The organism is Achromobacter pestifer, from assembly GCF_013267355.1.
Taxonomy (GTDB): domain Bacteria; phylum Pseudomonadota; class Gammaproteobacteria; order Burkholderiales; family Burkholderiaceae_B; genus Achromobacter; species Achromobacter pestifer_A.
This window is the reverse complement of the sequence record NZ_CP053985.1, coordinates 3890598-4005940: the sequence shown is the minus strand read 5'-3', so window position 1 is coordinate 4005940 and position 115343 is coordinate 3890598. Positions and strand designations below refer to the sequence as shown.

The 115343-nt window shown below is 66.4% G+C and carries 101 protein-coding genes (2 of these 101 cut by a window edge); 66 read left to right on the top strand and 35 right to left on the bottom strand.

The window, feature by feature from the left end:
• From FOC84_RS19100 to FOC84_RS19085, 4 genes are all read right to left on the bottom strand, one after another.
• Positions 1–626 carry the 5' portion of a Bug family tripartite tricarboxylate transporter substrate binding protein gene (locus FOC84_RS19100; RefSeq protein WP_173145805.1) on the bottom strand. 367 nt of this gene lie to the left of the window's left edge, so 626 of the gene's 993 nt are visible here — the first part of the coding sequence; its start codon is at positions 624–626; the stop codon falls past the left edge of the window.
• 114 nt (positions 627–740) lie between these two features.
• The gene (locus FOC84_RS19095; RefSeq protein ID WP_088142487.1) at positions 741–1652 is read right to left on the bottom strand and encodes a LysR family transcriptional regulator; all 912 of its coding nucleotides are present in this window, start codon (positions 1650–1652) and stop codon (positions 741–743) included.
• Between the two features lie 39 nt (positions 1653–1691).
• A complete protein-coding gene (locus FOC84_RS19090; protein ID WP_173145804.1) occupies positions 1692–2828 on the bottom strand; it encodes a CaiB/BaiF CoA transferase family protein in 1137 nt (378 codons plus the stop codon).
• Positions 2828–3622: an enoyl-CoA hydratase gene (locus tag FOC84_RS19085; RefSeq protein WP_173145803.1), complete on the bottom strand. Its 795-nt coding sequence runs from the start codon at positions 3620–3622 to the stop codon at positions 2828–2830. Before FOC84_RS19085 ends, FOC84_RS19090 begins: the two co-directional genes overlap by 1 nt.
• 150 nt (positions 3623–3772) lie before the next feature.
• Here FOC84_RS19085 and FOC84_RS19080 point away from each other — a divergent pair, with 150 nt between their 5' ends.
• From FOC84_RS19080 to FOC84_RS18995, 18 genes are all read left to right on the top strand, one after another.
• Positions 3773–4705, top strand: a complete 933-nt coding sequence (locus FOC84_RS19080) for a LysR family transcriptional regulator (protein ID WP_173145802.1) — start codon at positions 3773–3775, stop codon at positions 4703–4705.
• A 152-nt stretch (positions 4706–4857) separates the two neighbouring features.
• Positions 4858–5820 carry a Bug family tripartite tricarboxylate transporter substrate binding protein gene (locus FOC84_RS19075; protein ID WP_173145801.1) on the top strand — a complete coding sequence of 321 codons (963 nt, stop codon included), beginning with the start codon at positions 4858–4860 and terminating at the stop codon, positions 5818–5820.
• A complete protein-coding gene (locus FOC84_RS19070) occupies positions 5813–6187 on the top strand; it encodes a Zn-ribbon domain-containing OB-fold protein (RefSeq protein WP_173145800.1) in 375 nt (124 codons plus the stop codon). Before FOC84_RS19075 ends, FOC84_RS19070 begins: the two co-directional genes overlap by 8 nt.
• The gene (locus FOC84_RS19065; RefSeq protein WP_173145799.1) at positions 6184–7350 is read left to right on the top strand and encodes an acetyl-CoA acetyltransferase; all 1167 of its coding nucleotides are present in this window, start codon (positions 6184–6186) and stop codon (positions 7348–7350) included. Before FOC84_RS19070 ends, FOC84_RS19065 begins: the two co-directional genes overlap by 4 nt.
• A 12-nt stretch (positions 7351–7362) precedes the next feature.
• On the top strand, positions 7363–8268 hold the full coding sequence (locus FOC84_RS19060; RefSeq protein ID WP_173145798.1) for an SDR family NAD(P)-dependent oxidoreductase: 906 nt from the start codon (positions 7363–7365) through the stop codon (positions 8266–8268).
• 7 nt (positions 8269–8275) lie between these two features.
• The gene (locus tag FOC84_RS19055; protein WP_173145797.1) at positions 8276–9151 is read left to right on the top strand and encodes a MaoC/PaaZ C-terminal domain-containing protein; all 876 of its coding nucleotides are present in this window, start codon (positions 8276–8278) and stop codon (positions 9149–9151) included.
• On the top strand, positions 9148–9816 hold the full coding sequence (locus tag FOC84_RS19050) for a 3-oxoacid CoA-transferase subunit A (protein WP_173145796.1): 669 nt from the start codon (positions 9148–9150) through the stop codon (positions 9814–9816). The genes FOC84_RS19055 and FOC84_RS19050 overlap by 4 nt, the downstream gene beginning before the upstream one ends.
• Complete coding sequence (locus tag FOC84_RS19045) at positions 9813–10481, top strand: CoA-transferase (RefSeq protein WP_173145795.1); 669 nt, start codon at positions 9813–9815, stop codon at positions 10479–10481. Before FOC84_RS19050 ends, FOC84_RS19045 begins: the two co-directional genes overlap by 4 nt.
• A gap of 12 nt (positions 10482–10493) precedes the next feature.
• The gene (locus FOC84_RS19040; RefSeq protein ID WP_173145794.1) at positions 10494–11669 is read left to right on the top strand and encodes an acyl-CoA dehydrogenase family protein; all 1176 of its coding nucleotides are present in this window, start codon (positions 10494–10496) and stop codon (positions 11667–11669) included.
• A complete protein-coding gene (locus FOC84_RS19035) occupies positions 11662–12618 on the top strand; it encodes an acyl-CoA dehydrogenase family protein (RefSeq protein ID WP_173145793.1) in 957 nt (318 codons plus the stop codon). Before FOC84_RS19040 ends, FOC84_RS19035 begins: the two co-directional genes overlap by 8 nt.
• Positions 12619–12774: 156 nt before the next feature.
• Entirely contained in the window at positions 12775–13506 is a 732-nt protein-coding gene (locus FOC84_RS19030) for a hypothetical protein (protein ID WP_173145792.1), read from the top strand.
• 418 nt (positions 13507–13924) lie between these two features.
• Complete coding sequence (locus FOC84_RS19025) at positions 13925–14887, top strand: Bug family tripartite tricarboxylate transporter substrate binding protein (protein WP_173145791.1); 963 nt, start codon at positions 13925–13927, stop codon at positions 14885–14887.
• Positions 14888–14972: 85 nt separating this feature from the next.
• Entirely contained in the window at positions 14973–16220 is a 1248-nt protein-coding gene (locus tag FOC84_RS19020) for a CaiB/BaiF CoA transferase family protein (RefSeq protein ID WP_173145790.1), read from the top strand.
• On the top strand, positions 16217–17425 hold the full coding sequence (locus FOC84_RS19015) for a CaiB/BaiF CoA transferase family protein (RefSeq protein WP_173145789.1): 1209 nt from the start codon (positions 16217–16219) through the stop codon (positions 17423–17425). The genes FOC84_RS19020 and FOC84_RS19015 overlap by 4 nt, the downstream gene beginning before the upstream one ends.
• Positions 17426–17459: 34 nt before the next feature.
• Entirely contained in the window at positions 17460–18236 is a 777-nt protein-coding gene (locus FOC84_RS19010; RefSeq protein WP_173145788.1) for an enoyl-CoA hydratase/isomerase family protein, read from the top strand.
• 64 nt (positions 18237–18300) lie between these two features.
• A complete protein-coding gene (locus FOC84_RS19005) occupies positions 18301–19488 on the top strand; it encodes an acyl-CoA dehydrogenase family protein (RefSeq protein WP_173145787.1) in 1188 nt (395 codons plus the stop codon).
• 25 nt (positions 19489–19513) lie between these two features.
• Positions 19514–20710 carry an iron-containing alcohol dehydrogenase family protein gene (locus tag FOC84_RS19000; protein ID WP_173145786.1) on the top strand — a complete coding sequence of 399 codons (1197 nt, stop codon included), beginning with the start codon at positions 19514–19516 and terminating at the stop codon, positions 20708–20710.
• Positions 20711–20749: 39 nt separating this feature from the next.
• Complete coding sequence (locus tag FOC84_RS18995; protein ID WP_173145785.1) at positions 20750–22102, top strand: MmgE/PrpD family protein; 1353 nt, start codon at positions 20750–20752, stop codon at positions 22100–22102.
• 54 nt (positions 22103–22156) lie between these two features.
• On the opposite strand, the gene FOC84_RS18990 is transcribed toward FOC84_RS18995, so the two are convergent.
• Both FOC84_RS18990 and FOC84_RS18985 read right to left on the bottom strand, forming a co-directional pair.
• The gene (locus FOC84_RS18990) at positions 22157–22552 is read right to left on the bottom strand and encodes a Zn-ribbon domain-containing OB-fold protein (RefSeq protein ID WP_173145784.1); all 396 of its coding nucleotides are present in this window, start codon (positions 22550–22552) and stop codon (positions 22157–22159) included.
• Between the two features lie 23 nt (positions 22553–22575).
• Positions 22576–23697: a thiolase family protein gene (locus tag FOC84_RS18985; RefSeq protein ID WP_254241710.1), complete on the bottom strand. Its 1122-nt coding sequence runs from the start codon at positions 23695–23697 to the stop codon at positions 22576–22578.
• Between the two features lie 166 nt (positions 23698–23863).
• Here FOC84_RS18985 and FOC84_RS18980 point away from each other — a divergent pair, with 166 nt between their 5' ends.
• A complete protein-coding gene (locus tag FOC84_RS18980; protein ID WP_173145782.1) occupies positions 23864–24658 on the top strand; it encodes an IclR family transcriptional regulator in 795 nt (264 codons plus the stop codon).
• A 66-nt stretch (positions 24659–24724) separates the two neighbouring features.
• Here the strand turns inward: FOC84_RS18980 and FOC84_RS18975 are convergent, their stop codons facing one another.
• From FOC84_RS18975 to FOC84_RS18960, 4 genes are all read right to left on the bottom strand, one after another.
• On the bottom strand, positions 24725–26170 hold the full coding sequence (locus FOC84_RS18975; RefSeq protein WP_173145781.1) for an NAD-dependent succinate-semialdehyde dehydrogenase: 1446 nt from the start codon (positions 26168–26170) through the stop codon (positions 24725–24727).
• 169 nt (positions 26171–26339) lie between these two features.
• On the bottom strand, positions 26340–27227 hold the full coding sequence (locus tag FOC84_RS18970) for an NAD(P)-dependent oxidoreductase (RefSeq protein WP_173145780.1): 888 nt from the start codon (positions 27225–27227) through the stop codon (positions 26340–26342).
• Between the two features lie 295 nt (positions 27228–27522).
• Positions 27523–28131 (bottom strand): LysE family translocator, encoded by a 609-nt coding sequence (locus tag FOC84_RS18965; protein ID WP_054451758.1) that lies wholly within the window; start codon positions 28129–28131, stop codon positions 27523–27525.
• A gap of 135 nt (positions 28132–28266) precedes the next feature.
• Complete coding sequence (locus FOC84_RS18960) at positions 28267–30855, bottom strand: carbohydrate-binding family V/XII (RefSeq protein ID WP_173145779.1); 2589 nt, start codon at positions 30853–30855, stop codon at positions 28267–28269.
• Positions 30856–31252: 397 nt separating this feature from the next.
• Here FOC84_RS18960 and FOC84_RS18955 point away from each other — a divergent pair, with 397 nt between their 5' ends.
• Genes FOC84_RS18955 through FOC84_RS18945 form a run of 3 tightly spaced genes read left to right on the top strand, consistent with a single transcriptional unit; the run spans position 31253 to position 33248 of the window.
• Entirely contained in the window at positions 31253–32431 is a 1179-nt protein-coding gene (locus tag FOC84_RS18955) for a phage tail sheath family protein (protein WP_173145778.1), read from the top strand.
• Entirely contained in the window at positions 32428–33015 is a 588-nt protein-coding gene (locus FOC84_RS18950) for an AAA family ATPase (protein ID WP_254241709.1), read from the top strand. The genes FOC84_RS18955 and FOC84_RS18950 overlap by 4 nt, the downstream gene beginning before the upstream one ends.
• Positions 33012–33248 carry a hypothetical protein gene (locus FOC84_RS18945; RefSeq protein ID WP_173145777.1) on the top strand — a complete coding sequence of 79 codons (237 nt, stop codon included), beginning with the start codon at positions 33012–33014 and terminating at the stop codon, positions 33246–33248. Before FOC84_RS18950 ends, FOC84_RS18945 begins: the two co-directional genes overlap by 4 nt.
• Positions 33249–33264: 16 nt before the next feature.
• Here the strand turns inward: FOC84_RS18945 and FOC84_RS18940 are convergent, their stop codons facing one another.
• The 5 genes from FOC84_RS18940 to FOC84_RS18920 are packed head-to-tail and all read right to left on the bottom strand — an operon-like array spanning position 33265 to position 38175.
• Entirely contained in the window at positions 33265–34239 is a 975-nt protein-coding gene (locus FOC84_RS18940) for an NAD(P)H-dependent flavin oxidoreductase (RefSeq protein ID WP_173145776.1), read from the bottom strand.
• A gap of 54 nt (positions 34240–34293) precedes the next feature.
• Positions 34294–35421, bottom strand: coding sequence for an acyl-CoA dehydrogenase family protein (locus FOC84_RS18935; RefSeq protein ID WP_173145775.1), 1128 nt, complete (start codon positions 35419–35421; stop codon positions 34294–34296).
• Between the two features lie 11 nt (positions 35422–35432).
• A complete protein-coding gene (locus tag FOC84_RS18930) occupies positions 35433–36626 on the bottom strand; it encodes an acyl-CoA dehydrogenase family protein (RefSeq protein ID WP_173145774.1) in 1194 nt (397 codons plus the stop codon).
• A 17-nt stretch (positions 36627–36643) separates the two neighbouring features.
• Positions 36644–37801 (bottom strand): thiolase, encoded by a 1158-nt coding sequence (locus FOC84_RS18925; RefSeq protein WP_173145773.1) that lies wholly within the window; start codon positions 37799–37801, stop codon positions 36644–36646.
• Positions 37798–38175 (bottom strand): Zn-ribbon domain-containing OB-fold protein, encoded by a 378-nt coding sequence (locus FOC84_RS18920; RefSeq protein WP_173150262.1) that lies wholly within the window; start codon positions 38173–38175, stop codon positions 37798–37800. Before FOC84_RS18920 ends, FOC84_RS18925 begins: the two co-directional genes overlap by 4 nt.
• A 116-nt stretch (positions 38176–38291) precedes the next feature.
• Here FOC84_RS18920 and FOC84_RS18915 point away from each other — a divergent pair, with 116 nt between their 5' ends.
• The 8 genes from FOC84_RS18915 to FOC84_RS18880 all read left to right on the top strand — a co-directional run bounded on the left by FOC84_RS18915 (position 38292) and on the right by FOC84_RS18880 (position 49810).
• Positions 38292–39041, top strand: coding sequence for an IclR family transcriptional regulator (locus tag FOC84_RS18915; RefSeq protein ID WP_173145772.1), 750 nt, complete (start codon positions 38292–38294; stop codon positions 39039–39041).
• A gap of 141 nt (positions 39042–39182) precedes the next feature.
• Positions 39183–41297: an acetate--CoA ligase family protein gene (locus FOC84_RS18910; RefSeq protein WP_173145771.1), complete on the top strand. Its 2115-nt coding sequence runs from the start codon at positions 39183–39185 to the stop codon at positions 41295–41297.
• Between the two features lie 8 nt (positions 41298–41305).
• The gene (locus FOC84_RS18905) at positions 41306–42919 is read left to right on the top strand and encodes an acyl-CoA carboxylase subunit beta (protein ID WP_173145770.1); all 1614 of its coding nucleotides are present in this window, start codon (positions 41306–41308) and stop codon (positions 42917–42919) included.
• A 23-nt stretch (positions 42920–42942) separates the two neighbouring features.
• Positions 42943–44100, top strand: coding sequence for an acyl-CoA dehydrogenase family protein (locus FOC84_RS18900; protein ID WP_173145769.1), 1158 nt, complete (start codon positions 42943–42945; stop codon positions 44098–44100).
• A gap of 13 nt (positions 44101–44113) precedes the next feature.
• Positions 44114–44971, top strand: coding sequence for an enoyl-CoA hydratase/isomerase family protein (locus FOC84_RS18895; protein WP_173145768.1), 858 nt, complete (start codon positions 44114–44116; stop codon positions 44969–44971).
• A gap of 24 nt (positions 44972–44995) precedes the next feature.
• Complete coding sequence (locus FOC84_RS18890; protein ID WP_173145767.1) at positions 44996–46981, top strand: acetyl/propionyl/methylcrotonyl-CoA carboxylase subunit alpha; 1986 nt, start codon at positions 44996–44998, stop codon at positions 46979–46981.
• Positions 46978–48768, top strand: a complete 1791-nt coding sequence (locus tag FOC84_RS18885) for an acyclic terpene utilization AtuA family protein (RefSeq protein WP_173145766.1) — start codon at positions 46978–46980, stop codon at positions 48766–48768. The genes FOC84_RS18890 and FOC84_RS18885 overlap by 4 nt, the downstream gene beginning before the upstream one ends.
• Positions 48769–48817: 49 nt before the next feature.
• Positions 48818–49810, top strand: coding sequence for a Bug family tripartite tricarboxylate transporter substrate binding protein (locus FOC84_RS18880; protein ID WP_173145765.1), 993 nt, complete (start codon positions 48818–48820; stop codon positions 49808–49810).
• A 47-nt stretch (positions 49811–49857) separates the two neighbouring features.
• Here the strand turns inward: FOC84_RS18880 and pcaF are convergent, their stop codons facing one another.
• Positions 49858–51060 (bottom strand): 3-oxoadipyl-CoA thiolase, encoded by a 1203-nt coding sequence (pcaF, locus tag FOC84_RS18875; protein WP_173145764.1) that lies wholly within the window; start codon positions 51058–51060, stop codon positions 49858–49860.
• Positions 51061–51065: 5 nt separating this feature from the next.
• A complete protein-coding gene (locus tag FOC84_RS18870; RefSeq protein ID WP_254241708.1) occupies positions 51066–53129 on the bottom strand; it encodes a 3-hydroxyacyl-CoA dehydrogenase NAD-binding domain-containing protein in 2064 nt (687 codons plus the stop codon).
• A gap of 206 nt (positions 53130–53335) precedes the next feature.
• On the opposite strand from FOC84_RS18870, the gene FOC84_RS18865 reads away from it, so the two are divergent.
• A complete protein-coding gene (locus tag FOC84_RS18865; RefSeq protein WP_173145763.1) occupies positions 53336–53875 on the top strand; it encodes a hypothetical protein in 540 nt (179 codons plus the stop codon).
• Positions 53876–53962: 87 nt separating this feature from the next.
• On the top strand, positions 53963–54376 hold the full coding sequence (locus tag FOC84_RS18860) for a DsrE family protein (RefSeq protein ID WP_173145762.1): 414 nt from the start codon (positions 53963–53965) through the stop codon (positions 54374–54376).
• On the opposite strand, the gene soxB is transcribed toward FOC84_RS18860, so the two are convergent.
• The 11 genes from soxB to FOC84_RS18805 form a co-directional block, all read right to left on the bottom strand.
• Positions 54361–56070 carry a thiosulfohydrolase SoxB gene (gene soxB / locus FOC84_RS18855; RefSeq protein WP_173150258.1) on the bottom strand — a complete coding sequence of 570 codons (1710 nt, stop codon included), beginning with the start codon at positions 56068–56070 and terminating at the stop codon, positions 54361–54363. The genes FOC84_RS18860 and soxB overlap by 16 nt on opposite strands.
• A gap of 34 nt (positions 56071–56104) precedes the next feature.
• Positions 56105–56611, bottom strand: coding sequence for a TlpA family protein disulfide reductase (locus FOC84_RS18850; RefSeq protein ID WP_173145761.1), 507 nt, complete (start codon positions 56609–56611; stop codon positions 56105–56107).
• A 23-nt stretch (positions 56612–56634) separates the two neighbouring features.
• On the bottom strand, positions 56635–57291 hold the full coding sequence (gene soxX, locus FOC84_RS18845; RefSeq protein ID WP_173145760.1) for a sulfur oxidation c-type cytochrome SoxX: 657 nt from the start codon (positions 57289–57291) through the stop codon (positions 56635–56637).
• 10 nt (positions 57292–57301) lie between these two features.
• A complete protein-coding gene (gene soxA / locus FOC84_RS18840) occupies positions 57302–58126 on the bottom strand; it encodes a sulfur oxidation c-type cytochrome SoxA (RefSeq protein WP_173145759.1) in 825 nt (274 codons plus the stop codon).
• A gap of 87 nt (positions 58127–58213) precedes the next feature.
• Complete coding sequence (soxZ, locus tag FOC84_RS18835; RefSeq protein WP_013396030.1) at positions 58214–58528, bottom strand: thiosulfate oxidation carrier complex protein SoxZ; 315 nt, start codon at positions 58526–58528, stop codon at positions 58214–58216.
• Positions 58529–58565: 37 nt separating this feature from the next.
• On the bottom strand, positions 58566–59033 hold the full coding sequence (gene soxY, locus FOC84_RS18830) for a thiosulfate oxidation carrier protein SoxY (RefSeq protein WP_041656212.1): 468 nt from the start codon (positions 59031–59033) through the stop codon (positions 58566–58568).
• Positions 59034–59073: 40 nt separating this feature from the next.
• The gene (locus tag FOC84_RS18825) at positions 59074–60219 is read right to left on the bottom strand and encodes a c-type cytochrome (protein WP_173145758.1); all 1146 of its coding nucleotides are present in this window, start codon (positions 60217–60219) and stop codon (positions 59074–59076) included.
• Complete coding sequence (gene soxC, locus FOC84_RS18820) at positions 60203–61561, bottom strand: sulfite dehydrogenase (RefSeq protein ID WP_173145757.1); 1359 nt, start codon at positions 61559–61561, stop codon at positions 60203–60205. The genes FOC84_RS18825 and soxC overlap by 17 nt, the downstream gene beginning before the upstream one ends.
• A gap of 133 nt (positions 61562–61694) precedes the next feature.
• Positions 61695–62954, bottom strand: a complete 1260-nt coding sequence (locus FOC84_RS18815; RefSeq protein ID WP_173145756.1) for an NAD(P)/FAD-dependent oxidoreductase — start codon at positions 62952–62954, stop codon at positions 61695–61697.
• Positions 62951–63304 carry a c-type cytochrome gene (locus FOC84_RS18810; protein WP_254241707.1) on the bottom strand — a complete coding sequence of 118 codons (354 nt, stop codon included), beginning with the start codon at positions 63302–63304 and terminating at the stop codon, positions 62951–62953. The genes FOC84_RS18815 and FOC84_RS18810 overlap by 4 nt, the downstream gene beginning before the upstream one ends.
• Positions 63305–63433: 129 nt before the next feature.
• A complete protein-coding gene (locus FOC84_RS18805) occupies positions 63434–64411 on the bottom strand; it encodes a Bug family tripartite tricarboxylate transporter substrate binding protein (protein WP_173145755.1) in 978 nt (325 codons plus the stop codon).
• 241 nt (positions 64412–64652) lie between these two features.
• Here FOC84_RS18805 and FOC84_RS18800 point away from each other — a divergent pair, with 241 nt between their 5' ends.
• Both FOC84_RS18800 and FOC84_RS18795 read left to right on the top strand, forming a co-directional pair.
• Positions 64653–65384 carry an SDR family NAD(P)-dependent oxidoreductase gene (locus tag FOC84_RS18800; protein ID WP_173145754.1) on the top strand — a complete coding sequence of 244 codons (732 nt, stop codon included), beginning with the start codon at positions 64653–64655 and terminating at the stop codon, positions 65382–65384.
• A gap of 57 nt (positions 65385–65441) precedes the next feature.
• Positions 65442–66452: a LysR family transcriptional regulator gene (locus tag FOC84_RS18795; protein WP_173145753.1), complete on the top strand. Its 1011-nt coding sequence runs from the start codon at positions 65442–65444 to the stop codon at positions 66450–66452.
• On the opposite strand, the gene FOC84_RS18790 is transcribed toward FOC84_RS18795, so the two are convergent.
• Positions 66435–68825, bottom strand: a complete 2391-nt coding sequence (locus tag FOC84_RS18790) for an acyl-CoA dehydrogenase (protein WP_254241706.1) — start codon at positions 68823–68825, stop codon at positions 66435–66437. The two genes, FOC84_RS18795 and FOC84_RS18790, sit on opposite strands and share 18 nt — an antisense overlap.
• Before the next feature lie 269 nt (positions 68826–69094).
• On the opposite strand from FOC84_RS18790, the gene FOC84_RS18785 reads away from it, so the two are divergent.
• The 3 genes from FOC84_RS18785 to FOC84_RS18775 all read left to right on the top strand — a co-directional run bounded on the left by FOC84_RS18785 (position 69095) and on the right by FOC84_RS18775 (position 72182).
• A complete protein-coding gene (locus tag FOC84_RS18785; protein ID WP_173145752.1) occupies positions 69095–70315 on the top strand; it encodes a CaiB/BaiF CoA transferase family protein in 1221 nt (406 codons plus the stop codon).
• 57 nt (positions 70316–70372) lie between these two features.
• Positions 70373–71167, top strand: a complete 795-nt coding sequence (locus tag FOC84_RS18780) for an enoyl-CoA hydratase/isomerase family protein (protein ID WP_173145751.1) — start codon at positions 70373–70375, stop codon at positions 71165–71167.
• A gap of 61 nt (positions 71168–71228) precedes the next feature.
• Positions 71229–72182: a Bug family tripartite tricarboxylate transporter substrate binding protein gene (locus tag FOC84_RS18775; RefSeq protein ID WP_173145750.1), complete on the top strand. Its 954-nt coding sequence runs from the start codon at positions 71229–71231 to the stop codon at positions 72180–72182.
• Positions 72183–72195: 13 nt separating this feature from the next.
• Here the strand turns inward: FOC84_RS18775 and trpA are convergent, their stop codons facing one another.
• Entirely contained in the window at positions 72196–72981 is a 786-nt protein-coding gene (gene trpA / locus FOC84_RS18770; RefSeq protein ID WP_173145749.1) for a tryptophan synthase subunit alpha, read from the bottom strand.
• Positions 72978–74186: a tryptophan synthase subunit beta gene (gene trpB, locus FOC84_RS18765; RefSeq protein WP_173145748.1), complete on the bottom strand. Its 1209-nt coding sequence runs from the start codon at positions 74184–74186 to the stop codon at positions 72978–72980. The genes trpA and trpB overlap by 4 nt, the downstream gene beginning before the upstream one ends.
• Positions 74187–74296: 110 nt before the next feature.
• Here trpB and FOC84_RS18760 point away from each other — a divergent pair, with 110 nt between their 5' ends.
• From FOC84_RS18760 to FOC84_RS18750, 3 genes are all read left to right on the top strand, one after another.
• Positions 74297–75175, top strand: a complete 879-nt coding sequence (locus FOC84_RS18760) for a LysR substrate-binding domain-containing protein (RefSeq protein WP_173145747.1) — start codon at positions 74297–74299, stop codon at positions 75173–75175.
• A 73-nt stretch (positions 75176–75248) separates the two neighbouring features.
• On the top strand, positions 75249–75986 hold the full coding sequence (locus FOC84_RS18755; RefSeq protein ID WP_173145746.1) for a hypothetical protein: 738 nt from the start codon (positions 75249–75251) through the stop codon (positions 75984–75986).
• Between the two features lie 124 nt (positions 75987–76110).
• Complete coding sequence (locus FOC84_RS18750; protein ID WP_173145745.1) at positions 76111–78192, top strand: PIG-L family deacetylase; 2082 nt, start codon at positions 76111–76113, stop codon at positions 78190–78192.
• 76 nt (positions 78193–78268) lie between these two features.
• Here the strand turns inward: FOC84_RS18750 and FOC84_RS18745 are convergent, their stop codons facing one another.
• Positions 78269–79030 (bottom strand): alpha/beta fold hydrolase, encoded by a 762-nt coding sequence (locus tag FOC84_RS18745; protein WP_173145744.1) that lies wholly within the window; start codon positions 79028–79030, stop codon positions 78269–78271.
• Between the two features lie 37 nt (positions 79031–79067).
• On the bottom strand, positions 79068–80030 hold the full coding sequence (locus FOC84_RS18740; RefSeq protein ID WP_173145743.1) for a VOC family protein: 963 nt from the start codon (positions 80028–80030) through the stop codon (positions 79068–79070).
• 195 nt (positions 80031–80225) lie between these two features.
• Here FOC84_RS18740 and FOC84_RS18735 point away from each other — a divergent pair, with 195 nt between their 5' ends.
• The 18 genes from FOC84_RS18735 (at position 80226) to FOC84_RS18650 (ending at position 99418) form a co-directional block, all read left to right on the top strand.
• Positions 80226–81143 (top strand): LysR family transcriptional regulator, encoded by a 918-nt coding sequence (locus FOC84_RS18735; RefSeq protein ID WP_173145742.1) that lies wholly within the window; start codon positions 80226–80228, stop codon positions 81141–81143.
• Between the two features lie 33 nt (positions 81144–81176).
• On the top strand, positions 81177–81920 hold the full coding sequence (locus FOC84_RS18730; protein ID WP_173145741.1) for a helix-turn-helix domain-containing protein: 744 nt from the start codon (positions 81177–81179) through the stop codon (positions 81918–81920).
• A gap of 101 nt (positions 81921–82021) precedes the next feature.
• Positions 82022–83005 (top strand): fumarylacetoacetate hydrolase family protein, encoded by a 984-nt coding sequence (locus FOC84_RS18725; RefSeq protein ID WP_173145740.1) that lies wholly within the window; start codon positions 82022–82024, stop codon positions 83003–83005.
• 43 nt (positions 83006–83048) lie between these two features.
• Positions 83049–84020: a hypothetical protein gene (locus FOC84_RS18720; RefSeq protein ID WP_173145739.1), complete on the top strand. Its 972-nt coding sequence runs from the start codon at positions 83049–83051 to the stop codon at positions 84018–84020.
• A gap of 69 nt (positions 84021–84089) precedes the next feature.
• Entirely contained in the window at positions 84090–85052 is a 963-nt protein-coding gene (locus FOC84_RS18715) for a Bug family tripartite tricarboxylate transporter substrate binding protein (RefSeq protein WP_173145738.1), read from the top strand.
• A 29-nt stretch (positions 85053–85081) separates the two neighbouring features.
• On the top strand, positions 85082–86056 hold the full coding sequence (locus FOC84_RS18710; RefSeq protein ID WP_173145737.1) for a Bug family tripartite tricarboxylate transporter substrate binding protein: 975 nt from the start codon (positions 85082–85084) through the stop codon (positions 86054–86056).
• A gap of 31 nt (positions 86057–86087) precedes the next feature.
• Positions 86088–86906 carry a substrate-binding domain-containing protein gene (locus tag FOC84_RS18705; protein WP_173145736.1) on the top strand — a complete coding sequence of 273 codons (819 nt, stop codon included), beginning with the start codon at positions 86088–86090 and terminating at the stop codon, positions 86904–86906.
• Between the two features lie 114 nt (positions 86907–87020).
• Positions 87021–88034, top strand: coding sequence for a TauD/TfdA family dioxygenase (locus FOC84_RS18700; protein WP_173145735.1), 1014 nt, complete (start codon positions 87021–87023; stop codon positions 88032–88034).
• Positions 88035–88048: 14 nt separating this feature from the next.
• Complete coding sequence (locus FOC84_RS18695; RefSeq protein WP_173145734.1) at positions 88049–88765, top strand: GntR family transcriptional regulator; 717 nt, start codon at positions 88049–88051, stop codon at positions 88763–88765.
• A 60-nt stretch (positions 88766–88825) separates the two neighbouring features.
• The gene (locus tag FOC84_RS18690) at positions 88826–89800 is read left to right on the top strand and encodes a Bug family tripartite tricarboxylate transporter substrate binding protein (RefSeq protein ID WP_254241705.1); all 975 of its coding nucleotides are present in this window, start codon (positions 88826–88828) and stop codon (positions 89798–89800) included.
• The gene (locus FOC84_RS18685) at positions 89797–90675 is read left to right on the top strand and encodes an SMP-30/gluconolactonase/LRE family protein (RefSeq protein ID WP_173145733.1); all 879 of its coding nucleotides are present in this window, start codon (positions 89797–89799) and stop codon (positions 90673–90675) included. Before FOC84_RS18690 ends, FOC84_RS18685 begins: the two co-directional genes overlap by 4 nt.
• A 33-nt stretch (positions 90676–90708) precedes the next feature.
• The gene (locus tag FOC84_RS18680) at positions 90709–92379 is read left to right on the top strand and encodes a thiamine pyrophosphate-binding protein (protein ID WP_173145732.1); all 1671 of its coding nucleotides are present in this window, start codon (positions 90709–90711) and stop codon (positions 92377–92379) included.
• Positions 92380–92441: 62 nt separating this feature from the next.
• On the top strand, positions 92442–93413 hold the full coding sequence (locus FOC84_RS18675) for a Bug family tripartite tricarboxylate transporter substrate binding protein (RefSeq protein WP_173145731.1): 972 nt from the start codon (positions 92442–92444) through the stop codon (positions 93411–93413).
• A gap of 48 nt (positions 93414–93461) precedes the next feature.
• Positions 93462–94220 (top strand): SDR family oxidoreductase, encoded by a 759-nt coding sequence (locus FOC84_RS18670; RefSeq protein ID WP_173145730.1) that lies wholly within the window; start codon positions 93462–93464, stop codon positions 94218–94220.
• A 215-nt stretch (positions 94221–94435) separates the two neighbouring features.
• The gene (locus FOC84_RS18665) at positions 94436–95377 is read left to right on the top strand and encodes a GAF domain-containing DNA-binding protein (RefSeq protein WP_254241704.1); all 942 of its coding nucleotides are present in this window, start codon (positions 94436–94438) and stop codon (positions 95375–95377) included.
• 141 nt (positions 95378–95518) lie between these two features.
• Positions 95519–96664 (top strand): D-alanyl-D-alanine-carboxypeptidase/endopeptidase AmpH, encoded by a 1146-nt coding sequence (gene ampH / locus FOC84_RS18660; RefSeq protein ID WP_173145729.1) that lies wholly within the window; start codon positions 95519–95521, stop codon positions 96662–96664.
• Positions 96661–97833 carry a hypothetical protein gene (locus FOC84_RS18655; protein ID WP_254241703.1) on the top strand — a complete coding sequence of 391 codons (1173 nt, stop codon included), beginning with the start codon at positions 96661–96663 and terminating at the stop codon, positions 97831–97833. The genes ampH and FOC84_RS18655 overlap by 4 nt, the downstream gene beginning before the upstream one ends.
• 7 nt (positions 97834–97840) lie before the next feature.
• Complete coding sequence (locus tag FOC84_RS18650; protein ID WP_173145728.1) at positions 97841–99418, top strand: serine hydrolase; 1578 nt, start codon at positions 97841–97843, stop codon at positions 99416–99418.
• Positions 99419–99439: 21 nt separating this feature from the next.
• On the opposite strand, the gene FOC84_RS18645 is transcribed toward FOC84_RS18650, so the two are convergent.
• Positions 99440–105613: an autotransporter outer membrane beta-barrel domain-containing protein gene (locus FOC84_RS18645; RefSeq protein WP_173145727.1), complete on the bottom strand. Its 6174-nt coding sequence runs from the start codon at positions 105611–105613 to the stop codon at positions 99440–99442.
• Between the two features lie 114 nt (positions 105614–105727).
• Entirely contained in the window at positions 105728–106147 is a 420-nt protein-coding gene (locus FOC84_RS18640; RefSeq protein ID WP_173145726.1) for a RidA family protein, read from the bottom strand.
• A 68-nt stretch (positions 106148–106215) separates the two neighbouring features.
• Here FOC84_RS18640 and FOC84_RS18635 point away from each other — a divergent pair, with 68 nt between their 5' ends.
• The 8 genes from FOC84_RS18635 to FOC84_RS18600 form a co-directional block, all read left to right on the top strand.
• Entirely contained in the window at positions 106216–106827 is a 612-nt protein-coding gene (locus tag FOC84_RS18635) for a class I SAM-dependent DNA methyltransferase (RefSeq protein WP_173145725.1), read from the top strand.
• Between the two features lie 153 nt (positions 106828–106980).
• Positions 106981–107862: a ribose-phosphate pyrophosphokinase gene (locus FOC84_RS18630; protein ID WP_173145724.1), complete on the top strand. Its 882-nt coding sequence runs from the start codon at positions 106981–106983 to the stop codon at positions 107860–107862.
• A gap of 25 nt (positions 107863–107887) precedes the next feature.
• Positions 107888–110242, top strand: coding sequence for a xylulose 5-phosphate 3-epimerase (locus tag FOC84_RS18625; RefSeq protein WP_173145723.1), 2355 nt, complete (start codon positions 107888–107890; stop codon positions 110240–110242).
• Positions 110243–110259: 17 nt separating this feature from the next.
• A complete protein-coding gene (locus FOC84_RS18620) occupies positions 110260–111618 on the top strand; it encodes an MBL fold metallo-hydrolase RNA specificity domain-containing protein (RefSeq protein WP_173145722.1) in 1359 nt (452 codons plus the stop codon).
• Positions 111619–111662: 44 nt separating this feature from the next.
• A complete protein-coding gene (locus FOC84_RS18615; protein ID WP_173150246.1) occupies positions 111663–113132 on the top strand; it encodes a thymidine phosphorylase family protein in 1470 nt (489 codons plus the stop codon).
• A gap of 156 nt (positions 113133–113288) precedes the next feature.
• Positions 113289–113792 carry a sigma-70 family RNA polymerase sigma factor gene (locus FOC84_RS18610; RefSeq protein ID WP_173145721.1) on the top strand — a complete coding sequence of 168 codons (504 nt, stop codon included), beginning with the start codon at positions 113289–113291 and terminating at the stop codon, positions 113790–113792.
• A complete protein-coding gene (locus tag FOC84_RS18605; protein WP_173145720.1) occupies positions 113779–114759 on the top strand; it encodes a FecR family protein in 981 nt (326 codons plus the stop codon). The genes FOC84_RS18610 and FOC84_RS18605 overlap by 14 nt, the downstream gene beginning before the upstream one ends.
• A gap of 159 nt (positions 114760–114918) precedes the next feature.
• Positions 114919–115343: the 5' end (the start) of a TonB-dependent siderophore receptor gene (locus FOC84_RS18600; protein ID WP_173145719.1), read on the top strand. 1966 nt of this gene lie beyond the right edge of the window; only the first 425 of its 2391 coding nucleotides appear in the window; the start codon lies at positions 114919–114921; its stop codon lies off the right edge, out of view.

Here is a 115343-nt window from a genome sequence, read left to right as displayed (position 1 = left end):
AGGTAGTCGACATGGCCGCCCAACAGGTCGGTCACGGCCGGAGGCTGGCTCTTGTACGGCACGCCGTTGGCGGCGGCGCCCGCCACGGTGTTGAAGGTGGCGCCGGCGATCTGGCTGGTGGGCGAGCCGTAAGCGTAGTTCAGCGGCTTGGCCTGCGTGGCCTTGACCAGTTCCTGCAGGGACTTGTACGGCGCGTCCTCGCGCACCACCAGCATCATCGGGATGGTCGCGATGCGCACGACGTGGATGAAGTCGCCGGTGGGATCGAACGGCAGCTTGCGGAACAGCGCCGGCGTGGCCGAGTGCGTCGAGCTGCTGGTGAGGATCAGCGTGTAGCCGTCGGGCTGGGCGCGCGCGACGAACGAGGCGCCGATGGTGCCGGATGCACCGGGCTTGTTCTCGATGACGACGGGCACGTTCAAGCGCGGGCCGAGCTTCTCGGCGATGATGCGCGCGCTGGTGTCAGTGGCGCTGCCCGGCGAGAACGGCACGACGATGGTGATGGGCTTGTCGGGATACGCGCCCTGCGCCAGCGCCGCGGATGGCTGCGCGCCGGCCAGCGCGGTCAGGACGGTGAGGCTGCCAGCGGCCAGCAGGCGGCGGCGGGCGCCGAACGGTCGGATCATGCTTGTCTCCTGTGAGGGGCCGCGGGTCGGCCTCTTGAACTCTGACCGTATGATGCTTGCGACCTGCTTATCCCAACAATGGACTAATTTTCATAGACTTATTCCAAACTGGGATTAATTCTCTTGTGCCTGGCGCTGCCGCAGATATTCCTCGGTCGCCTGCAGGAAGGCCGAGGCCGCCAACGACAGCCGCGCGTTGCGGCGCTGGATGAGCCAGAGTTCGTGCCCATGCTTGCGCGCGCCGTCGATGGCCAGGATGCGCAGGCCCAGCTGCCGCGCCAGATCGCAGGCATAGCCGGGCACCACGGTTATCCCCAGCCCCGCGCCCACCAGCTTCAGCGCCGAAGTCAGCATGCCGGCCTCGATGCGGTAGCGGAATTCCAGGTTCAGGTCGGCCGCCACGCGGTCCAGGCTGCGCCGCACGCTGTACACGTTGCGCAGCATGATGTGGTCGTGGGCGGCCACGTCGGCCCACGACACCGAGCGCTTGCGCGTCAACGCGTGACGCGGCGCGCACACCGCGTACATGGTGTCGCGGTAAATGACCCGCGTGGCCAGTTCTTCCGAAGGGGTTTCGACCGACACGACGCCGAAATCGGCGCGGCCGTTGCGCACGTGCTCGATAGTGTCGTCGGTGGACAGCTCGAACAGGTCCAGCTTCACGCTGGGATGGGCGCGGTGATAGTCCGCCACCACCTCACCCAGCAGGCCGACCATCATCAGCGGCGAGGTGGCCACGCCCACCGTGCCGCGTTCCAGCGTGCGCAGGCCCGACATGCTGCGCTCGGCGGCGCGCACCGTGCCCAGGATTTCCTGCGCATAAGCGTAGAAGTCCGCCGCGCCATCGCAGGGCGTGACGCTGCGGGTGGAACGCTCGAACAGCGGCTGGCCGACTTCGGCCTCCAGTTCGGCGCAGAGCTTGCTGACGGCCGATTGGGTCACGAAGGCGGCGCGCGCGGCCGCGGTGAAACTGCGCAGTTCGTAAAGCGCGCAAAACACGCGCAATTGCTTGAGAGTGATGTTCATGGTCGAAGTCGCCGCCAGGCGCCGCCGGCCATGCCGGCCTCAGCGCGCAGGCTTGAGCATATCGCGATCGGCGTCCTGGCGCGGCGCCTGGCGCCTGATGTCGCCCGGCGTGCGCGAGAAGCGCACCGGAATGCCGGCCGCCATCAGCGGTCCTTCGGTGGGGTGCTCCACGCGCTGGAAGAAGCCCGTCGCCTTCAGGTGCGGATCCTCGAACAAGGCTTCAGGCGCATTCACGCGCGAATGCGGGATGTCCGCATCCGCCAGCAGCGCCAGCCATTCCTCGGTGCCGCGCAGCGCGACGATGTCCGCCAGGTCCTGGTAGAGCTCGTCGAAGTGCCGCGCGCGCGAGGCCGCGTCGACATAACGCGCGTCCGCCGCCAGGTCGGCGCGTTCGGCCAGGGCGAAGAAGCGCCGCCACTGCGCATCGGTGTAAGGCAGAAGCGCCAGGTAGCCGTCGCGCGTGCGGTAGGGACGCCGCTGCGGCGACAGCACCCGGCTGTAACCCATCGGCCCCTGCGGCGGCACGAAGCTGTGGCCGCTCATGTGTTCGATCAGGGTGAAGGAGACCAGGGTTTCGAACATGGGGACTTCTATCGCCTGCCCCTCGCCCGAACGCTCGCGCTCGTACAGGGCCATGGGGATGGCATAAGCCAGCGTCAGCCCCGCGACCTTGTCGGCAAGAATCGTGTTGACGTAAGCGGGCGCGCCGCTGTTGCGGCCCTGCAGGTCAGCCAGTCCGCTCATGGCCTGGATGATGTCGTCGAAAGCCGGACGCGCGGCGTAGGGACCGTCCTGGCCGAAACCCACCGCCGCGCAATGGATCAGGCGCGGATTTCGCGCGCGCAGCGCGTCCGCATCCAGGCCCAGGCGCGCCAGCGCCGCGGGACGCACGTTGGACACGAACACGTCCGCGCCGTCGATCAGGCGCAGCAGGCTGTCGCGGTCTGCCGCCGTCTTCGCGTCCAGCGTCAGGCTGTACTTGTTGCGGTTGAGGTTCAGGTAGGCCGGCCCCATGCCCGGACTCATCGCCGGAGCCGAGGCGCGGAACACGTCGCCTTCGGGCGCCTCGACCTTGATCACCTCGGCCCCCATGTCGGCCAGGATCTGCGTGCCGTACGGCCCCATGGCCACCGAGGTCATGTCGATGACGCGCACGCCCGCGAGCGGGCCGGCCATTACTTGGCCTCCTGCTGCTTCTTGCGGTTGACGAAAGGCGCCATGTAGCGGCGCGGCTCGTCGGTGGTGAAGGCTTCGCCGAACGCCGCCACGCTGCGGTCCAGGCCGGCTTGCACCGTGGACTCGCTCCAGTAGCGCAGCAGCGCTTTCTGCGAGCGCACGGCGATCGGGCCGCTTTCGGCGATGGGCGCCACCGTGCGTTCGACCAGCGCGTCGAGCGCGCCGGTTTCGCTGACGAATTCCAGGAAGCCCCACTGCCGGGCCTGGGCCGCGTCCACGGTCTCGCCAGTCAACAGCAGCCAGTTGGTGGGGCCGGGGCCGATGATGGCCGGCAGCAGCACGGCATGGATCACGGACGGGATGCCCACGCGCACCTCGGGCATGCCGAAGACCGCGTCCGCCGATCCCAGGCGGATGTCGCAAGCCGCGGCCAGCTCCATGCCGGCGCCCAGGCAGAAGCCTGGAATGCGGGCGATGGTGGGCACCGGAATCGCGGCCACGGCGTCGCACAGGTCGCGCAGCCGCGTGATGAATTCGCGCGCGCCCTGCGGATCGAGTTCGGCCATTTCATAGATGTTGGCGCCGCCCACGAAGGCGCGCTCGCCCGTGCCGCGGATGACCACCGCGCGGGCATCGTCCTGCGCCGCGATCCAGCGGGCGGCCTCGGTCAGGCTCAAGGTGACCGCCGAGGCCAGGATGTTCAGGCTCTTGGCATCGTGGATCTGCAGGGTGTAGACGCCGCGCTCGTCGCGGGTCACGAGGGCATGGGAAAAGGCGGGAATAGGCGCAGTCATGGAAGCTCCAGCTAGGGTTATGGCACCGATGCTAAGGGTGAGGTTTCATCACAACAAACGAGTAATTTTCATGAAATAAGTCTGGAATGGAATAAATCCCACAAACCGGACGGCTTGGGTACGATAGCCGCCTCTTGCGGGAGTCGCACCATGGGTATCACGCTGCGCCAGCTCCGGGCCTTCTGCGCCGTATACGAGCTGAAGAACTTCACCCGCGCCGCCGAGGCGCTCAACCTGACGCAGTCCACCGTCAGCAAACTCTGCTCCGAACTGGAGAAGGCGATAGGCATGGCGCTGTTCGAACGCTCGGCGCGCGGCGTCGAACTGCTGGAGGGCGCGCCCGAGCTGTATGCCTATGCGCAGGAAACCTTCGGTTCGCTGCGCGCGGCCGAACGCAGCCTGAGCAGCCTGGCCGGCCTGGAGCGCGGCGAGGTCTCCATCGCGGCCTCGCCCATCATGATGCACACGCTGATCGCGCCGGTGGTGGCGCAATTCCACGCACGACATCCCAACATCGTCTTCGACCTGCATGAACTCACCGGCGACGAAGCCACCGAACACGTGTTGCACGGCAAGGCCGATCTCGGCCTGGTGGCCATGGAAAGCCAGGACCCCAGGCTGGATTGCCGCGTCGTCTACCGCGGCCCCATGTTTGCCGTGGTGCCCGCCGGCCACCCCTTGGCGCAGCACGAAGAGACGCGTTGGCGCGAGCTGGCCCGCTACCCGCATATCCTGCTGCGCGGCACCTATACCGTGCGCCGCAAGATGGACCAGATCCTGCAGGAACAGGGACTGACAGTGCGCAGCGTGGCTCAGACCGGCAGCCTGACCACCGCCTTCGCCATGATCCGCGGGGGCATGGGCATTACCGTCATGCCGGGCTATGTACGCCACGTCTGCCAGGAGATGGGCCTGAAGGCGCTGAGCATCGCCGACCGGCCCCAGGCCCTGCACGAGCTGTCCGTCCTGCGCCGGGCCGACTACCGGCTGTCGCGCGCCGCGGCCGCGTTTCTCGCCGCCTTCGAGGCCCATCTCGCTGAACAGGGACAGCCCGCCGCGGCCGGCAATTCATCTCTTTCTTGAATGCCTTCATGACAATTAATCAATTGTTTGCATGATGAACCGCTCCCATCATTGACGCGTCGAGGCCCCCGCCCTACGCGCCATCCGCAAGGTCGCCTCGACGCCATAACCAAGCAGGGCAAACCAGCCCGCAGGACGAGGAGACCTACGACATGACACTCAAGCCTGGCCTGAAGCAGCTGCTGACGCTGCTGGCCGTCCTTCCCGCCATTGCCGCCGCCGACACCTATCCGGCCAAGCCCGTCACCCTGGTGGTGGCCTATGCCCCGGGCGGCATGACCGACATCCTGACGCGCCGCATCGCGGCCGATCTGCAGACCCGCCTGGGCAAGCCCTTCGTGGTCGAGAACAAGCCGGGCGCGACCGGCCAGATTGCCACCGAGTACGTGTCGCGGCAGAAGCCGGACGGCTACACCATCCTGGTGGGCGCGACCAGCCACGTGATCAACCCCGCCATGAAGAAGCTGCCCTACAACGCCCGCAAGGACTTCGCTCCCGTGGCGCTGCTGGCCGTCAGCCCCAACTTCCTGCTGGTCAATGCCAACCAGGGCATCAAGACTTTCGCCGACTTCAAGGCCTATGCGCAGAAGCAGGCCTCGGTACCCTACGGCACGGCCGGCACCGGCGGCGCGCCCCACATCGTGGGCGAACTGCTGCGCGCACAGAGCGGCCTGCCGCTGATGCACGTGTCCTATCGCGGCGCGGGTCCCGCCATGACGGATCTGGTGTCGGGCCAGGTGCCCTTCGGCATGGCTGAATCCGTGACCGCCAACGCCTACCTTCAGTCAGGCAAGATCGTGCCGCTGGCCATCGCCTCGGCGCAGCGGCAATCCCGCTACCCCGACGTCCCCACGCTCAACGAACTGGGCTACAAGGGCTTCGACCTCAGCACCTGGGTAGGCGTCTACGCACCGGCCGGCACGCCCGCCGACATCGTGCAGACGCTGAACAGCGAAATCCGCAAGTCGGTGATGCAGCCCGCCACGCAGGAATACATCCGCTCGACCGGCTCCGAACCCGGCGACTTGGATCTGGCCCAATACCAGAAGTTCGTCAGCGACGAAATGGACAAATGGCAGGCCGTCATCTCCCAGGCCGGAGTCAAGGATGAGTGAGGTCCGCATCGGCTCGCTGTCGCCGGAAGCCTATTTTGCCGAGGCGCTGCGCGCGGGACGGCTGGAGGTCCAGATGTGCCGCAGCTGCGGGCTCTCGTTCTTTTTCCCGCGCACGCACTGCACCCACTGCCGCTCGCAGGAATACGCCTGGCGGCCCATGCGCGCCGGCGCCACGCTCTATTCCTATTCCGAGATCCCGGCCACGCCGCAGGCGCCCGCGCGCAACGTGATCCTGGCCGACATGGACGAAGGCTTCCGCATGATGTCCACGCTGCTGGATGAAGGCGAGCTGCGCATCGGCATGCGGCTGATGGCCCGGCCCGACCCGCAGCGCGCCCGGGTGGTGTTCGGAAAGGAAGCGCCATGACGGACTGGAACAAGAACCTGCGCGGCGCCATCGCCATCACCGGCTGCGCCACGGCAGGCATCGGCGACGCAGGCGGCCTGAACGAGCTGGAGATCACCTCGCTGGCGGTGCACGCCGCCGTGCGCGACGCCGGCCTGCGCATGGAGGACATCGACGGCCTGATGAGCGCCAGCCTGTCCTCGTCGATGTGGCTGAACAAGCTCTCCGAATACCTGGGCCTGTACCCGCGCTTCATGGACAGCACCCAGATCGGCGGCGCCTCATTCGTCGGCCACCTGCTGGTCGCCGCAGCGGCGATCCAGGCCGGCCTGTGCCGCAACATCGTGATCGCCTACGGCGCCGCCCCGCGCGGCGGCAACGGCGTCTCCGCGACTTCCGGCGCCCGCGCGCGGCTGGATCCGTTTCCCTACGAGGAACCGTTCCAGCCCTTCAATCCGCCGACCAGCTACGCGCTGGCGACACGCCGCCACATGCATGAATACGGCACCACCCGCGAGCAATTGGCCGAAGTGGCAGTGGCCGCGCGCGCCTGGGCGCGGTTGAACCCGGAAGCCTACAAGCGCGAGCCCCTGTCCATCGCCGACGTGCTGGCCGCGCGGGTGATCTCCTCGCCGCTGACCGCGCGCGACTGCTGCCTGGTGACCGATGGCGCGGGCGCCATCGTGGTCACCGCCGCAGACCGCGCCGATGCCGCCCGGCCCGTGTACGTCCAGGGCACTGCCATGGCGCATTCGCATCGGCAGATCGCCTGCATGGCCGACCTGACGCGCACCGTGGCGGGACAGAGCGCGGATCTGGCGCGCGAGCGGGCCGGCGTGGCGCTGGCCGATATCGACCTGGTGCAGCTCTATGACGCCTTCACCATCAATCCCGTCCTGTTCCTGGAGGACATGGGGTTCTGCGCCAAAGGGGAAGGCGGCGCCTTCGTGTCGGGCGGACGCATCGCCCCTGGCGGCGAACTGCCGGTGAACACCAACGGCGGCGGGCTGTCCTGCGTCCACCCCGGCATGTACAGCATGTTCGGCTTGGTGGAAGCGGTGCGCCAGTTGCGCGGCGAATGTGGCGAACGGCAAGTGAAACAGGCGCGCACGGCGCTCGTGCACGGCAATGGCGGGGTGTTGAGCGCCCAGGCCACGACCGTGCTGACCAATTGGATGGACTGAAGGAGATTCGACATGCTGGAAGGCAAAGTAGTGGTCGTCACCGGCGCGGCCAACGGCATCGGCCGCGCCGCGGCGGTGGCCCTGGCCGCGCAAGGCGCGCGCGTGGTGGTCAATGATCTGAATGTGTCGCTGGACGGCACCAGCGCCTCGCAGAGCACGGCCGCGCAGGTGGTCGAGGAAATCCGCGCCGCCGGCGGCGAGGCCATCGCCAATGGCGATTCGGTGGCTGAATACGCCAGCGCGCAGCGCATCATCGAGGCTGCCGCCGACGCCTACGGCCGGGTGGACGCGGTGGTGAACAACGCCGGCATCGTGCGCGACAAGATGTTCCACAAGCTCACGCCCGAAGATTTCGACGCCGTGGTCAAGGTGCATCTGTACGGCTGCTTCAACCTCAGTCACGCCGCCGCGCGCCACTTCCGTGAACAGGGCGGCGGCAGCCTGATCAACATGACCTCCAACTCGGCGGTGATCGGCAACCGCGGCCAGGCCAACTATTGCGCCGCCAAGCTCGGCGTCGTCGGCCTGTCCAAGGCCATGGCGCTGGACATGGCCGCCTTCAACGTGCGCTCGAACTGCATCGCCCCCCTGGCCTGGAGCCGCATGACCGAAACCATCCCGGCCAAGACCGAGGAGCAGGCGCGCCACGTCGAGAAGATCCGCCGCATGGGACCCGAGACTATTGCGCCGCTGATCTGCCACCTGGCGTCGGACGCTTCCGCCGACGTGTCCGGCCAGGTGTTCGCGATCCGCCTGAACGAGATCTTCCTGATGAGCCAGTCACGCCCGGTGCGCTCGGTGCACCGCTCGGACGGCTGGACCACGGAAAGCATCGCCGGACACGGCATGGCCGCGCTGCGCGCCTCCTTCATGCCGCTGGACACGTCCGCCCAGGTGTTCGCCTGGGATCCGGTCTGAGGCTGCCATGGCGCTGGACTACCGCAGCCTGAAGGCCCACGCCTTCGCGCCCGAACGCCAGTTCTATGGCGAGGATGACTGCATCCTCTACGCCCTGGGCGTGGGCGCCGGCCTGGCCGAAGACGACCCCGTCGGCGACGAAACCCGGTTCATCTACGAGCAGGGCCTGCGCGCCCTGCCCGCCATGGCCTGCGTGCTGGCCTATCCCGGCTTCTGGATGCGCGAGCCGCGCCACGGCCTGGACTGGGGCCAGGTCGTGCATGGCGAGCAGCGCATGCGCTTCGCGCGCCGCCTGCCCGCCGGCGGCGAAGTCACCTGCCAGATGGAAGTCGCGCGCATCGCCGACAAGAGCCCTGGCGCCTTCGTCGTGACGCGGCGCATGCTGAGCGACGCTGCCACGGGACAGGAAATCGCCGTCATCGAACAGCTGAACATCTGCCGTGGCGACGGCGGTTACTCCCGCGGCGACGCCGCGCTCAGCGACGCGCTGGACGCCCCTATCCCCGCGCCGCCCGCGACGCCGCCGGACAGTGTCATCGTCCTGCCCACCAGCCGTAACCAGGGCGCGCTGTACCGCCTGAATGCCGACCGCAATCCGCTGCACGTGGATCCGGCCAGCGCGCGGCGGGCGGGCTATGAACGCCCCATCCTGCATGGCGCGGCGCTGCTGGGCATGGTCAACCGCGCACTCGAAGCCTGCCTGCGGCAACTGCCCGGCCTGCGGCTGGGTGGACTGGACCTGCGCTTCATGGCGCCGGTCTATCCCGGGCTGGACGTGGCGGTTTCGTTATGGCGGCAGCCGCAGGGCATGGCCCTGGCCTGTCATCAGGCCGGCTCCCTGTGCGCCCAGGGCCGCGCAACCTGGGCCAAGGAGGAACAATGAAAGACAAGACTTGCGCAAACGCCGAAGAAGCCCTGCGCGGCGTCGAATCCGGCGCCGTGATCTTCGTCGGCGGCTTCGGCGGCTCGGGCATACCCGCGCGCCTGCTGGCTGGCCTGCTGGCCAAGCGGGACGTGGGCGACCTGACCCTGATCAACAACAACGCCGGCGCGGGCGAGGCCAGCTTCCTCGCCCTGGTGGCCTCGGGCCGCGTCAGCCGTATCGTCTGCTCCTACCCGCGCATGCCGGGCAACGAGGTGATCCGCGAGCGGGTGCGGGCGGGCAGCCTGGCCGTGGAGGTCATGCCCCAGGGCACCCTGGTCGAACGCATCCGTGCGGGCGGCGCCGGCATGGGACCGTTCTACTCGCCCACGGGTTATGGCACGCCGCTGGCCGAAGGCCGCGAGACGCGCATGTTCGGCGGCCGCGGCTACGTGCTGGAAGAGCCGCTGCGCGCGGACTACGCCTTCATCCGCGCCCACCAGGCAGACCCGTTGGGCAATCTGGTCTACCGCCGCGCCCAGCGCAACTTCGGGCCGGTCATGTGCATGGCGGCCCGCAACACCATCGTCGAAGTCGAAGAGATCCTGCCCTGCGGCGCACTCGATCCCGACGCCATCGTCACGCCCAGCCTGTTCGTGCACCGCCTGTTGGGGAGCCCGCAATGAAACGACTGTCACGCGAGCAACTGGCCACCCTGGTGGCCGCCGACCTGCCGGCGGGCGCCGTGGTCAACCTGGGCATAGGCATGCCCACCATGGTGACCGACCGCCTCGACCCCGCGCGCGGCGTGCAGCTGCACAGCGAGAACGGCATCCTCGGCATGCGCCTGCTGCAAGACCACGAGCCCGCCGACGGCGACCTCATCAACGCCAGCAAGCAGTCGATCGCGCTCACTGAAGGCGCGGCCATCTTCGACCACGTCTATTCTTTTTCCATCATGCGCGGCGGCCACATCGACATCACGGTGCTGGGCGCGTTCGAGGTCTCCAGCCAGGGTGACCTGGCCAACTGGTCGCTGGGCGCGGACGATCCCATGCCGTCCGTGGGCGGAGCCATGGACCTGGCCGTGGGCGCGCGCAACGTCTGGGTCATGATGGAAGCGCTGACCCGCGAGGGCGCGCCGCGCCTGCGCGGCCGCTGCACCCTGCCCCTGACCGGCGCCGGCGTGGTCGGGCGGGTCTATGCCGACATCGGCATCTTCGACGTGCGCGATGGGGCCTTCGTGCCGCTGGCCCTGGTAGTCGGCCTGCCGCCCTCCGAACTGCACCGCTGGATCGACGCGCCCGTGCGCATCGCGGACGCACCGCGCGTCCTGCATCCCAACTCCTGATCGCTCTCAACCATGATACGCACCGAACATTTTCTCGAAGACGCCGAGGCCTGGCTGCGCACCGCGCTGGCCCAGCTGCGCGAACAGTATCCGGTCACTGCCTCGCACAGCCAGGAATGCCGCCAGGCCTGGAACCGCATGCTGTGCGCGGCCGACCTCATCGCGCTCACCTGGCCGCGCGAGTACGGCGGCCGCGAACTCAGCACCGCCACGCTGATCGCCTTCCATGAACTGTGCGCGCGCCTGCATGCGCCGCAGCCCATCAACAGCATCGCGCATGCGATCCTGGCGCCCACCCTCCTGCGCTTCGGCACGCCCGCGCAGAAGGCGCAATTCCTGCCCGGCATCCGCAATGGCAGCGAGATCTGGTGCCAGGGCTACTCCGAGCCCCAGACCGGTTCGGACCTTTCTTCCGTGCGTACCCGCGCCAAACCGGATGCGGCCGGCTGGCGCGTCAGCGGCCGCAAGATCTGGACCACCCAGGCGCATCTGGCCAAATGGTGCTTCGCGCTGGTGCGCACCGATCCCGACAGCCAGGCCCACCGCGGCCTGAGCTTCATGCTCATCGACATGCAGGCCGAGGGCGTGCGGGTCGAGCCCATACGCCAGATGACGGGCGAGGCCGACTACAACGAAGTGCTGTTCGACGCCACGCCGGTTCCCGAGGGCCGCATCCTGGGCGCACCCGGCGAAGGCTGGCGCATCGCCATGGCCGCCGCCGAGTACGAGCGCGGCATCTACTTCATGCCGCGCGTCATCCAGCTGGAAGACGAACTGCGGCAACTCACCGGGGCGCTGGCGCAGGCCACGCTGGACGCGGACGAACGCGCCGTGCAGGCGCGGCGCGCGCGCGACCTGGCGGATCTGTGCCAGGTCATACGCTGGCGCGTGGATCGCGTGCTGCGCCAGGTGGCCGCGGGCGACACGCCCGGCATCGACGGCGCCATGCTCAAGCTGCTGTGGAGCGAAACCCGCCAACGCATCTGGGAACAGCGCGTGGAACTGCTGGGCGAGGCCGCCCTGCTCGGCCCGCAGGCCGGCGCGCCCCATGCCGGCACGGCCAGCGTGCTGCGCGAATTCCTGTGGTCACGCGCCGAGACCATTGTGGCCGGCACCTCGGAAATCCAACGCAATATCGTGGGCGAACGCCTGCTCGGCCTGCCCAAGGACAGGGGACAACATGCATAGCGAAATCAGGACACTGCTGTCCTCCACCTTCGGCCGCCTGCTGGAGCAACAGCATCCCGCCGCTTACGCCCGACGCGCGCTACCCGCGGACGACGGCGCCCAGCGCGCCCTGTGGAAGGAACTGGCCGAAGGCGGCTGGCTTGAAGCAGGATCGGAAGCCTTCCAGGCCGAATACGGCCCCGGCACGCAACTCATGGGCGAATGGGCCGGACGCGCCCTGCTTACCCTGCCCTATGGCGCCTCGGCGTTTCTTGCCAGCGCGCTGCTGGAGCAAACGCCCGCCCTGTCGGAAGTCGTGCTGGACCTGGCGGCGCATCCGGCCAGCATCCGCTGCGACCGCGCCGGCGACGAGCAAGGCTGGATCGACGCCTACGGCCCCACGGCCCAGTACCTGCGTCTGAGCCGCCAGGACGAAGGCTGGCGGCTGGCGCGCTACGACCCGGCGATGCTCGAATCCGTGCAGGGCCTGGATCCCACCGTGGCGCTGGCCCGCCTGCGCGGATCAGCGGTAGCGCAAGCTGCTCTGCCGTCTGCGCAGGCTTTACCCGCACTGCAGAACCATCTGGCCTTCCTGCTGGCGCAGTTGGTTGGCACCGCCAGCGCCTCGCTGGACCTGGCCATCGCCTACGCCAAGGAACGCGAACAGTTCGGCCGGCCCATCGGACAATTCCAGGCGATCAAGCACGCCCTGGTCGACGCCTGGACCGGATTGGACAACAGCCGCTACGCCGTGGAGGCCTTGCTGGCCGCGCGCGATTCGGCCGACCCGGAGCTTGCCGCATTGTCCGCCCGCCTGGCCGCCAGCGCCTCGCGGCGCGCCGTGAAGCTCTCCATCCAGGTGCATGGCGGCATAGGCTTCTCGTGGGAGCACGATGCCCAGCTTTACCTGAAGCGCGCCTACCGCCTGGCGGTCGAGGTCGAACGGCTGGCCGCGCTGATGCGAGACTAGCGTCCCAGTCATACCCCCGCCAGACGCGGCGCCGATACAGGGTCATCGAATACGGCCGTTAAACAAGGGGCCATTAACATAGCGGTTTTCCACAGCCGCTTTCCCTTGCGGGTCCCGGCGCGGCGCAACCGCGCCCGCCAGGATCCTCCAAGCCCGATGATCCACGTCCCGCACCCGCCCAACCGCCTGACCTCCTATTACTGGAACGGCGACGCCATGCGCAGCCGCAGCGTCAGCGGCACCGTGCTGACCGGCACGCTGGACCTGCCCGCGCCGCCCGCCCGCCTGCTGGCGGACTGGGAGCGCGAGATGGCCACGCGCCTGTTCCTGGAACCCGGGGACGTGGAGCAGATGCCCCTGGCCCGCACACAGGCGCGCTGGCCTGAGTACGGTCTGTGCCTGCAAGCCATGGGCGACTGGATGCTCGGCCTGGGACTGCCCGGCGTGCTGGCATCCGCCGACATCGCCCTCATGGCTTGCCGCGGCGCCCGCTACCACCATGACGGCGGGCAATATGGCAGTGCCGCCTTCTGCAATCTGTTCCTGAGCGACGACCGCGGCCTGGACGTGCACTTCCCGGCTACCGGCCTGCGCATTCCCCTGGTGCGCGGCACGGCCATGATCTTCGACACCGGCCAGCCGCATGGCGTCATCCTGCGCCGCGGCACGGGCTTTCACGAGGCCGACTTCGCCGCCGGCCTGGACCTGGCGCAATTGTTCCTGACCTGGGAACTGCCCGTCGAAGATCCTCGCGTCGCAGATGCGCTCGGCATCGAATTCGATGCCGATCCGGCCACCGCCGCGCGGCTGGACGAGGAGCAGCTACGCGTGGACGGAGCGCGGGCAGTGGTCGATCCGGCATCGGGAAGGTGGCAGGCGGCTGTTTGAACAGATCAGCCCATCGCCGTGCCACATCTTTATCTCAAGGACACACTTCAAAAAGTCCAAATAATGGACTTAAATTCAAACAAGCCGCTTCGATGAAGTACGCTCCGTTCGAACACCGCCTCCCATCATTTCAGCAAAATTCCGATTCTATTAAGTGTCAATAGGATCGCGGAAATCGACCGTCATTTCCAATCCGAGCAACTCGCCGCTACATTTTCCGGCATCACATATCTCAATATATGGACCTATCTCATTGACCTGAGTTTACCGGCGCCCATACCATTTGTTGGCTGCAGCACGCCCGTGCGTCCCGCCCTGGCGTGCTCGGAGCCGGCCTGGATGGACGCCCGCACAACCGTCCGGCACTCGAAAACCAATTTAGGAGACGGCGGTGTTGCCACAAGGGTTTATTCACAAGATGCATGCGCGCATTGCGTTATGCGCGGTCATGGCCTCGACGGCGTGGGCCGCTCACGCCTCGGAGGCCTATCCCTCCGGCCCGATCAAGCTGATCGTTCCCTACGCCGCCGGCGCCAGCACCGATGCGTTGGCGCGGGTCGTCGGCAAGGAAATGTCGGAAACGCTCAAGCAGCCGGTCGTGGTCGAAAACAAGGCCGGCTCCGGCGGCGTGCTGGCGGCCGATTTCGTCAAGCGGCAAAAGCCCGATGGCTACACCTTCATGTTGACGACGGACGGCATCCTCTCGGTCAACCCCGCCATGTACCAGACGCTGGCCTATGACCCGCTGAAGGACTTCAGCCCCTTGTCGGTGGCGGTCGCCGTGCCGCTGGTGCTGGCGGTGACGCTGGACTCGCCCTTCAAGACGGCGGAAGACCTGATCGCCTATGCCCGCGACTATCCCGGCAAGTTGAGCTATGGCTCCGCGGGCGTGGGCAGCTCACAGCATATGGCCGGCGCGCTGCTCGCGGACCTGGCCGACGTGAAGATCACGCACGTTCCCTACCGCGGCGGCGCCCCCGCCATGGTCGACTTGCTGGGCGGCCATATCGACATGATGTTCGTGCAGACCGCCTCCGCCAAGGAGCTGACCGAAAAAGGCAAGCTGCGCCTGCTCGGCATAGGCAGTCCGAAGCGCAGCGACATCCTGCCCGAGGTCCGTACTTTCGACGAGATCGGGCTCAAGGGCTACGACTCCGACACCTGGTACGGCTTCAACATGCCGGCGCAGGCCGACCCCGCCGTGGTCAAGACGCTCAACGCCGCCATCGTGAAGGCATTGCAGCAACATCGCGCGAGCCTGGAAGCCCAGGGCTATACCATCGTCGCCAGCAGCCCCGAAGCCATGCAGAAGAGCGTCGAGCTCAACATCCCGAAATGGCGCGAGCTCGCCAAGAAGGCTGGCGTCTATCAGCAGCAATGACGCATTCCGGAGCGGACGCGCATCCGCTTCCTTGTAGACCGCGCCCGAACCACTCCTCGGCGGGCGCCATCCTGTTGGTTGTTTCATGCCTATATCAAACGCTTCAAACCCGGCCGCGCTGGCAGGCCTGGCCGTGCTCGACCTTGCGGGCCCGCTGGGCAACTACTGCGGCAAGCTATACGCCGACATGGGCGCCGACGTGATCCTGGTCGAACCCTTGACTGGCGCGCCTACCCGGCGGACAGGCCCCTATGTGACTGGCAGGCAGGGACAGCCCGACGCCAGCCTCACCTTCCAATACCAGAACACCAGCAAGCGCAGCATCGCCATTGACCTGGATTCGGCCAGCGGCCAGGCCGTCTTCCGCAGGCTTGCCGGCATCAGCCACCTCGTCATCGAAAGCGAGCAGCCTGGCGTCATGCAGCGCCGCGGCCTGGACCATGCATCCTTGGCCCGCGAACGTACCGGTCTGGTGATGGCCAGCATTACCGCCTTCGGACAGGATGGGCCGTATGCGCACTGGCAGGCGACCGATCTCACGGCCATGGCCATGGGCGGCATGCTGTACCTGGCCGGCTATCCCGACACCGCGCCCATGGTGGCCTGCGGCGAGCAGGCTGTCGGCGCGGCCAACCTGTTTGCCGCCGTCGCTTCGATGGCTGCCCTGCATGACGCGGAGAATGGCGGCAGCGGGCAGCATGTCGACGTATCGATGCAGGAATGCGTGGTGCTCGGCATGGAAAACGCCGTGCAGTTCTACGACCTGGAAGGCACCGTGCGCAAGCGCAATGCCGGCACGCAACGCCTGGCGGGAACGGGCGCGTTCGCCTGCGCCGACGGCTATGTCTACATGATGGCGGGCGGCATCGGCAGCAACCGGTTCTGGTCTGTCACCACCGAATGGCTGATCGGCGAAGGCGTGGCTGGCTCCAAGCAGTTCCGCGAGGCGCGCTGGACCGATCAGGCATTCCTGGCCACGGACGAGGCCAAGTCGATTTTCGACCAGGTGTTCACGCCCTATGTGCGGACCCGCAGCAAGGCGCAACTGGAACGGATGGGCCGCGAGCACCGCATTCCAATCGCGCCCATCTGCGACGCGAGCGACATCGCGGGCAACGTCCAGCGCGAGTACCGAAACTATTTCGAGGACGTGGCTGGCGTCGACGGCACCCCGCTGCGCATGCCCGGCGCGCCCTATCTGCTGAGTGAAACGCCATGGCGGCTGTATCGCCGCGCGCCCGGCCTGGGAGAACACACGCGCGAAATCCTGTCGCGAGCAGGCCTGGCGGCCGCCGAGCAAGAACAGCTTATCGCTCAGGGGGTTGTGCAATGAAGCGCTTGTTGAAGGACGTCCGGGTCATCGATTTCTCCTGGATCGGAGCGGGCTCCTACACCACCAAGATCCTGGCTGACCTGGGCGCCGACGTCATCAAGATCGAGACCGCGGCCCGGCTCGATACCCTGCGTCTCACCAAGCCGTTCAAGGACGGCATATCAGGCGTCAACCGCAGCGGCTACTTCGCCGACCGCAACTCCAGCAAGCGCAGCATCACGCTGAACGCCAAGCACCCGGAGGGCCTGGCCTTGGCCAAGCGCCTCGCGGCCGATGCGCACCTGGTCACGAACAACTTCACGCCCGGCGTCATGGACAAGCTCGGCCTCGGCTACGAGGCTTTGCGCAACGTGAATCCCAGCCTGGTCTATGCATCCATGTCCGTGCAGGGCGCCGAAGGCCCCGACAAGAATGCGCTTGGCTACGGCCTGACCATTGCGGCTGTAACGGGCCTGCTGCACATGACCGGCTTGCCCGGCCGCGAACCTGCGGGGACTGGCACCAACTACCCCGACCACATCCCCAATCCCGGGCATACGGCTTTCGCCATACTCGCGGCGCTGCGGCACCAGCGGCGCACGGGCCAGGGACAGTTCATCGACCTGGCGCAAGTAGAGTCCACCCAATCCATGATGGGCCCAGACCTGATGGACTACTTCGCCAATGGCGTCGTGCAAACGCGGCGAGGCAATCGGCATCCCGAACGCGCGCCCCAGGGCGTTTACCGCTGTGCGGGCGCGGACCGCTGGATCGCCCTGAGCGTCTGCTCCGATGAACAATGGCTGGCCTTGGCGGACGCCTTGCGCCTGCAAGCGCCGCCCCAATGGAACGGGTTGCCCGGACGGCTTGCCGAACATGACGCCATCGATGCCGCGATCCAGGTTGCCACCTGCGCTTGGGATGCCTGCGATCTGGCCGCGGTCCTGCAGGCTCGCGGCATCGCCGCGGGCATGGTCCAAGACGCGCGCGACGTCCTGGAGCGGGATCCGCAACTGGCGGCGCGCGGCCACTGGGTCACGCTGGATCACCCCGAAGTCGGCCCCAGCACCTACAACAGCGCGCCCTACCGCTATTCCCAGGCCTGCTCTACGCCGACCTCACCCGCGCCGCTGCTGGGACAGCACACCCGGGAAGTGTGCCGCGAGCTGCTCGGCCTGGACGACCCGGCTATCGATCAACTGACCCGTGACGGCGTACTCGCCTGACGCGATCCCTACCCGAACCTGCAGGAGAGCCGACATGGCACTACTCATAGACGTCGCGAACCACGTGGCGACCATCACGCTGAACCGGCCCGAAGCCCTGAACAGCATCGACCCCGAAACGCGCGCGGAATTGCGTGGCGCCTGGCGCCGGATCAAGGAAGACGACAACATCCGCGTGGCGGTGCTGACCGGCGCCGGCGAGAAAGCCTTCTGCACTGGCTCCGACCTGAAGAAGACCATGCCGCCGAAGGAGAGCTTCGCGCAGCAGAGTTTCGGGCAGGCCAGCTCCGACCACTTGTTGGCAGACCTGGACACAGACAAGCCGCTCATTTGCGCAATCAACGGTTATGCCATGGGCGGCGGCCTGGAATTGGCCCTGGCTTGCGATATCCGCATCGCCTCCGAGAACGCGCAGTTCGCCCTGTCCGAAGTCCGGCTGGGCAGCATTCCGGGCGCCGGCGGCACGCAGCGCCTGCCGCGTGCCATCGGCACCTCCAACGCCATGCTCATGCTGCTGACCGGCGACCGTGTCGACGCGGCCGAGGCGCTGCGCATCGGTCTGGTCAGCAAGGTGGTGCCGCAGGCCGAGCTGCTGCCCGCGGCACTGGCAATTGCCGCGCGCATCGCGGGCAATGCGCCCTTGTCGGTGCGCGCCATCAAGCGCCTGGTCCATAGCGGCCTGGACATGCCGCTGCCCGCGGCCATCGACGCCGAGCGCTATGTGTTCGGACTGTTGCGCGACACCGAAGACCGGATAGAAGGCCGCAAGGCCTTCCAGGAAAAGCGCTCGCCCGTCTATCGCGGCCGCTGAACCCCAGCCATTCATCATGCGCGCGCCGCCGGCGCCGCGCCGAAACACGAGAAAAGGAACCCGCATGGATTTCGAGTTGCCCGAAGAGTCCCGCATGGTACGGGACACCGTCGCCCGCTTCGTCAAGGAAGAACTGATTCCGCACGAAGCCTTGATCATCCGCCGCGAATCCGAACGCGGCTTCAGCGATACCCCCATCATTCCGCCGGAGCTCGAGGCCACCTTGCAGGACAAGGCCAGAAGCATCGGCCTGTGGGGCATCGACGTCCCCGAGGAATTTGGCGGCCAGGACCTGGGCATGCTGACCAAGTGCCTGGTCGTGGAGCAGCTCAAGCACAGCGTCGTGCCTTTCGTCCTTCCCCCTGAAAGCCCCAATCTCTTCCTGCTCAAGGAACTGTGCCGGGGCGATCAGGTCGACCGCTACCTGCTGCCCTATTCCCGCGGCGAAAAGAAAAGCTGCCTGGCCCTGTCCGAGCCGGGCGCCGGATCGGACGCCGCCGCCATCAAGACGCGGGCGGAACGCAAGAACGGCAAGTGGCTGCTCAACGGCACCAAGCTGTGGATCAGCAACGCGCGCCGTTCAGACTTCATGATCGTGATGGCGTTGACGGATCCCGCCGCGGGCAAGAGCGGCGCCTACACCGCCTTCCTGGTCGACAAGGGCACGCCGGGGCTGACCATCCCGACCTCGTTTCCGATGATCGGCGAATACCATCCTTATGAAGTGGTGCTCGACAACGTCGAACTCGACGACAGCCAGGTGCTGGGCGAAGTAGGTGGCGGCTTCGCGCCGATTTCCAAGCGCCTGGGCGTGAGGCGCCTGGAAATCGCCTCGCGCTGCCTGGGCCTGGCAACGCGCTGCCTGGAAATGATGATCGAGCAGGCCAATACCCGCCACACGTTCGGCGCCCCCCTGGCCGACCGCCAGGCCGTCCAGTGGTGGATCGCCGACAGCTACCAGGAAATCGAAATGCTGCGGCTGATGGTCTATCGCATGGCCTGGAAAATGGATCAAGGCGATGCCGACGTGCGCCGCGATGGATCGCTGGTCAAGGTGCAGGGCACGGAGATGATCACGCGCGTGGTGGACCGCGCCATCCAGCTTTTCGGCGGCATGGGCGTGTCCAAGGAACTGCCGCTGGAGTACATCTCCCGCATGTGCCGCGTCATGCGCATCGTCGAAGGTCCCAGCGAAGTGCACCGCTGGATCATTGCGCGGGACTTGCTGCGCAACGGCCTGCCGTCGGCGTAAGGGCCTGGCCCACAGCCACATCGACATGGACTCCTACAGCTCGATTTCCCACTCATTGCGCTTGCACGCGGGCGCCGATGCACTCAAGCACCTGCCTCGGGAGCTCGGCAGGTTGAATGCGCGGCGCGCCTTCATCCTGTGCGGCCAGAGTGTGGCCACGCGCACCCCTTTGCTGCACAGGCTGCGCGAGTTGCTCGGCGCGTCCTGCGCGGGCGCCTACACGCGCATCGGCAAGGATGCGCCGCTGCAGGATGTGCTGGCCGCTGTGGACGCCGCGCGCGCCAGCGAGGCGGACCTGCTGATTGCCGTGGGCGCCGGCAGCGTGCTGAAGGCGGCGCGCGTGGCCGCCATCCTGCTTGCGGAGTCCGGCGATCCGCTCAGCCTGGCGACGCAGTACGCCGTGGGAATGCCTCCCGTCAGTCCGCGACTGCTCAAGCCCAAGCTGCCGCTCATTAACGTGCTGACGGCGGCCACTTCGGCCCAGAACCGGTCCGGCGCCGCCCTGCGGGCAGCCGACGGCGGCGCGCGCCTGGAATTCTTCGACCCCAAGACCCGTCCCGCCGCCATCTTCTGGGACAGCGAGGCCCTGCTGACCGCGCCGCCATCGCTGGCGGCGTCCACTGGCGTCGCGGTTTTCTGGCGCTCGTTGATGAATGCGGGCGCGATCCGCGGCGCCAACCCCTTGGTGCAGGCCTCGCGGCTGCACGCCTATGCGCTGGCCCGCCAGGCGCTGCCGCGGCTGCATGACCCGCGCGACGCCCAAGCCCGGCTGGACATGTGCGCCGCCGCGCTGCTGCAAAACCGTGACGAAGACGACGGCGGCCGTCCGTTCGACGCCCACTGGATCGCGCGGGTGGTCTATGCACTGGGCGCCGCGCTGTTCAACCGCTATGCCCATCTGGACCAGGGCGCGACCCATGCCATCCTGACCGGCCCCGCCATCCTCTGCTTTGGCGATCTGTGTCCGGAGGCGGTCCAGGAAATGAGCGCCATGCTCGGCCTGCCAGCATCGGCCGTCGCCGATCCTTCACGGCTCGTGGCCGCCATCGACGAACTATTGCGGCCCCTGGGCTTGCCGGCGCGGTTGAGCGACCTCTCCGTGCCGGCCGACGGCATGGCCGCGGTCATCGATGCCGCAATGTTCAACTTCAATGCGGACCGCGAGCGGGAGCTGTCCCGGCACCGGGACCGCCTTGCCGACCTGCTGCGCCAGGCGCTCTGAGCGCCCTGGGGCCAGGATCCCCCATACTCAGGAAACTTGATGATTGCCGCCGCCCTCACCATTGCCCGATATGCCACGGCACACCCCGCGACGGGTACCTATGCCCACCTCTCGCTGGAGGTAGCCCGGGCTCTGATCGATACCGTGGGCGTTGCCGTTGCCGGCCGCCTCGAGCCGGTGTCCGCCATCGCCCTGAAATACGGAGCCGGCGCGGGCGCAACAGCCACCGCCCAGGCTTGGGGCAGGCGGGATCCGCTGCCGCCGCAAGCCGCCGCCTTCTACAACGGCGTCGCGGGCCACGTCCTGGATTACGACGACGTCAGCTCGCCTCTGCGCGGCCATCCCAGCATAGCCCTGCTGCCGCCGCTGGTGGCGCTGGCCCAGGCGCGCGACCTGCCGGGCGCGCAGCTGGTCGACGCTTATGTCGTCGGCTTCGAGATCCTTGTGAAGCTGGCACGCGCCATGGTGCATGAGCATTACGCCAAAGGCTGGCATGCCACCACGACGCTCGGCACCGTGGCGGCGGCGGTGGCTTGCGCCCGTCTTCTTGGCTTGAGCGAAATGCAGACCGTGCACGCCATCGGCATCGCCGTGGGCCAGGCGGCGGGCACGCGCGGCAACTTCGGCACCATGGCAAAGTCCTTCCAGGCCGGACATTGCGCGGCGTCCGGACTGCGCGCCGCCCTGCTGGCCGAACTGGGCATGGATGCCGCCATCGACGCCCTGGATGGATCACAGGGCTTCATGCGCCTTTACGGCCAGCACGAACCGCTTGCTCCGGTGCTGGCAGGCCTGGGCATTGAACCGCCCGAACTCGCCAGCAGCGGCATCGAAATCAAGAAGTATCCCTTGTGCTATGCCACGCACCGCAGCCTGGATGGCATCCTGGATCTCAGGCGCGAACACGGCCTGACTGCGCAAGACGTCGAAGCGGTGCATATCGTGTCCAACCATCGGGGCATGGTTCCGCTCATCCACGACCGTCCGGCCACCGGCCTTGAGGCCAAGTTCAGCATGCCTTACGCGATCTCGGCCGCGCTGCTCGACGGCAAGATCAACTTCGCCAGTTTCAAGGACGAGGCCGTGCAGAGACCCGCCATCCAGGACCTGATGCCGCGCATCACGCGCCATGAGGATGAGCAGCCCACCACCGCGCGTTGGAATCGCCTGCTGGTGCGCCTGCGCGGCGGCCAGATCTTGGAAAAGGAGGTCCGCCAGCTGCGCGGCTCCAACGATCTCCCCTTGAGCGAGGATGCGTTGCGCGAAAAGTGGCGCGACTGCCTACAGCACGGCGGCCTGCGCCCCGCCGATGGGGAGGCCTTCTTCGCCCAGGCCTTGCGCCTGGAACGGATGCCCGTCAGGGCATTGATGGCCTTGGTGCCCGGCGATTGAACAACCCACGATCGAACGCCGGCGCGGCATCCCGCCCCGCCGGCCTTATACCGCTCAAGCGGCCAGCGTGAACTTGGGTACCCGATAGCCGTCGGGATGGTCGGCATAGACCATGCGCACCTCGGCATCCAGCTTGATGCCGTCCAGCTCGCCATGGTCCATGTACGACACCATGATCGGGCCTTCTTCCAACTGCACCGCGACCACGACATGGGGCGCCGGATAGGCCGGCAGGTACTTGCGATGGAACACCGTCCAGGAGAGGATTTTCGCCTTGCCCGAGATCGGCGCCCATTCGTAGTCCAGGCTCAGCGATTCCGGGCAGGCGGGTCCGGGCGGATAGCGGAACACGCCGTTGTCCGTGCAGCGTTGCAGGCGCATCTGTCCTTGGTTGATGCTCTGCCACATCGGCGCGTCGTAGGGTGAATACAGGCGGGGGGTTGCGCTCATGATTTGATTCCTTGCAGGTTGGGTTATCGGCCGTAGATGATGGACATGGCCTTGCCGGCAACGTCCGACACGTACTGGACATGGCGGCAATCCGGCACCTGGCGTTCTCCCAGGCCGCCGCGCAACTGCCGCACCGCCTCCACTTGGTGATTCCAGCCCTGCATGTAGGACTCCGACAGATGCCCGCCGCTGGTATTGACCGGCAGCTTGCCGCCCACCCCGATGCCCTGCTCGGCGATGAAGCGCCCTGCCTCTCCTTGCCCGCAAAATCCAAAGCCCTCCAACGCGAACAGGATGTGCGGGCTGAAGCTGTCATACACCAGCAAGGCATCGATATCCTTGGGACCCACCCCCGCCGCTGCGTACACCTGCTCGGCGGTGCGCTGCTGCGCCGGACGATAGAAGTCCATCAGGCGCGGCCCCAGGCTGGTTGCGTGGTGGTTCAGGTCGGACCGACCCATCCCTTCGATGAACACAGGCTGGGCGGCGGTCTTGCGCGCCCTGCTGGCCTCCATCACTATGAGCGCCACCCCGCCGTCGTTGATCAGGCAGTAATCGTTCAGACGCAGCGGTTGCGCGATATAGTCGGCTGCCATGTAGTCCTCCAGCGTGATCGGCTTGCGCATGATCGCGTTCGGATTGAGGCTGGCCCACTGGCGCTGGCCCACCGCGACCTGGCCCAGGTCCCGTTCGCTGGCCTGCCACAGTTCCTTGTAGCGCTGGAACATCAGCGCATAGAGCGCGCCTTGCGACGTCAGCCCCCAGGGGCTGTGATAGACGTAGGACAGGAAGGCTCCGCCGCCCATCGCTTCCGGACCGCCGTACTGCACCGCGGCCGAGCGCTGGTCATTGCCATAGACCAGCGCCACCACTTCCGCCAATCCCGACTTGATTGCCATCACGGCCTGGAACACCGCCTGCACGGCATCGGCCTGTCCGCCCCAGCGCGGATCGATGTTCAGCACTTCGCCCATGCGTTCATAGGCCGTCGTCGGCCCGACGATCAGGCCATCGATGTCCTCGCGCCGCAAGCCCGCGTCATCCAGGGCGCGCTTGAACGCCAAGGTCGCATAGCCGTAGGAATCGAACGGCTTTTCGCCATTGCGCACCCGGCGATAGTCTTCCACCCAATCCGTATGGCCCACGCCGGCAATCGCCGCGACTCCGGCAGTGCCCTTTCCATTCAAATCCGCCACCGTCCCAATCTCCCTATATGTGGACTATCCATCAAGAGTCAGATAAGCTCTCCCCAGCTAAATTATCTGGAAAGACCTAGAAAGACCACATCAAAGGTCCACATAGCGAGATTAAATGAGCGACGATCAGGAAATCGGCAAGAGCGGCACCCAGACCATCCATCGCTGCGCAACGCTGCTGCGCCTCATCACGACCCACCAGCGCACCGGCATGCGCCTGGTCGATCTCTACCAGGGCGTGGGCCTCACCCGCCCGACCACCCACCGCATCCTCCAGGCGCTCGTCGCGGAAGGTTTCATCCGTCAGGACGAGAAGTCCAAGCGCTATTTCCTGGGTGGTCTTGTCTACGAAATGGGCGTGGCCGCGTCGCCTCCTCACGACCTGCGCGACATCTGCCAACCGTATCTGCAGCGTGTCGCCCATGAGACTGGCGACACCGTCTTCCTCACCATCCGGTCAGGCCTGGATGGCGTGTGCATCGCAAGAGCCGAGGGCGCCTACCCCATCAAGGTCTTCGTCCTGGACGTCGGCCGCCGTCGCCCGCTTAACATCGGCGCCAGCGCACAGGCTTACCTCAGCGCGCTGCCCGACGACGAGATCGAACGCATCTGGCTCGCCAATCGCGAACGGACGATGCAGCAGTTCCCGAACTTCAATCTGGACGGCATGTGGCAACGCATCGGCCGGGCCCGTCAAGATGGCCATCTGCTGAATGACGTGCTGGAAGTCGAGGACGTGCGCGCTCTTGCCATGCCCATCCTGGGCGCGACGGGACGGCCTGTCGGCGCCCTGAGCATTTCCGCCCTGAAGCATCGGCTTAACGACACGCCGCTGGACGCGAAGGTCAAGGTCCTGAAAAACGCAGTCCAGGAAATCCAGGCCAGGCTGGAGCGCGACCCGGGCAAGTAGGCCTGCCCCTGGCAGCGCCGCCGCGCAAGCCGGCATGTGGCTGCCTGGCTAGCGCGGCGGATCGGTTCAACACTGTGCCACATACTTGAACTGCGTGAACTCGGACAGGCCTTCCACGCCCCCTTCCTTGCCCAGCCCGCTTTGCTTGATGCCGCCGAACGGCGTCTCGGCAAGCGAATGCTGGCAGTGGTTCACGCAGACCGCTCCGCTTTCAATGGCGTCCGTCGCATCGGCAATCGTGTCCGCTTGCTTGGTGAACACGTAGGCCGCCAGGCCGAATGGCAGCCGGTTCGCCTCGGCGATGGCTTGATCGAAAGTCGAGAAGGTACCGAGGATGGCCAGGGGCCCGAAGGGCTCCACGTTCGCGGCGCGCCACGTATCGTCGTAACCTTGCACAACGGTGGGCTGAAAGAAGTAGCCCCGGTCGCCGATGCGCTCGCCGCCCGCCAGTATCCGGCCGCCGCGCTCGCGGCAATCCTCCACCATGGACTGGATGGCCTCGAGCCTGCGCACGTTGGCCAGCGGCCCCATCTGCACACCCTCTTCCAGCCCGGGACCGACGCGCCAGCGGCGCGCGTGATCGGCCAGGCTCCGCGCAAACGGCTCGGCAATGGATTCATGAACGATCATGCGCGTTGGCGAGACGCAGATCTGTCCGGCATTGCGCAACTTGGCCTGGATCAGGGTGTGGGCCGCGGCTTCGGGATCCACGTCCCCGAACACCAGCACAGGCGCATGGCCGCCCAGCTCCAACACGCTGCGCTTGAGGCCCGCAGCCGCCATCAGGCCCACCTTCGTGCCGATCTCGGTCGACCCAGTGAAGGTCACGGCGCGGATCACCGGCGATTGGATAATCCGGTCAGACACCCTGCCCGGATCGCCGAACACCATGTTGAGCACGCCGGCGGGCAAGCCGCTATCATGCAGCACCTGGGCCAGGAACAGGGCCGTGGCGGGCGTTTCCTCCGCCGGCTTGATCACCACCGTGCAGCCGGCCGCAAGCGCGCTGGCAATTTTTCGACTAGGTGTGATCGCCGGCGCGTTCCACCCTGAAAATGCCGCCACGGGACCAATGGGCTCAGGAATGACCATCTGCCGCATGCGCGGTACTCGCGCGGGGATGATGCGGCCATAGATGCGGCGACTCTCCTCGGCCGACCAATCGAACAACTCCGCCGCCTTTTCCACTTCAACCCGGGACTCCGTCAGCGGCTTGCCCTGTTCGCGGGTAATAATCCAACTGAGCGCCTCCGCGCGCTCACGCAGCAATTGCGCCGCATTGCGCAGAAACGCCGCGCGCTGCATCGGCGCAGTGCGGCGCCAGGCGGGAAACGCGGCGTCGGCAGCCCACAGGGCGGCGTCGACGTCGGCATCGGTGGCATGGGGTAGCGCACCCAGCGACGATTCCGTCGCGGGATCGACGACATCGCTTTGCGCTCGCCCCGCCCCTTCCAGCCATTCGCCGTTGATGTACAGCGCCAGCCGCGGATATTCCATGGCGTGCTTCGACATGATTATGGTCTCCTCTGCTTGCTCCCCGCACATCGCGGCGCGGATGCATTCGGTGGTCCTGCTGACTGATACCGGCGCGCGCGATCACGTCGGCCCAGAGTTTGGACTGGCTCTGCTTGCAATATTCCTGGTTCTGGAGCGTGCTTTTGCACGCTTTCTGGCGGCAGCGTCAGGTCGTCGCGATCTGATTGATCAGGACCGGAAAATAGACCTGCCCGTCGCCTTGCGCCACCGCGCTTTGCAGCAAGTCGCGCGTGCGCGCAAGAATCGCGGCGTCAACGCCCGACGCTTCCGCCAGCGACGCGGCCAGCGATACGTCCTTGAGCGCATAAGCGGTGGAGAACCGGCCCTGCGAGAATTCGCGCGGCGCCAGGGCACGGATGCCAACGACGTTCAGCGCCTGGCTGGCTGCGGATCCAGTGGCCAGTACGTTCAGCAGCTGCCCGCCGTCTATGCCGGCACGCTCGCAGATGAGCAAGGTCTCGGCCAACACGGCCACATTCATCATCAACACCATGTTGTTGGCGATCTTGACGATCTGCCCGCATCCGGTGCCGCCGCAATGCACCACGTCGCTGCCCATGCAATCCAGCAGCGGCCGCGCGGCATCGAGATCTTCCGGCGCTCCTCCGACCATGATCAGCAAGGTGCCGTCGCGCGCCGCTTCGGGCATGCGCGCCACGGGCGCATCCAGGAACCGCACATCCTGTTCGGCGAGCCGGGCTGCCAGGGCCCGCGTACGGGCTACGTCGCTCGTGCTGGTATCCACTATCAGGCGCGGCCTGCGTTCGCCGGACAGCAGACCGCCGTCCCCCAGGCAGACCTGCTCGACATGGTCGATGCTGGGCAGGGACAGGAAGACCACCTCGGCATGCGCGGCCAGATCACGGACGGACGTGTGCGCCACCGCACCGTCTTCCAGCGCCTGTTCCATCGCCTGTTTGTTGATGTCATGAACATGGACGGGCAGCGCAGCCTTGCGGCACAGATTGCGGCACATATGCTGGCCCATGACGCCCAGTCCGATAAACCCGACCTGCCGAAACGCTACGCTCACTTTGCCTCCCGCCCTTGCGGACGATGCTTTGAACAGCTAGTTTTCTTGAACTCTGCCGAATAGCATTTGTCAGCCGGGAATAGTATCCAACGATACCTCCCGCATCCAGGCCAAGTGGGCTGTGAACGGTCCAACATGCGAAAAACTCAGCTGATCGATACCCCCGGAATTCGCTGATCGAGGCGCTCGCCCTCGCTCAGGCTGACGGGAGGCATGGACTTGGCCGCGCGGGCCGATGGAAACCGATCGTGCGCGACCCGAGACGGCAGTCGGCCTGGCAGCAGGCAGCCGGCGATCAAGACCCCGGCAGCGCCGCGCCCATGGCGGCAAACAAGCCGCCGCACACCTTGTTGAAGCGCCGGCCGGCGCGCTCCAGCCAGGGGCGCACGCGATGCGCCAGCCGCGCCAGCACGTACTCGACCAGGAACTCCACCACCACGAAGGTCCCCGCCATGATTGCGAACTGCGTATACAGGCTGCGGGCCGGATCGATGAACTGCGGCAGGAAGGCGCCGTAGAACAGCAGCGCCTTGGGATTGGAGATCGCCGACAGGAGACCCTGGCTGAACATGCGCATGCCGCGGATGCGCGGCATGTCCGGGGCGGGCTGCAATTGCACGCCCGGCGCGCGCCAGAGCTGGATGCCGAGCCAGATCAGATAGGCCCCGCCCGCCCACTTCAATACCGTCAGCGCCGGCCCCCAGGCCTTGAGCAAGGCGCTGATGCCCAGCATCGACAAGGCGATCAGCGCGACGAAACCCACCGCGCCGCCGGCGATGGTGCACAGCGCCTTGCGATGTCCATGCAAGGCGCCGTGCGTCAGCGCAAGCAGCGTGTTCGGCCCCGGGGTTATCGACAGCCCGATGACCGCGACCAGGTAGATGAGCCAGCTATGCAGCGCCATGGCGAAGTGCGTGAAAGGAGGGAAAGCGGCCAGTCTAGTCCGCGGCGGCAGGGCCGCGCAAATGCGCCCGGATGCGAGGGCCGGCCCGCAAAGGCGCCGTGCCCCTCCGGACCGCCCGGCGGGGCGGCGCCACGCTCAGCGGCGGAACCCTCCGCCGTGGAATCCACCGAAGCCTCCGCCCCAGCCTCCGCGGCCGCCCATGCTGCGCCCCTGCCAGCCGCCGCCTTCCGCGCCGCCCATGCCGCCGCGGTCGCGCCAGCCTTCACCCTGCATGCCACGATCCTGCCAGCCGCCACTCTCCGTGCCGCCCATGCGGTCGCCGGAATAGTCGCGCGCCTGGCGCTGGCCGTTCAGGTAGTTGCCGCTAGCCTGGGCGCTGGGCTGCACCGGCTGCCATCCGGAACTGGTGTGCTGCTGCCAGCCGTTGTCATTGTGCTCGTAGACATTGCCGTTGTGATCGGCGTATACGTTGCCGTTGTTCCACGCCATGCCGCTGTTCGTGTTGCGGTCGTACGTGGCGCCGCGCCTGTCCACGCTGCTGACGCCGTCGCCGGCCGTGCCGGTCGCCGTGGCGGACGAGACGGTCGTGCGGCCCGTGTTCGTATTCGTGCGCGCATCCTGGCGGCCCGCCGCCCATTGGCCGTCATCATTGGCGACCACGCCCGCCCGGCCGGCGCCGGAGGCACCCGTCGTCGGATTGGTATAGGCGTCGCGCCGCCCGGCGGCCGCATTGCCGGTGTACTCGTTGTAGGCCGCGCCGCGCGTGCCTTCGAAGGCTGCGCCGGTCTGCGGGTTGTAGCCCTCGGCATGGGTGCCCTGCCATTCCGTGCCGGTCCAGCCATTCCAGCCGGCGGCGTGCGTGACCACGCCGGAACCGCCCCAGGCGCCGTAGACGTCGACCTGGTTGACGTTGACGCCTCCCCAGTAGGGCGCGCCCCAATAAGGCCCCCAATAGGGCGCGGCGCCCCCCCAGGTCTCGCCCGCGACGAAGCCGAAGGCAAAGCCGGTCGCGGTGGCGAAAGCCGCGTCGTAGCCATAACTGGGCGGATAGCCGACCCAGGTGTCCTGCACGATGACGGGCGGGTACGCGTAGCCCGTACCGTACACCACGGTGCCATCCGGGCTGGCGACCACGCCCATGTAACCCGGGGTGTAGCCGAACACCACGCTCTGCGCGGTGGAGCCGTACACCTGCACGTAGGTCACGTAGTGCAACGGCGAACTGACGGGTATGGCGTAGATGACCGCCGGCACATGGTCGGCCACGCGCCATGGGCCCCGCGGCGAATCCGACACGAACCATACCGCGCGCGACAAGGCGTAGTAGCGGCCTTCGGCCTGGATCACTGGTACCTGCGAATTGGCGGCGTAGTACAGCGCCGTGCCCTCTATCGGCCGCAGCGTCGGCGAGCCGCCGGCATACTCGACCTGCAGTTTCGCCGCGCTGCGCGACACCGTGGCGGTCTGCGGGATGGTGGAGGCGATGAGCGCCTCCTTGGCCTGCGGCGTGCCCGGCACCGAGGCCAGCACGCCAGACTGCGGATCCTTGGCCGGAATCCGGGCGAAGTCGCGCGGCAGCTGCTTGCCCGGCACGTAGGACCAGGGGCCGTCCAGGCTGGCGCCGCGGAACCAGCGGCCGGACACCAGCAGGTAGTAGCGGTTGTCGCCGGGATTCATGAACAGGGCGTGATCGGCATTGGCCACCGACAGCAACGAGGTTCCCGGCACGGGCCGCATTTCGGGCTGGCCCACGGTCACCAGCAACTCCGCCGGCGCGGTGGACACCGCGATGGCGGGCGCTCGGTGCGGCGGCTTGCCGCCATGCGGCAGCAAGGGATCGGGCGCGGCCTTGCGGCGCGCCGCCTCGGCAGCGGCCAGCAATGCGGCAGGCGGCTGCGGCAGGTCCGTCCACGGTCCGGTGGCGCTGGCCGCTTCGTACCAATGGCCGGCCGCCTGCAGGAAATAGCGGCCGGCGCCATTGGCCAGCATCAGCGCGCGCGTGTTGACCACCCGGCGCCAGCCCGCCGCGTCCGGCACCTCGGCCAGGACGGGTCCGCCGTCGATCAGCACCAGCACCGTGGGCACCGTGCGGTAGATGATGCGCGGCGGCGCGTTGTCGACCGGGACGGTCTTGGTGGCCGGGTTGTTCTGGGACAGCGTGTAGCTCAGTTGCAGCGCATCAAGCCGCGTGACCACACCCTTGGCAGGCAGGCGGGCTTCGAGCTGGCTGCGCAGCTTGGCGGCGGCCTCAGGTGAGGTAGGCACCTGCACGCGCTCGATCCGGATGTCCGACAGATGCACCAGGCCCGCCGGCTTGTTGACCTCGGCCCGGGCGGAAAATTCGGCCACGCCATAAGTCGGATTGCCCTTGGCCGCGCCAACCGCGACCGCCATGCGGCCCGAAATACGGTCGGCGGTCCAGGTATCGATCTGCGGTTGATAGAGTTCCACCCGCGTACCGTCGGCGCCCTCGAAGCTGCGCGGCCATTGCAAGGAGCGCGCCGCCTCCTCCTGGGCGTCGGATTGGGCGGGCGCCGTTTGCGTCGGGGTCTGTCCCTGCGCTTGGGCCTGCGCCGCGCCGATGGGCATCAGGCTCGCGCCGGCAGCCATGCCGGCCACGGCCAGAGCGAGAGCAAGGCGTGAAAGACGGCCCGGCGGGCCCGCGGGCACGGACGGCGTTGTCGAGAAATCATGCACGCGCCACAGTCGGGTCAGGCTATACATCTCGCGCTCCTCGTTGAGGGCCGCAGCCGCCAGTCGGGCACCCGGCCACTCTGATTTCCCGCAGCGCCGCCGCTACGGGCCATGCGTCTGCCGGCCTCTCTGCAAGGCGTCCTGCATGGGCCGGCTTCTGAATAAGCAACAGAACGTTAACACCGCTGAAAAGCTATTGCCCGCTTTTATCAGACCTTCTATAAAACATCTCACCAGGGCTGCTACTTTTGCCCGATTGCCTTTCCGCTGCAATCCAACTAGAAGCGCGGCGCGACGCCCGCCACACGCCAGTATTCCCGCGCGTTGCGCCCAGGCCCGGGCCCCAGTCCGCGGCGTCCTGGCCGTCCCACGAAGACTCTCCTGCTGCAAGCACACGTCGCCAAGTAGCCGTGGAAAGGAGCAGTTCATGGCCCCTGCCCTGAATCATCCCGGGGTGTATGTCCAGGAAGCGCCAGCCGGCGCGCGCACCATTGCCGGTGTGCCGACCTCGGTGGCCGCGTTCCTGGGCACGGCCATGCGCGGACCGCTCAACCAACCGGTCCGGGTCCTGGATTTCGCCGGCTACGAACGCGAGTTCGGCGGTCTGGCCGAAGGCTGCGAACTCGGCTACGCGGTGCTTCAGTTCTTCCTCAACGGCGGCGCCGAGGCCTGCGTGGTGCGCGTGGAGCCGACTGGACAGAACGGCGCGCAAGACGCGCATGCCGCCTTCATCGGCCAGCGCGCGCAGCGCCTGGGCCTCCATGCGCTGGACGATGCAGATCCCTTCAACCTGCTGTGCCTGCCCGGCATCACGCACGCCAGCGTGCTCGCCGATGCGGTGTCCTACTGCAAGGAGCGGCGCGCCTTCATGATCATCGATGCGCCGCCGCAGGCGGCCGATGCCGCCGCCATGGCGACGGCGGTCATGGGCACGGCGCTGCCCAGGTCCGATCATGCCGCGGTGTACTTCCCCTGGATTCAGGCTACTGACCCGCTGCGTATCGGCCAGTCCCGATTGACGCCGCCCTGCGGCACGATCGCCGGCCTGTATGCGCGCACCGACGGCAATCGCGGCGTCTGGAAAGCGCCGGCCGGCATTGACACCAGCCTCGCTGGCGTGCTGTCCCTGGCCGTCACGGTCAGCGACGACGAAAGCCGCAACCTGAACACGCTGGGCGTCAATTGCCTGCGCACGTTCCCCGGACGCGGCACGGTCTGCTGGGGCGCGCGGACCCTGCAAGGCGCGGACCATTTCGCCTCGGAATACAAGTACGTGCCGGTGCGCCGGCTGGCGCTCTACCTGGAACAATCGCTCTACCGCGGCACGCAGTGGGCGGCGTTCGAGCCCAACGACGAAGTGCTCTGGGCGCAGATCCGCTTGAACCTCGGCGCCTTCATGAACGCGCTGTTCCGGCAGGGCGCGTTCCAGGGCGCCACGCCGCGCGACGCCTATCTGGTCAAGTGCGATGGCGAAACCACCACGTTGCAGGACAGGGACCATGGCGTAGTCAACATCCTGGTGGGATTCGCTCCGCTCAGGCCAGCGGAATTCGTGGTCATCCGCATCCAGCAACGCGCCGGCCAGACGCAAGGACAACAGCCGTGAACGCGCCTGCCGAACCACGCATCCTGGCCTTGTGGGACAGCGGCAGCCAGAGCCGCCCGCGTGCGCTGGCGCAGGCCTCCGAGGCCGCCGAAGCGCTGGCGCGCGAGACAGGGCTGGAGCTGTATCGCATCGACCTGTCGCAGATCGTCAGCGAGTACATCGCCGAAACCGAGAAAAACCTGGACCGTCTGTTCCAGTCGATCGAGCAGCGCGGCGCCATCCTGTTCTTCGACGAAGCCGACGCGCTCTTCGGCAAACGCACAAACGTCAAGGACAGCCATGACCGCTACGCCAATATCGAGGTCAGCTATCTGCTGCAACCCATGCAGTCGTACCGCGGCCTGGCGTCGCGGGCCGCCGCCCTGAAGTCCAACCTGGACAGCGCATTCCTGAGGCGGCTGCGCCTCGTGGTCCAGTTTCCGGCCGCCGCGCCGGAACACCCTGCCCGCCCCTGGAGCCGCGCTTTCCCGGCTGCCGAAGGCGGCGCCGAAGTCACCATGGCGCGCCTGCTGCAAGCCGTCCGCGCCGACGCAAGCCTACACGCCCGGCCCTGGCCTGGCATCAAGACTAGAGGACTCCCATGAAACCCGTCATCAACGAATACGTACGCGAACTCAGCCACCCGGGTTACGACGCGGCCCAACGCAATGCTTTCGTCGCCGCCATGGTGAGCAAGCGGCTGATGCGGCGCACGGAACAACAGCGCGAGGCTGGCGAGGCCGACGGCGCGCGCATGGGCACCGCTACTGGCGATCCCGGCGCGGTAGAGGCTGGCCCACAAACTGACCGCCCCCCCGGCACCGCCAATCAGGCTTGATTACGCGCCGCGTTGTTCAGGCACCAGCCAGACGGCACGCCTGCTGGAGCTGATCCCGGCATTCACGCACCATGCGTTCGATCAGTTGGGCGCATGACGGAAGGTCATCGATCAAACCCACGGCGACGCCGGTCGAGATCACACCATCGTCGACGCCGCCGCTCTCGAGCGCCGCACGTCCACGCGCGCCAGCGACCAGATGGCGGATTTCCTCGAAGGAACAGCCGCCGGGCCGCTTCTCGGCGGCAATGACCTCCTCCGAGATGGCATTGCGCAGCACTCGCGCCGTGTTCGTCAACGTGCGAAACATCAAGCGGGTGTCGCGCTCGGTAGCATCCAGCAGCGCCCGCTTGATATTGTCGTGCACAGGCGCTTCGCGCGTGGCCAGAAAGCGGGTGCCCATGTTTACGCCCTCCGCCCCGAGCGCCAACGCCGCGGCCAGCCCGCGCCCGTCCGCAATGCCACCGGAGGCAATGACGGGAATGCCCAGCTTGCGCGCCGCCAGCGGAATCAAGACCAGCCCGGGAATATCGTCTTCGCCTGGGTGGCCTGCGCATTCGAATCCATCGATGCTCACCATATCCACGCCATTGCGCTGGGCCGAGAGCGCGTGACGCACCGAAGTGCATTTGTGCACGATGGTGATGTCCCGCGCCTTCATCCGCTCGATGAATTCGGCGGGACTGCTTCCCGCGGTCTCGACCACTTTCACGCCGCTGTCGATGATGGCCTGAAGATAGTCGCCGTAGGGCGGCGGACTGATCGACGGCAGGATCGTGAGATTCACACCGAATGGCCGGTCCGTCATACGGCGGGTCCGCTCAATTTCCCGCGCCAGGTCGGCGGGCGAAGCCTGGGTAAGCGCGGTCAATATGCCCAAGCCGCCGGCATTGGACACCGCCGCCGCAAGTTCTGCCCGCCCAACCCACTGCATTCCGCCCTGCAGAATGGGGTAGCGTATTCCCAGCTTTTCCGTAACGCGTGTCTTCATGGTTTCGCCAAATCCCGTGTCGCTGCGGCTCACCCGCCACGGCGGTTCGCGGCCTCAGGCCGCGAGCAGCCTGCCATAGCGGTCCAGATGGTGGTCGCTGTCTCCCAGCAAGGGATCCAGCATGGTCAGACGCTTGAAATAGTCGCCCACCGCGAGTTCGTCCGTCATTCCCATCCCGCCATGCAGTTGCACAGCCTGCTGGCCGACAAAACGCGCCGCCTTTGCCATCATGAACTTGGCCGCGGCCAACTTCCGGCATCGCGTTCCGGCATCGCTCTCGTCGAGCGCCTGCGCGGCCACGTAGGCCATGGATACGGCCAGCTCCTTCTGTATGACCATGTCCGCCATGCGGTGCTGCAACGCCTGGAAAGACCCCAGCGCCTTGCCAAACTGGCGGCGCGCGCTCAGGTACTCGCTGGTCATCTCGATGAGCCGCTCCATCGCGCCGCCCGCCTCCGCGCACAAGGCCGCGATGCCGTGATCCTCTCCCCAACGCATGGCCTGCTGCCCCGCGCCCTCGAGTCCGATACGATCCTGTGACGCGACCGCCACCCCATCCAGCGTCACATCGCCCGCGCGCATGCCATCCAGCGTCGGATAACTGGCGACCCCCACTCCAGCCAGGGAGGTCTCGACCAGGAACATCGTTGGCGTTTCGTCTCCTTCCACCAGGGCCGTCACCAGCAGCGCATCGGCGACGTCCGCGTGCCACACCAGGGTTTTCCTGCCTGACAGGACATAGCCATCGGCCACGCGCCTGGCCGACGCGGCCACGCCATCCTCGGCATATCGGGTCCCAGGCTCCAGCCAGGCCGGAACGACAATGCGCAAACCTTGTGCCATCGGGGGTAGGTATCGGGTCTTTTGATCCGCATTCCCATGCTTTGCAAGGACCGCGGCTGCGATCACCGCGCAAGGCGTGACAGGCTCCAGCACCAGAGCCCGGCCGAGCTCACGTTGCACCACCAACTGACTGGCAGCCCCTTCCCCGAAGCCGCCGTACTCCTGCGCGATGGTCAGCCCCAGCACTCCCATTTCCGCAAGAGCTGTCCACACGTCCCGGTTGAAGCCATGCTCTTGCCGCGCGATGCGCCGCCTGCGCTCGAAGCCGTACTCGTCCTGGAGGTAGCGCCGCAGGCTGTCGGCCAGCATGCGCTGCTCGTCGCTCAACTCGAAATCCATGAATAGACTCCTCAGAATCCAAGAATCATCTTGGCGATAATGTTCTTCTGCACCTCGGTCGTGCCGCCATAGATGGAGGTCTTGCGCATATCCATATATGCCCCGACCGCCGGCGCCGCCCAGGACGGCGCATCCAGCGGGGGTTCTCCTCCGGCCTCGATCCAGGCCGGGTCGAATGGCCACGCCTGCGGTCCCGCCAACTCCATCTGCAGCATCAGCAGATCCTGCTGGATTTCGGAACCTCGAATCTTCATGATGGACGCCTCCGGCCCAGGCCCCCTGCCCGCGCTCTCGGCCGCAACGCGCAGCATCAACATCTCCAGCGCCATCACCTCCATTTCCACGAGGGCGATCTTGTCGCGCATGCGCGGCTCGTCCAGCATGGATCCGCTGCCTCGCGGAGTGCGCGACGCCAGCGCTTTCAAGATCCTCAGTTCTCGATGGCAAGTGCCAATGCCGGCAATACCCGTGCGTTCGTGGCCCAGCAGGTACTTCGCGTACGTCCATCCCCGGTTCTCCACGCCGACCAGGTTATCGGCCGGCACTCTCACTTCCTCCAGCCATACTTCGTTGATCTCCCTCCCGCCGTCCAGGGTGACAATCGGGCGCACCACGATTCCGGGGGATTTCATGTCGATCAGGAGCAGCGATATGCCATCCTGGACTTTGGCCTGCGGATCGGTGCGAACCAGGCAGAACATCCAGTCCGCATAGTGCCCCATGGTGGTCCAGGTCTTCTGACCGTTGACGACATACTCGCCGCCATCGCGCACCGCGCGGGTCTTGAGCGAAGCCAGGTCGGATCCAGCACCCGGCTCCGAGTACCCCTGGCACCAAAAATCGTCCATTGAGGGAATGCGCGGCAGGAAGCGCTGCTGCATCGCGGGGCTGGCGAACTTGATCAGCACTGGCCCGATCATGGAAAGGCCGAACGGCACCAGCCTGGGCGCGCCGCCGCTATAACATTCGATCTCGAAGATCATGCGCTGCAGCGCATTCCAGCCCGTCCCTCCGAACTCCTCGGGCCAGGCCGGCGCTCCCCATCCGCGCCGATGCAGGATGCGGTGCCATTGCACATAGTCCTCGGCGTGCAAGCGCCGATGGCCCAGCACCTTGTCGCGCGTGGATGGCGGCAGCTCCGCGTGTACGAAGGCCCGCACTTCTTCTCGAAAGGCCTGCTCGGATTCCGTGAATCTAAGGTCCATGGGTCATTCCCCTCTATCTAGAGCGTTTCTTCGGTACCGAAAATCACGGTGGCCTGGCTGGAGAACTCTCCTCCGTTGCCATGCGCCAGCGCCAGCTGCGCGTCTTCCACCTGCCGTCCGTCAGCCCTTCCCATCAACTGCTCGACGGCTTCCACCATGGCGAAAAGGCCATACATGCCAGGATGCACGCAAGACAGTCCGCCGCCATTGGTATTGACCGGCAGCGATCCGCCCGGGCCGATGCGGCCGCCTTCAACGAAGCCGCCGGCCTCGCCTTTTCCGCAGAAACCCAGATCTTCCAGAAACAGCAGGGTGTTGATGGTGAAGGCGTCGTACAACTGCACCACATCGATGTCGCTCGCCCGCACGCCGGCCTGTGCCAGCGCGCGGGGACCGGAAAGACGGGCCGCCGTGCGCGTGAGGTCCGGCATCCCCGTGATTTCGCGATGTTCCGTGGCTGCGGCCGCGCCCAGCAGGTACACCGGTTTTCGCGCCAGATCCCTGGCCCTGTCGGCGCGCACCATTACGAGCGCGGCGGCTCCGTCCGTGACCAGACAGCAGTCCCGCACGCTCAGGGGATCGGCAATCATGCGCGCCGAAAGGTAAGCATCCATCGTCAAGGAATCGCGCGCGAAGGCGTCAGGATTGCGCTGCGCCCAGGCGCGTGCGGCCAGCGCCACTTCGCCCAGCTGTTCACGCTTGAGCCCGTACTCATGGCAATAGCGCGATGCCGCCAGCGCATAGGCACCTACAGGCCTAGGCAAGCGGTAGCGCGACTCGTATGGACTTTCGCGCATCGACTTGATCAAGCTTCCAGCGGCGCTGCGCTGATTGCTGCCATAGGCGATGAGCGCGACATCGCACTCGCCAGCGTCCAATGCCAACGCCGCCAGCATCGCGTGCGTCATGAACGCAGATCCGCCGGTGCGGTTATTGTCGGTGACGCGCGGCGAAATCCCCAGATACTCGGCCAGCCCCAAACCGGACATGAAATCATCCGGCAAGGCAACGAAGACCCCATCCACGTCCGCTGGCCTGAGACCGATCTGGTCCAATGCCTTCACGCTGGCGGCCGCCGCCAGATCCATGGAACTCATGCCGGGCGCTTCCCCCATGCCATGGGTTGCCGCGGCGACTACCGCGCTCCTGCCGCGGGGAAATCCATTCTTCATCATGGTGTCTCCAGCAATGCATCGAACACCAGTAGCGACTTGCCACCGTCATCGGCGATCCGCGCACGCACGCGCATGCCGATGCGCACCGCGTCGGGCGCAATGCCTTCAACTCGGCTCATGATCCTCGGCCCTTCCTTCAGGTCGATAAGCGCCACGTTGTAATCCGCCTCCGGTTCACGCTTGCGCACGACCGTCGTGGCATTAACGGTCCCCATTCCGGACGCCTCGACCCACTCCAGATCGCGTGCGCCGGTGCGTGGCGCTACCACGCGCGGATAGAAGACGTGCTCACCGCTGCCGCGCGAACGCTGCAACATGAAGCGACCCTGCTCCAGGAAGCCCTGGAACTCGCTTTCCAATTTCGTCGAACTCATCATTGACCTCGATTGATGCGACCGCCGCTATTTCATAGGGAGGGCCGGCGCTCAACAATCGGAAAACGAAAAATGCCCATAATATGGGCACAAAAAACAAACCAAGGAGACAAAAAATGGAATCCGAAACCGCCGCGCCAAGCGGCGTGCAAAGCCTGGAGCGCGCCTTTGGGCTGCTGGCCCTGCTCGCGCAACATCACGATTTCGGCTTACCCATACGCCAGGTCGTCCATCTCACGGGGCTCAGCCGCCCGACCGTCCACCGCATGCTCTCGTATCTGATGCGCACGCATTACGTGGAACAGGACGCAAAGACCCACGCCTACCGCCTGGGATCCGCGGCCATGCTGCTGGGCATGCGTACCATGTCCCGTCCGCCGCTGGTGACGCAGTTCATCAACATCATGCGGCGCCTCGCCCACCGCACCGGCGAGGGCGTGTTCATGATCGTTCGCATCGGTGACTACAGTTACAACATCCACCACGAACAGATATCCACGCGCAGCGCTGCATTGCAAAGTCTGGTGGGCGCTACGCGATTGCTCGGATTGGGCGTCGGAAGCCTGTCGCTGCTGTCGATGATGAGCGATGCCGAAATCAACCAGCACTACGAACGCCACCAAGGCCAGTACTCGGTTCATAACTTGAGCCTGGGACGCCTGATCACGGGAGTCGAACGCACGCGCCGTCTGGGCTACTCGATCGCCGCCGGCGAAGGTGTCGCCGGCGCCGGCCACGCGTTCGACGTGGCGCCAGGACAGGCTGCCATCAGCGTGTTCGCCTCCCGCACACGCATGCCCTTGGCCCGGCGCCACGAAATCGGCGACCTGATCGTCCAGGAAGTCCGCTCCCAGATAGGCGGTTAACCCGCGCAGCCCTGCCCCGCGCCCAGCGGGCGTTCAAACCGCTATCCATAATCTGGACAAACACCGGAATCTTCGTTGCGGGCGGGTCGGCTTTCTCCTGAAATCGTCGCAATCAAAACTAGAACACTTGGAGACGCTCGCATGTCGGCAACGACGCATCGGCTTGAAGTTGCACTGAACCCCTCTTCCATCGCCATCATCGGCGCTTCGGGAGATCCCGGCCGCATTGGCGGCATCGCGCTGGACCATCTCTCGCGCTTCGGCTTCCGCGGGCAGGTTTTCCCCGTCAATCCAAAGTACCCGGAGCTTGCAGGCTTTCGCTGTTATCCAGACGTGGAATCGCTGCCCATCGCGCCTGACGTTGCCGTGTTGGCCTTGCCCGTGGAAGATGTCGCGCCGATGCTGGAGCGCTGCCACGCCAAGGGTATACCCTCAGCCATCGTCTACGCGGCGGGGTTTGCCGAAATCGGCGGCGAAGGATCGAGCCGACAGGAGGCGCTGCTTGAGTTCTCGCGGCGCACCGGCATGCACATCATCGGCCCGAACTGCATGGGCCTGGCGCAACTGGAGACGCGGGCAATCACCTGTTTTGCGCCGACGTTCAGACTGTTTCCCCCGGACGAACGCAAGGGCGGAATCAGCTTGGTGACCCAGAGCGGCAGCATGTGCTCCGACCTCTACGTGACCGGCTGGATGATGAACATGCGCTTTCGCCACTTCATCAATACCGGCAACGAAGCCTGCGTGGATTTCGCGGACTACCTGGATTATCTGGTGACGGACCAGGGAACCCAGATCATTGCCGGTTACGTCGAAGGATTGCGCGACGGCCCGAAATTCGTCGCCGCCGCGCGGCAAATGCTGCAGGCTGGAAAGCCCCTGGTTCTGCTGAAAGCGGGCGAAAGCGAGCGCGGCTCCGAAGTGACGCAATCCCACACCGCCGCCCTCGCCGGGAATCGGGCAGTCTACCGGGCGGCCTTTGCCCAGCTGGGCGTGATGCAGGCCCGCCACACCGTGCACCTCACGGATCTGGCCTACCTGTCCGGTTTCCCACGCATGGATAGCGTCGGACGCAAGGTGGTTGTCGCCTCCATTTCCGGCGCAATGGGCGCGGTGACCGCCGACCTCTTGAGCGCCCAAGGCCTGGAACTTCCCGTGCTTTCCCAGGCCAGCCAGTCGCGGCTCATGGAAACGGTCCCCGGCATCGCGATGGTCTGCAATCCGGTCGACATGACGGGGCAGCTGTTCAGCCGCCCGCGCCTCGCGACGGAAGTCCTGCAAACCCTGCTGCAGGATGCGGCCGCCAACGTCCTGCTGGTGTACGCGACGGGTTCGCTATTCGAGCGTATCGCGCCCGAGCTGATCGAGGTGGCGGCCGGCAGCAGTTGCCTGGTGACGGTCGTCGCCACCTCGGGCACGCCGGAAACGCGGCAGCGGCTGGAGGCAGCCGGAATTCCGGTGTTTCCGGACGCGGCCCGCGCCTGCGAAGCTTTGGGAACCGCCGCCAGGCGCGCGGAGAATCTGCGCCGCGCAAGCCGCTGGCACGCGCTGAGAGAAGCCGAGGACGCCCACCGGACTCTTGCCGGCTCGGCGCCCTTGTGCGCAGACGAACATCAGGTCAAGCAATGGCTGCACGGATTCGGCGTGCCCGTAGGGAAAGTCGAAGCAGCAGCGGATCCCGGCCAGGCCGAAGCGATCGCGCGGCGCCTCGGTGGCCCGGTCGCCGTAAAGATCCTCAGCCCCGACATTGCGCACAAGACAGAGGTCGGCGGCGTGCGCCTGAATGTCCGACCCGCCGAGGTGCGAGACGCGGCCCGCGACATGCTCGACGCGGTCGCTGCAGCCCAGCCCAAAGCTCGCCTGCGGGGCCTGCTGATACAGCCCATGGAAAGCGGCGTGGGCGAACTGATTGTAGGTGTCACGCGCGATCCGGTATTCGGTCTCGTCATGACAGTCGGATTGGGCGGGATCATGACCGAACTCTTTCAGGACGTGGCCCACCGGCTGCTTCCGGTGGATGAGGAAATGGCCAGGGAAATGCTGACCGAGCTACGTTCAGCCCCCCTGCTGCAGGGCTTTCGCGGCAAGCCGGCGGCCGACATTCCCGCCGCTGCCCGCGCCATAGCCGCTGTTTCGCGCGCGGCGATGGCCGCAGGCCCGGCCCTGAACGAGCTTGAAATCAATCCCCTGCTGATCAAGGCGAAAGGCCAAGGCGCCGTCGCCCTGGACGCGCTGTTGCTGACCACGACTGAGTAAGCCACACCATGACTCCCATCGATTCCCGCATTGATGCCCATCACCCCGCATACGACGAGCAACGGCGCGGAATGCTTTCCCTGGTGGAACGCCTGCACGAGCTGGAGCAACGGGCCCGCGACACCTCCGCCCGCGCCAAGCCCCTGTTCGAGAAGCGAGGACAGTTGCTGCCGCGTGAGCGCATTGCGCGCCTGCTGGACCCGGCAACGCCTTTCCTTGAACTCGGCAACATGGCCGGCTATTGCGCCGAGGGCGAAGACCCGGCAACCTCGATTCCGGGAGGCGGCCAGATCACCGGCATCGGCTTTGTCAGCGGCGTACGCTGCGTCATCGCGGCTTCCGACTCGGCCATCAACGCCGGCGCCTACGTCGACGCCGGCAGCAGAAAGCTGCTGCGCGCGCAGGACATTGCCCTGCAAAACCGGCTGCCCTTCATCCACCTGGTCGAGTCCGCTGGAGCCAACCTCCGGGCGTACCGTGTCGAGCGTTTCATCCGCGGCGGCACCCTCTTCTACAACCTCGCGCGCCTCTCCGCCGCCGGCCTGCCCGTCATCACGGTCGTCCACGGCTCGTCCACCGCGGGCGGCGCCTACATGCCCGGCCTGTCCGACTATGTGGTCATGGTGCGCGAACGCGCTCGCGCCTTCCTCGCGGGTCCGCCCTTGCTGAAAGCCGCCACCGGAGAAGTCGCCACCGATGAGGAACTCGGCGGCGCCGACATGCACTCGCAAACCAGCGGCCTGGCCGAGTACGTGGGCGAGGACGACGCCCATGCCATCGCCATCGCGCGCGACATCGTCGCCGCGCTGGATTGGCGGCCCTCCGTGCCGAGGCTGCCAGCGAACCCTCCCCTGCTCGACGCGGAGGAACTAGCTGGTGTCATGCCCCTGGACGTCAAAAAGCCCGTGGACATGCAGGAAATCATCGCGCGCATCGTGGACGACTCAGCCTGGCTGCCGTTCAAGCCCGATTATGGTCCGGCCACGCTTTGCGGCCATGCACGCGTCGAAGGCCAATCCATAGGCATCGTCACCAACAACGGGCCGATCGATCCCGGCGGCGCGACCAAGGCCGCGCAGTTCATACAGCTTTGCAACCAGTCGGGAACTCCGATCCTCTTCATGCAGAACACGACTGGCTTCATCGTGGGACGCATGTCCGAAGAAGCCGGGATGATCAAGCACGGATCAAAGATGATCCAGGCCTTGTCGAACTCCCTCGTGCCGCACATCACGCTCTACTGCGGCGCGTCGTTCGGCGCGGGCAACTACGGCATGTGCGGCCAGTCATTCCGGCCCCGCTTCAGCTTCTCCTGGCCTAACGCCAAGACCGCCGTCATGGGCGGAGAACAGGCGGCCACCACCATGGAAATCGTCGCGCGCCAGCAGGCCCATCGGCGTGGCAAGACCGTGGATGAAGCGGCGCTCGCCGCGCAGAAGGCCGAAATCATCGCCAACTTCGAACGCCAGTCCGGCGCCTTCATCACCAGCGGCCTCATGCTCGACGACGGAATCATCGACCCGCGCGATACCCGGGCCGTCCTTGCGTTCGTACTGGCCACCGTGCGTGATGGCCAGGATCGCCCCTTGCACCCCGTCCAGTTCGGCGTGGCCCGTTTCTGACTCACTCATTCTCGACGAACCCTATGTATACCGAAGAACACCGCAGCATCATGACCAGCATCCGCCGCTTCCTGGCCAGCGAAGTGGATCCGTTCGTGGACGAATGGGAGGCGGCAGAGATTTTCCCCGCGCACGAACTGTTCAAGAAGATGGGAGATCTCGGCTTCCTGGGTATTACCAAACCCACCGAATACGGCGGTCTCGGCCTGGATTTCTCCTATGGCGTGGCAGCGGGCGAGGCCATGGGCTATGTACGCGCGCAGGGCGTCAGCATGGGCGCCGGGGTGCAGACGGACATGGCCACGCCTGCCCTGGCTTCTTTCGGTTCCGATGCGCTCAAGCGAGAGTTTCTTGCGCCCGCCATCGCCGGCGACGTTGTAGTTTCGATCGGCGTTTCGGAACAGGGAGCGGGTTCCGATGTGGCCTCGTTGAAGACGCGCGCGCGCCGCGACGGCGACGACTACGTGATCTCCGGCTCCAAGATGTGGATCACCAACGGCACTCAGGCAGACTGGATCTGCTTGCTTTGCAATACCTCGGAAGGACAGTCCCACAAGAACAAATCGCTCATCATTGTGCCCTTACGGGAGAACGGCAGGCGCACCAAGGGCGTGGAAGTCCAGAAGATCAAGAAATTCGGCATGTGGTGCTCCGACACAGCCCAGATCTTCCTGGATGAAGTCCGTGTGCCGGTCCGCAACCGGATCGGCGAAGAAGGCATGGGCTTCATCTACCAGATGAAGCAGTTCCAGGAGGAGCGCCTGGGCGCCGCCGCCCGCCGCCTGGCGGCCATCCAGCTTATCGAAGAAACCGCCGACTATCTGCGCCAGCGGGTCGCCTTCGGCAAGCCTTTGCTCGACAACCAGTTCATCCAATTCAAGCTGGCCGAACTGAAAACCGAACTTGAGGCCTTGCGCGGCCTGGTCTATATGGCAACGCAAACCTACATCAATGGCGGCGACGTGGTCGAACTGGCCTCCATGGCCAAGTTGAAGGCGGGCCGCCTGTCGCGCGAAATCGCCGAATGGTGCATGCAGTTCCAAGGGGGCATGGGCTATACCTGGGACAACTTCGTATCGCGCGCCTACCGCGACTTCCGCCTCGGTTCCATCGGCGGCGGCGCGGACGAAGTAATGATGCAGGTGATCGCCAAACAGATGGGCTTGATGAGCCGGAACTGAAGGACGTCGCCGCATGGAAACGCTACAAGGATTTCAAACCCTGGTCGTGCGCCGCCACGACGACGTCCTGTTTGCGACGCTGAACCAGCCCGATACGCGTAACGCGCTCGGCGCGGAAGTGACGCGGGAGCTGGCGCAGGTCATGACCTGCGCCGAACAAGACGCAAACGTCAGGGCCCTGGCGCTGCGGGGGGCAGGCGGCATGTTCTGCGCAGGCGGCAACATCGGCGGATTCCGCGAAGTACTGCACGCTGAAGGTGCCGATGGCGATCCTATCGCTGCCCGCAACCGGCAGTTCGGCCACTTCATGCAGCGCCTGTCATCCTTGCCGGTGCCGGTGCTGGCGATGGTCGAAGGCGCGGCAATGGGCGGCGGCATGGGACTGGCGTGCGCGGCCGATCTGGTGCTTGCCACCGAAGATGCGCGCTTCGCCCTTTCGGAAACCACGCTGGGCGTCATCGCCGCGCAGATCGCGCCGTTCGTCGTGGCCCGCATCGGCCATTCGGCGACGCGCAGGCTGGGCCTGACTGGTCAGCGCGTCTATGGCGCCCAGGCACTGGCGCTGGGTTTGGCGGACGATCTAGCCCCGGACAGCGCAACGCTGGATGCCTTGGAGGCCGAATGGCTGACTCGCGTCTTCCGCTGCGGCCCCAGGGCCAACCGCCAGTTCAAAAACCTGGTCAACCGTTGCGCCACCGAACCCAATTCCAGCCTGCTCGACGATGCCGCCCTGGCGTTCGCGCGCTGTCTGCGCGACGAGGGCGGCGAAGGAACCCTGGCGTTCAGAGAAAAGCGAGCGCCCCGCTGGCGCGTCCATTTCGAGACCGTCACGGTCCGTGAGGCGCACAGCGTAAGCGCCACCCCTCAATAGCGTTTGCCTGAAGGATTCACCTGCATGACTACACCATTCCGGCCGTTCGACACCCTGCTGATCGCCAACCGCGGGGAAATCGCCATCCGCATCATACGCACCGCCCGGCGCCGCGGCCTGCGCACCGTCGCCATCTACTCGGAGGCGGACCGCGGCAGCCTGCATGTCGCGCAGGCCGATGTCGCGGTGTGCGTGGGCGGCGCGGCGCCGCGCGACTCCTACCTGAACGTCGACGCCATCATCGCGGCGGCACGGCGGACCGGCGCCGGAGCCGTGCACCCGGGCTACGGATTCCTGGCCGAGAACGCCGATTTCGCGCAAGCCGTCCAGCAGGCCGGATTGGTGTTCGTCGGTCCCATGCCCGATGCGATACGCGCAATGGGCAACAAGGCCGAGGCCAAGCGGCTGATGCTGGCCGCGGGCATGCCCTGCGTGCCGGGCTATCAAGGCGAGGATCAGAGTGACGAAACCCTGGAAGCCGCTGCGCGTGACATCGGCTTTCCCATCATGGTCAAAGCCACGGCAGGCGGCGGCGGACGCGGCATGCGCCTGGTGCACAGCGTCCAGGAGCTGCCGGCGGCTCTGGCCAGCGCACGTTCCGAGGCCCAGAGCGCGTTCGGCTCCGGTGAACTGATCCTGGAGCGCGCCGTGATCGAGCCGCGCCACATAGAAATCCAGGTTTTCGCCGACCATCACGGCAATGTTATCCATCTCGGCGAACGGGACTGTTCCGTGCAACGGCGGCACCAGAAGCTGATCGAGGAAGCGCCCTCGCCTGCCGTGGACGCGCCCCTGCGCGCGCGCATGGGCGAAGCCGCCGTTGCCGCGGCCAGATCGATCCGATACGTAGGGGCAGGCACGATGGAGTTCCTACTCGACCGCAGCGGCGCCTTCTACTTCATGGAGATGAACACGCGCCTTCAGGTAGAACATGCCGTAACCGAGGCGATCACCGGTCTAGACCTGGTCGAATGGCAGTTGCGCGTAGCGGCGGGAGAGCCGTTACCGCTCGCGCAAGAGGCCGTCTCCCTGAGCGGTCATGCCATCGAAGTGCGCCTGACCGCCGAAGATGTCGAGGCCGGCTTCCTTCCCCAGAGCGGTCCAGTCCTGCGCTGGTCGCCGCCTGGGCCGGAGTACGGATTGCGCGTGGATCACGGACTGTACGAGGGCGGCTCGGTGCCGCCTTACTACGACTCCATGGTCGCCAAGCTGGTAGCGCATGGCAGCACGCGCGACGAAGCGCGCCACAAGCTGAGCCTGGGCTTGAGGAATTGTGCTCTGCTCGGCATTGCAAGCAACCAGGGGTTCCTGGCGGATTGCCTGGCCCATCCGGCTTTCGCCAGCGGCGACGTGCATACCGGCTTCATCGCGCAGCACATGGCCAATGCCCTCGCGCGGCACAAACCGGACCCTGCCACCATCGCCACCGCAGCGCTGCACCTCTCGGGCTGGCCGTCGGACGACGCGAGCCGGCTCGGCGGACATGAGTACGGAATAGAGCTGGAGCTGGACCGGGCGCGCTGGAACGTCCGCCTGCAACCCGCGGACGGCGGCATCCGCGCCATGGTGCATGGCCCAGATGGCGACGTCGACACCGTGCGCATACGGTTGCTGGATGCCTCGCCAGATGGCGCGTCCCGGGTGGAGTGCAACGGCGTCGCCCTCCATGCCAGGCATGCGCTGCAGTCCGGCGAAATCCACCTGTTCATGCAAGGCCGAACCTGGCGCTTCCAGGCCGTCGATGCGCGCCGTGCGCGCGCCACCGAGGGCGGAGACGGCGCGTTGCTTGCGCCGCTGGCCGGACGCATTGCCGCCGTGCATGCGCAGGTCGGAGATGCCGTGCAGAGCGGCCAGGTACTGGTGGTGCTGGAGGCGATGAAGATGGAACACAGCCTGTGCGCCCCGTTTGGCGGCAGGATAGCGGAGATGGCGGCCCAGGTAGGAGGCCAGGCGCGGGTTGGCGCGAAGCTGGTCCAGGTGGTGGAAGAAGTTCTGGAGGAACAGACATGAGCGACGCTCGAACCATCCGCATCGGCGGGGCCAGCGGCTTCTGGGGCGACTCCGCCACCGCCACGCCGCAGTTGCTGGAAGTACCCGGCCTGCAGTATCTGGTCTACGACTATCTGGCCGAGACGACCATGTCCATCATGTCGCGAGCCAGGGCCAGGAATCCGGCGGGCGGCTACGCCACCGATTTCGTGACCGCCGCCATGGCGCCGCACCTGGCCGTGATTCTCGCGCGCGGCATCCGCGTGGTGGCCAATGCCGGCGGACTCAACCCTCAGGCCTGCGCGGACGCCTTGCTGGCGGCCGCCGCGAAGCAAGGCTTGCAACCCCGGGTCGCGGTGGTGACCGGTGATGACATCCTGCACGCGATGCCCGGCTGGCAAACGGCCGGTCTGAGCGACATGCACACGGGCGAAGCCCCGCCGGACAGCCTCATGTCAGCCAACGCCTACGTCGGCGCCCAGGGTATCGCGCGAGCGCTGGCCTGGGGTGCCGACATCGTCATCGCCGGACGCTGCGTGGACAGCGCGGTCGTGGTGGGTCCGCTGGCATACGAGTTCGGCTGGTCCTGGACTGACTGGGACAAGCTCGCCAGCGCCACCCTGGCCGGCCATGTGATCGAATGCGGGGCCCAGGCGACGGGCGGCCTGTTCACGGACTGGCAGCTCGTCAAGGACTGGGACCGCATGGGCTACCCGGTCATCGACTGCGCCAACGACGGCAGTTTCGTCCTGTCCAAGCCGGAAGGCACTGGCGGCCTGATACACCCGGCCGCGGTCGCGGAACAGGTGCTATACGAAATCGGCGACCCCGCGGCCTATCTGATGCCGGACGTCACTTGCGACTTCCGGCAAGTGCGCACGCAGGCCATCGATGCGGGGCACGTCCGGATCAGCGGCGCGCGCGGACGCGCTCCCGGCGCCCACTACAAGTGCAACGGCACCTGGCTGGACGGCCATCAGATTGCGCTCGCCATGGCCATCCGAGGCATCGACGCCCCGGCCAAAGCCGAGCGCACAGCCCAGGCCCTGCTCGAGCGGACGCGGCGCATGATGGCCGAACACGGTTACCAGGACTACAGCGAAACCAGCATCGAGCTTATCGGCTGCGAAGCGCTATACGGCCCGCACGCGCGCGCATTGCCGACGCGCGAGGTGCTGCTGCGGCTGGCGGCCAGGCATCCCGATCCCAAGGCACTGCTGTTCCTGCAGCGTGAATGCGCGTCCTCGGGAACGTCCATGGCGGCGGGCACCCGGGCCACGCTGTTCGGTCGCGCTGACATCCAGCAGGTCGTCAAGGTGTTTTCGTTCCTCGTCCCCAAGGCCGATGTGCCTCTGACCGTGCGCATGGCTGGGCGCGAAGCAGTGCTGGCAGTGGCGGCCGAGATCGGCGACCTGCCTCCGCCCGCGCCGCTGGCGCCGGCACAGCCGGCCTCCCCGGCCGATGGCGCCCGCACGGAAGTGCCGCTGGTTGCGCTGGCCTGGGCCCGCAGCGGCGACAAAGGCGACGACGAGAACATTGGAGTCATCGCCCGCGAAGCGCGCTTCCTGCCGTTGCTGCGCGAGCAGCTGACGCCCCAGGCCGTGCGGGCATGGTTCTCGCACCTCGTGCGCGGCGAAGTCGAGCGCCATGAAGTTCCCGGGCTCGACGCCTTCAACTTCGTCATGAAGCAAGCGCTGGGCGGCGGCGGCGCCGCAAGCTTGCGTTCGGACCCCCTGGGCAAGAGCTTCGCCCAGATGCTGCTCGATTTTCCCCTCTCTGCGCCGGCCGCCTGGATCAAGAACGAATAGGCTGGGGTGGAGGGAAATTCGCACGACGAACTATAACCAGGAGACAACCATGGCAATTCGAGCGATCCGTTCCGCTGCAGCCGCAGCGTTCCTGACCGCAACCTCGGCGCTCGTTGCGGGCGCCGCGGCCGCGCAAACCAGCTTCCCGCAAAAACCCGTCAAAATCATCCTCCCCTTCTCGCCGGGCGGCGCGTCGGATGTGCTGGCCCGGCAAATCGCCGAAGATCTACGCAAGACCTGGAAGCAGCCGGTCATCGTGGAAAACCGCACGGGAGCATCCGGCATTCTGGCAGCTGACGCCGTGGCGAAGGCAGACCCGGACGGCTATACCGCCCTGCTGACGGTGACCGCCCTGGTACAAACGCCGTCCCTCTACGAGAAGCCCAGCTACGACCCGATCAAGGACTTCGCGCCGGTATCCCAGGTAGGCACGATGCCGCTCGCCTTCGTCGTCAGCGCGGCCTCGCCGATCAAGACACTGGGCGAATTCATCGCTGCCGCACGGGCCAAGCCCAACGATGTCAGCTACGGTTCGTTCGGCATCGGCTCCGCGGGCCATCTGTATCTGGAGCTGCTGCAGGACGCGGCCAAGATCCGGTTGATCCACGTTCCCTACAAGGGCGAGACACCCACGCTGCAGGACTTGATCGGCGGGCAGATATCCGGCGCCATCGTGTCGGTGCCTGGCGCCAAGCCCATGGCCGACGCCGGCAAAATCCGCGCCCTGGCCGTGACGGGCGAATCCAGGACGGCGCAATTGCCCGAAGTTCCCTCGTTCGCCGAAGCCGGCTACAGCGGTGTCGGACTGGAGAGCATAGGCTGGTATGGTCTGCTGCTACCGGCCAAGACGCCTCCTGAGGTGGTCGACAAGTTCTCGCGCGATCTCAACGCCGTGCTGAAACAGCCTGATTTCCGGCAGCGGATGCAGACCTACGGCATCAAGCTGACGGGCACCACGCCGGCGGAATTCTCGGAAATCATCAAGAGCGACTATGCCCGCTGGACCAAGGTCATCCGGGACAACAACATCAAGGCCAACTAGGCAGGACAGGGGCGCGCGGCCACGCCCCTGCACGCCCGCGCGCCCGGTCAGACCTTTTCGAGCACCAACGCAATGCCCTGACCCATGCCGATGCACATGGTGCACAGGGCATAACGCCCGCCCGTCGCGTGCAGCCGATTGACCGCGGTCGTGGCCAGCCGGGCGCCAGACGCGCCCAGAGGATGGCCCAGGGCAATCGCGCCGCCCCAGGCATTGACGCGCTCGTCATCGTCGGGCAGGCCCAATTCGCGCAAAACGCCCAAGCCTTGCGCGGCGAAGGCCTCGTTGAGCTCGATCACATCCATCTGTTCCAAAGTGAGTCCGGTCAGCGCCAGCACCTTCTGCACCGCCGGCACCGGCCCCATCCCCATGATGCGCGGCGGCACGCCCGCGACCGCCATGGCCACGATGCGGGCGCGCGGCGCCAGCCCATTGCGGGCGGCGCTACTTTCATCGGCAAGCAACAGCGCGCAAGCGCCATCGTTCAGGCCACTGGCATTGCCTGCGGTCACGGTGCCGTCCGGCCGCACCACGCCCCTCAGGCCTGCCAGCGCTTCCAAAGACGTTTCGCGCGGGTGTTCATCCTTGTCGAAAACCGTCGGGTCTCCTTTCTTGCGCGGGATCACCACGGGCGCGATTTCGCGCGCCAGGTGGCCGGAGCGCTGCGCGGCCACCGCCCTGACCTGGCTGGACAATGCAAAGCGGTCCTGCGCTTCACGCGAAATGCCGAACTGCGCGGCCACGTTCTCCGCCGTTTCTGGCATCGAGTCCGCGCCGTACATGGCCTTCATGCGCGGATTGATGAAGCGCGCGCCCATCGTGGTGTCCCATACTCCGCAGCTGCGGCTGAAGGCCGAGTCCGCTTTCGCCATCACGAATGGGGCGCGGGTCATGCTTTCGACGCCGCCCGCGATAACCAGCCCGGCCTCCTGGCAGCGGATGGCGCGGGCCGCCTGGCCTACCGCTTCCAGGCCGGAACCGCACAGGCGGTTCACGGTCACGCCCGGCAGTTCCACGGGCAGGCCGGCAAGCAGGCTGGCCATATGGGCGACGTTGCGCGTATCTTCGCCGGCCTGGTTGGCGCAGCCATAGATCAGGTCGCTGACCTCATTCCAGTCGACCCCCGGATTGCGCTCGATCAGGGCCCGCAGCGGCACTGCGCCCAGGTCATCGGCGCGCACGCCCGCTAGAGACCCGCCGTAACGGCCGATGGGAGTACGAATGGCGTCGCAAATAAATGCATGGTTCATGGTTTTCACTGATCCAGAATGGGCGAAAGATCAGCCACGTCAAAGCCGTGGCCGGTGGAACGGGCAATCTCTTGCAAATCCTCGACGAGCCGCGCGCGATCCTGCCGCCGGGCCCAGTGCACGGGCCCGCCCAGCCAACGCGGGAAGCCATAACCGAGCACCATGACCACATCGATATCGCTGGCGCGCATGGCGATGCGTTCATGCATGACCCAGGCGGCTTCGTTCACCATGGCCAGCATGGAGCGGCGCTGAATTTCTTCGTCGCCCAGTTCACGCCGCGATATGCCTCGCCGATCGGAGGCGTCCTGGATGATGGAGCGCACCGTTTCGTCGCTCACACGCGGCGCCTTGGCCTCGTCATGCCGGTAATAACCGGCGCCTGTTTTCCTGCCATGACGCCCAAGCTCGCACAGCTTGTCCAGGACGTCGATATAGCGCACGCGGGCGTCCCTGGTGGCGGCTTGCGACTTGCGCATCGCCCATGGAATGTCCAGCCCAGCTAGATCGCCTACCGAGAACGGTCCCATCGCAAAGCCCAAGCGCTCCAGCGCCGTGTCCACCGTTTCAGGCCAAGCGCCGTCTTCCAGCATCATTTCGCACTGCTGGCGGTACACGTTGTAGATGCGATTGCCTATGAAGCCGAAGGCGTTGCCGCAAAGCACAGGCGACTTTTTCAGACGCTTTCCCAGGCTCATGCCGGTTGCGAGCACGTCAGCCGCGGTCGCGCTGCCGCGCACCACCTCCAGCAGCTTCATGACATTGGCCGGGCTGAAGAAGTGCAGGCCCAGCACGTCCGCCGGACGGGAAGTGGCCTGAGCGATCTTGTCCACATCCAGATAGGACGTGTTCGTCGCCAGCACCGCGCCGGGGCGCGCATGCTGGTCGATTATCCGGAACACCTCCTGCTTGACGTCCAACTGCTCGAACACCGCCTCGATCACCAGATCCGCGGCCGCGAGGCGAGTCCAATCCAGCGTGGTCTCCAGCAGCGCGAGCATGCGCTCGCCGTGAGCCGGCAAAGCCTTTCCCGCCGCGACGCGTTCCGCATAGTGCGTCCGGATGCGCGTGCTGCCGCGCTGCAACGCGGCCTCGTCGCGCTCCAGCAGGATGACATTCAAACCCGCCTCCAGCGCGCTGATCGCGATGCCCACTCCCATCGTCCCAGCGCCAACCACTGCCACCGTACCCACCGGCCTTGCCTGGACAGAGGCCAGTTCGGGCACTTTCATCGACTCCCGTTCCGCAAAGAACTGGTGGCGCAGCCCGAAGGCATCGGGCGTAAGCCGGAGTTCCTGGAAATAGCGACGCTCGGCGGCCAGCGCATCCCGCGCGGGCAACCGGGCCGCGTTCCTGATCGACTCGATCGCGGCGACCACTGCCGGCCGCGCCTTGCCAGTCCGCATGGCGGCCTGCGCGGCAGCCTCGACGGCCGCGGCGTCCTCGGTGGGCAAGGGCTCATCCAGGAGATCCCGCTTGCGTCCGCGCATGCTGCGGGCCAGCGCCACCGCCCGGTCTATGAGCCCGTCCTCCACGACTTCATCGACCAGCCCCCATTCCAATGCCTGGGCGGCTGAAAACCGCTCTCCGTTGCAGATGAGCTTGATCGCCCGGGCCAGGCCGGTACGTCGAGGCAGGCGTTGCGTGCCGCCTGCGGCCGGAAGTATGCCCAGCGTCACCTCGGGCAGGCCGACGATGGTGCCTGCCTTGGCTATCCGAGCGTCGCAACCCAACGCCAGTTCGAAGCCGCCTCCCAGAGCGAACCCATGCAAGGCCGCCACAATGGGCTTGCGGCACTGGGCCAATCCGTCTATCACGACGCCCAACAGAGGCTGACGGGAAACCTGATCGCCGAATTCGCGTATATCCGCGCCGGCCACGAAAGTCTTACCGCTGCCGGCGAGCACCCCGCCAACCAGCGTGGGATCCGCATCGAGCTGCTGCACGGCTTCGGCCAAAGCGATGCGCACCTCATGCGAGGTGGCGTTCACTGGAGGATTGTCGATCTGCATCAGCCATACATCACCCACACGCTCCGTGCGGACGGAGTTCTTGATCTGTTCAGTCATTTAGAACCTCTGCAATGCGCAATGCGCGCATGCAAATTTCAGACCAAGGAATCTTCCACCTCAAACGTAGAGCACGGTTCTGACCATATTATGGGCAGCGCAGTGATGCTGCGGCCACGGTATCATGAAGCTTTATCGCCGCGCATGCGCACCGCGCCCCAGCTGCAGCCAGCCATGCATGCCCAGCCCACATCCTGCATAACGCGATGAACCCGTACATCTCGACCGGCATTCTGCTACTAGGCGTTTTCGCCGCCATCGCCTACCGCAGGAAGCGGCAGCGCACGATGGACACTGCCGGCCGGCGCATCGGCAGCGATCTGGTCGCGGGCGGCGCGCTTTACGGCGTGGCCGCGCCGCCAATCGGCGGCGCAGGCGTTGTCATAACCCTGACCGCCCTGACCCGAGATCCCGAGACCCTGCTCATGCTGGTCTACGCCTTGCCCTGGTTCTACATTTTCGGCTTCGTGCCCGCCCTGCTGTGCGGCATCGTGGCTGGCGCGCTGCGGCCGGCGCATCCGTCCTGGCGCGCCTGCGCCGGGATGGCGCTGGTCGGCGCCGTCTATGGCGTCGTCTTCCTGCTCGGCTTCATCTCCCACAACCGGCCATGGCAGGAAGAATTCGGCTTCCCCTTGACCGTAGGCGCCGCGCCCGGCGCGCTCAGCGCCTTCTTGTGCGCGCGCATGCTGTATGGCAAATCGCGCGGCCGCGGCGCATCGGGCAGCGATACGCCACAAGCGGCCTGAGACCAAAACTCGGATACCCCATGGGGCGCATGCGCTGATATCATGACCATGCGCCGCGGCACCGCGGCCGCCCCCAGGGAGGCAAGTATGTTGAAGAAACTGCTGGCATTGGTGTTGGGCTTGGCATTGATGGGCGCGGCGGGCGCGGCGCTGGCCGCCGACAAGGTCGTCTATCACGTCAACGACTCGGCTTCCCAAGCACTTTCCGCGCTGCGCAACATGCGCAACCAGCTGGACACCGCGCCTGACACCACCATCAAGCTGGTGGCCCATGCCGACGGCGTCGACTTCCTGATGACGGACTACAAGGACGCGGCCCAGGTCGGCCCGCTGATCTCGGCCTTGGCCGCGCGCGGCGTGGCCTTCGAAGTCTGCGAGATCACGCTCAAGAACCGCAAGCTGGGCAAGGATACCTTCGTGATGGAAGCGGACTTCACGCCGTCCGGCGTGGTCCGCATCACCCGCCTGCAACAGGAAGGCTACGCCTACATCAAGCCCTGATTGCCGGCCACGCCCTTGACCGAGGGCTGATTGGGACTTACCTGGCCTATCGTCTTGCGGTCACGCAGGTAGGTCGCCACCACATCCCAAATGGGCTCGCCATTGGCACCTTCAGCCACCGGCGCCCAGCCTGCCACCTTGTACTGCTTGTCGGCCTGGACCGGCGAGCCGCCCAGGCGCATGTCGCTGATCCGCGCCCCCGCCGCGCCCGCCGGATCGATCGCATATTGCAAACCGCCCACGCGCACCATGTCTCCGCCCTGCTGGTAGTACGGATCCGGGTTGAACAGATTGTCGGCCACGTCCTCCAGGATGGTCTTGAGGGTGGCGCCGCTCATCTGCGTCACGGTGGTATGGGGATAGGTGATGGCGGTCTGGTCCAGCACGTTTTCCATCGTGATCGCCTGGCCCGGCAGCAGGCTGGTGCCCCAGCGGAATCCGGGCGAAAAGGCGATCTCCGCGCCCTTGACCTGCATCAGCGCATCCAGGATCACCTGGTCGAAGGTGCCGTTGAAATTGCCGCGCCGGTAGAGGGTTTCCTCGGTGGTGGCCAAAGGCTGTGACAGCTTTTGCGCATAGGGCGCGCGGATGCGCTCGACCAGCTCCGCCATGGCGGGGTCCGCCGGCAGATACTGGGCGAACACCGGCATCAGCGTGTAGCGGAAGTCGGCCACCTTGCCGTCCTTTACATCGAAATCCAGCACGCCGAGGAATTTTCCGTTGCTGCCGGCATTGGTGACCAGCGTCTTGCCGCCGGCGTTCTGCACCGCCACCGGCGCGGGCACGCCGTCATGCGTATGGCCGCCCAGGATCGCGTCCAGGCCGCGCACGCGGGACGCCAGCTTCAGGTCCACATCCATGCCGTTGTGCGACAACAGCACCACGGCCTGCGCGCCCTTGCCGCGCACCTCGTCTATGGTTTCCTGCAGCCGCTGTTCCTGGATGCCGAAGGTCCAATCCGGCACCATGTAGCGCGGGTTGGCGATCGGCGTATAGGGAAAGGCCTGGCCGATCACGGCCAGCGGCACGCCGTTCATTTCACGCATGGAATAAGGAGCGAACACCGCGTCGCCGAAATCGCTGGTCTCGACGTTCTGCGCCAGGAACTCGACCTTGCCTTTCAGGTCCTTCTCCAGGACTTCCTGCACGCGGTCGGCGCCCAGCGTGAATTCCCAATGCGCCGTCATCATGTCCACGCCCAGCAGCAGGCAGGCATCCACCATGTCCTGCCCGCGGGTCCAGAGCGCGGTGCCCGACCCTTGCCAGGTATCACCGCCGTCCAGCAGCAACGCGCCCGGCCGCGTGGCCTTCAGCCGCTTGATCAGCGTGGCCAAGTGGGCGAAGCCGCCGACCTTCCCGTACTGTCCCGCGGCCTGGGCGAAGTCCAGGCAGGTGAAGGCATAGGCCTGGGCCGAGCCCGGCGCGATGCCATAGGCCTTGAGCAGATGTTCGCCCACCAGATGCGGCGCGCGTCCCGCAGACTGCCCGATGCCCAGATTGACGCTGGGCTCGCGGAAATAGAGCGGCATGAGCTGCGCATGGCAATCGGTGAAATGCAGGAAGTGCACATTGCCGAAGGCGGGCGTGTCGTAGAACGCCTGCGCCGCCTGCGCCGCCGCTCGCGGATGGTGCGACAGGCCCATGCCGCCGGCGGAGGCGACCGCCAGCATCTGAAGAAACTCGCGTCGATTGATCATCGGTCCAACCGTGGAAGAGGGAGGGATGCGCTCAGGAGCGCGGCGTGGCGTGGCGCAGCAGTTCGAGCACGTCTTCCTCGAACATCTCGCCGGGTATGGCCTCGAGCAGCTTGCCGTTCGCGTCCAGCACGAAGATCTCTGGAATGACGCGGCGCTTGCCGAATACCGCCCGCAGCGCCTCGTTGTCCATGGCCACGCCAAAGGTGTAGCCATGCTTGGCGATGTAGTCGCGCGCGGCCTGCTCATCCCGGTCGATGCTGACCGTCAGGATGCGCAGGCCCTTGTCGCGCGCCGCGTCGGTGAGCTTCTGCAGATGCGGATTCTGCCGCGCGCAGTAGGGACACCAGGAAGCCCAGTACTCCACCACCAGCGGCTTGCCCGCGAAATCGGTGGTGGACAGCCGGGTGCCGTCCAGCAGCTGCACGTCCGGCATCACCAGCTTGTCCCCCACCTTGGGCGGCGCCTGGGCATGGGCCGCCGCCGCGGCCAGCATGCCCGCGGCCAGCAGCAAGCGGCCGTATCTGGAAACAGCGTTCATGCGTCCTCCGCGCGTGGCAGGGTTCAAGGCTTGGCCTGGTCGTCGTTGACGGCGGATTGCGGATCCAGCAGCAGCGCCATCACGTCCTTGAGCTGCTGTTCCGTCAGAATGCCGGCCGCGCCGAAGCGCGGCATGTTGGAACAAGGCATGGTGGCGTGCGAGTCGTAGATCTTGTTCCAGGTGTAGGCGACCATTTCCTTGCCATTGCCGCGCAGCTTGCCGTACTGGTAGAGCGACGGGCCGATGTTGCCAAACGAAATCTCAGCCTTGGTCATCTGGTGGCAGGCATAGCAATTGCCGCCATTGATCGTCTTGGCCGTATCCGAGAACTGCAAGCCGCGGCCGTTCTGGGCCACTTTCTCGCCCTGCCGCCAATCGCCGATGTAGTTGCCGTCGGCAGGCGGCTTGACGTTGGCGGCGGCTTCCTGCGTGATCTTCAGGGCCGTTTCCGCGGGCATCTCGCCGCCTGCATCAGCGATCGAACAGGCCCGCTGCATGGTCGACTGATCGATCCGGTCCAGCTTGGCGAGGCCGCGCTCGACGAAGGAATCCTTCAGCTCGGCCACCAGCGCCTGGTGATCGACAACCGCCTTCGGCGCCGGCTGCTGCGCTGCGGCGTTCGCCGCCAGGAACAAGCCCAAGGCCGCCAGGCCGGGCCGGGTCGTGCGTATCTTGCGCATGATTCCCCCTTTACCGTTTGATGGCCGGGGCCATCATCTGGCCGCCGTTGGCGTTGACACCCAGGAATACGGTCAGGTCCACCGACGCGTCCGAACCGTATTTCAGCAACGGCATGCGCTGCTGGCGGAAGCAGTCCTGCAGGCGCCATTGCATCGACCGCAATGCACCTTGCGACACGCGATAGGCCGGCCAGCTGGCGAAAGCCGCGCGCGCGGGCTCCTGCTTGGTCAGGTTGGGCAGGTCCTGCAGCCGGATGCGCTTGTTGTCGCCGGTGTGACAGGACGCACAGGAGAAGTCGTACGGACCGCCGCGGTAGTAGAAGATGTCGCGGCCGCGCGCGTAGGCCGCCTGCTCCTTGGGATGGGTCTGCGGCACGGCGATCTTCATGCCGCGCGACATGCCGGCCACATACGCCACCAGCGCCTCGATATCGGTGGAGTATTGCCCGTCGCCCGAAAATGGTTTCTTGGTGACATCGGCGGCTTCCATGCCTTGCAGCTGCACCATGCAATAGACCAGGCGGCTCTCCAGGTCCATGACGCGCCCGGCATCCTCGAAGTAGCGCGGCAGCTGGGCATACGCCCCCTTGACCACGCCGGCGCCCTGGCCCAGGTCGCATTTTTCCAGCGAGGCGTTCTTAGGCCCGCGGCTTTCCTTCCACAGGTCCTCCCCCGTCATCTCGATCAGCTCGGCCGGATTGCCGTCGGCCAGCATTTCGCGGTACTGCGCAATGCCCTGCGCCGTGTCCTGCTCGGTCGCGGCCGCGGCGAACTTCGCACCAGCCAGCGCGAAACCGGCCAGCGCACAAGCGGCGGCCATGCGTTTCCTATCCATGTATGTCTCCTCACGCGGTTGCCCTGCCGGCCTTGCGTGCCGACGGGCGTTTATTGTTTGTCCGCCTTCCTTCACACATCCGAAACGCTAAGTCACCGTGGTGGTGTCCGTGCGGGTCGCGCCTTCACTGTCTTTCCACGTCACGCTGACCTTGTCGCCCTTGGCGCCGCCCTTGAACTTGAACGACAGGAACGGGTCGCGCGACACCGCCGGCCCCCATTGCGCCGCGAGCACCACCTTGTCGCCGTTTTTCACCACGACGTCCTGGATGAAATGCGCCGGCACCACTTTGCCTTCGGCGTCCTTGCGCTGCCCGGTTTCCATGATGTGGCTCATCAGGACCTTCACCTCGATCACGCCGTCTTTCTCCGCGGCGCGGATCCGCATCGGCCTTGCTTCCATGTGCTGTCTCCTTGATTGCTCGTAGCCGGTGCGCGCATCAACCGCCGCAGCCGCCCAGGGTCACCTTGATTTCCTTGTGCGCCGTGTAGTACTTGCCGTCGGCCTTGACCAGCGCGTACACGTCCGAGGTCTGGCCCATCTTCACGCGGGTCGCCACCTCGGGTTCGGTGCCCGCGGGGAGCGTGAAACTGGCGGCCAGGGCGTTCGGGTTCTTGGTGACCAGGATGGAGATCTGCTCGGTGTTGGGCAGCTTGCTGACCGCCCCCACCGGCACCACCGCGCCGTTCTCGGCGATATCGGGGGCCACCAGTGTGATCTGGTCGCTGGCGACGGCGTCGCCTCCGCCCAGCGCCTTGATCACGTCCTGCATGCTCTTGGCGTCGAAGGCCTGCTTGTTCCAATCGGCCTGCACCGCCCAGGCCTGACTGGGCCTCAGCAGGCCCGCCGCAACGGCCAGGCTGAGCACCGTGCCCAGGCCGACCACCTTGCGTCGCTGCCGATCGATGTGTTGTTGCGTCATAGCCGTCTCCTCTCTCCCTGAGTTTTCAACCCGGCGCGGGTGCGCCGGCCAGAATCCAGTCCACGATGCGTTTCAGGTCGTCGTCGCTCACGCCCGGGTTCGGCGGCATCGGCATGGCGCCCCAGACGCCGCCGCCGCCCTTGCGGATCTTCTGCGCCAGCATGGCGTGCGCGTCGGCATTGCCGCCGTACTTGGCCGCCACGTCGCGATAGCTCGGCCCGATCATCTTGCGATCGGCGGCGTGGCAGGCGACGCAGGTGCCCGACGTGGCCAGGCGCGCGCCCGCCAGGTCCGCGCCCGCCGGCTTGGCCGGCGCAGGCGCGGCCGCTGGCGGCGCCTCGACGGCCGACGAAGCGATGGTCTGGCTGGCGTGCAGGCGCACGGCGTCGGCATTGCTGCCCGCGGCTCCGGCCAAGGGTGGCGCCAGCGTGTTGGCGCCTCGCACCGGGCCGATCAGGCGGTTCTGCGCCGCGATGTCGCCATGGGCGTTGCGCGCGTAGTCCGGCAGTTCGGACGTGACCTTGACGGTCTCGACGCAATTGCTCATGCACGCCGTGTTCTGCGTATCGGGCTTATCCCCAGGCAGCCACATGCCATGCTCGCGCGTCATGCCGTTGCGGTTGGGCATGCGCGCCTGCACTTCGGCGATGTTCTTGTCGGACAGCTCGAAATCCTCGGGCACGATTTCGCCCAGGTTCAGCAGGTAGGCCGTGACGGCATAGACCTCGTCCGGCGACAGGGTCTTGGGCTGGTCCCAAGGCATGGCGCGATGGATGTAGTCCCACAGCGTGGAGACGGTGCTGACCTTCATCAACGTGGTGCGCTGCGGCTGGGAATTGCCGGCCAGCGCCGCCACGCGCCCGCTGCGGATGTCATCGGCGGTAGTGCCTCCGACGATGGGCGTGAAGACCTCGTTGCTTTCGCCAAAACTGCCATGGCAGGACGCGCACTTGCCTTCCCAGATATCGCCGCCGCGCAACACCGTGCCGCTGCCAGGCGGCAGGCCCTTGAAATCCGGCCGCACGTCGATATCCCAGGCCGCCACTTCCGCCACGGTGGCATCGCGGCCCACGCCCGGGAATTTCTCCGCCGCGCCTGCGCCCGGGGCCAGCATCGCCAGCCCCAGGCCCGTACAGGCCAATGCGGCACGCAGGCTATTCAACGTGGACATTGCTCACCTCTCCGCTCTCGGCCACCCGCCACGATTGAATGCCGTTGTTGTGATAGATGGAGCGCGTGCCGCGCACTTCGCGCAGCTGGCCCGAACGCGGCTGGACGTAGCCGGTCTCGTCCTGGGCGCGGCTTTGCAGGATGACGGGCGAGCCGTCCCAGACCCAGTCGATGTTGAAGCGCGTCAGACTCTTGGTCAGGACCGGCCCTTCCAGCCGCGCCGTGCGCCAGTTGCGTCCGCCATCGACGGACACGTCGACCTGCTTGACCTTGCCGCGACCCGACCAGGCCAGGCCGGAGATATTGCAGAAGCCTTTGTCCAGCAACACCTGTCCGCCCGACGGCGTGGTGATGACGGACTTGCACTCCTGGATCGAGGTGTACTGGCGGTGCTGCCCCCCGGGGATCAGGTCCACGTAGTGGATGGTCTCGTCCTTGGCGTTCCAGGGCTGGTCGCCGACTTCGATGCGGCGCAGCCATTTGACCCACGACACGCCCTGCACGCCCGGCACCACCAGGCGCAGCGGGTAGCCGTTCTCGGGCCGCAACATTTCGCCGTTCATGCCCCAGGCCACGATCACGTCGTCCAGCGCCGCCTCCATCGAGATGGTGCGCGTCATGCTGGAGCCATCTGCGCCTTCGGCCAGCACAAACTTGCCGCGCTTGAGGTCGGCGCCGCAGTCGTCCAGCAGCGCGGAAAGCGGCACGCCGGTGAACTCGCAACAGGACAGCATGCCGTGGGTGTACTGCACCGTCGGAACCGCCGCATTGCCCCATTCCGGGCCGCTATTGGCGCCGCATTCGATGAAGTGGATGCGCGATACGGACGGCAGGCGCATCAGGTCGTCCATGGTGTAGACCTTCGGCTTCGCCACCAGGCCATTGATCATGAAGCGGTGCTGCGCCGGGTCGATGTCCACCCAGCCCTGATGGTGGCGCTCGAAATGCAGCCCGTTGGGCGTGATGATGCCGAACAGGCCCTGCAAGGGAGCAAAGGCGACCGAGGAGGCCGGCACCCGGGTCAGGCCCGGCGACTGGCGCCGCTGCAGGTTCGCTTCGTATTTCGACGGCACGCCATAGGGCAGCGCGGCGACCGGCTGCCCCAGCGACATCGTCCAGGGCCGCGGCGTCAAGATCATCTCGTCGCCGCCGCTGGCCTTCTGGGCCAGCGCATTGCCCGTCAAGCCGGCGGCCAACGCGGCGCCCGCCGTCTGGAAGCTGCGCAGCAAGAAACCTCGCCGGGCGTCGTCCAGGCCATTACGGGCGATGTCCTGTGCCAGATCGGCGGACACGAAATTCTCGGGCGCCTTGCGCAGGCGCCCCACTTTTGCCTCTCGATCCACCTTTCTCCTCCGTGGGCGTCGCCCGGCTTCTATATTTTTTGTAGTTATATGCAAATTATCTTTGCACATAAAGAAGCCGATTGGCACGCTGCGCCGCAACACCTGGCGGCGGCTGCACGGTCAAACGGGGCAATCAGCCCAGCATGTCGCCCCAGATTGCCTGGGCCCAGGCCTGAGCATCAGGAGTTTCCCTAGCGTTGGGTTCAGCCGACAATCCGCCGGCCCCGGCAACCGGCAACATGGTCTTCGCCGCGGCGTCGTAGCGGTGCACGCTGGCCACGTGCATGACCTCGCGGTCGGAGGTGTAGCTGTAGCAGGTGTTGGCATACAGCGGCAGCGGATTGACGCTGCCGCCGGTAAGCAAGGCCAGCACGGCCGCGGCGCAGGTCTTGCCATGCTGGTTGGCCATGTGACCGGACTTGGGCATGGCCGGGGCAACCTGGATCGCATCGCCCAGCACATGGATGCCCGGCACGGCCAGCGATTCGAATGTCAGGAAATCCACCTCGCACCAGGCGCCATTGGCCGTAGCCAGGCCGGAGTCCGCGGCGATGGCCGCGGCGCGCATCGGCGGCACCACGTTCAGCACGTCCGCCCGCACGGTCTCGCCCAGTTCGAACTGCACGCTCAAGCCCGCGGCATCCACCGCGACCGCCTCGAACTGCGGGGTGTATTCGATGTAGTTCGCGTAGGAATCGGCCCAGGCGCGGCGGAACAGCGCAGCCTTGGACGTGATGTCGGCATTGGCGTCGAAGACCAACACCTTGGAACGCGGCTTGTGCCGCTTGAAGTACCACGCCACCTGGCAGGCTCGCTCGTACGGGGCGGGCGGGCAGCGGTAAGGCGCCAGCGGGATGGTCAGCACGTAGATACCCCCGTCCGGCATCGCCTCCAGCTGGCGCCGCAAGGCCTCGGTCTGCGCGCCCGCCTTCCAGGCATGCAACACGAGTTCTCGCGCGCCTGGCGCGTCCATGCCTTCGATCCGCTGCCACTGCATGTCCACGCCGGGCGAGAGTATCAGCCGGTCATACGACAGCCGCTCGCCGCTCGCCAGGCGGACCTGCCGGGCCGCGGCATCGATGGTGAGGGCCCGGTCGCGCAGCAGGCGTACCCCGTGGCGCGACAATCCGTCCCGCGCAACCGTGATATCGGCCATGGACTTGCTGCCGCCCAGCACCAGATTCGATAGCGGACAGGAGACAAAAGCCGGGTTCTCATCGACCAGCGTGACGTCGACGGCACCCGCGCCCAGCAAGCGCAAGTAGCGCGCAGCGGTGGCGCCGCCATAGCCCCCGCCCACCACCACCACATGCGGCTTGGCGGCGCGCGCGATGGGCGCCGCGGCCAGGGCTGCGCCCATCGCCGCGCCCAGCAAGATGCTGCGCCGCTTCATGGGGTCGCCGCCTTGGGTTGCGCGGCGAACCAGCCGGCGATGCGGACAATCTCGGCGTCGCTATAGCCTCGCGCGATCTGGCCCATGACGCTGCCGTCGGACGCCGTTTCCGCGAGCGCGCGCATGCGTGTAGCGATCCAGTCGGCAGGGCGCCCCTCCAGCGGTGGGATTGCCGCCGCCGACCGCGTAGCGGGCGCATGACAGGTGAGGCAGGCGGCTGCCCAAGCTTGCGCCTGCACGTCCAGGTCCGCGGCCAGCGATGGCGCGCTCCAGGAGACGGCCAGCAACGCACAGGCGAGCGCGACGGGCAGGGGTGCGCCGGGTTGTGGACGAAACCGCAGGGCAAGCATGCCGAGGACCGCTCCCGTGGACGTTGGCCCGCAAGCAGACCGGAATGGCGGCGGGCAAGGCTACGCGCTGCCGCCCTCCCGCCGGGGACGCCCAGTATGTCCTCGACTACGCCGCGCGCGCAAGCGCCCTCACAGCGTCACGCCCGCGGCTTCGATCACGTGCTTCCATTTCTTCTGTTCACGCGCGATCCGCGCCCGCAATTCATCAGGCGTATCGGTCAGCACGGTGTATCCCATTTCGACGATGCGGGCCTGCGTTGCGGGTTCGGCCAGCGCCGCCCGGAAAACGTCGGCCAGCCCCGCAGCGACCTGCGGCGGGGTGCCGGCGGGCGCGAGCACGTAGTTGATCGCGCCAGATTCAAACCCCGGCAATGACGCCGCGATGGTGGGAACACCCGGCAACACCGGATGCGGCTCGGCGCTGCCCGTACCCAGGACGCGCAATGCGCCCGACCGGATGTGCGGCAGCACGGTGGATATCGTGTCGATGGTCAGCTGAACCCGGCCAGCGATCAGGTCCGCCATGGCGGGCGCGCTGCCGCGATATGGCACGTGGGTCATCTCCACCCCCGCCATCATCTTGAACATCTCGCCCGACAGATGCGAACTGGAACCCAGTCCGGAACTGGAGAAATTCAATTGGCGAGGCTCCTTCTTTGCCAGCGCGATCAGTTCGGCGACAGTCCTGGCCGGCACATCGGGATGCACCACCAGCACGTTCGGCGCCTCGAACAATGGCCCCGCCGGCACGAAGGTGTCGGGGTTGTAGGGCAAGGACTTGAAAAGATAGGGATTGGTCAGCTGCGTGCCAGGCGTGGCCATCAGCAGCGTATAGCCGTCCGGCGTGGCCTTGGCCACGAAGTCGGCCGCGATCACGCCTCCGCCGCCTGGTTTGTTCTCGACGATCATGGTTTGACCCAGCAAGCGCGTGGCTGGTTCGCTGACCAACCTGGCGAACACATCGGACGCGCCGCCCGCGGCGAAGGGAACGATGAAGCGGACCGGGCGCTCCGGCCTCCAAGCCCCGGCCGCTCGCCCGATCGAGGGTAGCCCGGTCTGAGCGAGCGCCGCCCAGGCGCCCAATCCGACACATACTTTGCGCCGCATGTTCATTGTGTTGTCTCCTTGGCTGGCGCGGCCCGCCTGGCGCGGCACCGTTGTTTTGTTATCCGGATAAGGCGGGTCATCATCCGCGCTCCGTTCGCCGTATCTTATGCAAGCTCTCCTGGCTGCGCGCACCGTGAAAACGCATACCTGAATTGCCGAAATTGGCAGTAAGCAGAGGCGGCCCACCGCCAGCCCCCTGCGCTAAGCTGGAAAACACACAACCCAAAAAAGGAGGGGGACCATGGGGCGCTTCGACAACAGGATCGTGCTGATAACCGGGGCGGCCCGCGGCCAGGGCGCGGAAGAAGCCCGGCGCTGGGTCGATGACGGCGGCTTTGTCTTCATTGCCGATGTGGACGACGGCGCGGGGCAGGCACTGGCCGCGATGCTGGGCGCCAACGCGGAATATCTGCACCTGGATGTCTCGAACGAGGACGGCTGGGCCGCAGCGATGACTGCCATCGAAAGCCGAGGCCCCTTGAGCGGACTGGTCAACAATGCGGCGATCTACCAGCCACAGCCCTTGGAGCAGACCTCGGTCGAATCCTTCGACCGGCACATGCAGATAAACCTGCGCGGCAGCTTTCTGGGTATGAAGCACGGGGCGCACGCGATGACCCGCGCCGGCGGCGGGTCCATCGTCAATATTTCGTCCACCGCCGGGCTGCGCGCTTCTCCCGGATCGTTTGCCTACAGCGCGACCAAATGGGGCCTGCGCGGCATGACACTGTCCGCGGCGGCAAGCCTGGCGGCGCATGGGATACGCGTGAACGCGGTGTACCCCGGCCCGATAGACACGGACATGCTGAAGGTGCGCTCCGCCGACCAATTGGCCGAACGCGTCAAGCGCGTTCCGCTGGGCCGCATGGGCACGGCGGGCGAAGTCGCCGCGATGGTGCTTTTCCTGCTGTCCGACGACAGCTCCTACATGACTGGCGCGGAAATCACGGTGGATGGCGGCGTAACGCTCTAGGCCACGGACTGGCGCAGGCTGGTATAGACTCGAAATCCGCTCATTCCACGCGCCTGCATGCCTATGCCGAAGATCTCTCCCGCCACGTGGGACATGACCCATCTGCTGTCTTTCGTGACAGTCGCCCGCACTGGCAGCCTGAAATCGGCCGCGGCCACACTGGGCATTCCGCAGCCGGCTATCAGCCGGCATATCGGCAAGCTGGAAACCCAGTGCAATGGCCGGCTGTTTGGCCGCACGGGCCGGGGAATGACGCTGACGGAGTTGGGCGCGCGCGTGTTTCCGCGCGTCGAGCACCTGCTGGCCGAAGCCAATGCGCTCTCGCAGGAAATCACGGAATCCTCGGGCATCCCCTTCGGGGACGTGCGCATCGGGGCATTGCCATCGCATTATCTGACCATCATCGTTCCGCTGATCCTGAAGATGCGGCGCAGCCATCCAGGCATCAAGCTGCATATCTTCGAGGGATCGGGCGGCCAGATCGACCAATGGCTGGTGTCCGGGCACATAGACATAGGCATGCCCTATCGCTACGGCAAGCCGAATCCCAGCGATGCCGATACTTTGCTTACCTTTACCTCCTGCCTGATCGGCCCCGCCGGCGATACCCTTACCCAGGCGGCCGAACTGCCTTTCGCCAAGCTGGACCGCCTGCCCCTGATCCTGCCCAGCGCGCCCAGCGGCGTGCGCATGTTGCTCGATCAATTGGCCAAGCGCGCCAATATCACCCTGAACGTCATTGTGGAAGCCGACTCCACCCAGCTGCAGAAGGCCATCGTCGAGTCGGGAGAGGCATACACCGTCCTGCCGCGCCACCCGGTCGCTGCCGAACTCGCCAGCAACAGGCTGCAAGCGGCCAACCTGGTGGCCCCCGTCATCGAGCGGCGCGTGGTGCTGGCCACCACCGTCGTGCGGCCTTCGTCGCTGGCGGTACGCACCGTGGCCGGCGCCATCCGCAGTCTCTACCGCAGCGCGGCCGTGACGCGCGCCATGCATGGCGAAGGCCCCCGCGCGCCGGCGGGCGCCAAGAGCAAAGCGCGCGGGACCGACTCAGCTGGGCAAGCCTAGCACTGCCTTGGCCAGTATGTTGCGCTGGATCTCATTGCTGCCGCCATAGATCGTCGTGATCGACGAGTTGTACAAGCGGTTCGCTGGAGAAATGGCCGCGCCTTGCCAATTCAAGGGATCCGCGTCGCCGCCTTGTTCCCCGGCGGCCTCCACGCACATCATCGCCAGGCGAGAATAGGTCTCGGACGCCCATATCTTCAATAGCGACACGCTGGGCGGGAGCGTGCCTCCATGTTTGACGATGGCCGCATAGTCGGCAAATAACGCCTGTAGATCGAATACGTCCAGCGCGGCCTCGTTGTAGCTTTCGACGAACGCCCTATCGTTTTCCCCTGCTTGCGCCAGCGAGCCGAACGCCCCCTTCATTTCGCCCAACAACCGCAATTGATTCAGCGCATATAGCGATTGGCTCGGGCTGCCGACGAACAGGCGCTCGAAATCCAGCAAGGCCTTGGCGATGGTCCAGCCCTGATTCATCTCGCCCACCAAATTCCTGCGCGGCACACGGACATGGTCGAAGAACACCTCGCAGAACTCTTCCTCGCCGCCGATGTTGACGATGGGCCGGACGGTGATGCCTGGACGATCCAGTTCGGTAAGCAGGAAGCTGATTCCCGCCTGCTTCTTGGCCGTCTTGTCGGTACGCACCAGCATGAAGATGTGGTTGGCGTCCTGCGCCAGCGTGGTCCAGATTTTCTGGCCCGTCACGACAAAATCATCGCCATCGATCACCGCCTCGGTGCGCAGCGAGGCCAGGTCCGAACCGGCGTTCGGCTCCGAATAGCCCTGGCACCAGACGTGGTCGCCGGACACGATGCGAGGAAGGTAGTAGTCCCGTTGCTCGGCAGTGCCATACTTGATGAGCACTGGCCCGATATTGATGATGCCCTGGTCCGGCGCGCGGGCCACGCCGTACGCCTCCATCTCTTCCATGAACGCAATCAGCTTGTCCGGCTCCAGCGCCATGCCGCCATGCTCGCGTGGCCATGCCGGCGCGATCCAACCCTGCCGCGACAGCGACATGTACCAGTCGCGCAATTCCGGCCAATGCAGGCGCCGCGGCGGATTGCGCAGGTCCCCGGGATAGTTTTCCTGGACGAACTTGCGCACCATGCGGCGGAAATCGGCTTCCGGAAGGGCGTTCCAATCCGTGCCAGAAGCAGCAGGCGGCAACGCCGCGCCATCAGGATCGGCACTATCGCCTTCAGCCTGAGCAAGCGACAGCGGTTCGGCCAGGAGCCGGTTCTCGCGCACTCCCCCGAGCCACGCCGCCAGGTGCAAGGCGCGTTTCAAATACAGGCCGATATCGAGCTCGTCTGTGTAGCCGATGGCGCCGTGGAATTGGATGGCCAATCGCGACATGTGCAGCGCGGCGTGGCAACAACGCGCCTTGACGCGCGCGCAACGCGCGCCGTAGTGCGCTTGCACCGTCGCCGGATCGGAGGCGTCCAGCCCTGTCTCGCCAAACTCGCCCAGGAACTGGTCCAGCGTGGCGCGCGCAAGCTCTATCTGCAGCAGGGCATCCACCATCCGGTGCTGCAGAGCCTGATTGGCGCCGATGGGCTTGCCGAACTGCGTGCGGGTTTTCAGGTATGCCAGGGTGTCGTCATACGTTCTGTGCGCGATGCCCAGCAGTTCGGCAGCTTGCATCAACCTGGCATTTTCCAGCGCGCGCGCCACGGCCGCGTCCGCCAGTTCACCTTGCGCAATCACGTTCGCGGCCGGGATCCGGACGCCGTTGAACGACAGGTTCACGCTCATGCTGCCGTCCACCCGCTCCCGCGTTGCCGCGGCCAATTCCGGGCTGGCAGCGGGTACCAGGCAAAGCACGGTCGTTGCGCCCATGCTGGCGTTCACCAGCCAGGCATCGGCGCCGGCGGGATAAGCCCACCGCTTTTCGCCATGCAGCAGCACCTCCCCTGAAGCACGCTCCGCGGAAACAGCGGGTTTCCCGGCGTGCTGCTGGCCCGGCTGCTCCTGCCATGCAAGGCCGATGACCGCGCCGCCGCCGGCAATGTCGCGCAGCAGCGCATCGCGCCCGGATACGGACGGCAGGTTCAGCAGAGCCGCCGCGCTCAGGAACGCGCCGCCCAGCAGCGGTTCGGGCAAGGGATGGCGCCCGATCTCTCCCACGATGGCGGCCATCTCGCGCAGGCCCAGCCCCAAGCCATCCAGCGATTCAGGCACGCACAAGCCGGTCCATCCTGCCTGCGCCATTTTTTCCCACACGTCGCGTTCGTATCCTGGCTGTGCGCCGCGCAAGGCGCGTAGGCGAGCCATCGGACTCGCGGCTGCCAGGAAGGCGCGGGCGCTGTCCCGAAAGGCGCGAGTGGTCTCCTCCCGATCGATGTCCTGTTCTGTGCGTATGTTCATTCCGGTCTCCATGTTTTGACTGCATCCTGGCGATCGAGTCTACGAGAACGTCCCCGGCCGGAGCATGGCGCCAGCGGCAATCCAGCTATGCCTTTTGGCGAAGTCGCCTGAATGACTGCCATGCCCGCGTGGCGCCAGCGCAGAGATGCGAAAAAAGGCAAACCTGAAATACAAGCAGGCCCATGGTGCGCGCTTTCTCCTTTCCTTAGACTGGGGCCATCAGAACAAGGTCCGGGCCGGCATGGCCCGGACAGCAGCAGGAGACCGTGTTGACCCCTTTGCTAGCCCACATCAAAGTCCTGGACCTGAGCCGCGTGCTGGCCGGCCCGTGGTCCAGCCAGATCCTCGCGGATCTGGGCGCGCACGTGATCAAGGTGGAACGCCCCGGCCGCGGCGACGACACCCGCGCCTGGGGGCCTCCCTTCCTCAAGAACAGTGATGGCAGCGATACGCGCGAGGGCGGCTACTTCCTGGCCGCGAACCGGGGCAAACGCTCCATCACGCTGGATCTGCAAACGCCGGAAGGCCAGGCCATCGTCAAAAAAATGGCGGCCGAGGCCGACGTGGTGATCGAGAATTACAAGGTAGGCACTTTGCCCCGCCTGGGCCTGGGCTACGAAGACCTTGCGGCCGTCAATCCGGCCTTGATCTATTGCTCGGTCACCGGGTTTGGCCAGACTGGCCCCCGCCGGGCAGAGCCCGCCTACGACTTTCTGGTGCAGGCCATGGGCGGCTTGATGAGCGTTACCGGCGGAAGGGACGACCAGCCCGGCGGCGGACCGCAGAAGGTCGGCGTACCCATCGTGGACATGGTGACCGGCGTCTATGGGGCCGTCGGCATTCTGGCCGCCCTTGCCGGCCGGACCCAGACCGGCCGCGGCCAGCACATCGACCTGGCCATGCTGGACGTGCAGGTCGGACTGCTGTGCAACCAAGGAATGAACTATCTGCTGGCGGGCAAGGTCCCCCGGCGCACGGGGACCGCCCACCCCAACATCCAGCCGCAGCGCACCTTCGACTGTCAGGACGGCCAGATTGTCCTGGTCGTGGGCAACGACGGCCAGTTTGCCGCCTTCTGCAAAGTGCTGGGGGTTCCCGACTTGGCCGAGGATCCCCGCTTTGCCACCAACGGCCAGCGCGTGTCTCACCAGGCGGCGCTGGATCCGATACTCGACGCCATCCTGATACAGCGTACCCGCGCGCATTGGCTGGCGGCCTTGGCGGATGCGGGCGTGCCGGCGGGTTCGATCAACTCCGTGCCGGAGGTATTTGAAGAGCCGCAGGTGCGCCAACGCGAAATGCTGCGCTACTTGCCCCATCCACTGGCAGGCGAGGTGCCTCAGATCGCGTCGCCGCTGCGGTTCTCGGACGCCCCGGCCCACAGCACCATCGCGCCGCCGCTGCTAGGCCAACATACCGCCGAAATCCTGCGGGAGCTTGGCTATTCCCCGGACGAGATCGACGCGCTGCGTGTGCGCGCCGTGCTGTAGCCGGGCCAGCCGCTCTTGGCAGCGGCAGTCCATACCAACGATGAAAATGGAGACAACATGAGCGAGAACTTTCCCCCCGATAACTATCAACACCTGACCGTGCGCGTCGATGGCCACGTCGCAATCATCCTGCTGAACAATCCTCCCGTGAATGCTCTCAGCCGCGGCATGACGTTGGAGCTGACGCGCGTGCTGGACGTGATCTCGGAAACGGATTCCATCCGCGCCGTGCTGCTTTCGGGTGAAGGAAAGGTTTTTTGCGCGGGCGCGGACTTGAAAGGACGCGGCGACGTGATCAAGGGGCCGGGCGACCTGCCGCAACACTCGCGGTACACGCGCGAGTGTTTTCATTCGATACGAGAATGCGCAAAACCCGTGGTTGGCGCCATCAATGGCGCGGCGCTTGGCGCCGGCCTGGCCATCATGGCATCGTGCGACGTGCTGGTGGCCGCTACCTCCGCCCGGGTGGGGCTGCCGGAAATCGACGTCGGGCTGCTGGGAGGCGGCCGTCACGGCATGCGGCTGTTCAGCCACTCCCGCCTGCGCCGCATGATGCTGACCGGCATGCGCATCGATGGCGACGAACTGTATCGCCTGGGCGTGGTCGAGGCCAGCGTGCCGGTCGAATTGGTGTTGGAGACGGGCCTGGAGATTGCCCGTGAAATCGCGTCCAAGAGCCCTTTGGGAACGCGTCTGGCCAAACAGACGCTGAACGCCATCGAGGAAATGAGCCTGCGAGATGGATACCGCTACGAGCAGGACATGACCGCCGCCATTGCCAGGACCGAGGACGCGCAGGAGGCCCAGCACGCATTCCGCGAAAAGCGCGCGGCGGTATTCAAGGGACGTTGACCCCCGCTGCGGCTCGCGCCGGGATTGGGTCCAGAATCATGAAAACACAGGAGACAACAATATGCACCGCATCGTGACCACCTTATGCATCGCCCTGCTGGGCCAGACCGCCTCGGCCGCGGCCTTTCCCGAAAAACCCGTGCAGATCGTCGTGCCGTATTCACCCGGCGGGTTGACCGACAATATTGCGCGCCTGTACGCCGAACGCCTGGCCGCGCACTGGAAGCAGCCCGTCGTGGTGGAAAACAAGCCTGGCGCGGGGGCATCCCTGGGCGCCGCCTATGTATCGCGCGCCGCGGCCGACGGCTATACGCTGTTGATCGGCAGCGTGGGCATGGTCACCAATCCCTACATGCTCAAGAGCATGCCCTACGCGCCCAATGCCCTGGCGCCCCTCAGCCGCGTCGCGCTGGCGCCCAACGTGCTGTATGTCCACCCGTCGGTGCCGGCCAAGACCGTCGGTGAATTGATTGCCTACGCGCGCGCCAACCCGGGCAAGATCAGCTTCGCGTCGTCGGGCGTGGGGTCCAGCCCGCATCTGGCGGCCGAGCTGTTTGCGAACCGGGCGAACATCGACGTGCTGCAAGTGCCGTACAAGGGAACCGGCGCCGCCATCGCCGACTTCCTGGGCGGCCAGGTCAATGCCTATTTCGACACCATGCAATCCATGGGCTATGCCGACGCCGGCAAGATCCGCGCCTTGGGAGTCGCCTCCAGCCAGCGCCTGGCCGAGCGCCCTGATCTGCCCACCGTCAATGAAGCGGGCGGATTGAAGGACGTGATTTCCAGCAGCTGGTTCGGCTTCTATCTGCCCGCCGCCACGCCGGAAAATGTGCGCAAACAGATCGCGGATGACCTGAAGGCGATCAGCGATGAGCCGGAGACCCGCAAGAAAGTAAACGCCATGGGATTGGTTCCGGGATATCAGGATGCCGAGGCGTTCGGGCAATTCAATCGCGAAGAGGGGGAACGCTGGGGCGGCGTGATCAAGAGCCAGGGCATCACCGTGCAGTAGCCCTGGCTCGCACTCACTGCCGAAGCGCCGCCGCCAGCCCGCGCACCTCTTCGAGCGCGCCCGCCACGCCCTGCTCCGCCAGCACTTGCGCAAGCCGTGAACCGACCACCACCAGATCGGCATGCCGCGCCACGAGCCGGGCTTCGTCCGGCGTACGCACGCCAAACCCCGCAGCCACCGGCAGCCGGGTATGCGAACGCAGCCGCTCCAGGTCCTGGGCGATGCGGCCCTCGTCGGGCAGGTCCGCGCCCGTCGTGCCCGCCAGCATGATGTGATAGACGAAGCCGCTGGCGTCGCGCAGCAAGCCCGCCAGCCGCGTGTCCTCGGAAGTCGGCGCGGACATGCGGATCAAATGCAGGCCATGCGTGCGCGCCGCGCGGCCGATATCGTCGGCATGCTCGAGTGGCAGGTCGATGATGATCAGGCCGTCCACGCCTGCCGCCGCCGCGTCCTCGATAAAGCCTTCAACGCCATGTCGCAAGATGGGATTCAGATAGCCCATCAACACCACGGGCGTGTGCGCGTCCGCCTTGCGGAACTCGCGCACCAGGGCCAGCGTGCGCTTCAAGGTCTGGCCGCCGGCCAGCGCGCGGACGTTGGCCTGCTGCAGCACGGGACCGTCCGCGACCGGATCGCTGAACGGCATGCCGAGTTCGATCAGGTCGGCGCCCGCCGCGCGCAAGCCGCGCAACAGATCCAGGCATGCGGCGGGATCGGGATCGCCCGCCGCGAAATAGGTCACCAGGCCGCTGCGTCCGGCCTGGCGCAGCGCTACAAGAGTGTGATCAAGCCGGGTCATGCCGCCACCTCGCCAAATTGGGTCACCGTGTCCATGTCCTTGTCGCCGCGCCCACTCAGGCACACGACCAGGATCTCGTTGCGCGCCATCCGCGGCGCCAGCTTGCGCACGTAGGCCAGCGCATGCGCGCTTTCCAGCGCGGGCAGGATGCCTTCCTTGCGCGTCAGCCAATGGAAGGCCGAGACGGCTTCGGCATCCGTGACGGACACATAGTCCACGCGTTTTCGGTCATGCAGCAAGGCGTGTTCAGGGCCCACGCCCGGGTAGTCGAGGCCGGCCGATATCGAATGCGCATTGACGATCTGGCCGTCGTCGTCCTGCAGGTAGTAGCTGCGGCAGCCGTGCAGCACGCCCTCATGGCCCGCGCTGATGCTGGCCGCATGCGCCCCGCTGGCCAGGCCCAGCCCGCCGGCCTCGACGCCATACAGGCGCACGCCCGCGAATTCCAGGAAAGGATAGAAGAACCCCATCGCGTTGGAGCCTCCGCCCACGCAGGCCACCATGACATCAGGCATGCGGCCGGTCTTGGCCGCGATCTGCAGGCGCGTCTCCTCTCCGATCACCTTCTGGAACTCGCGCACCAGCCAGGGATAAGGGTGCGGGCCGGCGCCCGTGCCCAGCAGGTAGTACGTGTCGGCGGGGTCGGCGATCCAGTCGCGCAAGGCCTCGTTCATCGCGTCCTTCAGCGTGGCGGTGCCGGCATGCACGGCCCGTACCTCGGCGCCCAGCATGCGCATGCGGCGCACGTTGACGGACTGCCGCTCCATGTCCTCGGCGCCCATGTAGACCACGCACTGCAGGCCGAACAGGGCGCAGACGGTGGCGGTGGCCACGCCATGTTGTCCCGCGCCGGTCTCGGCGATGATGCGGCGCTTGCCCATGCGGCGGGCCAGCAGGATCTGGCCCAGACAGTTGTTGATCTTGTGCGCGCCGGTGTGGTTGAGGTCTTCGCGTTTGAGGTAGACCTGCGCGCCCCCGAGTTCCTCCGTAACGCCCTGGGCCAGGAACAGCGGGCTAGGCCGGCCCACATAGTCGGCCAGCATGCCGCGGTAGGTCTGCCAGAAGTCCTCGTCCGACAGCGCCGCGTTGAACTGGCGTTCGAGTTCGTCCAGGGCGGGGACCAGCGTTTCGGGCATGTAGCGCCCACCGTAGGGGCCGAATTGGCCCCGGCTGTCGGGTGCGGCCGGATGAATGGCGGATGGCATGGGCAAGTTTTCCGTGACAGGATGGAAAGAATTTTCCTTATGCTATCTTCACAAAATACTTATTTGAATCAATGATTTGTTTATCATTAATGTAAGTTCAGCTAACAATCATGAGACGACTGCCCTCCCTCAATGCTCTGCGCTTCTTCGACAGCGCGGCTCGCCAGGCGAGTTTCACGCTGGCGGCCAAGGAACTTTGCGTGACCCACAGCGCGGTCAGCCAGCAGATCCGGCAGCTCGAAGAGTGGCTGGGCTGCGCCTTGTTCGAGCGCCGTGCCGGACGCGTCCATCTGACCGCGGCGGGCCTGGACCTGCAACGCGCCGCCCATGACGCCTTCGACCTGCTTGAGCGCCGCTGCGATGCGCTCAAGCGCAGCACGCAGCCGGCGGAACTGGCGGTGGGTGCGCCAGCCAGTTTTCTTTCCAACTGGCTGATCCCGCGGCTCGAACGTTTCGAAGCGCTGCATCCGGACATCCGCGTCAGGCTGCAGACCGCCGCCGACGCCGCCTTGCTCAACACGCAGCGCGTGGACGCGCTGATCCTGGCCGGGCGCGCCTGGCCGCGGGAATGGGACGTCACGCCGCTCTTCGCCGAAACCATAGGACCTGTCTGCACCCCGACCCTGGCCGCGCGTATCCGCGGCGCGGCCGACGTGCTGGCTATGCCGCTGCTGCACACCAGTTCACGGCCCGACGCCTGGAAGGATTGGGCGGCGCGCCAGGGCATCGCGCTGGCCCCGCGGCAGGCGGGGCGCGAATTCGACCACCTGGGCCACATGCTGGAAGCCGCCGCCGCTGGCCTGGGCGTGGCCATCGCCCCCGCGGTGCTGGTGGAGTCCGAGCTGCACCGGGGCAGGCTGGCCGCCCCGCTGGACTTCGTGGAAAGCGGTGCAGCCTTCAGCCTGTGCCTGCGTAGGGATGCGGTCCGCGCCGACGCCGCGCACGAACGCTTGCGTGACTGGCTGCTGGCCAGCGCGGACGCCGGCTGACATCTTCCACGCGCAAGCAGAATTCCGAAACCGGTTACCCTGGCGCGCCGAACCACACCGCCGAAACGTATCCATGAAAAAACTCTGCGCGATGCTGGGCCTGCTGGTCCCCGCGCTGGCCAGCGCCGCCTACAGTCTTTCCGCCACCGAGACTGCGGTGCTCGAAGCGGTGCTGCGCGACGAGCTCGACACCTACATGCAGGGTGGCAGCAGCCTCATCGGCGCGCGCCTCGGCCTGCCCATCGCGACCGCCGAAACCGTGTCCCAAGCCTATGCCAACGGCCCGACCGCGCGCTTTCCCGCCTCGCTGGACGTAACCATGCTGATCGCGGGCCCGGTCGACGCCGGCAGGAGCAAGGACGGACAGATCGTGTCGTTCGCCACCTCCGGATCCCCGACAGTCCGGGCCCAGTTGCCCGCGGGCCTCCTGCCCGCCCAACGCTTGGCCTTGGCATGCAGCCGCATGGAGTTGGTCGACGGTTCCCCCACCTTCATGGATTGCCGCGACGGCGCCGTGGCCGGCAAGAAGGAAGCCGCCCGCTTGAAGCGCGACCTCGCCGACTTCTACCTGGGCAAGCCGGCCACCGTGCAGGTGTCCCAGTTGGCCGTCAACATATCGGTGTACGCCAGTCTGCTGGCGCCCGGCCACGGCTGTCCGAAGGACATCGGGAAATGCCGCCTGGCCATCCAGGCGGTCGACGGCGCAAGCCAGAGCAAACAGCTGCCGGCAATCGTGCAGCGCTTTCAGCGGGCGGGGCTGGATCTCAGCCCGTACCAGGGCGAGAAGGCCGCGACCACGCCAGGCCGCTAGCGCACGGGGCCAACCGCGCCACAGGCGCGGTCTGTACCGCCCCCAATTATCGCGATCCCGCGCCGCTATACTGGTCCCACCTCAATACCCCTTACGCGCCGCGCCTTTTCTGCTGCGCCCTGTTATGTCCGTCTTGTTGGCCTTGCTGCGCCCCGTTGGCCGGGCGCTATTCTGTACCGTCGCCTCCCTGCTCTCCGCCCACGCGTTCGCCGCTCCGCCGACGCTGGCGCAATGCCACGGCATCAAGGATATGGCCTTCGTCGCCCACCTGGACGACGATCTGCTGTTCATGAACCCCGACATCGCCTCCAACATCCAGGCGGGCGGCTGCGTGCGGCTGGTCTACCTGACCGCCAGCGATGCCGGCGAAGGCGAAGGCTACATGCTGAGCCGCGAGCGCGGCGTGCGCTCCGCCTACGCCTATATGGCGCATCAACCGGACGAATGGAAAGAGGACGCTGGCACCGCGGGCGGCCGGCGCATCGCGCGCTTCACCCTGAAAGGCAATCCGCGCGTGCAGCTGTGGCACATGCGCCTGAAAGATCCCTGGCTGGGCAATGGCTGGGGCAGCCTGACGCCGCTGAGCCGCACCGAATCCGTGCCCGGCCAGAACGTCGATACGCTGGGCCCCTATCCAGAGTCCTATACGCGCGAACAGTTGATCGACACCCTGGCCGACCTGATCCGCCAGTACGCGCCGACCACGGTGCGCCACCTCGACGACACCATCGCCGTGCCCTATACGCAGCTGTGCTGGCGCTGCGCCGGCCACGGACATCCCGACCATATCGCCAGCGCGCGGCTGGCGCGCGAAGCCATGCTGCGCGCGCCCGGCAACTACGCCGAGATGGGCTATGTCGATTACCCCAGCCAGGAACGCGCCACCAACCTGACCCAGGCCGAGATCGCCAGCAAGTCGCTGATCTTCCAACACTACGCCTGGAACGACTACCACTACTGCGCCGGCCCCACGGGCTGCAAGGAGCCGGCCGGCCCCGCCGCGGCCTGGGTGCAGCGCGCCTATTACGTGTCGCGCCAGGACATCGCGCCGCAGCTCTACCCGGACGGGCGCGGCGGCATGGTGGTGTTCGCCGCCGGCGAAACCAATGGCGCCGTCAACCGCTGGGACGCGAGCCAGCGCCGCTGGCAAAGCCTGGGCGGACGCACCAGCGGCCCGCTGGTCTCGTTCACCCATGCCGACGGCACGGCCGGCCTGATGGCGCGCGACCCGTTGGGCGGCGTGTGGGCGAACAAGCAGCGCCATGACGGCACCTGGCAAGGCTGGCAAGCCCTGGGCGGCCTGCGCGTGACCCAGATCCCGGCCGTCGCGCCGCGCGGCGAAGCCGCCGCCGTGGCGCTGGGCTACGACGGCCTGCTGCACTGGATCAGGCCGTCCGGCGTCGACGGCAGCTGGAGCACCTGGCAGGACCTGCCGCCGCTGGAAGGCGTGACCGGCTCCCCGGCCGCGGCGCTGGGCGGCGACGGGCGCTACGTCATCTTCGCCATCACCGCGGCCGGCGAACTCTATTACACCCGCCAACTGCCTGCCGCCAAGAGCCAGCGACCCGAATGGCAGGACTGGCGCCGCGTGCCCGCGCCCCAGGCCGCCGGCGGCCTGGCGGCGATCCGCAATCACCAGAACCGCGTCGAACTCTATTTCCGCCAGCGCGGCAGCAACCATCTGACCCGGCTGATGGAGACCGGCGACACCACCGATCTCGACATGGACTGGGGCTCCCCGACCGACATGGGCGTGCCCTACATCGGCCGCCCGGCCATCGGCGCCGATGCCAGCGGCAACGTCATGGTCGCGCTGCTGGAACGCGCCGGCGGACAGCTCTGGCTGGTGGAGCACGGCAGGCCGGCCAAGCTGGACGCCCAGGCCGCCTCGCCGCCCGCGCTCAACCTGGTCAACGGCACGCTTTACATCGTCGCCCGCGCCACCGGCGGCCCGCAGCGCTACGAGGTGCTGTCGCGCCGCGAAGGCAACTGGACCCGCGGCTTGACCCTCGAGGGCGTGCCGTCCGCCGGCGGCGGTCCCTTCGAAACCGTGGCCGCGCGCCCCATCGACCTGCCCAAGCTCGGCGCCAACGACGCCAACCAGGCGGCGGTATTGCGGCCCTCCGTCGAAGATCCAGGCTCGCTCAGCGTGGGCCGCATGCCGACGCAGGCGTCGCAGGCGGCCACGCCGACCCAGCTGCGGTAGGCGGCGCGAACGCGCGACGAGTTCCTGGCGCCGGGGTCACTGGCGAACCTCGCCGGCTCGCGAGCCGGCGGGCGGACTATCCACCGCTCGCCGCAAGAAATCTCTCAACGGCGGAGACCGTGGCCGCCGGCGCCTCGACATGCGGATAGTGCCCCGCGCCTTGAACGACCTCTATGACAGTCTCCGCGTAAATGGCCGATATCTTTTCCCGGGCGACCTGCTCACCGCAAGCAGGATCGAATTGCCCGACCAGCGCCAGCATGGGCAAGGCCAGGATCCTGGCATCGTCACTGACATCGGTACGGCTGGCATCCTTGGCATAGGACGCGAATGCGTCCGGAGCTATCTGGTCGAAAGTCGCCGCGACCATCGCGCGCGCGAAGCCCTCCGTGTATCGATCCGCCGTTCCCGCAACGACAAGTTTCTCGCGGCTTTTGGGGTCGCGCGCCGCATCCTTCAACAGCGCCGCCCGCTCAGCATCGGGCTTCGTTCCCTTCGCGCTCACGCCCGCAATGGAGATGATGGACGCGACCCGTCGAGGCATGGCGATCGCCACCATCTGCGCGGTCAACGCGCCCATCGAATGCCCTCCGACCGAGAACTTCTGCCAACCAAGGAATTCCACCAGCTTGCAAGCGTCGATGACAGCTTCGCACAATGTGAACAGGCCCGCCAGGTTCTTCGACGCGCCGTACCCCCGGTAGTCCACCACTGCATACTGGTAGCGTTCAACATCGGCGTAATGGAGGGCCTCGTCGAACGCATTCTGCGTTCCGAGCAAACCGGGAAACAGCAGCACCTTCTGCAAGCCGTTCCCGATCAATTTATAGGATTTCATTGTTGAGTCTCGGTTGCCATGACCACGTCGGCCAGCATCAAATGTGAATCGGATCGTCCCGCTGCATCAGCGCCAGGACTTCGTCGCGCGAATATCTTGCCGCCAACTCCGGCGCAATCATCAACTCGCTACCCAGGCTGTCCTCGTCTTCGTCCATCTTGAAACCCAGCGACTTGGTGGCTTCGAACATCACGCCACCAGGTGTGCGCACATAGACGGATTCGAAATAGCCCCGGTTCTTCCTGTCGGAAAAGTCGGTGTATCCCATGCCTTCGATGTCGAACTTGACGCTGGCTTGAGCGTCATAGTCCGCGACGTCGAAGGCGCCGTGATGCACGATCCCCTGCCCCAGGGTCCAGGTTCCCTGGCGCATGTCGGGCTCATGCGCGATGTCGATCCGCTTCCCGGGCCCGCCGTCGACCGCCTCGTAGCGTTTGAACTTTCCGTCCGAGCGGGTCAGGCGGAATTTCCACGCCGCCTTGAGGAAATCCTCCATGCCCTCGAGCTCCCGGACCGCTGCTGTCCAGTTGTGGAAGCCGCGCACGGCATACTGCCGCGGCACATACTCCGACTTCCACACCGGGCGCAAATCCGTGGGATCCTCGACGAGTTCGAAATCGATGCCGGCATGGACGAAACGGATGTACTTCTCTCCGAACCGCTCGGACTCTCCCGCGACTTGCACCTTGCTTCGCCCCAGGTGCTCACGCCAGAAATCCAATGACCCCGCGGGAATGGAATAGGCGATCGCCGTGAACTGGCCCGATCCCTTTCTGCCGAGCAGGCCGGTGCGCAGCATCGGGAATGTCGTCATCACCGTGCCGGGCGTTCCCGCCTCGTCGGAAAAATACAGGTGATAGATCGGAATCCGTCCGTCGAAAAAAAGCGTTCGCTTGATGAAGCGCTGCCCCAAAACCTTGACGAAAAAATCCACGTCTTCCTGCGCGCTTCTCGTGCACAGCGTGATGTGGTGCAGGCCAAGAATCTGCTCGTCTCTCATGTAGCCTCCTCGATGGAATCGTTCGTTCCGCTTGTCTCCTGGGCGTCCTCTTTGATAAGGTTTGCCATCGGCGATCAGCCGAAATCAAGTGTCGATGCGGTGATTCCAGTATGAGGATGGGTCCCGGCGCGCAGCAATGCCGCTACGCGAATCGCTATGGATCGGATATCGAATCAGGCACAGCCAGGAGACTTCATGCGCCTTCCCGATCTGGACTTGCGGCTGCTGCACGCCTTCCTGGTTCTCTACGAACAGAAGAACCTGCGCAAGGCGTCCGAGGAACTGGGAATATCCCAGGCAGCCATGAGCCGAGGGCTGGCCAAGCTGCGCCTCGCGTTTGATGACCCGCTGTTTATTCCGACGGCAAGGGGCGTGGAGCCGACGCCACGGGCGCATGACTGCGTGGCGCCCGTCACTGAAATCGTGGAACTGGCCGCAGAACGCCTGCTGCCGACCGTACCGTTCGATCCTGAAACCAGCGACCGGCAGTTTTCCATCGCGGCGTCCGACGTAGGAGAGCTGGTGCTGATTCCGGAACTCATGAGAACCTGCACAGCCTGGCCGGGCCTGCGTTTCAACGCCCAGCGCCTGTCCATCAAATCCCTCCCGGAAGAACTGAAATCCGGCGCCGTCGACGTCGCCGTGGGAGCCTTTCCGGCATTGGAAAATGCCATACGCTGTCGCCGGCTCTACACCGAGCAGTATGTCTGCCTGGTCCGTTCGGGAAACCCGATCCTCTCGAGTCCGCTGACTCAGGCCAGGTTTCTCGAAGCCTCGCACATCGTGGTTTCGGCCGGCGTGCTCGGCCACATCCACGGCCGCGCCGAACAGGCGCTGCTGGGCATGCTGCCCGCCAGTGCGGTGAAACTCACTTCGCCCAGCTTTCTACTGAGCGCCATGATCGCCAGCGAAACCGACTGCGTGCTGGTTGCGCCTTCGGCCCTGGCCCGATTCGTCAAGGGTAGGTGCGGGCTTGAAGTACTGCCCTGTCCGCTCGGCATCGACCCCTTCGATGTCGTGATGTACTGGCACGAACGGGTACACCATGACCCGGCCAACCGCTGGCTGCGCACATTGATAGCTGAGAGCTTTGCTTCGGACAGGGCCGCCTGAAGGCCGGCTCCATCGGAAAACCAGGTCAGACATATGGAGAACATACGCAGCGTATCCCGGGTATTGCAGTTGCTTCGGGTCCTGAATGAAAAGCCGGAAGCCTCGTTGCAGGATCTGCACGCGGCCACGGGCCAGCCCAAGGCAACCTTGCATCGGATGCTGGAGACGCTGCGCCAGGAAGGCTATGTGCGCGGGACTGGAGTTGTCGGCATCTACTGCCTGACGGCCAAAGTCATGGAGTTGAGCGCTGGCTGCGGCGACCGGCAGCGCGTGGTCGACATGGCCATGCCCATGCTGATCCGGGCCACCAAGGTCTTGAAATGGCCGCTGGCGATTTCGACGCTGGACGTGGATGCCATGGTCGTGCGTTTCAGCACCATGCCCTACAGCCCGCTGGCGTCCCAGCCCAGCACCTACGGCCATCGGCTGCCCCTGGACAGGACCGCGGCTGGCCTGGCCTACCTGTCCTTCTGCTCCGAGGCCGAGCGCTCAGCCGCCCTGCAAGTGCTGCTCAAGGACGCAGGCGGCACCGAATCCGGACTGCTCCTGGCTGACGCGATCGACCGGACTCGACGCCAGGGGTACGGGCTGAGGCTTGCGGCGGGGCCCCGCGAAACCGCCACGTTGGCCGTGCCGCTGATGGTCGCCGATGAGCTCGCGGCCTGCGTCTCGCTGACCTCCTTCGGTTCCATCATGACGCCAGCCTTCATCAAGAGCCAGCTGCTGCCGCTGCGGGAAGTCTGCAATGACCTGGCGGAGGCCATCCAGCTGGGTTGAGGCCCCAGCGCTTTCCGCCTGGCGGAAAGCGCCTGCGCCGGACTACGCATGGCGGCGCGGCTTGTTTATCTTGAGGCTTCATCATTTCCAGGAGCAACAGGATGAAGCTCGCCAGCTTTTGGGCAGCAGGGCGCGACAGGATCGGATTCGAGGACGCGGACGGCAACGTAGTCGACATCGCCGCGGCGGCGACCAGCCAGGGCATGCCGCAACTGGCCGATATCCGGGCCGATCTGCTGCCGCTGCTCGAAACCGAACTCGGGTCCTGGTGGCCCGCCTTGCGCGACCTGCACAGTCTCTACGGGTCCGGACAGCGCGCCACCCTCAAGTTCTCGCCCGGCGAAATCACCTGGCACCCGCCCGTACGCCGGCCGTCCAAGCTCTGCTGCCTGGCTCTGAACAACAGCGCCAACAGCGAACGCATCCTGTCCGGCCCCAAGCACCCGGCGGTGTTCGTAAAACCCTGGACCGCGATGACCGGCAACCACACGGCGCTGCGGATCCGGCCCGTCTACGGACGCGTGCACCCGGAACCGGAACTGGCCGTTGTGATCGGCGCCCGCGCCAAGGATGTCTCCGCCGCCGAGGCCATGAACCATGTCTTCGGCTACACGATACACAACGACTTCACCTCGCCGACCATGCGCGCCGAGGACACGTTCCACTACCGCGCCATACACCCGAGCGCCGGAGATCCCGAGCAGATCGAATACGTCGACACGCATGTCAGCTATCCGGGCCGCTACAAATGCAGCGACACGTTCTCGGCGGTCGGCCCCTGGCTGGTCACCTCCGACGACATCGAGGACCCCCACGCGCTGGACGTTTCCTGCAGCCACGACGGCCGTCTGATCACCCAGGACAACACCGCCAATCTTTTCTTCAAGCTGCCCGAGGTCATCGAATTCCTGTCCTCGTACATGACGCTCATGCCCGGCGACATCATCTCGCTGGGCACGGCGCTGCGCCGCTCCGGCGGTGGCATGGCGGTGCAGAACGTCAACCTGGCGGAGTTGGGCGGCGTCGTTTCGGTGGCCATATCCGGGCTGGGCACGCTGAGCAATCACGTGGAAAGGACACCGTAGCCATGCCGCCCATCTCCGCCCGGCCTTTCAGGAGCAGCCCTCCATGACACAAAGCATGCTTGTATGCGTATCGCACTCGCCCATCATCATGATCCGCGCAAAGGCGCCACGGGAAGAGCCCGAAATATCCCGGCTCTACCAGCAGTGCGTCGCCGAGATCGAGCGCTACGATCCTGACGTGGTGGTGGTCTTCGGCTCGGACCATTACTCGGGCTTCCACCTGGACATGATGCCGTCCTACTGCATCGGGTTGCAGGCCCGCGCGGAGCATGACGTGGGCGGCTTCGGCGGCAACCTGGACGTACCCGTCCAGGAAGCGCTGCGGCTGATCGAATCGCTGCAGCGGGCCGGCTTCGATCCTGCAGCCTCGCACGGCATGACGGTGGACCACGCGTTCTCGCAGCCCATCCACCGCCTGCTCGGCGGCCTGGACACGCGTCCGGTCATCCCGGTTTTCCTGAACGCCATCGCGCCGCCCCTGCCCACCTTCGCCAGGATCCGCGAGCTGGGCACGGCCATCGGCCTGGCCATGGCGCAGCGCGGCCTCAAGACGCTCTATCTGGGTTCAGGCGGCCTTTCGCATCACCCGACCCGCTACTACCCCCTGAGCGGCACCGCCACCCCCGAAGTACAGGCGTGGCAAATGCACGCGGAACTCGGCGGCAGCATGAGCAGGGAAGAATGGTTTTCCCGCCTGCGCGATATGCACGAGGAAGGCGCCGCCATGCTGGTGGACGGCCGACGCACTCGCGCGGACATCAAGCTGAATCCGGAGTTCGACGCGGAGTTCCTGGACATGGCGATGAATCTGGACTTTGAACGAACCCGGTCCTGGGAGGCCGGGAACGTGATCGAAACCGCCGGCATAGGCGCCATGGAATTGCTGGCCTGGGTCGCGGCTGGAGAAGCCTACAAGGCCGCCGATGGACGCATGCCCCACGCCAGCCTCTATGCGCCAACACTGGAATACGGCATCGGCTACGGCATGCTCTGCGCGGGCGGCGCCGGTCCGTGAAGCCTGCGCGCGGACTGCGCCTGCCGGTTGCGCCGCGCGAGACTCACAATAACGAGAATGGAGACAACCATGCTGCATACCCTATACCGTCTGCTCGGCGGTGCGGCGCTGGCCGCCGCCGCCGCGGCCGCCGGCGCCCAACAGGCGCCGATCCGCTGGATCGTGCCTTACCCCGCCGGAGGCGGCACCGACACCATCGCGCGTACCATCGCGGACGAAATGCGCAAGCAGCTTGGACAAACCATCATCGTGGAGAACAAGGCCGGCGCGGGCACTCTCATCGGCACGCAGGCGCTGCTCTCCCTGCCGCCCGATGGTCACGCGGTGATGTCGGCAGACGGCGGAACGCTGGCATACAACAGCAGCCTCTATCCCAAGCTGCCCTACGATCCCGAGCGCAGCTTCACCTACCTGGGCGGCATGGTCAGCATGCCGATGATCCTGGTTGCCAGGTCGAAACTGCCCGTCGATTCCTTCCAAGCCCTGCTGCAGGACGCCATCAAGCATCCGGGCAAGTACACCTATGCCTCCGCGGGCACCGGCTCGCCCCAGCATCTCGCCATGGAGATGCTGCAACAGAAAACCGGCGCACGCCTGACGCACGTGCCCTACCGGGGAGTCGCGCCAGCCATGCAGGATGTCGTCGGCAACCAGGTGGACCTGCTGATGATAGGACTGCCCGGAGGACTGGCCCAGATACGCGCCGGCAATGTCAAACCTTTGGGCGCGGCCACCCGTCAACGGCTGCCGGAGCTGCCCGGGCTGCCGACCTTGCAGGAAGCCGGCGCGGCGGGTTTCGTGGCGGATTCCTGGCAAGGCCTGGTGGCCCCGGCCGGCATGCCCGATGAATCCGCGCGGCGCCTGGAACAAGCGCTGGAGCGCGCCCTGGCGGTTCCCGCGGTACGCGACAAGCTCCTTGCCATGGGCGCGATTCCCACGCCCATGAAGGGAGACGATTTCAGGCGCCATGCCGCGGATCAGCGCAGGCTCTGGACGCAAGTCATCAACGCCGCCGGCATCCGCATGGAATGAGCCACCGAAACACGACAGGAAACAGGATCATGAGGAAAACAGGGATAAAGATTGCGGCCGCGCTGGCATTCGGGGTCTTGGCAGCGGCCGGCACGGCGCGGGCGGCCGGCTATCCGGACAAGCCGATCAAACTGATAGTGGGCTTCGCGCCCGGAGGCGCGAGCGACACGCTGGCGCGGATGGTCGCGCAGCAGGTCTCGGGCAAACTCGGGCAACAGATCATCGTCGAGAATCAGGCGGGCGCGGGAGGAAGCCTGGCGGCCAGGACCCTGGCGCGGGCCGACGCCGACGGCTACACCATCATGCTGGGCAGCCCCGGCAGCATGATCATCAATCCCATTCTTCAGCCCAAGCTCGCCTATGACCCCGGCAAATTCACGCCAGTCAGTCCCTTGGCGCGCATCAGCTACGCCTTGATGGTGCGTAAAACCCTGGACGCGGATTCCGTCGCCCGGCTGGTCGAACTCTCGAAATCTCGCCCCGACGGGCTGACCGTCGGGTCCGCCGGCATCGCGTCCAATACCCATCTTGTCGCAATGTCGTTCGTCGTCGGCACGGGCGCGCAGCTGCGCCACATCCCCTACAAGGGAACGGCTCCCGCCATGACCGACCTGATCGCCGGCAACATCGACGTCCTATTCGATTCCATACCCGTGGTGCTGCCCCAGATTCAGAGTGGGAAAATCAAGATACTCGCCGTCACCGGCAGCAGCAGGGAGCCGTCGTTTCCTGACGTTCCCACGATCGCCGAAAGCGGCTGGCCGGACTTTTCCGCGAACAACTGGTTCGGCATCTTCGCACCGCCGAACACGCCCGCCCCCCTCGTCCGGAAGCTGAACGCGGCGTTCACGGCCACGCTCGAAGATGACGCCGTGCGCAAGCAGCTGGAGTCCTCCGGCCATCGCCCTACTCCCGGCTCGCCCGAGAGTCTCGCCAAACTGGTGGAGACCGAAAGGCGGAGCTACGAGGACATCATCAAGAAAACAAACATCAGCCTGCAATAGGCCACGCGGCGATCAGGCGCAAGGAGACCCCGTGAACAAGAACGCTGTCGCATTCTGGATGGCCCTTTGCTGGCCCCTGGCCTTCTCTGCCGCCTCGTCGCGCGCGGCCGAGCAGCCTGCCGAAGCGCCGCGCAACGGCTCGGTCAGCATGCTGGCCTCCGGCGCCTTTTCCGCGGTCAACGGCCAACTCGATCCCTACTACCGGAAAGCGCTGGGCCTGGAGGTCATCGCCAGCTTCGGCTCCGCTTTGTACTCCGTGCCCACTTCGGTGCCGCGCCGCCTGGAACGCGGCGAGCATGCCGACCTGGTGCTGACCTCGAAGGACACGCTGGAAAAGCTAGCCGCGCAGGGATTGATCGTGCCCGACAGCCAGGTGGACATAATGAAATCCGCTTTGGGCGTCGCCGTTCGCAGCGGCAGCCCGATACCGGAGATCGCCACCCAGGCACAGACCGCGGCGATGCTGCAGCGGGCGGACTCCATTGCGTATTCTTCCAGCCTTAGCGGCACCTACTATGAAACCGAGATGCTCAAGAAAATGGGCATCGAGGATCAGGTGCTGCCCAAGAGCCGCAAGATCTCCGGCGAAAAGGTCGGCGCCGTCGTGGCGCGGGGAGAGGCCGAAATCGGCATACAGCAAGTCAGCGAACTGCTGGCCGTTCCCGGCATCGTCTTGGTCGGCAAGCTGCCTGAATCGATTCAGCGCTACACGGTCTTCTCGGCCGGAATCTCGACAGGCGCCAGAAACCCTCGAGGCGCGCGGGCATTGCTGGAGCTTCTTGCCGCCTCCCCCGAGGTGGGCCAGGTGCTCGCCAGGAATGGGCTGGAGCCCATCGGACCCAACAGATAAACGCTGCGCGCAGGACGTGCGTCGACGACGCGGGTTTTCACCTATATCGTTCAATTGTTTGATTGTCGACAATCTCACAAAAGAACAAACCGTGTAGCGGATAGGAGACCCGAAATGCTTCTGACGAAACTCGAAGGACCCGGCGTTTGGCGCAGTGAAGAGCTCGGCGCTCAGGCAAGTTGGTGCCAGCAGCTCACGGACACGGAGATTCAGGAGGTCGCCGACGCCGCGCGCCGTTGCGAGAGCCGGAACATTCCGTTGTTCGAGATCACCCGGGACGACTTCCCGCTGACGGCGCTGGCAGAGCGCTTCCAGCGCATCCAACAGGAACTCGAAGGCGGGCGCGGCTTCACCGTACTGCGCGGCCTGGACCCGGGCAGCCTCGGTGCGGAATCATGCAAGCGCGTGATCTGGGGACTGGCTCAGTATCTGGGTACGCCCGAACCGCAAGACCGCTCGGGCAGCCTGCTGCACAGCGTGACGAACACCGGCAAGACCATTGCCAACAGCGATACCGCGCGCGGATACGAAACCGACGACGAACTAAAGTTCCACAATGACGGCGGCGACGTCTTCATGCTGCTTTGCCTGCGCACGGCCAAGGAAGGCGGGATCAGCAAACTAGTCAGCGCGGCCGCGCTGTTCAATGCCATCCTGAAAGAGCGCCCCGACCTTGCGGCGGTGCTGCAGCAGCCCTTCTACTTCGACTCCCGTGCCCAGAACCTGAACGAAAACAAGGTCCAGGTCGTTCCCATCTTCACGGAACACTTGGGATATCTGAACGTGCTCTACAAGCGGCGCTATATCGTGACCGCGCAGCGCTTCCCGGATATTCCGCGCCTGACGCCGCAGCAGACCGAAGCCCTGGACATCTTCGATCGGCTTTGCGCCGATCCTGCCTTGCAGTTGTCGTTCAGCATGCAGCCCGGCGACATCCAGATCGGCAACAACTACTCGATCCTGCATTCGCGCACGAAGTATGTGGATCACGACGAGCCGGAACTGCGCCGGCACCTTTACCGACTTTGGTTGACCTTGGAAAACAGTCGTCCGCTGCCCGAAGTGTTCGGGACGACGCGGGAATTCGGGCCATCGTATGCGCGCCGGCAACAGCGCGCCTCGGCATGAACGGAGTATCAAACGTGGGCCAAGTACAGTTTCTTTCCCTTCCCGACCAGATCGTCACCAGGCTGACCGAAGACATCCTGAAAGGCGTCTACCTGCCCGGTCAGCGGCTCAAAGAGCAAGAGTTGGCGCTCAAGATGGGGACCAGCCGCGCGCCTCTACGGGAAGCCTTCCGCGTCTTGGAACGCGATGGCCTGATCGAGATCCTGCCTTGGCGCGGCGTGCGCATCGTCGAACCCACTCTTGAAGAGATCAGGGACCTGTTCGAAGCTCGGGCCGACATGTTTGGGCTGTGCGTCAGGCACGCTGCCTCGAACGGCGAACCGGGCTTGCTGAAGAAGATCGAGGCCGACATCGATGAACTGATCAAGCAAACCGACGCCGGCTGCGATGAGCGCGAATACAAGGAAATGACCAACGCCATCAGTTCGCAGATGTATGCGCTGATCCAGAACCGCTACACCCGCGCCTTTATCGACAATCTGCGCCAGAAGATGCTCTGGCACTACTGCTACATGGGCATTTCCTCGTATGCGAGCCGCCAGGACGCCAACCGCTACTGGCACGATCTGGGTCGGGCCTTGCTCAGCCGAGATCCGCAGGCGGCGGAAGTCGCGGCCCAGCACATCATGGCCGCCTCGAAGAATTTTGCGCTGCGCCTGCTGGAAGAGAAACAGGACGCGTCCGCGCACCGCCAGCCAACCAATGACGAACCGGAATCCGGCATGAAGTAGCACGCACTGCTCGCGATGCGCTCGACAGAAGCGCAGCGGGCAAGATCGAGGAGACAGGTGATGGTGAGTATCAAACGGATGTTCGCCGGTTTGATCCTGGCGGCATCGTATGCATTGCCAGGATCGGGCCACGCCGCTCAGGCATGGCCGGAACGGCCCGTAACCGTCGTCATCGCCTATCCTGCTGGCGGCGCCGCCGATGTGGTCACCAGAGTCGTGCTGAACGAACTGGCCCGGACGCTGGGCCAACCGTTCATCGCGGAATCCAAGCCCGGCGCAAACTCGAACATTGCGGCGGAATGGGTAGCCCGAGCCAAGCCCGATGGCTACACTCTGTTGGTAACCAGCCCATGGTTCGCGATCAACCAATATGTAGAGACCGGCAGACGCTGGGAGCCTGCCAGCCTGGCGCCGGTGGCACGCTTCGCGCTCACGGACAATCTGCTGGTAGTCCCCGCCACCGCTCCCTATCAGAATCTCGCGGGCTATGTGGCATTTGCCCGCAGCCAGTCCAATCCTCCCTTGCAGTATGGAAGCCCCGGGACCGGATCGACGCAACGCATGGCGGCCGAACTGTTCCTGGGCCAGGCGGGCCTGAACGTCGAACCGATCCAGTACAAGGGCGCTCCTCCCATCATCCCGGACCTGGTAAGCGGCCGCGTATCCATGGCAGTGCTGGCCTCCGCCAATGTGACCGCGCTGATCCAATCAGGAAAACTGAAAGGCCTGGCGACGTTCGGCGAAAAACGCAGCCCCAATACGCCGGCGATTCCGACTATGGCCGAGCAAGGCTATCCCAAGGCCATCGTGACCTCGTGGTTTGGCTTGCATGCCCCCGCCGGCACGCCCGCGGAAATCATCCGGCGGCTATCTGACAGCGTCCGGGAAATCGTATCCAGGCCGGATGTGCAGGCATCGCTGAGCGCCGCGGATGCGCAGGCCGCGTTCCTGGACACGCAGGACTTTTCCCAATACCTCCAGACCGAACAGGCCATGTGGAGAGACGTTGCCGCGCATCTCGAGGGAAAAAAATGAGCGTAGTCCATGTCGTTGTGGAAAGCGCAAACCGGCTGGGAGAAGTCCCGCTGTGGTCGCCTTCGCGCAAGTCGTTGTTCTGGATCGATGTCCACAAGCCTGCGCTCCATGCCTACACTCCCGGCAGCGCAGCAGTGCGGACCTTTCCCCTGCCCGCCTCGATAGGCAGCTTTTGTGAAACCAGCAAGGGCAGACTGATGCTCGCGCTCAAGTCCGGCCTGCATTTCCTCGATCTGGAAACCGGAGGACTGCAAGCCTGGTTCGACCTCGAACCGGGCCTGCCAAACAATCGCCTGAACGACGGCAAGTGCGACAGGCAAGGAAGATTCTGGGTAGGCAGCATGAACGATGGCGACCGGATTCCCACCGGCACGCTGTATTCCGTGCTGGGCAACGGCAAGTCCATCGGCCATCTTTCCGGCATCACCATCCCGAACTCCCTGGCCTGGAGTCCCGACGGCAAAAAGATGTATTTCGCCGATACGCCAGCGAAATCCATCCAGGTCTTCGACTTCGACACGGACGACGGCGTGCCGTACAACCCCCGCACATTTCTCGACATGTCCAGCCATGCCGGCCGCCCCGATGGCGCAACCGTCGACACCGAAGGATGCCTGTGGAGCGCTCACATCCACGCGGGCCAGGTGGTTCGCTACACGCCGCAGGGGCGTCTGGACCGGATCATCCAGCTGCCTGTCACCGGCGTCACCTCATGCGCCTTTGGCGGCGATCGGTGCGAAACGCTCTTCATCACCACCGCTACGCAGGGGCTGACTGAGCAAGCGCTACGCGAGCAGCCGCTGGCTGGCGCGCTTTTTGCCGTGAACACAGGAGTCTCGGGGATGTGCGACACGCCTTTCGCCGAAGCTTCTTGAGCATCACCGGAAACTCACTACACAAGGAAGCGTATGTCTACTCCCCTCACAGGCGGTCGCATCATTGCGGAAATACTTCAAGCGCACGGCGTGGAGCACGTGTTCTTCATGGACGCCATACTACGGCGCGCCCTGGTCGAAATGGAGAAATTAGGCATCCGCCGCATCCTGGCGCACTCGGAAATCGCCGCAGCCTATATGGCGGACGGCTATGCGCGCGTGAAGGGCAAGCCTGCCGTCTGCATGGCCCAGTCCGTGGGCGCCGCCAACCTTGCATCGGGCCTGCAGGACGCCTGTCTGGCCCAGACCCCGATCATTGCCCTGACCGGCCGGCAGCCCGCGGCCATGCAATACCGCAATGCCTACCAGGAACTGCCGCATGAGCCGATGTTTCGGTCCACGGCCAAGAACAGCATGCGCGTGGATGATATCGAACAACTGCCGCACGTATTGCAACAGGCATTCCGCGAAGCCGTCACGGGCCGCCCAGGCCCCGTGCACATCGATGTCGCCGGCCATACCGGAGACGCCATCGCCGCCGCGACGCTTGACGGCTACCCGCAGGCCGTGCAGCCTTTTTCGGCACTGCCGGGCTTTCGCCCCCCGGCCGAAAGTCGGCTCATCGAAGCGGCGGCACGGCGGGTCGCGCAAGCCGAGCGGCCGGTCATCGTGGCTGACCAGGGGATCTGCACATCGGGCGCGCAGCAGGCCTTGCGACTGTTCGCCGAACAAGTCTCGATTCCCGTGGTGACGTCGCTGGATGCCAAAGCCGTCTTGCCCGAAACGCACCCTTTGAACGGCGGTGTTGCCGGCACCTATTCGCGCGCCTGCGCCAACCAGATCGTGAACGCCGCCGATCTGGTGATCTTTGCCGGCAGCGTCATCGGCGACCATGTCAGCCACAACTGGACGTTGCCACGGCAGGATGTGCCGGTCATACAGATAGATGCCGATCCCGCCCAATTGGGCCGGAACTACCCCGGCTCGCTGGGCTTGCCGGGAGACGCCCGCAGCATTCTCGAACAGCTGGCCCAGGCCTGCCGGCCGGCCCGCCGGTCTGCCTGGCTGGATCGCGTCCAGGGATTTGTGCGGCAGTGGAATGACGCGGCCGCCGTGGCCTGTGCCAGCGATTCCGTCCCCATCCGTCCGGAACGGCTGTGCGCCGAACTGAGCGCGGTCCTGCCGCCGGACGCGATCCTGGTTTCGGACACGGGATATTCGTCGCAATGGACCGGCACCTACGTGCAACTGCGTCACGAAGGGCAACGGTACCTGCGGGCGGCGGGTTCCTTGGGATGGGGCTTTCCAGCCTCGCTGGGCGCGAAGTTCGCCGCTCCCGAGGCGACGGTCGTCTGCTTTACCGGCGATGGCGGATTCATGTATCACCTGCCGGAACTGGAGACCGCACTGCGCTGGGGGCTGAAGACCATCACGGTGGTCAACAACAACCATTGCCTGGCCCAGGGTACGCGTTCGATTCTCGGCGCGTACGAAGGATCGGACGGCAAGCGCGAGGAAATCTACCACTACCGGCCGATGAATTTCGCCGCCATCGCGCAGGCCATGGGATGCGTCGGCATACGAGTGACCCAGCCGGCCGAGTTCGCGGCCGCGTTCGAGCAGGCAAGCGCGAGCGAACTACCTGTCGTCATAGACGTCGTCACCGATCCGCAAGCCCTGGCGCCCTTACCCTGGACGCCCTGAACCGGTAGCCGCCGCCTGGATTTTCCGCCGCACCATCGCGTGCCTACCGAAGGAGAGCAAACATGGGAAATACGTTGCGTGCATTGAGCGCCGCCATGTCGGTACTCTTGGCCGTCTACCCCGCCGTGACCGCCAGCGCGGCAACGGAGTATCCATCCCGGCCCATCCGCATGATCGTCCCGTATGCGGTCGGCGGCACGACCGACCTGGTCGCGCGCCAGTATGCCGAGCTGCTGGGGCGCGAATTGAAACAGTCCGTCGTGGTCGAGAACAAGCCTGGCGCGTCAACCAATATCGGCAACAGGCTGGTCGCCGATGCCGATCCCGATGGCTATACCCTGTTGTACAGCACTGGGCAGATGACCCAGACCGTGACATTCGGGCCGTTCCCCGCCATCGATCCGACCGCGGCCCTGGCGCCTGTCAGCCTGATCCTGACCTCGCCACAGATGATCGCGGGCAACCCCGACCAGAAATTCTCCTCTCCCGAAGAACTGATCGAGGCCGCCCGGGCCAAGCCCAAGGGCATCAGCATCGCCTCGGCGCAGTTGCAGCTGTATGTCAACGTACTGGGCGCCCAGGCCGGCATCGAACTGCTGCACGTGCCTTACAAGGGGGGAGCGCCCGCGGTGACGGACACGATAGGCGGACGCACCAATCTGGTCATGGGGCAGCCGCCCGTGCTGCTGCCCTTCATCCGGAATGGCGCGTTGAAACCCATAGCGGTGCTGTCGAAAGAGCGGATCGCGGCGCTGCCTGAAGTCAGGACGTTCGCCGAGTCCGGCGTCCCCGCGCTGGAACTCGTGACCTGGAACGGCGTGTTCGTGCCGAAAGGAACGCCGGCCGCCGTAATCGACCGCCTGTCCAAAGCCACCAAGGCGGCTTTGGACGATCCTTCGCTGGCGCGGCTGGCGAACGATGGTTTGACCATACAGTCCAGCACGCCCGAGCAACTGGCTGAACTTGTCGCCAGCGACGTGCGTTCATGGAAGCAACTGGCGAAGGACAATCCGGATCTCGCGCAGGTCCGCTGAAAAACCGGGATTCAACTCCATGCCCCGATGCGGGGAAAAGGACACGCAATGAGAGAAACTCCCAACACGGCCCATCGCGGCGTCATCCTGGTCACTGGCGGCAGCCGCGGGATCGGCGCCGCGATCTGCGAGCTGGCAGCGCGCGAGGGTTACGACGTCTGCATCAATTATCGCAACAATGAGCAGCAGGCTCAGGCAGTTGCCGAAAAGGTGCGCAGCCATGGCCGCAAGGCCTTGACCGTTCAGGCGGACATCGCCGACGCCGCGCAGATCTCCGACATGTTCCGCAAGACCGACCTGGATTTGGGCGCCTTGACCGCGCTGGTCAATAACGCGGGCACAAGTGGATACATCGGGCGGGTCGATGCGATCTCGGCGCCAGACTTGCAAGCCATCTTCGCGCTGAACGTGGTGGGCAGTTTTCTTTGCTGCGGCGAGGCCGTTCGCCGGATGTCGACACGCCACGGCGGCAACGGCGGAAGCATCATCAACATGTCTTCGGCAGCGGCCAGGCTGGGCGCGGCGGGACGCAACGTGCACTACGCCGCAAGCAAGCGCGCCCTCGAAGCCTTGACCTTCGGCCTCGCCCAGGAGGTGGCCGACGAGGGAATCCGTGTCAATACCGTCTCGCCAGGCGTCATCGATACCGACATCCATACGCGGGAACGGCTGGCGCAGATCGGGCCTCAATTGCCCATGAAGCGGCCCGGCACCGCCATCGAAGCCGCCGCCTCGGTCATGTGGCTGCTCTCGCCGGCAGCCAGCTACGTGTCCGGGACGAACCTGGGCGTATCGGGCGCCCGCTAGGCGCCGCCAGACAGCCGCGCGTAAGGCCGCGGCTTATCGGCATATCGGTCAGTAGTAACCCTTGGGTGTTGCAGCAATCCCACGGGTATCTCATGGTTATTGCCGTGATTCGTATCGGGGTAACGGGGTTTATATCCTCGCGATATTGTCATCCCTCGTTACCGGAGAGAAAATTCCGGCAAGCCGCGCGGCCCAGCCAGCGCGCCTGAAGCGCAATGAAGCTGCCGGGGGAACCGCAAGTGAAGGATGCAGGCCAGTACCAGACGCACACCGCCACCCTGCTTGAACCGGCCCCCTCATCAGACTGGCTCTACCACTGCGCGATGAGCCTGCTCAAGCTCCCGGCCGACGACGCGATCTCCGAACAGCTGGCCTACATGGGCGAAACCTCCGACGTCGACCGGTCCTGGATGATCGAGTACCGCCCGGACATGCTGCGCCTGCGCAATACCCATGAGTGGTGCCGGGGTCGGACCGAGCCCTTCGTGGCCGAACTCCAGGACGTGCCGACCACGCTGATCGCCTGGCTGCACAAGTTCATGGTCAAAGGCCAGGCGGTGGCCATCCATGACGTCAACGACCTGCCCCGCACCGCGCGCGCCATCCAGGTCGAATTCCAACGCCAGGGCAACAAGAGCGTGCTGAGCGTGCCGGTTTTCCATGACAAGAAGCTCTACGGCATCATCGGCTTCGACACTACCCTGCGGCACCGCAGCTGGTCCGCCGCCGAGGTCGGCGCCCTGTACCAATGCGCGAATCTCATCGGTCAGGCCAAGTACGGCAACGGCCGCGACCGCGGCCGCGCGCCGCGCTACGACAGCGTCACGTCGGTGATCTATCTCAGCATGCGCGGCGTGGTCCGCGGCGTGCAGCCCGAAGCCATCGTGGGCGTGCGTTCAGCGGGCAACTACAGCGAAATCTGGCTGGAGGACGGGTCGATGGTGCTGGACTCGCGCGCGCTCGGCATATGGTCGACCTTGTTGCCGGAACAGACCTTCTTCCGGGTGCACCGCACCGCCATTGCGAACGCGTTGCATGTCATGGACGTGGATCGCAGAAGCGTGGACAAGTGGTTGATCAGGATGCGGGCCGTGGACGAGACCTGGCCGGTGTCCCGCTCCTACCGCAAGCCGCTGCGCGAACGCATGGGAATCTAAGGCCGGCCGCCCCCCCGCAATATGCAGTTCGTCACGCCGGCATGTTGTTTCGTCCTGGCGGAAGTGGCCGCGCATCGAGTTTTTGGGATCATCGCGCATGCAGAGGAACACCCGTTCCTCGAGCCACCCAGAGAGAACCGCATGCTGACGTCCCGCCTCCTGCCGCGCATCACTACCCTAGCCTTGAGCGCCGCCTGCGCACTGGGCGCAAGCCAGGTCCGCGCGGCCGACCTGGCGCTGCAGGACGCGGTCTCCATGGCCGGCATGCAGCTGTACCTGAACTCGGGCGCACCGGGACTGATCATCGCGGCGGTGCGCGGCGATGAGGTCGTGATCCAAGGCTATGGCGAAACCGCGCCCGGCAGCGGCGTGGAACCGGACGGCCGCTCCGTTTTCAGGATCGCTTCAGTATCCAAGGTGTTCGCGGGCGACGTGCTGGCGGCGCTGGCGGCCAAGAACAAGCTCCAACTGACCGATCCCCTGGCGAAATATGCGCCGCAAAACGCCAAGGTCGAAACCAACGGCCGTCCGCTGACGCTGCTGGACCTGGCCACGCATTCGGCCGGCCTGCCGCGTGAACTGCCCGACCCCGACGCCAAGCCTTCCGACAATCCGTTCGCCGCGTTCGACCGCGCCTACTACTGGAAGTGGATCGGCAGCCACAAGCCGGCCTATGTCCCCGGCACCACCACGCTGTACTCCAACCTGGGCTTCGGCCTGCTGGGCGATGCGCTGGCCAAGGCCGGCGGCGCGGACTACTCCACCGTGCTGGCCGACGAGGTCCTGAAGCCCGCCGGCATGACCGACACCACCAATGCGCTCAACGACGCGCAGAAAAAGCGCCTGATGACGGGCCTGGATCCCTTCGACAAACCCGACCCGAATGCCCCGGTGCCCGACGTGATGTACGCCAGCGCCGGCGTCTACTCCACCGCCGACGACATGGCGCGCTGGATGCGCTGGCACCTGGACGGCGCCAGGCAATCGAAGCAGGCGTCCCTGTTGGCGCACACCATGTGGCTGCCGTATGACGGGTTGAAGTCCGTGGTGGGCACGGAGGTCACCGACGCCGACGGCATGGGCCTGGGCTGGGTAGTGACCCTGCCGCGCAACGGCGCGCCGCTGCTGCTGGGCAAGAGCGGCGGCCTGGGCGGCTTCATGTCTTACGCCGTGCTGTCGCCCAACCGGGGGCTGGGCGTGTTCGTCGTCGCCAGCCGCGTGAACTTCGCCATGTTCAACAACATCCATTCCCAGGTGCGTGAACTGGCGGCCGAGTTGGCGCGGTGAACGGTGCCAGCCCTGCGCTGCGCCAGGCCGCGGCGGCCGCGCTGCTGGCCGTGGCCGCGCAAGGCGCGTGCGCGCAGGAAGCCAGGGATATCTTCAAGACGGAAATTTTCCTCACGCCCTACAGCGAACTGGGCGACGGCGGCGAGTCCTATCCGCGGCTGAACGGCCGGTTCCTGCTGATGACAGGCTACACCGGCTTCTTCGGCGTGCAGGACGACAACGGCCAGCTGCCCCGCTCGCACTGGAGCAGCGTGCAGCCCACGGCGGAAGCCGCTTTGGTGTTGCAGCTGACGCGTGAGTTTTCGATCCGCACCAAGGCAACGTTCAACTCGTCCACCAACGACACCAAGGACAACGCGTTTTCCGATCTGGGCGTGGACCTGGACAATCTGTTCGCCGCCTATACCGCGGACAACTACGCCCTGTACGGCGGCAAGATGGACCTGGGCTTCGGCGACGCCTGGCACGTGGTCGATGGCTTGTACACGGGGTTCAACGAGAACTCGGAGTTCCGCGGCTCGATCGGGCTGGGCGGACGCTACACGCTCGATACCACGGGCCGGGGAACGCACTCCGTCGCCGCCATCCTGTTCAAGCGCGACAACACCGCGATGAACCGCCGGTTCAGTCTGGACGGCGGCCTCATCGGGCCCGATCAGCCGCCGATGTTCAGCGACCAGTTGAAGTCCTTCATCCTCTCCTACGATTTCCGCGACCTGCCTGGGCTGGAAGGATTGTCGGGCGGGCTGGACGCGGGCCGGCTGCATCTGGACCCGGGGCAAGGGAAAAGCGCCAACACAGTGTCGGCCCGATTGCGCTACGACGCGCCGTTGGCCAACTCATGGAACCTGAGCTGGTTCAACGAAGCCACTTATTCCAGCGCCTTCCGCGGCGCTCCCGTGTCCAATGGCAACGGCGTGACGTCGGTGTCCTTGTCTCGCGACCGCTGGCAACTGACCGCGACGGCGGCGGTGCGCAAGCTGTCCGGCAGCGGCCGGAAACTGGCGCAACACGGTCTGCAAGACGACACGGATTGGGGCATTTCAGGCGCGGTCACCTATGTCACGCCCATCGGCTTCATCGTGCAGGCCGGGCTCACGCATCAGCGCGACCAGGCCCTGCGCATCAACCAGGGCGTTTTCCGCATCGCTTACCAAGCAGGATTCTGAGGCCATCATGAACAGCAAACGCACGCTCATCACCGCCGTAACCGTTCTTGCGCTGGGCGGCGCCGCGGCAGCCTGGTCGCAGCCCGTACCCATCGCCAGCGCGCCGAATCCGCCCGCCGACGCGGTGGCCATTCCCGCTGGCAGCAAGGAACGCGCCGTGCAAGAACTGCCGCAAATCGTGGCGGACATCATGAAGCGCAGCCAGGTGCCGGGCATGGCCGTGGCCGTGGTCATCGATGGCAAGACCGTGCTGGCACAGGGCTACGGCACGCGAGAGGCGGGCAAACAGGCTCCGGTGGATGCGCAGACCGTGTTCCAGATCGCATCGATCTCCAAGTCGCTGTCGGCAACGGTGGCGGCCATCGAAGTATCCCAGGGCAAGGCTGCCTGGGACGATCCGGTCTCGCGCTATCTGCCGGACTTCAAGCTGGGCAACGCCTATGTGTCCGAACGCGCCACGATCGGCGATTTCTTCGCGCACCGTTCCGGCTTGCCGGGCACGGCGGGCGATGATCTCGAAGACCTGGGTTTCAGCCGCGGCGACGTGATCGCCCGCCTGCGTCTGCTGCCGCTGGACGCGTTCCGCACGTCCTACCACTACGCCAACTTCAGCACCACCATAGGCGCGCAAGCGGTGGCCAAGGCCGCCGGACGCCCCTGGGAGCAGTTGGCCGACGAACAGCTGTTCAAGCCGCTGGGCATGGCATCGACCAGCTACCGCTACGGCGACTTCGAGGCGCGCGGCAATCGCGCCGTGCTGCACGCATACCAGAAAGGCCGGTTCGTGCCCTCGGGGCAGCGCGACGCCGACCAGCAGGCGCCCGCGGGCGGCGTGTCCTCCACCGTCGTCGACCTGGCGGAATGGCTGAAGCTGCTGCTCGCCGACGGGCAATACCAGGGCAAGGCCATGATCGCCCCAAACGCCTTGCTGCCCGCGCTGTCGCCCCAGGCATTCAGCGCCCGTGCGCATGACCTGGACTCGCGCTCTGGCTTCTACGGCTATGGCTTCAACGTCAACACGGAACTGGGCGGACGTCCGTCGATGGGACATTCCGGCGCTTTCCTCATGGGCACCGGAACGACCTTCCGCATCGTTCCTTCCGCCGGCATCGGCATCGTGGTGCTGACCAATGGCGCCCCGGTGGGCGCGGCCGAATCCGTCGCGGCATCGTTCATGGACACGGCGCTGTACGGCAAGCCCACGCGCGACTGGTTCGCGGCCTACAACGGCGCCATGAAGGCGTTCTTCGAACCCCAGGCCGATTTGTCCGGACAGGCCGATCCCGCCAAGCCGGCCTCGCCGAAAGCCCTGTCGCAATACACTGGCAGGTTCGACAACCCGTACTATGGCCCCGCCGAAATCCAGGAGGCCAACGGCGCGCTGACCCTGGTGCTGGGCCCCAAGGGCATGCGTTTCCCCTTGCGGCACTGGGACGGCGACACCTACGCCTTTTCGCCCGCCGGCGAAGCCGAACTGGTCGCCTCGCTGGCGTCCATCGTCTTCAAGATGGACCAGGGGCGGGCCCAGGGTTTCGACATCAAGTTCTACGACGACAACGGCCTGGGCCGCTGGGTCCGCAAGTAGCCGGCCTGCCGCGCCGCCGGTTCAGAAGCGGTAGGCGGCGCGCAGGGTCAGGGACTGGTCGCGGTATTCCCCGTTGCCGCGCAAGGCGTACTCCGTCTTCAGCTCCACGCCCTTGGGCGTGACGTATTCCAGGCCGGCCGACAGGTTGCCGTAGGTCCTGGGCATGCCGGACCGCAGCGTGAACGGCGTCGCGCCCGGTCCACTGAGCTGCATGGTGGTGACCACGTCGCCGCCGCTCAGAAAGCTCATCCCGCCCGCCACGTATGAGCGCAAGATCGCGCCGTTTGCCAGGTCCTTGCGCCCGCCCAGCTCCACCATGGGCGAGGCCATGAACGAGGTCGTGTGGTTGCCGCGCACTTTCAGATTGAGGGCCCCCGCCCCCTGTTCGCCGTAGCCGTCCTGCCGGACGTAGTTCACGTCCAGATCCACGTAGGGCCGCAGGTACCAGGACGGCTGGCTGAACTCGTAGGCGGTGCGCAGCCTGGCCCCGAGAAAGGAAGACTCGGGCTTGCTTTTGGCCGTGCCGTCCAGCGTGCCGCGCGACATCCTGCTCTTCTCCACGCCGCCATGCACGGCCAGCGCAACCTGCCACGGCGCGTTGTTGTACTTCAGCGCCAGGCCGCCCGCGTAGGTATCGCTATTGCCCGAAAGGTCGGCGGCCGACGTGGTCTTGCCGTAGGCGTAGCTGAGCGAACCGCCCAGGAACCAGTTGGTGGCGACCTCGCGCTGCGCGCCCAGCGTGAGCGTGCTCTGGCGCACACGGTAGCCTTCGTCGTCTGACGTGGCCTTGCGCTGGGTCCAGTTCGTGTCCAGGCGGGTCCAGACGCAATCGCCCTCGCGCAGGATCGTGCTTTCGCCCACGAACGCGGGGCAGCTCATCATCCGGTTCATCGACGCGTAGGAGGCATGCATCTGGTTGGCGGCGCGGGCGAACTGGCCATCGTGGGCGATGCGGTTCAAGGCGTCGCGGTACTGCCCGGCGGTCTGCACGCCCGTGAACTTGTCGAAGGTGGCCGCATCGCTCTGTTTCCCCTGGTCCCACAGCGTCTGCAGGGAAGCCGCGACCCTCGCGCGATCCGCGGTGAGCGGGAACGCCGACGGCGTGAAGTCCGCGTCGACGGCAATCAGCGGATCGCGCAGGCCGCCTGCGCCATTGTTCTTCAGCGCGTAGCTGAACAGGGGACTGTCGCTTGCGGTCGTGGGCACGCTGTTTTGCGCGGCATCGAAATGGCCTATCCCCAGCCATACATTCTTCACGGGATTGCGCAGCACCGGTTTGACGGTACCCGCGAAGGTCGACGCGCCCGACACCGAAATGAAGTCGCTGTTGTGAACGCCGAAATCCAGGTCTGGCCGATAGGTTCCCGTATGGTTCAGCCCGCCCGTGACGCGCGTGGACGCATATACCCCCGGCCCGCCGGGATTCAGGACGCCGGCGCTGTCCAGATCGCCCTGGAAGCGGGGGCCGCTGTATAGCGAGCCGCCAGCGTTGTTGTGGAAAATGCTGCCGCTGCCCATCAGCACGTCGCCCGCCACGGTTCCATTGTTGTTGACGACGGTTTGGCCAGCCACGTCGATGGCCGTCTTCGCCTGGATGACGCCGGCGTTGGTGATGGTGGTGCTGGCAAGTGGCGTGACAGCCATGATGCCGGTTCCCGACACGCTGCTTGCGCTGACCAGCGCGTTCTGGCCCAGGTTGACCGAAATGGCCCGGCCTCCGCCGTAAGCGCCATTGCTGATGGCAACCACGGCTGGCGAATTGGCCCCGGTGGCGACGACCTGCGCCGCATGGCCGATATCTATGCTTACCTGGCCTCCGTAGGCCAGATCGTTGCCAGGCGTGCTGTATTGGTAGAGGACGCCGTCCTTGAACACGCCGCCCCCGCCCACGCTCATCGCCAGGATCGCGGGCGCGTTCGCGCCGGAAGTCTGGACCGTGCCCCCCGTGCCGATGGCCACGTTGACGGCCCCGCCATTGCCCATGCCGCCGGTGAGGCCGGCGTTCTGTATGAGACCGGTCGTGTAGTGCGCGGATGACTGGTCTCCCGTCAACCCGCCGCCGCCGCCCACGCTCTGCGCCAGGATGCCGGCAGCGCCATTGCCCGAGGTACCGACCCAGCCCGAAATGGACAGCTTGACGGCGTTGCCGTCGCCACCTTGCGCGGGGGACGCGACCGGCTTCAGGGCCGTCAGGCCGGGCCGGATGGCCAGGCCGGCGATGCCGCCGCCGCCGCCCACGCTTTGCGCGACGATGCCATGCGAATTGGTGCCCGCCGTGACGATGCTGCCGCCCACGTCCTGCGTCACGCTGACCGTTCCCCCGGGGCCGGTCATCGGCGCGCTGGAACCGAACGTGATGTTCGCCGCGCTCGAGACAGGCCCCGTGCCGTCGTCCATCGTCACCAGGCCGCCGCCGCCGCCCACGCTCTGCGCCAGCACGCCGAAGGAAAGCGCGCCGCGGGTCGCGATGCTGCCTCCCAAGTTCGACACGGCAACAGTGCCGCCCGCGCCGTTCACGCTGCTCGAAAAGGGGCCGCCCGCATCGGTCGACGCGCTTCCCAGCCGGATATCGACGCTGCCGAGCGCCGCGCTGGACGACACCGCCGCCATGCCGCCCCCGCCGCCCACGCTTTGCGCCAGGATCCCCGGCGCAAACCACCCCTGCGTGGCGATGCGGCCGATGTTGTTGGCGGCGCTGACCGTGCCGCTGGCAACTTGGGCCAGGCCGAATCCGCTGGCGTTGTTCGACGGATAATCGCCGCCCAAGGCGATCGACAGGGACGCGTTCTGCTGGATGGCGGCAAGGCTGGCGTTGCGCAAGGCGAGCGTGCTGACGCCGCCCCCGCCGCCCACGCTCTGCGCCATGATCCCGGCGGAGCCGCCCGCGCCAGTCGCAAGCGTCCCGCCATGGATGACGTTGACCGCGCCGCCCGTACTCGTCGTCATGCTCTGCCCCTGGTCGCCCGTGGCGCCCAGCGCGATGGTCGCGGCGGTCTGGCTCCACAGGAACAGCGGCTGGTCGACCATCGATATGCCGCCGCCTCCGCCCACGCTCTGGGCAAGAATGCCCGGCGCCTGATAGCCCTGCGTGGTGATCCGGCTGGCCGAGACGCCGGCGTCGACCGTGACCGCGCCGCCCGAGCCGCTGGCCCCGGCCACGCCGCCGTTGCGCACATTGATCAGGGATCCCAGCAGCGATCCGCCCTTGGTTCCCAGGATGCCAACGATGCGGGTGATCTTGTCGATGATCTCGGGCGCCTGGCTGCCGGCGCCGGCCGACACCACCGACTGCAGATCCTGGCCGCTGGCCGCGCTGCGGCCGCCGCCCCCGCCGATGCTCTGGGCGACGATGCCCGCCGAACCGCTGCCTTGGGTGGCGATCGTTCCCGCGTTCGTGACGATGGCGGGGTCTGAAGCGGAGCCGCCGCCGGCGCCCGCCGCGCCGCCGTTGCCTCCGGTCTGGTGGGTAATGCTGGTCTGCGGCAGCGCGACGGTAAAAAGGTTCTGCGCGCCGGACTCGGCGGCCTTGATCAGCGCGTCGATGCTGGACAGCAGGCTGGACGCCCCCGCCGAATCTATCATCCCGGCGTTGCCGCCGCCGCCGCCGATGCTTTGCGCCAGGATGCCGGGCGCGTGATCGCCCGCCGTTGAAATGGCGCCGTCATTGCGCACATCGAAAGCGCTGGCGCCGTTCCCGGCGCCGCCACTGCCGCCGGTCGTGACGCCGACGGACAGGTTGACGGCCTTGCTGAACTTCAGCTGCGGCGCCTGCTCCAGCCAATTGGCCGCCTTGTCCAGCAAGCCGGCCAGGTTGGCGGGCGAACCCAGGATGTCGTTGAACGACTTGGCGTCGTGCGCCTGGACGATGCCGCCGTTGCCCCCGCCGCCGCCTATGCTTTGCGCGACGACGCCGGCGGAACCGGTGCCCTGCGTGGCGATGACGCCGGTGGCGGCATTGTCCGCCTGCACCCGGCCGCCGCTGCCGCCCTGGCCGCCCTGCCCGCCATGGCGCACGCTCAGTTGCAGATCGACCAGCGAGCTGCCGATGGTCGGGATCTTGACCGGCGCCAGCACTCCACCGCCGTTGCCGCCCCCTCCCCCTATGCTCTGGACCACCGCCCCATTGCTTTGCGCGGCGGCAGTGTGAATGCCTCCGGCATTCGTGAACATGGCCGTGCCGCCGTCGCCGGCTCCTTGTCCGGCGCCGCCGTTGGACACCGCAAGCGTGACCGTGCCGCTCGGGTTGTCGCCTAGTTGCGGCGCGATCGTGATGGCGCGCGAGTTGGCGAGCCCGCCGCTGCCGCCGCCCCCGCCTATGCTTTGCGCCAGCACGCCATTGCTGTGCGCGCCCAGCGTCGTGATCGTGCCCTGGCTGGCCTGCGTGAACGACACCGTGCTGCCCGAGCCCCCGCTGCCGCCCTTGCCACCGGTCGCTACCGTCACGTTGAGCCCCACGCCCACGCCGACCGCGTTCGCCGACCCGCCGCTGCCGCCTCCGCCGCCTATGCTCTGAAGAATCACGCCCGATGCATTGCCGGCCCGGGTCTGGACCTTGCCTTGCGAGGAAAACTGGACCAAGCCGCCGTTGCCCGCCGCGCCGCCCGTGCCGCCGATGGCGACCGAGGTGATCACGCCGGTGCTGTTGGCGTCGCCGCCCACCCCGCCGCCGCCGCCGATGCTCTGCAGCAGCACCGCCGCGCTGTTGTCGCCCGAGGTGTCGATGCCGCCGCTATTGGCCATGGCGATGCCGCCGCCCGCACCGCCCGTGCCGCCGTGCCCGCCGCCCACGGCAATGATGCCGTTGCTGGACGAAGCCAGCCCGCCGCCGCCGCCCGCGCTGTTGGCAATGACGGCGGCCGCATCGTTGCCGAGGGTGCTGATGACACCTGCGTTCGTGATGGTGATCGCCTGGCCCGCAAGCGCGCCCGCGCCACCGTTGCCGCCTTGTCCGAACGCGCCGCTGGCGCCCGCCGTACCGCCTTCCCCGCCCAACACGCTGGCCACGATGCCCTTCGCGCCGACGGTGCTGTTGGTTCCGGTCGCGATCGTGCCGGTGTTGGTGATCGTGACCGCGCCGGGCGATCCGCCCGCGCCGCCATTGTGTCCCTCGATCCATGATCCGCGGCCGCCATTGCCGCCGTTGCCGCCCTGGGCCAGGACATAGACGCCGATTCCGCGATTGCCATTGGTTTTGAGGGTTCCGCCATTGGCGATGGTGACAGAGCCCGAGTTGCCGCCCGCGGCGGCTTTGGTGTCGGTGCCATTGGCGGTCGACGCATTCCCGCCGATGGAACGGGCGATCACGCCATACACGCCATCGCCCAGCCCGTTAACGGAAGACCCTGCCGACGCTGCAAAGACGACATTGGAAGCATCACCGCCCCGGCCTGAATCGCTATGCCCGCCAAAATCGCCCGTGTGTTCGGCAGCGCCGCCGTTGCCACCCGACGATATCAAGCCCACCGCTGCGCTGACGTTGTCCGGCCCCGGCCCGCGCGCGGTCACCGATGTCGCGCCTTGCAGGATCACGGACGCGACGCCGCCATTGCCGCCGTGGCCGGATGTGTACGCGCCGCTGAAGCCCTTTGCGATGGCGCTGTCAGTCCCCGATCCGCCCCAGGATTGGGCGGCGACACCGAAACCGGTGCCGACCACGTTGGCGTTGTTCAGCGTGGCTCGCGCCTGGTGTCCATCGCCGCCTATCCCGTAGCCGCCATTGGCCCCGTCAGCGTTGCCCCACAGGCCGCCGTTGCCTCCCGCGGAGTACAGGTCGATCCCGCGGCCGGCGGCGTTGACCGTGCTGGCCGACAAGGTGTAATCGATGATCCGCCCGCCGCCGCCATTGCCTCCCCAATGGTTGGGGTCCGCGTCCCTGCCGTTACCGCCCTTGCCACCACTGACGTCGATCAGGATGCCGGTCTGGCCCGGCGCATTGGCGCTGATGCGTTGATTGCTGTCCGTCTGCACGAAGTCGCGCTGCCCCCATTGCCCATCATGGCCATTGTCGGGGTGGCTGCCGCTGGAACAGCAGGTGCCGTCGGCGCCGCGCAGTTGATAGGCCAGCGGCGCCGTCTGCGCCAATGCCGGACGTCCGAATACATAGAGGGTGGAAATCCCCGCCTGCAGCAGCAGCGCCAACCAGGTGAGCCGCAAGCCATGGCGGCCAGGCTTGGAAAAATCTTGCAGGGGAGTCATGGCGGCGGCGACAGAAATGGGCAAATTGAGAAAGTCGCCGTTCGCCAACCGCCGTACAAGTCCAAGATGACGAATCAACCATCCTGGCTGACGAGTCGCCGCTCCCCGCCCGCCCTATTTCGAATCACGCACCGCCGCGACCACCTTGATCTCCACCGCCAATCCGGGCCGCGCCAGCGCCGCGACGCCCAGTATGGTCCACGCCGGAAAGTCGGAACGCATGTACTTTTCCTTCACCGCCCGGAACCCCGCCAGGTCGGCGCCAACGTCGACGTGATACGAGACCAGTTCGACCACGTCGGTAAAATCAAGGCCCAGATGGCCGAGCACGGCGGCAATGCGCTGGAACGCCAGGTCCGCCTGCTCCGCGGCCGATTCGGGCAGGGAACCGTCGGCGCGCAATCCGATCTGCCCGGCGATGAACGCCAGCCCGTTGGCCGTGACCGCGGGCGAGTACTGGAACAGGTCGAAGATGCGGTTGCCGCCAAAGACCGGATCGTCATCGGGAAGGCGCAGGCGCTCGATCTTGCTCATGGAAGTCCTTGTGCAACGCGGGCGTTGCTCGTTTATCGGGATTTGCAACTCTACTAGGGAACGCCACGATGTCCACCTCCGCCGCCGACAACGTGATTGCGCTGTATCGCGAGCATGCCGACGCCTTCGAGAAACTGCGCGGCACGCAGCTGGTCGAACGCGCCTGGCTGGAAGCGTTCCTGGAGCTGCTGCCCGGCTCCGCTCCCGAGGTGCTGGACCTAGGCTGCGGCACTGGCAGCCCCATCGGCCGCCATCTGATAGAACGCGGCTGCAGGCTGACCGGCGTGGACGCCTCGGACGCGCTGCTGGCGCGGGCAAGAGCCTCGTTCCCGGGGCATGACTGGATTGAAGCGGACATGCGCAGCCTGCCGCCCTTGCGCCCCTTCCAGGGGCTGATCGCCTGGCACAGCTTCTTTCACCTGCGGCCTGAAGACCAGCGGCCCATGTTCAAAACCTTCGAACGCCTTGCCGCGCCGGACGCGGCGCTGATGTTCACCAGCGGCACCCATCTAGGCGAAGCCATAGGCCAGTTCGAAGGCCAGCCGCTCTATCACGGCAGCCTGGACAGCGCGGAGTACCGTGAGCTGTTGCGCGGGGCCGGCTTCAAAGTGATACGCCACGTACAAGCCGACAGGACCTGCGGCGGCGCGAACATCTGGCTGGCCCAGCGCCACGCATAAAACCTTTGAGTTACATCAAGGTTTGACCGGCGAACGACGCCGGAAAGCGCCGCCCCTGCGCCATAATCAAAATGCAGCGGTCCCACATGGACCGCGCGAGGCCCACCCGGCCTCTTCGGTTTCCCTAACCTCGATCAGGCGGACCCGGCATTCATGCAAAGACTTATCCTCCCGCTACCCGGCAACGAAGGATTCGCCAAGCGTCTTGCCGCCCTGTGCCAAGGCGAACTCGGCGCCGTCGAAACCCGCCGCTTTCCTGACGGCGAAAGCTATGTGCGGCTGCATGGCGACCCGCGCGGCCGCGCCGTCGACATCGTCTGCACATTGGCCCGGCCCGACCCCAGCTTCCTCGGCCTGATCTTCGCGGCCGACACCGCGCGCGACCTGGGCGCCGCCGAAGTCAATCTGATTGCGCCCTATCTGGCCTATATGCGCCAGGACAAGCGTTTCCAGGACGGCGAAAGCGTGAGTTCGCTGTCGTTCGCGCGCCTGGTGTCCTCGACCTTCGACCGCCTGCTGACGGTCGATCCGCATCTGCACCGGCATCCGTCGCTGTCGGCGCTGTACACCATCCCGACCACCACGCTGCATGCGGCGCCGCGGCTGGCCAGCTGGATCGCCAGCAACGTGCAGTCGCCGCTGATCGTCGGCCCGGACGAGGAAAGCGAGCAATGGGCAGGCTCCATCGCCGCCCGCATCGGCGCGCCGCACGTGGTGCTGCGCAAGACCCGCCACGGCGACCGGCAGGTCGACATCGAGGTGCCCGACCTATCCCCCTGGCGCGACCGCACGCCGGTGCTGGTGGACGACATCGCCTCGTCCGGCCGCACACTGGTGGTGGCTGCCGGCAAGCTCGCCGGCATGAGGCCGCCGCAATGCGTGGTGGTGCATGCGCTCTTCGCCGAGGATGCCTGGACGCAGGTATCCGCCTGTTTTGAACGCGTCGTTTCCACCGACGCGGTGCCCCACCCCAGCAACCGCATCGAACTCGCGCCTCTGCTGGCCAACGCACTTCTGCGCGATCTGCGCGATTGACCACCCGATTTGAAAGGAACCCGCGATGACGCTACGCGAGCATTGGCTATCCGGCCACGGCCCCATCCAACACCGCGCTGAAACCGTCGAGCGCATCGACGCGCTGGTGCGGCGCCTGGCGGCCAGCGGCCGCCTCGCCCGCGCGGACGATGCCTACGCCATGCTGGCCGCGGCCGACCGCCTCAGCTGCGCCGCCATGAACGTGGTGGCGCACATGACCTATGCCCGCCGCATCGACCTGAACGGCGCGCCTCTGGCCGCCGGAGACTTCAAGCCCAACCCCGAAGGCCATACGGGCGGCTCGCTGAACATGGTGCCGGCCTTCGTCGCCTATCTGCTGGCCAATGCGTTGAGCGGCAAGACCCGCGGCTGGCTGATGGGACAGGGCCATTGCGTGGCCGCCATCGAAGCCGTCAACGCCCTGACCGGCGACGTCTCGCCGGCCCAGCGCGGCCGCTACGACCGCAGCGAGGCCGGACTGAGACGCCTGACCACGGACTTCTATTCCTACGCCATCGACGCCCAGGGATTGCCTGCCGTGCCGCTGGGCAGCCATGCCGGCCCCAACACGGCGGGCGCGGTATCGGAAGGCGGCTACCTGGGCTTCGCCGGCCTGCAGTACGTGCACATGCCTCTACCGGGCGAAAGCCTGGTGGCCTTCCTGAGCGACGGCGCGTTCGAGGAACAGCGCGGCTCCGACTGGGCCACGCGCTGGTGGCGCGCCGAGGATTGCGGCCAGGCCGTGCCGGTCATGATCCTCAACGGCCGCCGCATCGAGCAGCGCACGCAGATCGTGCAGGAAGGCGGCGCGCATTGGCTGGCCGAGGACCTGCGCCACAACGGCTTCGATCCGCTCATCGTCGACGGCCGCGACCCTGCTGCCATCGCCTGGGCCATTCTCGAGGCCGAGGAAGCGCTGGCCGCAAGCCTGGCGGCGCCGGACTTCCAGTACCCGGCCCGGCTGCCCTACGTCATCGCCGAAACCGAAAAAGGCTACGGCTTTCCGGGGGCCGGCACCAACGCCGCGCACAATCTGCCGCTGGGCGGAAACCCGCACACCGACAGCGCGGCCCGCGACGCTTTCAATGCCAGCGCCGCCCGGCTGTTCGTGCCCGGACCGGAACTGGACGCGGCGCTCGCCGCGCTGGCCAACCACCGCGCCCAGCAGCGCCCGCTGGAAAGCAGGCATCCCATGGCGCACCGGCATCCCGAGGCGCCTGCGCTGCCCGAGCCGGCCTGGGAAGCCACCGGCAGCCAGGGCAGCGCCATGGCGGCGCTGGACCGCTGGTTCGTGGAACTGGTGCGGGCCAATCCGCGCCTGCGCGTGCGCATCGGCAACCCGGACGAACTGGCCAGCAACAAGATGGGCGGCACGCTGGCCTTGCTGAAGCACCGCGTCGACCATCCCGAGGCCGGCGTCGCCGAAGACCAGCACGGCGCCGTCATCACGGCCCTGAACGAGGAAGCGGTGGCCGCCGCCGCGCTCGCGAACAAGGGCGGCCTGAACCTCATCGTCAGCTACGAGGCGTTCGCGGTGAAGATGCTGGGCCTGCTGCGCCAGGAGATCATCTTCGCGCGCCGCCAGAAGGAGCTGGGGCAGACGCCAGGCTGGCTGTCGGTGCCGCTGGTGGTCACGTCCCACACCTGGGAAAACGCCAAGAACGAGCAATCGCACCAGGACCCCACCATAGGCGAAGCCCTGCTGGGCGAAATGTCCGACACTTCCCGCGTGCTCTTCCCCGTGGACGGCAACAGCGCCGCGGCGGCGCTGCGCGCGGTCTATGCGCAGCGCGCCCAGGTGGCCTGCCTGGTCGTGTCCAAGCGCGACGGCGCGCAGCGCTTTGACGCGCTGGCCGCCCAGGCCCTGGTCGAACAGGGCGCGGCCCATGTCGCGGGCGATCCGAAGACCAGCGCGCTGCAATTCGTCGCCATCGGCGCCTACCAGCTCGAAGAGGCGTTGAAGGCCCGCGCTCATCTGGCACGGCAGGGACTCGAGTGCTGCGTGTCCGTGGTGCTGGAACCCGGCCGACTGCGCGCGCCGCGCGACCAGCTCGAATCCGCCTTTGTCCTGTCCGACGAAACCGTCCACGCGCTTTTCCCACCTGGCCTGCCGCGCGTGCTGCTGTGCCACACGCGCCCCGAACCCATGCTGGGTGTGCTGCGCCGGCTGGACGACGGCCCGGCCCGCACCCGGGCGCTGGGCTACATCAGCCGTGGCGGCACGCTGGACGTGCCCGGCATGCTGTACGCCAACCGCTGCACCTGGGCGCACGCGGTCGACGCCGTGGCCGGCTGGCGCCGCGAAGACGTGCTCGACGCGCCGCGGCGGCAAGCCATCGCGGGCAAAGGCAATCCCGCCGATCTCGACTACCCATCCTGATGCAGCACAAGGAAACCATGCTCACACTGACCTGCCTGGGCGGAGCCGGAACCGTCACCGGATCCAAGCATCTCCTGAGCCACGGAGATACCCATCTGCTGATCGACTGCGGCCTGTTCCAGGGCCTGAAGAACCTGCGGGAACTCAACTGGCAGCGCCTGCCCCTGTCGCCGGCCGATATCGACGCGGTGGTGTTGACCCACGCCCACCTGGATCACTGCGGCTACCTGCCGCGGCTGGTGGCCGAGGGCTTCAAGGGCAAGATCCACGCCACGCCCGCGACCCGCGACGTCGCCAAGCTGATCCTGCTGGACAGCGCCAACTTGCAGGAAAAGGACGCCGACTTCGCCAACCGCAAGGGCTACTCCAAACACAAACCCGCGCTGCCGCTCTACCGCGTGGTCGACGCCGAGCGCGCGCTGACGCGCTTTTCCGACGTCGCGCTGCACCAGGAAACCGCCCTGCCCGGCGGCGCGAAGCTGACCCTGCGCCGCGCCGGCCACATCCTGGGCGCGACCACCGCGCAGATCGACATCGGCGGCATGCGCGTGGTGTTCTCGGGCGATCTGGGGCGCTACGACGATCCGGTGATGCACGATCCCGAACCCGCTCCGCTCGCCGACTACATCGTCATCGAGTCCACCTATGGCAACCGGCGCCACGACCCCGCCGATCCCGTCGAAGCCCTGGGCGCCGTGATCGAACGCACGGTGCAGCGCGGCGGCACGGTCGTCATCCCCGCCTTTGCCGTGGGGCGGGCGCAGACCCTGATCCATGCGCTGTGGCAACTGCGCCAGGCCGGCCGGCTGCGGAATGTCCCGGTCTACCTGGACAGCCCCATGGCGACCAGCGCCACCGAGCTGCTGGACCGCCATGCCGGCGAGCACAAGCTGTCCCCGCGCGAGTACGAGGCCGCGTGCTCCGCCGTGACCTACGTGCGCGACGTCGAGGAATCCAAGGCGCTGTCGGCCAACCGCTACCCCAAGGTCATCATCTCGGCCAGCGGCATGGCCACCGGCGGCCGGGTGCTGCACCACATTGCGGCCTTCGGCAGCGACCACCGCAACACCCTGCTCTTCTCGGGCTTTCAAGCCGCCGGCACGCGCGGCCGCAAGCTGCTCAATGGCGCGACCGAGACCAAGATCTATGGCCAGTGGACGCCCATCAACGCCGAAGTGGCCGAACTGCCCATGCTGTCGGCGCACGCCGATTGCGACGAGTTGATGCGCTGGCTGTCGGGCTTTCATGAAGCGCCGCGGCGCGTTTTCATCGTCCATGGCGAACCCGAGGCCTCCGAAGCGCTGCGCGAACGCATCGAACGGGAGCTCGGCTGGCACGTCACCGTGCCGCTGCAGGACCAGAGGTACGAGCTGTGAGCAGCGTTCCCGAACTGAAGCCGCCCGCGCTGCGCGCCACGCGCATGCGCCTGCATGCGCAGCACCAGCCCATCGCGCTGATGCGCGCCGACTGCCACGTCTGCCGCTCCGAAGGGCTGGCATCGCGCTCCCAGGTGCTGATCGTCTCGAACGGCCACGAGGTGCAGGCGCAGCTGTACCAGATCGACAGCGACCTGCTCGCGCTCGACGAAGTGGCCTTGTCCGAGGAAGCCTGGGATGCCCTGGGCATCCGCGACGGCGATAGCGTGCACGTCAGACACCCGCCCGTGCTGGAATCCCTGGCCGGCGTGCGCCAGCGCATCTACGGCCGCCGCCTGGGGCAGGAAGACCTCGCCGCCATCGTCCGCGACGTGGTGCGCGGCCGTTACACCGACGTGCACCTGTCGGCCTTCCTGACCGCCACGGCCACGCTGCCGCTGAGCATCGACGAAACCATCTTCCTGACCCAGGCCATGGTCGAGGTCGGCGACCGCCTGAGCTGGCAGGCGCCCATCGTGGTGGACAAGCATTGCGTGGGCGGCCTGCCCGGCAACCGCACCACGCCGCTGGTGGTCGCCATCGCCGCGGCCAATGGCCTGATCATGCCCAAGACCTCATCGCGCGCCATCACCTCGCCCGCCGGCACCGCCGACGCCATGGAGATGCTGGCCCCGGTGGACCTGGGCATCGAACAGCTGCAACGGGTGGTACAGACCGAGGGCGGCTGCATCGCCTGGGGCGGCGCCATGCACCTGAGCCCGGCCGACGACATCTTCGTGCGGGTCGAGCGGGAGTTGGACATCGACACCGAAGGCCAGTTGATCGCCTCGGTACTGTCCAAGAAGATCGCGGCGGGCGCCACGCACGTGGTGATCGACATCCCGGTCGGACCCACCGCCAAGATACGCAGCCGCGAGGCCGCCGAGCGCCTCGCCGGCCATCTGATGGAAACGGCCGCGCATTTCGGCCTGACGCTGCGCTGCCTGTACACCGACGGCAGCCAGCCCGTCGGCCGCGGCATCGGACCCGCGCTGGAGGCCCGCGACGTGCTGGCGGTGCTGCGCAACGACGTCGATCAGCCGCAGGATCTGCGCGAACGCGCCGCGCTGGTCGCGGGCGCCGTGCTGGAAATTGGCGGCGCGGCGCCGCCTGGACAAGGCACCGCGCTTGCCCTGCGAACCCTGGACAGCGGCAGGGCCTGGGAGAAGTTCGCTCGTATCTGCGCCGCCCAGGGCGGGCTGCGCGAACCGCCGCGGGCCGCTCACATCGAACCCCTGGTCGCGCCGCAGGCCGGCCGCCTCACCCATATCGACAACCGCAAGCTGTCGCGCCTGGCCAAGCTGGCCGGTGCGCCGGAACGGCCCGCCGCCGGCGTGTCGCTGCATGCGCGGCTGGGCGACGAAGTCGCGCGCGGCCAGCCCTGGCTCTATCTGCACGCGCAGACCCGCGGCGAAATGGCGTATGCGCTGGAGTATGCGCGGCACGCCGGGGATATCGTGACGATAGAAGCCTGAGGCGGTCGGCCACTCGGGTGGCGTAGCGCGCGCCCACGTCGTAGGTCGTCCGTCCCGCCACCGATCGCGAATTGTCGACGACCGGGGCGCCGCCGCCGGTTCGCTTTTCAATGAAAATAAAAAGCATTATCATGAGAGCCCTGCCGACCCCGCGCCATGTCATCACGTCCCCCCCGTTCGCAAGGCTTCCTGGCCTATTACGAAGAGCTGCTTGCGGTCTGGACCCGGAAGTTGGGCTGCCGCGATGCCGCGCGTGATCTCGCGCACGACGCCCTGGTCAAATGCCTGGAAGCCGATCCCGACCGCGTGACACAGCCCCGCGCCTATCTGCATCAGGCCGCGCGCAACATGGCCGTGGACAACTTCCGGCGGACGGACGGGCAAGAATGGGTGCCGCTTGATACCATAGCCGGCCATCCCAGCACCTGGGGCGATCCCCTGGCCCAGGTCCGCACCGAACAACTGAGCCTGGCTTTGGAAACGGCGCTGGCCGAGCTGCCGCTCAAATGCCGCCAGGTATTTATCTGGCAGCGCCTGGAAGGCCTGACGCAAGCCGAAATCGCGGAGCGCATGGGCCTGAGCAAGAACATGGTCGAGAAGTACATGATTCGCACCGCGTTGCATCTGCGCGAACGGCTGGGAGCCTATGCCCCGAACTGACAGTCCGCTCCAGGCGCCCGACGTCAGCGCCGACCCCGTCCGCCATGAAGCGGCGCGGTGGTTCGCGCGCGCGCATTCCGGCGAATGGACGGCCGCCGCCCAGGCCGAGCGCGATGCCTGGCTTGCCGCGGATCCGCGCCACGCCGCCGAATACCGGATGCTGGAATCGATCTGGCATGCTGCCGCCAACGTTCCCGAGGAACGGCTGCGCGCGCTGACGGAGGAACCCCGGCGCGCCGCCCGCCCCGCACGGCGGCGGGCATTGGGACTGGGCCTGTGCGTGCTGGCGGCCGCGATTGCGGTAGGCCTCTGGCAACGCGCCGATCCCGTTTTGGAGTACCGCACGGCTGCCGGGGAACGACGCAGCGTCACGCTGCCCGACGGATCCACCGCCGAATTGAACAGCCGCAGCCGGATCGAGGTCCGTTTCGACGGCGCCCGGCGCTTGGTCCTCCTGCAAGAAGGAGAAGCCCTGTTCGCGGTCGAAAAGGATGCCGCCCGGCCCTTCATCGTCGATGCGGGACTGGGCAACGCCAAAGTAACCGGCACCCGTTTCGACGTGCGCCGCGACCCCGAACAGTTGCGCATCATGGTGGAGTCCGGCTCGGTCGACGTGGCCGGCGTCAAAGACCAAAACGCGGTGCCCGTCACGGCGGGCAATGCGGTCCGCATCGACGGCAGCGGGCACGCCGGCCAGGTCCAGGCCTATCCCATCGCCGCCGCGCTCGCCTGGCGCAAAGGCCAGATCGTATTCACGGACACCGACCTGGCCAGCGCCGTGCGCGAAGTCTCGCGCCACCGGCCGCAAGCCATCACCCTGGCGCCGCGCCAGGGACTGGAAACGCTGCGGCTGACCAGCGTGTTCCAGACCACGGATACGGACGCCTTCCTGACGGCGTTGCCGCACATCCTGCCTGTCGCGGTCCGGCGCTTGCCAGACGGCCAGGCCGAGATCGTCGCCCGCTGACGCGGGCATCCGGACGCTGTTACAAAAAAAGCCGCCGCGGCATTCAGGTATTTTTCGCGTATTGCGTCTTCTTCCTGATAACCAGGCAGGCATGGTGCCCGCCAACATGATTCGGGAGCACAGGAAGTGGATCGCAAAAAATGGGGAAGCCGCGCGCGGATGCGGGGCCTGGCAACGACGGCGCTTGCCGCCTTGCTGATGACGGCAGCGGCAGGCGTTCGGGCACAGGCCGCGCCAGTGGCGATCGACATGCCCGCGCAATCGCTGGATCAGGCCTTGCGCACCCTGGCCCAGACCCACGGATTGCAGATCTTCTATGCGCCGCAGACCGTCGCGGGCATACAGGCGCCGGCCGTCTCCGGAACGATGACGCCGCAGCAGGCGTTGTCCGAACTGCTGAAGGGCCGGTCCCTGCGCGTGCGCCAGGACGGCGCCGCGACCATCATCGAACCGGAAAGCGCGGGCCAGCCCCAGGTCATGGCGCCCATCGAAGTCTCCGCCTCGCGCACAGCCAGCAATCTGGTCAGCCCGGTGCAGCAGACCATCGTGCTGGAGCGCGACGCCTTGCAGGAGCTGCGCACGGG

Coding starts and splice junctions, on each gene's coding strand:
- FOC84_RS19095 (WP_088142487.1), bottom strand. CDS start 1,652: ATGAACATCACTCTCAAGCAATTGCGCGTGTTTTGCGCGCTTTACGAA.
- FOC84_RS19090 (WP_173145804.1), bottom strand. CDS start 2,828: ATGGCCGGCCCGCTCGCGGGCGTGCGCGTCATCGACATGACCTCGGTG.
- FOC84_RS19085 (WP_173145803.1), bottom strand. CDS start 3,622: ATGACTGCGCCTATTCCCGCCTTTTCCCATGCCCTCGTGACCCGCGAC.
- FOC84_RS19080 (WP_173145802.1), top strand. CDS start 3,773: ATGGGTATCACGCTGCGCCAGCTCCGGGCCTTCTGCGCCGTATACGAG.
- FOC84_RS19075 (WP_173145801.1), top strand. CDS start 4,858: ATGACACTCAAGCCTGGCCTGAAGCAGCTGCTGACGCTGCTGGCCGTC.
- FOC84_RS19070 (WP_173145800.1), top strand. CDS start 5,813: ATGAGTGAGGTCCGCATCGGCTCGCTGTCGCCGGAAGCCTATTTTGCC.
- FOC84_RS19065 (WP_173145799.1), top strand. CDS start 6,184: ATGACGGACTGGAACAAGAACCTGCGCGGCGCCATCGCCATCACCGGC.
- FOC84_RS19060 (WP_173145798.1), top strand. CDS start 7,363: ATGCTGGAAGGCAAAGTAGTGGTCGTCACCGGCGCGGCCAACGGCATC.
- FOC84_RS19055 (WP_173145797.1), top strand. CDS start 8,276: ATGGCGCTGGACTACCGCAGCCTGAAGGCCCACGCCTTCGCGCCCGAA.
- FOC84_RS19050 (WP_173145796.1), top strand. CDS start 9,148: ATGAAAGACAAGACTTGCGCAAACGCCGAAGAAGCCCTGCGCGGCGTC.
- FOC84_RS19045 (WP_173145795.1), top strand. CDS start 9,813: ATGAAACGACTGTCACGCGAGCAACTGGCCACCCTGGTGGCCGCCGAC.
- FOC84_RS19040 (WP_173145794.1), top strand. CDS start 10,494: ATGATACGCACCGAACATTTTCTCGAAGACGCCGAGGCCTGGCTGCGC.
- FOC84_RS19035 (WP_173145793.1), top strand. CDS start 11,662: ATGCATAGCGAAATCAGGACACTGCTGTCCTCCACCTTCGGCCGCCTG.
- FOC84_RS19030 (WP_173145792.1), top strand. CDS start 12,775: ATGATCCACGTCCCGCACCCGCCCAACCGCCTGACCTCCTATTACTGG.
- FOC84_RS19025 (WP_173145791.1), top strand. CDS start 13,925: ATGCATGCGCGCATTGCGTTATGCGCGGTCATGGCCTCGACGGCGTGG.
- FOC84_RS19020 (WP_173145790.1), top strand. CDS start 14,973: ATGCCTATATCAAACGCTTCAAACCCGGCCGCGCTGGCAGGCCTGGCC.
- FOC84_RS19015 (WP_173145789.1), top strand. CDS start 16,217: ATGAAGCGCTTGTTGAAGGACGTCCGGGTCATCGATTTCTCCTGGATC.
- FOC84_RS19010 (WP_173145788.1), top strand. CDS start 17,460: ATGGCACTACTCATAGACGTCGCGAACCACGTGGCGACCATCACGCTG.
- FOC84_RS19005 (WP_173145787.1), top strand. CDS start 18,301: ATGGATTTCGAGTTGCCCGAAGAGTCCCGCATGGTACGGGACACCGTC.
- FOC84_RS19000 (WP_173145786.1), top strand. CDS start 19,514: ATGGACTCCTACAGCTCGATTTCCCACTCATTGCGCTTGCACGCGGGC.
- FOC84_RS18995 (WP_173145785.1), top strand. CDS start 20,750: ATGATTGCCGCCGCCCTCACCATTGCCCGATATGCCACGGCACACCCC.
- FOC84_RS18990 (WP_173145784.1), bottom strand. CDS start 22,552: ATGAGCGCAACCCCCCGCCTGTATTCACCCTACGACGCGCCGATGTGG.
- FOC84_RS18980 (WP_173145782.1), top strand. CDS start 23,864: ATGAGCGACGATCAGGAAATCGGCAAGAGCGGCACCCAGACCATCCAT.
- FOC84_RS18975 (WP_173145781.1), bottom strand. CDS start 26,170: ATGTCGAAGCACGCCATGGAATATCCGCGGCTGGCGCTGTACATCAAC.
- FOC84_RS18965 (WP_054451758.1), bottom strand. CDS start 28,131: ATGGCGCTGCATAGCTGGCTCATCTACCTGGTCGCGGTCATCGGGCTG.
- FOC84_RS18960 (WP_173145779.1), bottom strand. CDS start 30,855: ATGTATAGCCTGACCCGACTGTGGCGCGTGCATGATTTCTCGACAACG.
- FOC84_RS18955 (WP_173145778.1), top strand. CDS start 31,253: ATGGCCCCTGCCCTGAATCATCCCGGGGTGTATGTCCAGGAAGCGCCA.
- FOC84_RS18945 (WP_173145777.1), top strand. CDS start 33,012: ATGAAACCCGTCATCAACGAATACGTACGCGAACTCAGCCACCCGGGT.
- FOC84_RS18940 (WP_173145776.1), bottom strand. CDS start 34,239: ATGAAGACACGCGTTACGGAAAAGCTGGGAATACGCTACCCCATTCTG.
- FOC84_RS18935 (WP_173145775.1), bottom strand. CDS start 35,421: ATGGATTTCGAGTTGAGCGACGAGCAGCGCATGCTGGCCGACAGCCTG.
- FOC84_RS18930 (WP_173145774.1), bottom strand. CDS start 36,626: ATGGACCTTAGATTCACGGAATCCGAGCAGGCCTTTCGAGAAGAAGTG.
- FOC84_RS18925 (WP_173145773.1), bottom strand. CDS start 37,801: ATGATGAAGAATGGATTTCCCCGCGGCAGGAGCGCGGTAGTCGCCGCG.
- FOC84_RS18920 (WP_173150262.1), bottom strand. CDS start 38,175: ATGAGTTCGACGAAATTGGAAAGCGAGTTCCAGGGCTTCCTGGAGCAG.
- FOC84_RS18915 (WP_173145772.1), top strand. CDS start 38,292: ATGGAATCCGAAACCGCCGCGCCAAGCGGCGTGCAAAGCCTGGAGCGC.
- FOC84_RS18910 (WP_173145771.1), top strand. CDS start 39,183: ATGTCGGCAACGACGCATCGGCTTGAAGTTGCACTGAACCCCTCTTCC.
- FOC84_RS18905 (WP_173145770.1), top strand. CDS start 41,306: ATGACTCCCATCGATTCCCGCATTGATGCCCATCACCCCGCATACGAC.
- FOC84_RS18900 (WP_173145769.1), top strand. CDS start 42,943: ATGTATACCGAAGAACACCGCAGCATCATGACCAGCATCCGCCGCTTC.
- FOC84_RS18895 (WP_173145768.1), top strand. CDS start 44,114: ATGGAAACGCTACAAGGATTTCAAACCCTGGTCGTGCGCCGCCACGAC.
- FOC84_RS18890 (WP_173145767.1), top strand. CDS start 44,996: ATGACTACACCATTCCGGCCGTTCGACACCCTGCTGATCGCCAACCGC.
- FOC84_RS18885 (WP_173145766.1), top strand. CDS start 46,978: ATGAGCGACGCTCGAACCATCCGCATCGGCGGGGCCAGCGGCTTCTGG.
- FOC84_RS18880 (WP_173145765.1), top strand. CDS start 48,818: ATGGCAATTCGAGCGATCCGTTCCGCTGCAGCCGCAGCGTTCCTGACC.
- pcaF (WP_173145764.1), bottom strand. CDS start 51,060: ATGAACCATGCATTTATTTGCGACGCCATTCGTACTCCCATCGGCCGT.
- FOC84_RS18870 (WP_254241708.1), bottom strand. CDS start 53,129: ATGACTGAACAGATCAAGAACTCCGTCCGCACGGAGCGTGTGGGTGAT.
- FOC84_RS18865 (WP_173145763.1), top strand. CDS start 53,336: ATGAACCCGTACATCTCGACCGGCATTCTGCTACTAGGCGTTTTCGCC.
- FOC84_RS18860 (WP_173145762.1), top strand. CDS start 53,963: ATGTTGAAGAAACTGCTGGCATTGGTGTTGGGCTTGGCATTGATGGGC.
- FOC84_RS18850 (WP_173145761.1), bottom strand. CDS start 56,611: ATGAACGCTGTTTCCAGATACGGCCGCTTGCTGCTGGCCGCGGGCATG.
- soxX (WP_173145760.1), bottom strand. CDS start 57,291: ATGCGCAAGATACGCACGACCCGGCCCGGCCTGGCGGCCTTGGGCTTG.
- soxA (WP_173145759.1), bottom strand. CDS start 58,126: ATGGATAGGAAACGCATGGCCGCCGCTTGTGCGCTGGCCGGTTTCGCG.
- soxZ (WP_013396030.1), bottom strand. CDS start 58,528: ATGGAAGCAAGGCCGATGCGGATCCGCGCCGCGGAGAAAGACGGCGTG.
- FOC84_RS18825 (WP_173145758.1), bottom strand. CDS start 60,219: ATGTCCACGTTGAATAGCCTGCGTGCCGCATTGGCCTGTACGGGCCTG.
- FOC84_RS18815 (WP_173145756.1), bottom strand. CDS start 62,954: ATGAAGCGGCGCAGCATCTTGCTGGGCGCGGCGATGGGCGCAGCCCTG.
- FOC84_RS18810 (WP_254241707.1), bottom strand. CDS start 63,304: ATGCTTGCCCTGCGGTTTCGTCCACAACCCGGCGCACCCCTGCCCGTC.
- FOC84_RS18805 (WP_173145755.1), bottom strand. CDS start 64,411: ATGCGGCGCAAAGTATGTGTCGGATTGGGCGCCTGGGCGGCGCTCGCT.
- FOC84_RS18800 (WP_173145754.1), top strand. CDS start 64,653: ATGGGGCGCTTCGACAACAGGATCGTGCTGATAACCGGGGCGGCCCGC.
- FOC84_RS18795 (WP_173145753.1), top strand. CDS start 65,442: ATGCCTATGCCGAAGATCTCTCCCGCCACGTGGGACATGACCCATCTG.
- FOC84_RS18790 (WP_254241706.1), bottom strand. CDS start 68,825: ATGAACATACGCACAGAACAGGACATCGATCGGGAGGAGACCACTCGC.
- FOC84_RS18780 (WP_173145751.1), top strand. CDS start 70,373: ATGAGCGAGAACTTTCCCCCCGATAACTATCAACACCTGACCGTGCGC.
- FOC84_RS18775 (WP_173145750.1), top strand. CDS start 71,229: ATGCACCGCATCGTGACCACCTTATGCATCGCCCTGCTGGGCCAGACC.
- trpA (WP_173145749.1), bottom strand. CDS start 72,981: ATGACCCGGCTTGATCACACTCTTGTAGCGCTGCGCCAGGCCGGACGC.
- trpB (WP_173145748.1), bottom strand. CDS start 74,186: ATGCCATCCGCCATTCATCCGGCCGCACCCGACAGCCGGGGCCAATTC.
- FOC84_RS18760 (WP_173145747.1), top strand. CDS start 74,297: ATGAGACGACTGCCCTCCCTCAATGCTCTGCGCTTCTTCGACAGCGCG.
- FOC84_RS18755 (WP_173145746.1), top strand. CDS start 75,249: ATGAAAAAACTCTGCGCGATGCTGGGCCTGCTGGTCCCCGCGCTGGCC.
- FOC84_RS18750 (WP_173145745.1), top strand. CDS start 76,111: ATGTCCGTCTTGTTGGCCTTGCTGCGCCCCGTTGGCCGGGCGCTATTC.
- FOC84_RS18745 (WP_173145744.1), bottom strand. CDS start 79,030: ATGAAATCCTATAAATTGATCGGGAACGGCTTGCAGAAGGTGCTGCTG.
- FOC84_RS18740 (WP_173145743.1), bottom strand. CDS start 80,030: ATGAGAGACGAGCAGATTCTTGGCCTGCACCACATCACGCTGTGCACG.
- FOC84_RS18735 (WP_173145742.1), top strand. CDS start 80,226: ATGCGCCTTCCCGATCTGGACTTGCGGCTGCTGCACGCCTTCCTGGTT.
- FOC84_RS18730 (WP_173145741.1), top strand. CDS start 81,177: ATGGAGAACATACGCAGCGTATCCCGGGTATTGCAGTTGCTTCGGGTC.
- FOC84_RS18725 (WP_173145740.1), top strand. CDS start 82,022: ATGAAGCTCGCCAGCTTTTGGGCAGCAGGGCGCGACAGGATCGGATTC.
- FOC84_RS18720 (WP_173145739.1), top strand. CDS start 83,049: ATGACACAAAGCATGCTTGTATGCGTATCGCACTCGCCCATCATCATG.
- FOC84_RS18715 (WP_173145738.1), top strand. CDS start 84,090: ATGCTGCATACCCTATACCGTCTGCTCGGCGGTGCGGCGCTGGCCGCC.
- FOC84_RS18710 (WP_173145737.1), top strand. CDS start 85,082: ATGAGGAAAACAGGGATAAAGATTGCGGCCGCGCTGGCATTCGGGGTC.
- FOC84_RS18700 (WP_173145735.1), top strand. CDS start 87,021: ATGCTTCTGACGAAACTCGAAGGACCCGGCGTTTGGCGCAGTGAAGAG.
- FOC84_RS18690 (WP_254241705.1), top strand. CDS start 88,826: ATGGTGAGTATCAAACGGATGTTCGCCGGTTTGATCCTGGCGGCATCG.
- FOC84_RS18685 (WP_173145733.1), top strand. CDS start 89,797: ATGAGCGTAGTCCATGTCGTTGTGGAAAGCGCAAACCGGCTGGGAGAA.
- FOC84_RS18680 (WP_173145732.1), top strand. CDS start 90,709: ATGTCTACTCCCCTCACAGGCGGTCGCATCATTGCGGAAATACTTCAA.
- FOC84_RS18675 (WP_173145731.1), top strand. CDS start 92,442: ATGGGAAATACGTTGCGTGCATTGAGCGCCGCCATGTCGGTACTCTTG.
- FOC84_RS18670 (WP_173145730.1), top strand. CDS start 93,462: ATGAGAGAAACTCCCAACACGGCCCATCGCGGCGTCATCCTGGTCACT.
- FOC84_RS18665 (WP_254241704.1), top strand. CDS start 94,436: ATGAAGCTGCCGGGGGAACCGCAAGTGAAGGATGCAGGCCAGTACCAG.
- ampH (WP_173145729.1), top strand. CDS start 95,519: ATGCTGACGTCCCGCCTCCTGCCGCGCATCACTACCCTAGCCTTGAGC.
- FOC84_RS18650 (WP_173145728.1), top strand. CDS start 97,841: ATGAACAGCAAACGCACGCTCATCACCGCCGTAACCGTTCTTGCGCTG.
- FOC84_RS18645 (WP_173145727.1), bottom strand. CDS start 105,613: ATGACTCCCCTGCAAGATTTTTCCAAGCCTGGCCGCCATGGCTTGCGG.
- FOC84_RS18640 (WP_173145726.1), bottom strand. CDS start 106,147: ATGAGCAAGATCGAGCGCCTGCGCCTTCCCGATGACGATCCGGTCTTT.
- FOC84_RS18635 (WP_173145725.1), top strand. CDS start 106,216: ATGTCCACCTCCGCCGCCGACAACGTGATTGCGCTGTATCGCGAGCAT.
- FOC84_RS18630 (WP_173145724.1), top strand. CDS start 106,981: ATGCAAAGACTTATCCTCCCGCTACCCGGCAACGAAGGATTCGCCAAG.
- FOC84_RS18625 (WP_173145723.1), top strand. CDS start 107,888: ATGACGCTACGCGAGCATTGGCTATCCGGCCACGGCCCCATCCAACAC.
- FOC84_RS18620 (WP_173145722.1), top strand. CDS start 110,260: ATGCTCACACTGACCTGCCTGGGCGGAGCCGGAACCGTCACCGGATCC.
- FOC84_RS18615 (WP_173150246.1), top strand. CDS start 111,663: ATGCGCCTGCATGCGCAGCACCAGCCCATCGCGCTGATGCGCGCCGAC.
- FOC84_RS18610 (WP_173145721.1), top strand. CDS start 113,289: ATGTCATCACGTCCCCCCCGTTCGCAAGGCTTCCTGGCCTATTACGAA.
- FOC84_RS18605 (WP_173145720.1), top strand. CDS start 113,779: ATGCCCCGAACTGACAGTCCGCTCCAGGCGCCCGACGTCAGCGCCGAC.